The 115,343-nt window shown below is 32.7% G+C and carries 92 protein-coding genes and 1 tRNA gene (2 of these 93 cut by a window edge); 19 read left to right on the top strand and 74 right to left on the bottom strand.

The window, feature by feature from the left end:
* Positions 1-2,049: the 3' portion of a leucine-rich repeat domain-containing protein gene (locus QSV08_RS10165; protein WP_324028270.1), read on the top strand. The gene continues 507 nt to the left of window position 1, outside the view; 2,049 of the gene's 2,556 nt are visible here — the last part of the coding sequence; its start codon lies off the left edge, out of view; it ends in the stop codon at positions 2,047-2,049.
* A gap of 65 nt (positions 2,050-2,114) precedes the next feature.
* Here the strand turns inward: QSV08_RS10165 and QSV08_RS10160 are convergent.
* Positions 2,115-2,198, bottom strand: a tRNA-Leu gene (locus QSV08_RS10160).
* An 84-nt stretch (positions 2,199-2,282) separates the two neighbouring features.
* A complete protein-coding gene (locus QSV08_RS10155) occupies positions 2,283-3,128 on the bottom strand; it encodes an AraC family transcriptional regulator (RefSeq protein ID WP_324028269.1) in 846 nt (281 codons plus the stop codon).
* A 133-nt stretch (positions 3,129-3,261) separates the two neighbouring features.
* Between QSV08_RS10155 and QSV08_RS10150 the strand changes: the two genes are divergently transcribed.
* From QSV08_RS10150 to QSV08_RS10100, 11 genes are all read left to right on the top strand, one after another.
* On the top strand, positions 3,262-4,179 hold the full coding sequence (locus tag QSV08_RS10150) for a dihydrodipicolinate synthase family protein (RefSeq protein ID WP_324028268.1): 918 nt from the start codon (positions 3,262-3,264) through the stop codon (positions 4,177-4,179).
* Between the two features lie 117 nt (positions 4,180-4,296).
* Positions 4,297-5,871, top strand: coding sequence for an aldehyde dehydrogenase (NADP(+)) (locus QSV08_RS10145; RefSeq protein WP_324028267.1), 1,575 nt, complete (start codon positions 4,297-4,299; stop codon positions 5,869-5,871).
* A gap of 45 nt (positions 5,872-5,916) precedes the next feature.
* The gene (locus tag QSV08_RS10140; protein ID WP_324028266.1) at positions 5,917-6,924 is read left to right on the top strand and encodes a 4-hydroxyproline epimerase; all 1,008 of its coding nucleotides are present in this window, start codon (positions 5,917-5,919) and stop codon (positions 6,922-6,924) included.
* A 16-nt stretch (positions 6,925-6,940) separates the two neighbouring features.
* The gene (locus QSV08_RS10135) at positions 6,941-8,188 is read left to right on the top strand and encodes an NAD(P)/FAD-dependent oxidoreductase (protein ID WP_324028265.1); all 1,248 of its coding nucleotides are present in this window, start codon (positions 6,941-6,943) and stop codon (positions 8,186-8,188) included.
* A gap of 125 nt (positions 8,189-8,313) precedes the next feature.
* On the top strand, positions 8,314-8,715 hold the full coding sequence (locus QSV08_RS10130) for a response regulator (protein ID WP_324028264.1): 402 nt from the start codon (positions 8,314-8,316) through the stop codon (positions 8,713-8,715).
* Positions 8,716-8,793: 78 nt separating this feature from the next.
* Complete coding sequence (locus QSV08_RS10125; protein ID WP_303598208.1) at positions 8,794-9,336, top strand: heme NO-binding domain-containing protein; 543 nt, start codon at positions 8,794-8,796, stop codon at positions 9,334-9,336.
* Positions 9,329-11,692, top strand: coding sequence for a PAS domain S-box protein (locus tag QSV08_RS10120; protein WP_324028263.1), 2,364 nt, complete (start codon positions 9,329-9,331; stop codon positions 11,690-11,692). The genes QSV08_RS10125 and QSV08_RS10120 overlap by 8 nt, the downstream gene beginning before the upstream one ends.
* An 11-nt stretch (positions 11,693-11,703) precedes the next feature.
* Positions 11,704-12,834, top strand: coding sequence for an FIST signal transduction protein (locus QSV08_RS10115; RefSeq protein ID WP_324028262.1), 1,131 nt, complete (start codon positions 11,704-11,706; stop codon positions 12,832-12,834).
* On the top strand, positions 12,834-13,892 hold the full coding sequence (locus tag QSV08_RS10110) for a sensor histidine kinase (RefSeq protein ID WP_324028261.1): 1,059 nt from the start codon (positions 12,834-12,836) through the stop codon (positions 13,890-13,892). Before QSV08_RS10115 ends, QSV08_RS10110 begins: the two co-directional genes overlap by 1 nt.
* Positions 13,889-14,209 carry an Hpt domain-containing protein gene (locus QSV08_RS10105; protein ID WP_324028260.1) on the top strand — a complete coding sequence of 107 codons (321 nt, stop codon included), beginning with the start codon at positions 13,889-13,891 and terminating at the stop codon, positions 14,207-14,209. Before QSV08_RS10110 ends, QSV08_RS10105 begins: the two co-directional genes overlap by 4 nt.
* A complete protein-coding gene (locus tag QSV08_RS10100) occupies positions 14,210-14,920 on the top strand; it encodes a LytR/AlgR family response regulator transcription factor (RefSeq protein WP_324028259.1) in 711 nt (236 codons plus the stop codon).
* Positions 14,921-14,939: 19 nt separating this feature from the next.
* Here QSV08_RS10100 and QSV08_RS10095 read toward each other — a convergent pair whose 3' ends face one another.
* The 3 genes from QSV08_RS10095 to QSV08_RS10085 form a co-directional block, all read right to left on the bottom strand.
* A complete protein-coding gene (locus QSV08_RS10095) occupies positions 14,940-15,353 on the bottom strand; it encodes a response regulator (protein WP_324028258.1) in 414 nt (137 codons plus the stop codon).
* Positions 15,350-17,143, bottom strand: coding sequence for a sensor histidine kinase (locus tag QSV08_RS10090; protein ID WP_324028257.1), 1,794 nt, complete (start codon positions 17,141-17,143; stop codon positions 15,350-15,352). The genes QSV08_RS10095 and QSV08_RS10090 overlap by 4 nt, the downstream gene beginning before the upstream one ends.
* Before the next feature lie 254 nt (positions 17,144-17,397).
* Positions 17,398-19,458, bottom strand: a complete 2,061-nt coding sequence (locus QSV08_RS10085) for a tetratricopeptide repeat protein (protein WP_324028256.1) — start codon at positions 19,456-19,458, stop codon at positions 17,398-17,400.
* Positions 19,459-19,684: 226 nt separating this feature from the next.
* Here QSV08_RS10085 and QSV08_RS10080 point away from each other — a divergent pair, with 226 nt between their 5' ends.
* The 5 genes from QSV08_RS10080 to QSV08_RS10060 all read left to right on the top strand — a co-directional run bounded on the left by QSV08_RS10080 (position 19,685) and on the right by QSV08_RS10060 (position 26,431).
* The gene (locus QSV08_RS10080; protein ID WP_324028255.1) at positions 19,685-20,932 is read left to right on the top strand and encodes an oligosaccharide flippase family protein; all 1,248 of its coding nucleotides are present in this window, start codon (positions 19,685-19,687) and stop codon (positions 20,930-20,932) included.
* A gap of 256 nt (positions 20,933-21,188) precedes the next feature.
* Positions 21,189-22,418 carry a glycosyltransferase gene (locus QSV08_RS10075; protein ID WP_324028254.1) on the top strand — a complete coding sequence of 410 codons (1,230 nt, stop codon included), beginning with the start codon at positions 21,189-21,191 and terminating at the stop codon, positions 22,416-22,418.
* Positions 22,419-22,701: 283 nt separating this feature from the next.
* Positions 22,702-23,841, top strand: coding sequence for a response regulator (locus QSV08_RS10070; protein ID WP_324028253.1), 1,140 nt, complete (start codon positions 22,702-22,704; stop codon positions 23,839-23,841).
* Between the two features lie 39 nt (positions 23,842-23,880).
* Positions 23,881-25,152: a sugar isomerase gene (locus QSV08_RS10065; RefSeq protein WP_324028252.1), complete on the top strand. Its 1,272-nt coding sequence runs from the start codon at positions 23,881-23,883 to the stop codon at positions 25,150-25,152.
* Positions 25,153-25,201: 49 nt separating this feature from the next.
* On the top strand, positions 25,202-26,431 hold the full coding sequence (locus QSV08_RS10060) for a glycosyltransferase (RefSeq protein ID WP_324028251.1): 1,230 nt from the start codon (positions 25,202-25,204) through the stop codon (positions 26,429-26,431).
* 106 nt (positions 26,432-26,537) lie between these two features.
* Here QSV08_RS10060 and QSV08_RS10055 read toward each other — a convergent pair whose 3' ends face one another.
* From QSV08_RS10055 to QSV08_RS10045, 3 genes are read right to left on the bottom strand one after another with little or no spacing between them, the layout of a single operon-like run.
* Complete coding sequence (locus QSV08_RS10055) at positions 26,538-28,076, bottom strand: glycoside hydrolase family 2 TIM barrel-domain containing protein (RefSeq protein WP_324028250.1); 1,539 nt, start codon at positions 28,074-28,076, stop codon at positions 26,538-26,540.
* Complete coding sequence (locus QSV08_RS10050) at positions 28,057-29,304, bottom strand: hypothetical protein (RefSeq protein ID WP_324028249.1); 1,248 nt, start codon at positions 29,302-29,304, stop codon at positions 28,057-28,059. The genes QSV08_RS10055 and QSV08_RS10050 overlap by 20 nt, the downstream gene beginning before the upstream one ends.
* A 1-nt stretch (position 29,305) precedes the next feature.
* A complete protein-coding gene (locus QSV08_RS10045) occupies positions 29,306-32,395 on the bottom strand; it encodes a hypothetical protein (RefSeq protein ID WP_324028248.1) in 3,090 nt (1,029 codons plus the stop codon).
* 287 nt (positions 32,396-32,682) lie between these two features.
* Between QSV08_RS10045 and QSV08_RS10040 the strand changes: the two genes are divergently transcribed.
* The gene (locus tag QSV08_RS10040; protein ID WP_324028247.1) at positions 32,683-33,849 is read left to right on the top strand and encodes a response regulator; all 1,167 of its coding nucleotides are present in this window, start codon (positions 32,683-32,685) and stop codon (positions 33,847-33,849) included.
* Between the two features lie 134 nt (positions 33,850-33,983).
* Positions 33,984-36,212: an FUSC family protein gene (locus QSV08_RS10035; RefSeq protein ID WP_416382054.1), complete on the top strand. Its 2,229-nt coding sequence runs from the start codon at positions 33,984-33,986 to the stop codon at positions 36,210-36,212.
* Positions 36,213-36,253: 41 nt separating this feature from the next.
* Here QSV08_RS10035 and QSV08_RS10030 read toward each other — a convergent pair whose 3' ends face one another.
* From QSV08_RS10030 to QSV08_RS09705, 66 genes are all read right to left on the bottom strand, one after another.
* On the bottom strand, positions 36,254-37,285 hold the full coding sequence (locus tag QSV08_RS10030; protein WP_324028245.1) for a hypothetical protein: 1,032 nt from the start codon (positions 37,283-37,285) through the stop codon (positions 36,254-36,256).
* A gap of 147 nt (positions 37,286-37,432) precedes the next feature.
* Positions 37,433-38,284: a hypothetical protein gene (locus QSV08_RS10025; RefSeq protein ID WP_324028244.1), complete on the bottom strand. Its 852-nt coding sequence runs from the start codon at positions 38,282-38,284 to the stop codon at positions 37,433-37,435.
* Between the two features lie 128 nt (positions 38,285-38,412).
* Complete coding sequence (locus QSV08_RS10020; protein ID WP_324028243.1) at positions 38,413-38,919, bottom strand: hypothetical protein; 507 nt, start codon at positions 38,917-38,919, stop codon at positions 38,413-38,415.
* A 40-nt stretch (positions 38,920-38,959) separates the two neighbouring features.
* Complete coding sequence (locus QSV08_RS10015) at positions 38,960-39,589, bottom strand: hypothetical protein (protein ID WP_324028242.1); 630 nt, start codon at positions 39,587-39,589, stop codon at positions 38,960-38,962.
* A 6-nt stretch (positions 39,590-39,595) separates the two neighbouring features.
* On the bottom strand, positions 39,596-40,039 hold the full coding sequence (locus QSV08_RS10010) for a DUF1569 domain-containing protein (protein WP_324028241.1): 444 nt from the start codon (positions 40,037-40,039) through the stop codon (positions 39,596-39,598).
* A 100-nt stretch (positions 40,040-40,139) separates the two neighbouring features.
* A complete protein-coding gene (locus QSV08_RS10005) occupies positions 40,140-40,718 on the bottom strand; it encodes a Crp/Fnr family transcriptional regulator (RefSeq protein ID WP_324028240.1) in 579 nt (192 codons plus the stop codon).
* Between the two features lie 118 nt (positions 40,719-40,836).
* Positions 40,837-41,760, bottom strand: a complete 924-nt coding sequence (locus tag QSV08_RS10000) for an NAD-dependent epimerase/dehydratase family protein (RefSeq protein WP_324028239.1) — start codon at positions 41,758-41,760, stop codon at positions 40,837-40,839.
* A gap of 8 nt (positions 41,761-41,768) precedes the next feature.
* Positions 41,769-42,188, bottom strand: a complete 420-nt coding sequence (locus QSV08_RS09995) for a DUF2147 domain-containing protein (protein WP_324028238.1) — start codon at positions 42,186-42,188, stop codon at positions 41,769-41,771.
* A gap of 279 nt (positions 42,189-42,467) precedes the next feature.
* The gene (locus QSV08_RS09990; protein WP_324028237.1) at positions 42,468-43,001 is read right to left on the bottom strand and encodes a PaaI family thioesterase; all 534 of its coding nucleotides are present in this window, start codon (positions 42,999-43,001) and stop codon (positions 42,468-42,470) included.
* A 56-nt stretch (positions 43,002-43,057) separates the two neighbouring features.
* Positions 43,058-44,020 carry a bile acid:sodium symporter family protein gene (locus QSV08_RS09985; protein WP_324028236.1) on the bottom strand — a complete coding sequence of 321 codons (963 nt, stop codon included), beginning with the start codon at positions 44,018-44,020 and terminating at the stop codon, positions 43,058-43,060.
* Between the two features lie 168 nt (positions 44,021-44,188).
* Positions 44,189-45,049, bottom strand: coding sequence for a hypothetical protein (locus tag QSV08_RS09980; RefSeq protein WP_324028235.1), 861 nt, complete (start codon positions 45,047-45,049; stop codon positions 44,189-44,191).
* Positions 45,050-45,769 (bottom strand): hypothetical protein, encoded by a 720-nt coding sequence (locus tag QSV08_RS09975; protein ID WP_324028234.1) that lies wholly within the window; start codon positions 45,767-45,769, stop codon positions 45,050-45,052.
* Between the two features lie 113 nt (positions 45,770-45,882).
* On the bottom strand, positions 45,883-46,269 hold the full coding sequence (locus QSV08_RS09970; protein WP_324028233.1) for an SMI1/KNR4 family protein: 387 nt from the start codon (positions 46,267-46,269) through the stop codon (positions 45,883-45,885).
* 20 nt (positions 46,270-46,289) lie between these two features.
* Positions 46,290-47,018, bottom strand: coding sequence for a hypothetical protein (locus tag QSV08_RS09965; RefSeq protein WP_324028232.1), 729 nt, complete (start codon positions 47,016-47,018; stop codon positions 46,290-46,292).
* Between the two features lie 157 nt (positions 47,019-47,175).
* Positions 47,176-47,643, bottom strand: coding sequence for an SMI1/KNR4 family protein (locus QSV08_RS09960; RefSeq protein ID WP_324028231.1), 468 nt, complete (start codon positions 47,641-47,643; stop codon positions 47,176-47,178).
* Between the two features lie 78 nt (positions 47,644-47,721).
* On the bottom strand, positions 47,722-48,537 hold the full coding sequence (locus QSV08_RS09955; RefSeq protein ID WP_324028230.1) for a DUF4272 domain-containing protein: 816 nt from the start codon (positions 48,535-48,537) through the stop codon (positions 47,722-47,724).
* Positions 48,538-48,702: 165 nt separating this feature from the next.
* Complete coding sequence (locus tag QSV08_RS09950; RefSeq protein WP_324028229.1) at positions 48,703-49,698, bottom strand: type IX secretion system membrane protein PorP/SprF; 996 nt, start codon at positions 49,696-49,698, stop codon at positions 48,703-48,705.
* 5 nt (positions 49,699-49,703) lie between these two features.
* Positions 49,704-54,899 carry a BspA family leucine-rich repeat surface protein gene (locus QSV08_RS09945; RefSeq protein WP_324028228.1) on the bottom strand — a complete coding sequence of 1,732 codons (5,196 nt, stop codon included), beginning with the start codon at positions 54,897-54,899 and terminating at the stop codon, positions 49,704-49,706.
* On the bottom strand, positions 54,883-56,973 hold the full coding sequence (locus tag QSV08_RS09940) for a BspA family leucine-rich repeat surface protein (protein WP_324028227.1): 2,091 nt from the start codon (positions 56,971-56,973) through the stop codon (positions 54,883-54,885). The genes QSV08_RS09945 and QSV08_RS09940 overlap by 17 nt, the downstream gene beginning before the upstream one ends.
* An 11-nt stretch (positions 56,974-56,984) precedes the next feature.
* Positions 56,985-57,380 carry a hypothetical protein gene (locus QSV08_RS09935; RefSeq protein ID WP_324028226.1) on the bottom strand — a complete coding sequence of 132 codons (396 nt, stop codon included), beginning with the start codon at positions 57,378-57,380 and terminating at the stop codon, positions 56,985-56,987.
* Between the two features lie 135 nt (positions 57,381-57,515).
* On the bottom strand, positions 57,516-58,247 hold the full coding sequence (locus QSV08_RS09930) for a LytR/AlgR family response regulator transcription factor (protein ID WP_324028225.1): 732 nt from the start codon (positions 58,245-58,247) through the stop codon (positions 57,516-57,518).
* The gene (locus tag QSV08_RS09925; protein WP_324028224.1) at positions 58,244-59,935 is read right to left on the bottom strand and encodes a tetratricopeptide repeat protein; all 1,692 of its coding nucleotides are present in this window, start codon (positions 59,933-59,935) and stop codon (positions 58,244-58,246) included. The genes QSV08_RS09930 and QSV08_RS09925 overlap by 4 nt, the downstream gene beginning before the upstream one ends.
* Positions 59,936-59,996: 61 nt before the next feature.
* Positions 59,997-60,986: an SPFH domain-containing protein gene (locus QSV08_RS09920; RefSeq protein WP_324028223.1), complete on the bottom strand. Its 990-nt coding sequence runs from the start codon at positions 60,984-60,986 to the stop codon at positions 59,997-59,999.
* 202 nt (positions 60,987-61,188) lie between these two features.
* Positions 61,189-61,488, bottom strand: a complete 300-nt coding sequence (locus QSV08_RS09915) for a hypothetical protein (RefSeq protein ID WP_324028222.1) — start codon at positions 61,486-61,488, stop codon at positions 61,189-61,191.
* Between the two features lie 316 nt (positions 61,489-61,804).
* Positions 61,805-62,947 (bottom strand): hypothetical protein, encoded by a 1,143-nt coding sequence (locus tag QSV08_RS09910; protein WP_324028221.1) that lies wholly within the window; start codon positions 62,945-62,947, stop codon positions 61,805-61,807.
* A gap of 292 nt (positions 62,948-63,239) precedes the next feature.
* Positions 63,240-63,935, bottom strand: a complete 696-nt coding sequence (locus QSV08_RS09905; protein ID WP_324028220.1) for a hypothetical protein — start codon at positions 63,933-63,935, stop codon at positions 63,240-63,242.
* 312 nt (positions 63,936-64,247) lie between these two features.
* Complete coding sequence (locus QSV08_RS09900) at positions 64,248-65,978, bottom strand: hypothetical protein (protein ID WP_324028219.1); 1,731 nt, start codon at positions 65,976-65,978, stop codon at positions 64,248-64,250.
* A 17-nt stretch (positions 65,979-65,995) separates the two neighbouring features.
* Positions 65,996-68,275, bottom strand: a complete 2,280-nt coding sequence (locus QSV08_RS09895; protein ID WP_324028218.1) for a hypothetical protein — start codon at positions 68,273-68,275, stop codon at positions 65,996-65,998.
* A complete protein-coding gene (locus QSV08_RS09890; RefSeq protein WP_324028217.1) occupies positions 68,272-69,291 on the bottom strand; it encodes a hypothetical protein in 1,020 nt (339 codons plus the stop codon). Before QSV08_RS09890 ends, QSV08_RS09895 begins: the two co-directional genes overlap by 4 nt.
* Positions 69,292-69,373: 82 nt before the next feature.
* Positions 69,374-70,624, bottom strand: a complete 1,251-nt coding sequence (locus QSV08_RS09885; protein ID WP_324028216.1) for a DKNYY domain-containing protein — start codon at positions 70,622-70,624, stop codon at positions 69,374-69,376.
* A 28-nt stretch (positions 70,625-70,652) separates the two neighbouring features.
* Entirely contained in the window at positions 70,653-72,311 is a 1,659-nt protein-coding gene (locus tag QSV08_RS09880; protein ID WP_324028215.1) for a DUF6892 domain-containing protein, read from the bottom strand.
* Positions 72,312-72,456: 145 nt separating this feature from the next.
* Positions 72,457-73,728 carry a hypothetical protein gene (locus tag QSV08_RS09875; RefSeq protein WP_324028214.1) on the bottom strand — a complete coding sequence of 424 codons (1,272 nt, stop codon included), beginning with the start codon at positions 73,726-73,728 and terminating at the stop codon, positions 72,457-72,459.
* A gap of 5 nt (positions 73,729-73,733) precedes the next feature.
* Positions 73,734-77,984, bottom strand: a complete 4,251-nt coding sequence (locus tag QSV08_RS09870; protein ID WP_324028213.1) for a WGR domain-containing protein — start codon at positions 77,982-77,984, stop codon at positions 73,734-73,736.
* A gap of 112 nt (positions 77,985-78,096) precedes the next feature.
* On the bottom strand, positions 78,097-79,050 hold the full coding sequence (locus tag QSV08_RS09865) for a toxin-antitoxin system YwqK family antitoxin (protein ID WP_324028212.1): 954 nt from the start codon (positions 79,048-79,050) through the stop codon (positions 78,097-78,099).
* Positions 79,051-79,450: 400 nt separating this feature from the next.
* Positions 79,451-79,861 (bottom strand): hypothetical protein, encoded by a 411-nt coding sequence (locus QSV08_RS09860; protein ID WP_324028211.1) that lies wholly within the window; start codon positions 79,859-79,861, stop codon positions 79,451-79,453.
* Between the two features lie 51 nt (positions 79,862-79,912).
* Positions 79,913-80,998, bottom strand: coding sequence for a hypothetical protein (locus tag QSV08_RS09855; protein ID WP_324028210.1), 1,086 nt, complete (start codon positions 80,996-80,998; stop codon positions 79,913-79,915).
* A 69-nt stretch (positions 80,999-81,067) separates the two neighbouring features.
* Positions 81,068-81,727, bottom strand: coding sequence for a sterol desaturase family protein (locus QSV08_RS09850; protein WP_324028209.1), 660 nt, complete (start codon positions 81,725-81,727; stop codon positions 81,068-81,070).
* 75 nt (positions 81,728-81,802) lie between these two features.
* Complete coding sequence (locus tag QSV08_RS09845) at positions 81,803-82,063, bottom strand: hypothetical protein (RefSeq protein ID WP_324028208.1); 261 nt, start codon at positions 82,061-82,063, stop codon at positions 81,803-81,805.
* Positions 82,064-82,089: 26 nt separating this feature from the next.
* Positions 82,090-83,448 carry a hypothetical protein gene (locus QSV08_RS09840; RefSeq protein WP_324028207.1) on the bottom strand — a complete coding sequence of 453 codons (1,359 nt, stop codon included), beginning with the start codon at positions 83,446-83,448 and terminating at the stop codon, positions 82,090-82,092.
* A 377-nt stretch (positions 83,449-83,825) separates the two neighbouring features.
* Positions 83,826-84,644 (bottom strand): hypothetical protein, encoded by an 819-nt coding sequence (locus tag QSV08_RS09835; RefSeq protein ID WP_324028206.1) that lies wholly within the window; start codon positions 84,642-84,644, stop codon positions 83,826-83,828.
* 65 nt (positions 84,645-84,709) lie between these two features.
* Positions 84,710-85,237 (bottom strand): hypothetical protein, encoded by a 528-nt coding sequence (locus tag QSV08_RS09830; protein ID WP_324028205.1) that lies wholly within the window; start codon positions 85,235-85,237, stop codon positions 84,710-84,712.
* A 532-nt stretch (positions 85,238-85,769) separates the two neighbouring features.
* Complete coding sequence (locus QSV08_RS09825; protein ID WP_324028204.1) at positions 85,770-85,964, bottom strand: hypothetical protein; 195 nt, start codon at positions 85,962-85,964, stop codon at positions 85,770-85,772.
* Between the two features lie 253 nt (positions 85,965-86,217).
* On the bottom strand, positions 86,218-86,991 hold the full coding sequence (locus QSV08_RS09820) for a hypothetical protein (RefSeq protein WP_324028203.1): 774 nt from the start codon (positions 86,989-86,991) through the stop codon (positions 86,218-86,220).
* Between the two features lie 249 nt (positions 86,992-87,240).
* Positions 87,241-87,639: a hypothetical protein gene (locus QSV08_RS09815; RefSeq protein WP_324028202.1), complete on the bottom strand. Its 399-nt coding sequence runs from the start codon at positions 87,637-87,639 to the stop codon at positions 87,241-87,243.
* A 40-nt stretch (positions 87,640-87,679) separates the two neighbouring features.
* Positions 87,680-87,880 carry a hypothetical protein gene (locus QSV08_RS09810; RefSeq protein ID WP_324028201.1) on the bottom strand — a complete coding sequence of 67 codons (201 nt, stop codon included), beginning with the start codon at positions 87,878-87,880 and terminating at the stop codon, positions 87,680-87,682.
* An 848-nt stretch (positions 87,881-88,728) separates the two neighbouring features.
* On the bottom strand, positions 88,729-91,467 hold the full coding sequence (locus tag QSV08_RS09805; RefSeq protein ID WP_324028200.1) for a toxin-antitoxin system YwqK family antitoxin: 2,739 nt from the start codon (positions 91,465-91,467) through the stop codon (positions 88,729-88,731).
* Between the two features lie 5 nt (positions 91,468-91,472).
* On the bottom strand, positions 91,473-94,322 hold the full coding sequence (locus QSV08_RS09800) for a toxin-antitoxin system YwqK family antitoxin (RefSeq protein WP_324028199.1): 2,850 nt from the start codon (positions 94,320-94,322) through the stop codon (positions 91,473-91,475).
* A gap of 9 nt (positions 94,323-94,331) precedes the next feature.
* Positions 94,332-94,928: a DKNYY domain-containing protein gene (locus QSV08_RS09795; RefSeq protein ID WP_324028198.1), complete on the bottom strand. Its 597-nt coding sequence runs from the start codon at positions 94,926-94,928 to the stop codon at positions 94,332-94,334.
* A 4-nt stretch (positions 94,929-94,932) separates the two neighbouring features.
* Positions 94,933-95,307: a hypothetical protein gene (locus QSV08_RS09790; RefSeq protein ID WP_324028197.1), complete on the bottom strand. Its 375-nt coding sequence runs from the start codon at positions 95,305-95,307 to the stop codon at positions 94,933-94,935.
* 13 nt (positions 95,308-95,320) lie between these two features.
* Complete coding sequence (locus QSV08_RS09785; RefSeq protein WP_324028196.1) at positions 95,321-95,989, bottom strand: tetratricopeptide repeat protein; 669 nt, start codon at positions 95,987-95,989, stop codon at positions 95,321-95,323.
* A gap of 94 nt (positions 95,990-96,083) precedes the next feature.
* Entirely contained in the window at positions 96,084-97,775 is a 1,692-nt protein-coding gene (locus QSV08_RS09780) for a hypothetical protein (protein WP_324028195.1), read from the bottom strand.
* A gap of 1 nt (position 97,776) precedes the next feature.
* Positions 97,777-98,943, bottom strand: coding sequence for a WD40/YVTN/BNR-like repeat-containing protein (locus QSV08_RS09775; protein WP_324028194.1), 1,167 nt, complete (start codon positions 98,941-98,943; stop codon positions 97,777-97,779).
* 7 nt (positions 98,944-98,950) lie between these two features.
* Complete coding sequence (locus QSV08_RS09770) at positions 98,951-100,132, bottom strand: WD40/YVTN/BNR-like repeat-containing protein (protein WP_324028193.1); 1,182 nt, start codon at positions 100,130-100,132, stop codon at positions 98,951-98,953.
* A 53-nt stretch (positions 100,133-100,185) separates the two neighbouring features.
* Complete coding sequence (locus tag QSV08_RS09765) at positions 100,186-101,286, bottom strand: hypothetical protein (protein WP_324028192.1); 1,101 nt, start codon at positions 101,284-101,286, stop codon at positions 100,186-100,188.
* Positions 101,287-101,303: 17 nt separating this feature from the next.
* Positions 101,304-103,277, bottom strand: a complete 1,974-nt coding sequence (locus QSV08_RS09760) for a hypothetical protein (RefSeq protein ID WP_324028191.1) — start codon at positions 103,275-103,277, stop codon at positions 101,304-101,306.
* Between the two features lie 16 nt (positions 103,278-103,293).
* Positions 103,294-104,148 (bottom strand): NADase-type glycan-binding domain-containing protein, encoded by an 855-nt coding sequence (locus tag QSV08_RS09755; protein WP_324028190.1) that lies wholly within the window; start codon positions 104,146-104,148, stop codon positions 103,294-103,296.
* A gap of 21 nt (positions 104,149-104,169) precedes the next feature.
* Positions 104,170-108,786 (bottom strand): BspA family leucine-rich repeat surface protein, encoded by a 4,617-nt coding sequence (locus tag QSV08_RS09750; RefSeq protein WP_324028189.1) that lies wholly within the window; start codon positions 108,784-108,786, stop codon positions 104,170-104,172.
* A 347-nt stretch (positions 108,787-109,133) separates the two neighbouring features.
* Entirely contained in the window at positions 109,134-109,961 is an 828-nt protein-coding gene (locus QSV08_RS09745; protein ID WP_324028188.1) for a hypothetical protein, read from the bottom strand.
* Positions 109,962-109,971: 10 nt separating this feature from the next.
* Positions 109,972-111,099, bottom strand: coding sequence for a DUF6688 domain-containing protein (locus tag QSV08_RS09740; RefSeq protein WP_324028187.1), 1,128 nt, complete (start codon positions 111,097-111,099; stop codon positions 109,972-109,974).
* Positions 111,100-111,122: 23 nt separating this feature from the next.
* Positions 111,123-111,500 (bottom strand): hypothetical protein, encoded by a 378-nt coding sequence (locus tag QSV08_RS09735; protein WP_324028186.1) that lies wholly within the window; start codon positions 111,498-111,500, stop codon positions 111,123-111,125.
* A gap of 102 nt (positions 111,501-111,602) precedes the next feature.
* On the bottom strand, positions 111,603-112,157 hold the full coding sequence (locus tag QSV08_RS09730; RefSeq protein WP_324028185.1) for a DUF6620 family protein: 555 nt from the start codon (positions 112,155-112,157) through the stop codon (positions 111,603-111,605).
* Between the two features lie 12 nt (positions 112,158-112,169).
* Positions 112,170-113,027, bottom strand: coding sequence for a hypothetical protein (locus tag QSV08_RS09725; protein WP_324028184.1), 858 nt, complete (start codon positions 113,025-113,027; stop codon positions 112,170-112,172).
* The gene (locus QSV08_RS09720) at positions 113,027-113,227 is read right to left on the bottom strand and encodes a hypothetical protein (RefSeq protein WP_324028183.1); all 201 of its coding nucleotides are present in this window, start codon (positions 113,225-113,227) and stop codon (positions 113,027-113,029) included. The genes QSV08_RS09725 and QSV08_RS09720 overlap by 1 nt, the downstream gene beginning before the upstream one ends.
* 174 nt (positions 113,228-113,401) lie before the next feature.
* On the bottom strand, positions 113,402-114,133 hold the full coding sequence (locus QSV08_RS09715) for a M949_RS01915 family surface polysaccharide biosynthesis protein (protein ID WP_324028182.1): 732 nt from the start codon (positions 114,131-114,133) through the stop codon (positions 113,402-113,404).
* 103 nt (positions 114,134-114,236) lie between these two features.
* Positions 114,237-115,103: a hypothetical protein gene (locus QSV08_RS09710; protein WP_324028181.1), complete on the bottom strand. Its 867-nt coding sequence runs from the start codon at positions 115,101-115,103 to the stop codon at positions 114,237-114,239.
* 41 nt (positions 115,104-115,144) lie between these two features.
* Positions 115,145-115,343, bottom strand: partial view of an SMI1/KNR4 family protein gene (locus QSV08_RS09705; protein ID WP_324028180.1) — the 3' end only. 296 nt of this gene lie beyond the right edge of the window; 199 of the gene's 495 nt are visible here — the last part of the coding sequence; its start codon lies off the right edge, out of view; the stop codon is at positions 115,145-115,147.

Below are 115,343 nucleotides of genomic sequence, written 5' to 3'. Positions count from 1 at the left end.
AAAAAGGATATGGATGGGTTGATCAGCGTAGTAAAGGAAATGCCTTGGCTAGAAAGTTTGAATATCGACTTTAATCTAAACACTGAAGATATTCAGCCTAATTTTATTGAGCTTGATTTTTTAAATATTTTAAATTTTAGAAGTTATTTTTCTGAGGATAAAACTCCATCATGCCTTTGCTTGACTAAGCATGTTGAATTTAAAGAAAATAACAAGCTAAACGACTTAGTGACTTCCTTTAGAAATAAGTATATCAATTCAGAGCTTTCTGATCAAACTAAAGAAGTGCTATTTTGTTTTTACAAAAAGAATTTTCTTGAGCTTAAAGATAAACTGTCAGATAAGTTAGCTGATGCATTAAATAGTAATGATAAAACAGGCATTGTATTACTTACAAAAGTAAAAGGTTTCACCAAAAAGAAATGGGGTGAGTTACTTGATGATACTTGTTTTTATTTGGCAGAAGAAGGTGATAATGGAAATTTAATATTTGTTGTCGGTAGTGAAACTGAATATGATGATTTTGAAAAACTTATTGTTAATAACAAGAATGTTGTTTTTAAAGATCACTTGCAAGATTTAATTGTAAAACTTGAAGATCCGTGGTTGTTACAAGATACTAATTCAGGTCTTAATGATCAGTTATTGAAACTCTTGTCGAGTAATTTAGATGAGAATTATAAAGTCGCATTTGAAATTATTGAAGGCGGTGGAGCCAATGAAACCATACAGTCATTGCTTGCTGCAATAATGACAACACACCCTGATAAGAAGATTGCTAAAAAGGCAACACAATTGTATGAAAAATATGGGTCACAACTTTTTGTTCAACATGCTAAAGTAGGTGTATCTGGAAGCTTACGAAAATCAGGAAGTACACAACAAAAATTAACTCGCTTATTAAATCACCCAGAAATAAATGAGTTTGTTTTTAGGTTTATGCATCATGTTATAGCCACTTCAAATCGAAATATAAAAGATGTTTTACCTAATGTGTTCGAGGTCAAGAACAATACTATTAAAGTAATACCAGAAGAGATTAAATATTTTAATCACATTCAAACACTTCGTTTTTATTCATGTCCTAATTTAAATCTTAATACTGCTATTCCACATTTAAAGGAGATGGGAGCATTAAAACATTTGGTGTTGAACGGTTCGCATTTGAGCATACCGAAGTCGGTGGGTGAGTTAATTCATTTAGAATCATTTGAGGCTGAGCAAAATGAGTTTGAAGATGTTTCTGAATTAAAGAAACTCGATAATCTAAAAAAATTGAACGTTGCAGGTTGTAAGCTTGTTGATTTTAGCTGGTTGTCATCTTTAAAAAATCTGAAATATTTGAATTTGAGCAGTAATAAAATAGCTCAACTGCCAAAAGAATTAGAAGAATTGAACCAACTTTCTGAACTTCATATCAAACAAAATAAATTAAATAAGATGGATGCCGGGTTACTTGGTTTACCGTACTTGAAACTAATAGATTATTCAAACAACTTAATTAAAGAGATTGATTATAATTTCTTTAAGCATAAACTTGAAGTACTCTTATTGAGGTCTAATAAAATAGCATCATTTGATATAAAAGAGTTTGAAAAAATGAGTATAACTAGTGTGTCATTACAAAAGTTAAATCTAGCTTCTAATCAAATTACAGAATTTAGTCTTGGTACTATTAGTTTTTCACAACTGGGATCTATTGATATTTCTAAAAACAAGATTAAAGAACTTCACTCTTCTGTATTTTCTAATACGAGAGTTAATGAATTTTTTGCAAGTAATAATCAAATTGGCGATATACCAGATAGTGTTGTTAAACGATCATATTTCACCAAATTTTGGATACAAGGTAACGTGATAAAAGAATTAAGAGAATCATTTGCTAAAATTCGTATTGATAATGCAGATTTAAGTAACAATGAGATAGAAAAAATGCATCCTGATTTTTTTATTAAAAGAGAAAAAGATTATTCAAGATTATATTGGAAGATTAGAAATAATCCTATTTCTAATGAATTAAAAGGTGCATCTGGTCTTTATGGTAGATAGAGAAAAGATTTTGAATAAGTAAGTTCAGCCAAAAATAAAAGGTTAGACCTAAATCTAACCTTTTGTGCCCACGACTGGATTCGAACCAGCACGTCCTTACGAACACTACCCCCTCAAGGTAGCATGTCTACCAATTTCACCACGTGGGCATACTTGAAGTATATTCGAGCGCAAATATAGAAACCTCTCATTCAATTTAAAATATATTGATGATAATAAATAAGGTAACTTTTTTATAATGCCAGCGATTTTTGATACTGGGTTGGCGTTAAGCCTTTTATCTTTTTAAATTTCTTATTAAAATTAGAAATGGAGTTGAAACCAGATAGGTCAGATATCATATTAATATTAAGTTCTTTTTTAGAATTTAATAACTGACAAGCATGTTCTACACGAAGCTCTATTAAAAATTGGAAAAATGTTTTATTGGTACGTTGTTTGAAAAAGCGGCAAAAGGCATTTGGCGTCATATAAGCCATTTTAGAAATGTCATCTAACAAAATAGGTTGCTGAAAATTTTTAAAGACAAAATCAAATATTTCCTGCAAGCGCTCACCCTCATTAGAACTTAGGGTTTTAGCATAAATAAATTTACTTAAAGGCTCTGTTGCTGCTTTGCTCAATTGTTCTAATAACTCTAGAAACGATGTGAAGCGTTGTAGTTTTTGTAGAGATTGTAATGCTAAGATTTGCTGTGTTAGTTGCTTTTTGTTTGACATTACTTTAAAGCCAGAATCGGCATTTGTAAAGAAAGATTGTAAATCTTTAAAATAAGGTAGTTGAAAGAAGTGAGGGCCAAAGGTGCAATCGGTAAAGAAAACGGTTAGCATATGGGCATCTTCATTATTTGCAATACTTTTAAAAACGTGAGGTAGATTACTACCAATTACAAATATATCTCCGGCTGAAAAAGGGTGTATACTATCACCCACCAACAATTTACCGTTACCGTTTATAATATAACTTATTTGAATTTCTTCATGTTGATGTAAGCGGTTGTAAAAAACAGGTTCTTTATCTATTTGAACAATTAAATGCTCATCGATTGGTTTTGGTATTTTAAACGGAAAGACCTTCATGTGCATCTAATTTAGCGCTATATATTGTATTTGTATGTTTAAGATGGTAAAATAGTACCATGTGTGGATAAAATGAAAACAATATAATTCTAATACTACCTGTAGATTTGGGTATCATCAAAAACAATATAGAATGAGTATTTCATGGACAGGCGTTATGCCAGCAGTTACTACAAAATTTACCGATAAAGATGAACTTGATTTAGATATGTTCTCTGTCAATATTAAAGCTCAATTAGATGCGGGAGTAAGCGGAATTATACTTGGCGGAACCTTAGGTGAGGCGAGTACACTAACCTACGATGAGAAAAAGATTTTAATGAGAGAGACTGTAAAGCTGGTGGAAGGTAAAGTGCCTGTCATCATTAATATTGCAGAACAAACCACGAAAGGAGCCATTCATGCTGCTGAAGTTGCCGAAGAATGTGGTGCAACAGGCTTAATGATGCTACCGCCAATGCGCTATAAGGCTAATGATCATGAAACAGTTACTTACTTTAAAGAAACAGCAAATAGCACCGATTTGCCTATCATGATTTATAATAACCCTATCGATTACGGTATTTTGGTAACTTTAGATATGTTAGAGGAACTTATGGTTTGTGATAATATACAGGCAGTAAAAGAATCGACGAGAGATATATCTAATATTACACGTATTAAAACAAGATTCGGAGATCGATTAAATGTGTTGACTGGTGTTGACACCTTAGGCTTAGAAAGTACGTTAATGGGTGCCGATGGATGGGTTGCTGGTTTGGTATGTGCTTTCCCTGCTGAAACCTGTGCGGTTTTTGAGTTGGCAAGGGCGGGTAGAATTAAAGAAGCATTAGAAATCTACCGATGGTTCTTACCATTGTTGGAGCTTGATATTAGTCCGCAATTGGTACAGAATATTAAAATGGCAGAGGTTGCTACAGGTATTGGTACCGAAAATGTTCGTGCACCAAGGTTACCGTTAATTGGCGCTGAGCGCGAGAGAGTAGCAGCGGTTATAAAACAAGGAATGGCTACTAGACCAACATTGCCAAATTATAAAGGAATTAACTAATTGAAGGAATTTTTATGACTCAATAATCTAATTGGGCATATTTAGAAATGTAAAGAAAGAATCAAAATTTGTTTCGGCTTCTTTCTTTACTTTTGAGTAACATCAGAAAAATAGAAAATGATAAGCGGTACAAATGCAATCGGAAGTACATCTTCTAAGCAAGGAAATAAAACTTTTAAGACTTTTAACCCTAAAGAAAATCAAGAAACAGAATGGACTTTTTACGAAGCATCGTCAAATGAAATTGATGAAGCTGTAGCCTTAGCTACTGATGCTTTTAAAGTTTATAAAGATTTTTCAGGAGTTAAAAAGGCGGAATTTCTAGAAGCGATTGCTGATGAAATAGAAGCTCTTGGCGATGAACTTATAGATACCTATTGTAAAGAATCGGGTTTGCCAGATGGTAGAGCAAGAGGTGAACGTGGTCGTACTATGGGTCAATTACGTGCTTTTGCTAATTTATTGAAAGAGGGTTCTTGGGTAGAAGCGGTAATTGAAAAAGCTCAGCCTAATAGAGAACCAATGCCTAAGTCAGATATTCGTAAAATGTTATTTCCGTTAGGTCCGGTAGTGGTATTTGGCGCAAGTAATTTTCCATTGGCATTTTCAACGGCAGGTGGTGATACTGCAAGTGCTCTAGCAGCAGGTTGCCCTGTAATCGTTAAAAGTCACCCAATGCATGCAGCGACAGGTGAACTAGTTTCATCGGCAATTATAAAAGCGGCAGAAAAAACAGGAATGCCTAATGGGGTATTTTCAAATTTGAATAGTAGCGGTATAGAAGTAGGTCAGCTGTTGGTAAAACACCCAAAAGTAAAAGCTGTCGGATTTACGGGTAGTATAAATGGTGGTACTGCACTTTATAAATTAGCGAACGAAAGAGATGAGCCGATACCTGTATTTGCAGAGATGGGCAGTATTAACCCAGTAGTATTACTTCCTTCTGCCTTAGAGAACGACGGTGATGCATGGGCGACTAAATATGCTTCTTCAATTACTATGGGTGCAGGTCAGTTTTGTACCAATCCTGGGTTGGTATTAGGGTTGAAGGGAGTTAAATTAGATAGTTTCATCAATACCTTATCCGAAGAAATTCTAAAATTAGAACCAACATGTATGCTTCATCCGAATATATATGCAAAATACCAAGAGGGTAAAAATGAATTATCAACCCAGACGGGTGTGACAGTTACCGCAAATTATGATAAGCCAACGAATGCTAATAATGCACAACAATCAGTTTTAAAAGTTAGTGGTGCAGATTTTTTAGCCAATACAAAATTGCATAAAGAGGTATTTGGTCCGTTTTCGGTTGTAGTTGAATGTGAAAGTACATCAGAATTAGAAGCTATTTTAAATCATTTAGAAGGTCAGTTAACGGGTACGGTTTTAGGTTCTGAAGAAGATTTAGAGCATAATTCTGGGGTTGTAGACGCACTGCAGAGTAGAGTAGGGCGTATATTATTTAATGGCGTGCCAACTGGTGTAGAAGTAAATTCTTCTATGGTTCATGGTGGTCCGTTTCCTGCTTCTACAGATGCTCGTTTCACGTCTGTTGGTACATCTGCCATAAAGAGATGGGTACGCCCAGTTTCTTTTCAAGATTGGCCTAATAAATTATTACCAACAGCTTTGCAAAATGAGAATCCGTTAGGCATTACTCGTTTGGTAGAGGGTATTTACACTAAATAGAATTTTTAAATAAACCCGGTTATCAATAACAACTAAATTTCGAATATGACCAGCAGTACCTTTGTTTGTATCGATGCGCATACTTGTGGTAATCCTGTTCGGGTTGTAAAACAAGGTGGTCCAGATTTAGTTGGTGCTACAATGAGCGAGAAACGTCAGCATTTTTTAAAGGAATATGACTGGATTCGTAAAGGGCTTATGTTCGAGCCTCGCGGTCATGATATGATGAGCGGAAGTATTTTTTATGCACCTAGCGACCCTAATAATGATTTCGGAATATTATTTATTGAAACCAGCGGATGCTTACCTATGTGTGGTCATGGTACCATAGGTGCTATAACTATTGGTATTGAAGAAGGATTGATTATACCTAAAATGCCGGGAAAAATTCGAATGGAAACTCCCGCAGGCTTAGTACATATATCGTATCAACAAACGGGTACTAAAGTAGATTGGGTAAAATTGACCAATGTAAAGTCGTATTTGGCTGCGACAGATTTAACTATAGCATCATCTTATTTGGGAGAGGTTGTTTTTGATGTATCCTACGGAGGTAATTTTTATGCAATTGTAGATCTACAAAAGAATTTTAACGGAATTCAAGATTACTCTGCTAGTCAATTAATTCAATTTAGTCAAGAACTACGTGATAGAATCAATTTGAAATATCCTGATATATTCATCCACCCAGAAGATTCAACCATTAGAAATGTGAGTCATATATTATGGACGGGAAATACTATCTCTGAGACTGCTAGCGCAAGAAATGCCGTGTTCTATGGTGATAAGGCAATTGACCGTTCGCCTTGTGGTACGGGTACGTCTGCACGAATGGCGCAATGGTATGCAAAAGGTAAGTTAGGTGTTGGTGAAGATTTTATTCATGAGAGCTATATTGGGTCTCAGTTTGTTGGTAGGGTAGAAGAGGAAACGACCTTAGCTGATATACCTGCCATAATACCGAGTGTTAAAGGTTGGGCAAAAATATATGGTCAGAACACCATAACTATAGACGACGATGATCCGTATGCATACGGATTTCAAGTAATTTAAATTCTAGTAATTACAAATGAAGAATGTACTTATAATTGGCGGTGGCATTGTAGGTTTAAGCACTGCTTACTTTTTAAATAAAATGGGTTTTGAGGTTACCGTAATTGATAAAGGTGATATTACTTCTGGTGCATCTTTCGTAAATGCAGGGTATATTACTCCGAGTCATATTATTCCGTTAGCATCGCCAGGTATGATTGCGAAGGGGATAAAGATGATGTTCAATTCTGCTAGTCCGTTTTACATGAAACCAAGACTAGATGCCGATTTTTTGAAATGGTCATGGTATTTTCATAAGTCATCTACGTCAGCTAAGGTAGAAAAGGCGATTCCTTTAATTAAAGACATCAACCTTATCAGTAGAGAGTTATTTACCGATATAAAAAACTCTGGCGATTTAGGTGATTTTCAACTAGAGCGAAAAGGTTTATTAATGCTGTATAAAACCGAAGCGAGCTACTTACATGAAAAAAAGGTTGCCGAAAGAGTTGCTTTTGAAGGGCTAGAGGTATCTGATTTAAACAAGGCAGCTTTACATCAACTAGAACCTAATGTGAATATAGATGCAGAAGGTGCTATACATTATGAATGTGATGGGCACACGACTCCGACAGAGATAATGCCCAAGTTAGTAGCATATTTAAAGCAACAAGGTGTTACTATTAGCACAAATGAAGAAGTTCTGGATATTAAGAGTTCTGGTAATACTATTAAAGAGGTAGTTACAGATAAGGGTTCTTATAAACCAGAAGAAGTTATTTTAGCTGCGGGCTCATGGAGTGGAGAGCTGGCGAAGAAATTACAGTTGAAGTTACCACTACAAGGTGGTAAGGGGTATAGAATAAATATAGAACGTGATACAGGTATTACGATTCCTGCTATATTAATGGAATCTAAAATAGCGGCTACACCTATGAACGGTTTTACAAGATTCGCGGGTACCATGGAGTTTTCTGGTAATAACGACATCATAAGAAAAGAAAGAGTGGCAGCTATAGCCAATGGTGCTCAAGCATTTTACCCTGATATAAAAATTAGCGACACTGAAATAAAAAATGTAAAAACCGGATTGCGACCAGTTTCACCAGACGGTTTACCATACATCGGTAAATCGACAAGAATTGAAAACCTAACTATTGCCACTGGTCATGCCATGATGGGTTGGAGTTTAGGGCCTGCTACAGGTAAGCTGGTTTCAGAGTTATTGTCTGGTACTAAGACGTCTATGAACATTGCGGCATTTAGCCCAGATCGCACATTTTAAAGATTGTTGAAAAATACTCGTCGGCATAGAATTACCGTTCACCGATAGTAAACTGCCATTCACCTATAGCAGCCATTTTAAGAGTGAGAAATCTTTGATCTTTGTCGTATCAATATAAACGACCTATGGACATATTACTAATAGAAGACGATTTAATAGAAGTTATGAAGTTGAAACGTACAGTTTCTAAACTTAACTTAAAGCATACAATTATAGAAGCAAAAAACGGTGAAGAAGCTTTAACCTATTTAAGGTCTGGCGAAAAATTACCAGATATTATTCTTTTAGATTTGAATATGCCAAGAATGAACGGTATTGAATTTCTAGCTATTTTAAAGGCAGATGAATTACTTCAATATTTACCTACAGTTATTTTAACAACCTCAGAAAATAGAGCAGATTTGTTAAAATGTTACCAAGCTGGTATTGCAGGTTATGTAATTAAGCCATTAAAATATGAAGATTACGAGTATAAATTAAATGCTGTTTTAGAGTACTGGAATGTTAATCAACTAGTGAAAGGCTAACAAAAAAGCTCATTTCACAACATTTTTTCCTATTTACGTATTAATTTTCCTACGTTTGAGTGTATTTAAATAATTCAAATGAAAGGAATCGTATTTACCGAGTTTTTAGAAATGGTCGAATCTGAATTCGGTTTAGAGACTGTTGACAATATAATTGAGAAATCAAATTTGCCATCAGAGGGTATTTATACCTCTGTAGCTACCTACGAATTCAATGAAATGGTAGCGCTGATTACCCAGCTAAGTAAAGAAGTAGATTTACCGGCCGGAGATTTAATTTATGCATTTGGACTCTACTTATTCTCAAGTCTAAAAAATGCACATCCAGAAGTTATTCAAAGTTACAGAAACCCCATAGGGTTGTTATATTCTATTGAGGATCATATACATGTTCATGTAAAAAAGCTGTATCCTGAAGCAGAACTTCCTACATTTAAGATATTAGACAAGACCGATAATTCTATTTCCATGATATATTCTTCATCTAGAGGTTTATATAGATTAGCTCATGGTCTAATTGAAAAAGCTTTTGAACATTTTAACGGTAAAGCCGATATTACCTATGAACTTCTAAAGGAAGACGGTACTGAAGTAAAATTTGATGTAGTACAACATGGATAACAAAGAAGTTCTTCTCTTAAAAAAAGCGCTCGAACGGCAGAAAAAGGCTCGTAAACAAGCAGAGAATATCTTAGAAGAAAAATCTAAGGAGCTCTACGACGTTACCAGTCACTTAAGAGAATCTAACAGTAAGCTCGAAAATTTACTAAGCGAAAAAACATCTGAATTAGATGGTATTTTTATAAATATTATCGATCCTTACGTGGTAATGGATCTACAATTCAATGTTATTAATATGAATAGATCTGCCAAAGAATTTTTGCAGTTTGATCATAATGATAAGCTCGTAAACCTTTCACATTTTATACATCCAGATTTTTTAGCGTATACCCAAGAATCGATGCGATCGATGATCGAGGTAGGAAGCTTAAAAAATTATCGTGCGAAAATTATTCTTGAAGGTGATGTAGAAAAATGGATTCAAATAAACGCAAGTCTTGTATATGACAAAAATCAAAGACCAATTGCAGCACAAGGTATAATTAGAGATATTACCCAAGAAACCGAAGTAAAAAGACTTGTTGCAGAACAAAAGGCGCAATTAGATATTATAGTTGAGAATTCTCCCTTAGGTATTGTTTTAGCCGTGGACGGAGTAATTCTGAAGACCAATAATACTTTTGTAGAAATGCTAGGTTATCAAGAAGGCGGGCTCAAAAATGTTTCTTTTAAATCAATCTCAGAACCAGAAAATACAATAGATGCACTTAATCAACTTGATGAAATGTGTGCTGGTAAAATTGAAAAGTTCACCGAAATATGGAAGTTTACGAGAAAAGATGGTTCTACCATAATGGGAAAAACCAGAATTTCAGCGATACATGATGATCATAGAAAAAAAGATTATCAGGTGGCTATTATAGAAGATATTTCGCATCAATTAGAGGCAGACAGAAAACTAGAAGCATCTCAAAATAGATTGACTGCTCTTATTTCTAATTTACAGACTGGTGTTCTTTTAGAAGATGAGGAAGGTAAAATTGCCTTGACCAATCAAAAGTTCTGCGATTTATTTCATATTAAACAGTCTCCAAAGAAAATTATAGGCGTTGACTGTGCAGAATCTGAAGAAGAATTTAAAAAGTATTTCAAGAGTCCAAAAAGCTTTGTTAGTAGAATAGAAGAAATTTTAGCTAAAAAAGAAACCGTTTTGGCAGATGAACTTGAAATGATCGATGGGAGAATTTTGGCAAGAGATTTTATTCCTATAGATAATGATGGTGATTACAAGGGGCACTTATGGGCTTATCAAGATATTACCATTTCTAAAAATTATAGAAAGAATTTAGAAAACCAACGAGAAAAGTATAGTAGCATCATTGCAAACATGAACTTAGGTCTTGTTGAGGTCGATAATAATGATGTAATACAAATGGTTAACCAAAGCTTTTGTAATATTTGTGGCTTTACAAAAGAAGAACTTATAGGTCAAACTGCTTCTCAAATAATAAAATTCAAGAACGGTAGTCTCATTGAAAAGAAAAATGAAAATAGATTAGGTGGGGTATCTGACTCTTATGAAGTTGAGGTTTATAATAAAAACAATTCAATTAGACATTGGCTAATAAGTGGTGCGCCTAGGTATGATGATACTGGTGCCGTAATTGGTTCTATAGGTATACATTTAGATATTACCGATCAAAAACTATTAGAACTTCAAAAAGAGAAATTATTAAAAGATTTAGAAAACAGTAACCAAGGTTTACAAGAGTATGCCCATATTGTTTCTCATGATCTTAAGTCTCCACTAAGAAGTATTAGCGCTTTGGCAACTTGGCTAAGTGATGATTATAAAGATGTTTTAGATGAAGGTGGTAAGCAGAATCTTGAACTTATGCAAGAGAAAGTAGCCTCTATGGATAAGTTGATTCATGGTATTCTAGAATATTCTACCGCAAATAGTTCTGATTTAGATGATTCTAAAGTTGACCTAAATGAGGTAATAAATGATATAGGCGAGACCATATACATTCCTGAACATGTAAAATTGGTCATTCCTGAGACTTTGCCAATTATCATGGCAGATAGAATTAAAGTGCATCAAGTTTTTCAAAATATAATTGGTAATGCGGTTGTACATATTGAAAGAGAAGTAGGGCTTGTTGAAGTTCTTTATAAAGATGATGGCGAATTCTGGCAATTTACCATTAGTGATAATGGGGTAGGTATACCAGAAGAGTATCATAAAAAGATTTTTGACATATTTCAATCTATAGGTAATAATGAAAGGTCAACCGGTATCGGGCTTTCAATAGTTAAGAAAATAGTTGATCGTTACCAAGGTAAAGTTTGGATCGATAGTGTGGTTGGGGAAGGAACCCAATTTCATTTTACCATAAAAAAATACCATAATTAATAAGATTTAAGATGAAAATAGTTCAAGCAATAAAGAAACCAAATGAGTCTTTTATACTTAATGATTCAAAACAATTAAAAGAACCCTTAGTTCTAGTTTTTGGTAATCGATATATGTTAGAAAGTGAAGATATATATGATGAGGTTAAAGAATTGTATCCTGACGGTCATATCGTTTTTGGTACGACTTCGGGTGAAATTATAGATGATAATGTTTTAGACGGATGCGTTGTTTTAACTGCTATAGAATTTGAGAAGAGTTCAATTTTGATAAAAAGAAGGAACGTGGCAGATTTTCAAAATGATGATGAAAAATTGGGCGAGAGTTTAATAGCTGAGTTCCCGAAAGAAAATTTAAAACATCTATTTGTAATATCAGAAGGTAGTACCGTTAATGGTAGTGCACTTATAGAAGGTTTAGAACATTTAGGCAATACACATTTTGGACTCTCTGGCGGATTATGTGGTGATGATGATCGTTTTGAACGAACATTGGCATCTTACAATGAAAACCCTAAAGAAGGGGAAATAATAGCTATAGGTTTTTATGGTGATACCTTAGAAATTACAAGTTCTAATTATGGTGGTTGGACCACCTTTGGCCCTGAACGTATCATTACAAAATCTGAAGGTAATCTACTTTTTGAATTAGATGGTAAACCTGCATTAGATCTTTATAAAACTTACCTAGGTGAAAAAGCTGATGAATTGCCGAAGTCGGCATTGCTTTATCCGTTAAGTGTAAAGGTAACAGATGATGCAGAGCCTTTGGTTCGAACTATTCTTAATATTGATGAAGCAGAGAATACAATGACACTAGCTGGTGACGTTCCAGAAGGTGCTAGGGTGCAATTAATGATGTCGTCGGTAGATGATATTGCCAATGGGGCATTTCATGCAGCAGAGCTCGCTATGGGTGGCAGAAAGAAATCTCCAGAGTTAGCATTATTAATTAGTTGTATTGGTAGAAAGTTGGTCATGGATCAACGTACCGAAGAAGAAATCGAAGAAGTTAAAGCGGTAATTGGTGATAATACGGTTATAAGCGGATTTTACTCCTATGGCGAAATGGCACCTTTTAGTGGTCAAGATAGTTGTAAATTGCATAACCAGACCATGACTTTAACCTTATTTAGCGAATAATGCATTCCCTCTTAAAAAGACAAATTCGAAAATATTTACCTGAAGATCTAAAGGCGCATCCAGAAATGGAAAACTTTTTAGAAGCTGTAGAAAAGTCATATGAAAATTTTGATGATAAATTTTCCATGCTTCATAGAGCTTCGACCATAAGTTCAGACGAACTTTTTGAAGCTAATAAACAATTACAGAAAGAAGCATTACAACAAAAGAGTATTCTTGTTTCTCTAGAAAATGCTATTCTTAGTTTAAGAGAGAATTTGAATGATGAAAAGACCACAAAGATTCAAGAAGAATTTAATACAGAACAGCTTGCATCTTACATAAGTAATTTGGCATCCCAGGTTTCTGAGATGACTGCAGAAAAAGATAAACTACTCATTAGTTTAGAAAACCAGAATGAATCTTTAAACAATTATGCGCAAATGGTATCGCATGATTTAAAATCGCCTATTCGAAACATCAATGCGTTGATGAGTTGGATTATGGAAGATGAAAAAGAGAAATTTTCTGATACAAGTAAAGAAAATTGCACGTTGGTATCTCAAAACCTTACCAAGATGGATAAGCTTATTAGTGGTATACTAAAACACGCCACAATGGGTGAAACTGAAGAGCATAAAGTAACGTTTAGTTTAGAAGATAGTCTTAAAGATATTCAGCAGACTATTTATGTACCTGAAAATATAACTTTTGAATATGATGAAGAATTGCCAGAAATGTTCTTTGAAAGAGCACGGTTAGAGCAATTGTTTATGAATTTATTCACTAATGCTGTAACGGCAACTGAACATGTAGAAAAAGGTGTAATCAAAATTGGTTACGAGCCAGATGACATTTATTGGAAATTTAGTGTTTCAGATAATGGAAAAGGAATACCAGAGAAGCATCAAAAAGGAATTTTTGAAATGTTTAAAAAGCTGGAGACTGCCAATAATGCTACCGGCATCGGACTTGCAATTGTGAAGAAAATTGCGGTACTTTATGAAGGCGATGTTCGGTTAGAATCAGAAGAAAACGTTGGTACTACGTTTTATATCACATTAAAAAAGAATTCATGATAGAACAACCTAACCTTAATTATGTAGACGAGCTTGCCGGTGACGATATCGCTTTTAGAAATCAGTTTCTTGATATTATTAAAAACGAGTTTCCGTTAGAGAAGGAAGAATATTTTGGTCATGTAAAAAATACAAGGGTAAAAGAAACTGCTGAAATCGTTCATAAGCTAAAACATAAGTTCAATATTTTAGGAATGGAAAATTCTTATAAGCTAGCAGTAGCCTATGAAATGGAATTATTGGACGGTAAGCACGATAGTCAATCTAAATTCGTTGAAGTATTAGATACTATTGAGGAATACATTAAAACAATTTAAATGAACTGTATTATAATCGATGATGAAGCTACGGCAAGACTAGTTGTAAGGCAACTATGTTCAAAAATACCTGAGCTTGATGTTATTGAAGAATTTGATAATGCCATTTCGGCAATCAAGTTTTTAAATCATCAAAATATTGATGTTATCTTTTTAGACATACATATGCCCGGTTTTAGTGGTGTCGATTTTATACAAACACTTAAAGATCCACCTAAGGTAGTTATGACTACTTCTGATACAGATTTCGCAATAGCCGCTTACGAATATGAATGTATTGTTGACTACTTGGTGAAACCGATTACGTTAGAGCGTTTTGAAAAAAGTATTGAAAAAATCAAAAACAGTTCTTCTAAAAAGCCACAGGTACAGGCAGCAGCACAACAAAATTCATCTGAAGGTGAAGATTTGTACATTAATATTGACCGAAGGTTAATTAAGTTGAAACTCAATGAAATTTTGGTTATCGAAGCCAAAGGCGATTATATTGATGTTAAAACAGAGAAAGAAGACCATAGGGTACATACTACTTTGAAAAAAATAAAAGAAAAATTACCTGAAAAATTGTTTCTGCAAATACACAGGTCTTACATTATCAACTTTACCAAAATTATTGATATAGAAGATAATAGTGTGCTTATAGCTAAAAATGTGGTGCCTATTAGCCGCTCTAACCGCCCAGAATTAATGAGACGTTTAAACCTACTTTAAGTTTTTTCTAAAGTGATAATTACCAATTTTCGTGGTAAATCTTTTTGAAAATTTCTGCTAGCTGAACTTTATTTACTGGCTTTACTACGTACCCGGTAAGCTCTTCAAAATTAGAAGCTCTTTTTACATCGCTCTCGCGCATAGATGAGCTGACCATATAAATATTAATGTTGTTAATGATTTTAGGTTTTAGCTTTTTAAATTCATTTAAAAAGCCCCAGCCATCTAAAAATGGCATATTAATATCTAAAAATATAACCTCGGGTAGCTCAACTTTCTCCTCAGTACATTTTGCAATATATTCAACGGCTTGTTCTCCATCGGTAAATGTCGAAACCACCAATTCTTTTGATATTTGATGAATTGTTTTTTCCATTAAATACAAATAAAGTTCGTCGTCATCGACCAGTAATATGTTCGGTTTTGTCATCATTTTTTGAATATTATTTTAAATGTTGTTCCATGCCCTACTTTACTATCTATTGTTATAATTGCATTAAGAGCTTCTAATTGAGATTTTATCAAAAACAGCCCCATACCTTTACCAGATATGTTTCTATGAAATCTTTTATAAAGTTTAAATACATTTTCTCCGTGTCTTTCTAGATTTAACCCTATTCCATTATCTCGCACATACAACACCTTTTGCTTATTTTCAATAGCAGATTCAAATTGTATGTAAGAAGAGACATTTTCTCTCTTGTATTTAATAGCATTAGAAATGAAATTGTGAACGATGCTTTGTAAATAGAATTTAGAATATGAAATTTGGTTCCAAGCCACTAAATTTAATTGAACTTCAAAACCAGAATTATCTAAAAGTGTTTCTGTGAATTCATTTTTAACTTCGAGTATCAATTCATTTAAATCGATATCAACTATTTTTATTTCCTTGGCATCAAGTATAGATAAGTAGTCATTTATGTCTTCAGTTAAGTTGGTTATACTTTTGGCTACTATATCTAGTTTAGGCAGTAATTGATGTAATACTTCAGGATTTTTTTCTTTTTGTATCATCTCAACAATTACAGACATACTCGTAACTGGTGAGCGTAGGTTATGAGAAATTAAATAGTTGAAATCACTTAATTGCTTGTTTCTAATTTCTAAGCTATTGTTCATCTCATTGACCATTACATTATTCTCTTCTAATTGGTCTTTACTTCTGGTCAATAATATATTCTTACTTTCTAATTCTTTATAGAATAGTTCTTTTTCAAATTTCTTTTTTTGAAAAATATAGCATAACGTTAATAGACTAATAATTGAAATAAAATTAAAGGTCAACAGGCTTTCAAAAACAGGCTGTAATTCGGCTTTTACTATTCTTGGAGGTATTTCCAAGGCCATAAGCCAATTAGATGGGGTTACTATTTCTGTTGGTAAGTTAGATTTAGAACCAAACGTAAATGTTGCTCCATTTAAATTAATAGATTGCTGCGACCATATATGACCATTTTCAACAAAAGTGCTGTCTCGAATATGGGTTATTGCCTTGGTATTTAAAATACTGTCTATAGTACTATTTTTATTTTCAGATTCATAGGGTAAATCTTCTTTTATAGTACTTGCACTTATAACTCTAAAATCCTCATCTAGCAAATAAACATTTTTATCTTCAACTTTGGATTTTATTTGGTCCAGAATTTTTTTCATTTTAAAATTGATGACCACTAAACCTATTTGATTTTGCTCATTATCAAAAATAGGAGCCACAGTTCTAATTACTGGTTTATGCGGTTTTTCAATTTCCCCATTTTCTTTATTTAAGCTTATTTGAGAAAGATATATTTGATTTCTTTTTAATTGTAATCCTGCTTTTACATAAGGTTGGTGATTTTTATTTTGTAAAGCGCTAATTACAATAGAATCGTTTCCAACCCGTTCGGCTCTAAAAAATTCTTTTCCTTCTAAATCTAAAAAGCGAAATTGATCATAAATAGTAATATACTCAATAAGTTCTAGGTAAGAGCTTAAGAATGAGGAATGCTCTTCTAAAGGATCAAAATTCTTTGGATATTTTAAACTAGCCCAAAAATTGGTATTTCGTATAAAAGAATGGCATTTTTCTTCAAAGGAAACTTTCTTCATCGTGTTTGCACGAATCTGACGCTCCGTAATATTTTCAATTTGTTTTGCCTTTTGGGAGTAATATAAAAAAAGGGTAAGCACAAAAAGTGGTACATAAAGACCAATAAACATTCTTAAAACTCTTTTCCACATATAAGTTCGATTAGACTCTCATTTTCAATAGTATCTCTCGAATTCTCAATGCGCAATAGACTTACGCTAAAATAAGTAAAATTCTTACATTTACTGTTATTATATGAGATAATTCACTGTTTATAACTGATTTTTTAGAAGAATTCTCAAGTATTATGTAGGAAAAATTTATTGTTTGCTTTTATGCATTGAAATGGTCATTTCAATATCTAAATAATCCTATTTAGAATGTAAATTATAAAGGGATATTTAAACTAATCTAGGTTTAACTTTTTGTGGAATAATGGTTTACTTAGAAACAACCATTTTGCTTTTAACCCGATTTCAGTAAACTCGAATCCGGCTGCAGTTGCAGAGGCAATATTACTATACTTGCCATATACATTTAAGCTAAATCGTTTTGAGAATTGACGTCGTACAGAAGCTTCAGCTCTAAAAATAGCCGTTTTAGCATCATCCTCTACTTGTTGAATACCTGTGGCCGCACTAGCCATATAAGTCGTTTTTTCTGAGATGTTACCACGTATATCTGCAAATAATTCGACTGCTTTGTATACTTCTGGACTAAAATAAATGGTAGGTACTTGGTCTTTAAAAGTAATATACTGAAAGTTTACACCCATTTTTAATGCAGGTTTACGCAGTACATTATAATATAAAGAAGTAAATAATAAATTTCTAACGTTATCATCGCTCTGTTGGGTGTGCATTAGTTGTGTATACCAACCAAAATTTACATTAGTACCAAGGTTATAATTAAGTCCGTAATGGTTTTGTACAATTTCACGTTCTATTAATTCAGCATTAAAACTCTGTACTTCTCTTTGGTACCCAAGTGTTAAGTTTTGCAATTTAAAAGGTTGCATATCTAATTTAATATCTAAAACCGGTTGTGTATATGCATCATCTAAAAACCTAGAGTTGTTTAAACCTAGTACTGTCTTTAGCACCGTTTTCGGAAATAATTTGTATTGTAAGCCAGCCAATAATACATGAGAGGTTGCTTTATTATCGGTAACACTATTTTCTGTCGTTCTAAAAAAGTAAGAAACCGTAGTTCTAAATTTTGTGCTAAAAGGGACATCAACCGTAGTATTGGTAAAAAATGCAACATTATTACCATTGTCAAATGTATAGGCCGCATGCTCTTCAATTGTTGGGGTATGCATTAAGTTCAGCTTCTCAATAAAGCCTTTCGCATCTTTTTGATTCTTGTAGAATTTTAATGTTTGGTTGGCCATACTGTATGCAGGTATAATCTTGTCAGATGCAAATAAAGCATTTGCTTTACCTAAATTACCATCAAAAGAGGCACTATCATTAACCAAAATTCTATCATAACTTTCAACACTAGATTTAGCATCACCGGTATATAGACCTAAGGTAGCTTTTAATGCCAATATCCAATTTTTATTAGGGTAGTGCACTTCTAAACTATCAATCTTGTCTCTAGCAGAAATAAATTTTCTGTTCCATATTAAGGCTTGAACATAGCGATCATAAGTGCTTTCGGTAAGTTTTTCATCATCAATTTTATCGACCTTTACCGTTGCTCCTTTAGAGATAATTAGTGCTTCTTTATCATTTTCATCGATATGCTCTGCCAATGCAATACCGTTTAATGCGGTAATAGAATCTTTTGGGGTAGTGGCATATCTAACATAAATATCTTTCGCCTTGTCTGCTTGTTTGATAATGAGATATAAGTTCGCCAAGTTGATTAGAACATCTTTGTCTTCAGGGAAATCTTCAAAAATCTTTTTTAAAGTTTGCTCTCCTTTCGCGTATTGCTGATTGTTCACAAACTCGTTTGCATAACCTAAACGCATAAATTTTCGAGAGACTTTTGCACTTGCATTTTCTGGATCTAAAGCAATTGCCTTTTCAACCCAACTTAATGCTAATTCATATTCTTTTAAATTACTTAAGGTATTGGCATACCCTAATACAGCACCGAATTTGGTTGGGAATTTTTCTACCAAATCTGCATACAAGGGTTTTGCTTGTTCATATTCTTTCGCCCACAAATAAGATTCGTTGTAATTAATTAAAATTTCAAAATCACCAGGGTAATCTTCTAAAAGGTCAGCGAACAAACTAGTTGATTTTTGTGGTTCGCCACTTAACCCAACAGCCCGCCCATAACAGAGCAATGCCGTTTTATTTTCGGGGTCAGTTTTAAGGTATTCACCAAAAAAAAGTTCTGCCTCTTGAAAATCACCTTTCTCTAAAAGACCAAAGCCTTTGGTCATATCAGATTGTGCTTTTAAGAAAGATGAGGTTAAAAGAATAAGGAATACTAAATTACGAATCATTCAAAGTGAGATTAATACTACAAATACCTAACGGTAATTATTGAGATTTATTTGTCTTTTTTAATATTGTAAAGATAAAATTGACTTCACCGTTACGGAAGTACGATAATTGCCACTCGTCTACAGTAATTGGTCATCGACCTAAAGCCCTTAAAATATAAGGGTAGCCTTCATGATATTTGAGGTAGAACCAAGTCATTGTTGAGACTTAAAAAAAAACATGATCATGATAGCAATTAGAGTAGCACTACACAAAATTTCTCCAGAAAAATTATTTATGGGGAGCGTACTCGTAGTAAATGGGGGTAATTATGTCTATAACCTTATACTGGGTAGATTGCTTGGTCCCGAAGCATATAGTGAGGCTGCTTTACTAATTACCTTACTACTTGTACTATCTTTTTTAGGCATGACTTTTCAATTGGCTACAGCAAAATTTGCCATATTGTTTAGCAATGATGACTGGGTAGCTTTAAAACAATTGTTATATAAGTATGCTTTAGGTTTTGGTACGATTATAGGTGTTTTATTATTTGCATTTGCTGGTAACTTACAAGAACTATTTCACACCGAATCTTCTCTGTTATTTAAAACCTTTGCCGTATCGGTGCCTTTGTATTTTTTTATGTCGGTCAATAGAGGAAGATACCAAGGCAAGCAAGATTATCAGAAATTATCGCTTACCTACCAAACAGAAATGTGGAGCAGGTTATTGATAACACTCGGGTTACTATGGTTGGTACCTTTTGAACCTGCATTTTTAGTAGCAATGGGTATTGGATTGTCGTTTGTATTCGGATTGATTCCTACCGATTTTAATATAAAAAGCATCACCCAAACAGTTACCTTATCCAAAGAGAATAAAAGAAAAGTAATCAGTTTTATAGTATTGACAGCCTGTTATGAACTTACCCAGATTATCATAAATAATAGTGATATTCTTTTGGTAAAACATTATTTCGATACTCTAAATGCCGGACTCTATGCTTCTTTGGCCATGATAGGGCGAGTAGTTTATTTTGTTGCTTGGATGTTCGTAATGCTGCTACTTCCTACCGTTGTTCAAAAACAAAAAGATGGCGAGCCAACTGCACCTGTATTAATAAAGTATGTAAGTTATGTGGGGGTATTGGCAATTGCTATAATTTTCTGCTGTGCTGTTTTTCCTGAATTAATAATTCAATTAATGTTTGGCGAAGCTTATATCTCAATGGCGCCTTTATTATGGCAATATGCTTTGGCAACTTCTTTATTCGCTATCTCAAATATATTTGCCTACTACTTTTTGTCACTAGATAAATACGTACCTGTAATACTTTCTGGTGTATTGGGTGTTTCTCAAATTGCTATGATCATGTTCTTTCATAGTACCTTATATATGGTGGTACAGGTTCAAATTATAGCTATGGTTGCTTTGCTGGTAGCACAGTTACTTTATTTCGCTCATAATAACATATTGAACAAGACCTCTTGATACTATAATATTAAGTGAGTCTAGCCCGAGGAAATCCCCCATCTTCGGGCTTTTTTTACCATACTCTAAAATGGATATTTTTTTCTATTGGTAAATGATAGATTTAAAGATTTATAATAATTGAATAAGGCTTAACTAGTAATTTCTTCCATTCGTCTATAGTAACGCTTCATCCACCTAAAATCACGTAAAAAACCTTTGTTATAGTTAGATATTTGTAGCAGAAATAACCCAATAGTATAGTAAACCTTAACCTATGAAACTTGCAATTGTAACCGCTTATCCCCCAAGTAAAGTAACATTGACCGAATACGGTTATCACTTGGTAAAACATTTTAGACTTCAAAAAGAAGTAACAGAAATAATATTGATTACCGATAAGACTGAAGGTGAAAAAGACCTTAGTTTTAATGAAGACGGATGCAAGATTACCGTTAAGGAGTGTTGGAATTTTAATGATTACAAAAATATCTTTAAAATCAATAGTGCTATTTCAGAGACAAAGCCCGATGCTGTACTTTTTAATTTACAGTTTTTAAAATTCGGAGATAAAAAGGTTCCTGCTGCACTTGGCTTACTATTGCCGCTAATGTGCAAGTTAAAAGGTATACCAACTATTTCTTTACTACATAATATTTTAGAGCAAGTAGATTTAGATAATGCTGGTATTACCTCAAATAAATTGCTGCAGAAAATTTATAATGGTATCGGTAATGTTTTAACAAGATGTGTTTTGGCATCAGATGTAGTTGCTGTAACTATTAGTAAATATCAATCTATTTTAGAAAACAAATATCAATCTAGAAATGTGGCTTTGATTCCGCATGGTTCTTTTGAAACTCCAGCAACCCCAGATTATAGCTTACCTGCCGGACCAAAAAAAGTAATGGCTTTTGGTAAGTTCGGTACCTACAAAAAGGTTGAGATAATGATAGAGGCAATCGAATTAATTAGACAACGTACCAATGAAGATATCGAAATAGTTGTTGCTGGTACAGATAGTCCAAATACACCTGGATACTTAGAAAGTATGAAAAAGAAATATGCTCATGTAAAGCAATTAGTTTTTACAGGTTATGTTGCAGAAGAAGATGTACCGGTATTATTTGGTGAAAGTGCGGTAATTGTTTTTCCATATACATCTACAACAGGCAGTTCTGGTGTATTGAACCAAGCAGGTAGTTATGGTAAAGCGGTTACATTACCAGATTTAGGTGACCTTAGTATTCTAGTAAAGGAAGAAGGCTATAAAGGAGAGTTCTTTGATCCAGAAAGTGTAGCTTCATTGGCAGACGCCATTGAAAGTATTTTGTTACATGATTCTTATAGAACATATTTAGCAAAAGCAAATTATAGAGCAGCCTGTTCTTTTCCGATGGAAGATATTACGAAAATGTATGTAGAATATTTTAAAGTACTACAAGTGGCAAAACTTAAAGGTTTCACTTTAGATGTACCCATGGTAGAAAAAGAATTAATGGCATAAAATTTTTGGTTAGGTTTTGTGAAAAGGAGGGTAGTATGGTTAGCTACTCTCTTTTTATTTCTGCTTTTCCATTTTATCATTTTCATCATGAAGAACACTTTTTATGTAAAAATTTTTAAAATTCTTACAAAGGTGTATTTCATCGATTGCACTGTTTATTAGGTAGAGGCCAAAGGTTTTGCTGCGTTCATTTTAATATTGAAATTGTAATTTTCAACTTGAAAACTACAATTTTTACGAAATTGAGCGTTATATGTAGGTTAAATCTTACTTACATAAAACCATGAAAATACTAACCATAGATGATCAACAGCTTATTTTATTGTCTGTTGAGAAAAGACTTACCGAATTAGGTTATGATGTAAAAACAGCTGATTCTGGTAAAAAAGGAATTGAAGTATATAATTCATTTGAACCAGATTTGGTTCTTGTAGATATAAATATGCCAGATATGTCTGGTTTAGATGTTGTTAAACATATTAAAGAAGGCAAACGTAACACTACGCCGGTATTAGTAATGTCGGGTAATACCGATGAAACCATAATTACCGATGGCTTTACATTAGGCATCGACGATTACATGAAAAAGCCTGTGAGTTTGTCTGAAATGGCGGCTCGTATTAAAAGGTTAATTGGCGCCCCAGTTATAGAACTGAACCCTCAAGAGTCTAGTAGCGCAAGAATGCTTCAAAAAAATTGCGTTGGTGTTGTTATACCTTGTTATAATGAAGAAGAACGTCTTTTAGGTAAAGAATTTAGAGACTTTGCACACAGTAATCTTGGGTACCATCTTTGTTTTGTAAACGATGGTAGTACAGATAAAACACTCGAAGTTTTAGAAGAATTAAAGAAAGGTCACGAAAGTAATATCAGTATTTACGATTGCGAGAAAAATGGTGGTAAGGCCGAAGCGGTTCGCTTGGGTATGTTACACATGGCAAAAGATCCTCAATTAGATTATATCGGATTTTTAGATGCCGATCTCTCTACCGATTTTAGAGATTTTGACGATTTGGTTGAAACCTTAGACAACTCTGAATTTAAAATTGTTAGTGGTTCTAGAATGAGTAGAATGGGTGCAGATATTACTAAAGAATCTGCTCGTAAGATAATTAGTATGACCATTAATCTTATCATTAGAACCATTTTAAGAATGCCATTTAATGATACGCAATGTGGAGCAAAAGTGATGGATCGCTCAGTAGTTCCTTTACTTTTTAGTAAACCTTTTATTACCAAGTGGTTGTTCGATGTTGAAATGTTTATACGAATGAGAAAATACTTTGGTAAAACCGAAGCCAAAAAACTTATTTGTGAGCAGCCATTAAAAAGATGGATACATGCTGATGGTTCTAAACTATCTATGAAAGATTCTGTAAAGATCGTTGGGCAGTTGGCAAAAATCGCTTTCGTCTACAGATAATATAAGTACTACCGAACCCCCGAAAACCCTATCAAAATCATGACAGCAATTAAATTGGCTTTAAAGCGAATCTCCCCTAAACATTTGTTTATGGGTAGTGCTTTGCTGGTAAATGGTGGTAACTATTTATACAATTTACTTTTAGGTAGATTGCTTGGTCCTGAGGCTTTTGCCGATGCGGCACTTTTGGTTACATTACTTTTAGTGTTGTCTTTTGTTGGTATGACTTTTCAATTGGCAACCACAAAATTTGCTGTGTTATTTACAGATTATACGTGGATTACTTTTAAGAATACCATGTATAGATATGCATTGGTATTCGGTGTGTTTACCGGAATTCTTGTGCTCATTTTTTCTAAAAATTTACAAGCACTTTTTAATACGCAAAACCATTACATGTTTATGATTTTTGCTGTCGCCATACCCTTATACTTTGTTATGAGTGTAAATAGGGGTAGGTTTCAAGGTAAGCATGACTTCGGCAAATTAGCAGGTACCTACCAAACAGAAATGTGGAGTAGGTTGTTGATCACTTTTGCTTTGCTGTTATTACTACCCTTTGAACCGGGAATCTTAATTGCAGCTGGTATTGCACTTTCTTTTGTATTCGGACTTTTTCCGTCAGATTTTAAAGGTGTTCAAGTTTTTTCTAAAGACAAATTAGCTGCGGTAGATTTAAAACAAGTGTGGCTTTTTATAGGTCTTACAGCTGGTTATGAACTCACGCAGATTATTATAAACAATAGTGATATTCTATTGGTCAAACATTATTTTGATGATAAACAGGCTGGCTTGTATTCATCATTGGCATTGATCGGTAGGGTAGTGTACTTTGTTGCTTGGATGTTTGTAATGCTTTTAATGCCAACAGTTATTCAAAAACAAAAAGACGGCGAGCCAACGGCTCCGGTACTTTTTAAGTATGTATTCTTTATTGGTGGCTTATCGACTTTTATAGTTTTTGTATGCTTTCTATTTCCGAATTTGATAATTACGTTAATGTTCGGTGATGCGTATTTATCTATTGCACATTTACTTTGGAAATATGCATTGGCGACATCACTATTCGCAGTCTCTAATATTTTTGCATATTACTTTCTGTCATTAAATCAATATTCACCTGTCATATTATCAGGATTGTTAGGCTTTTCTCAAGTGGCACTCATCATGCTTTATCATGATAATCTTGAAACCGTAGTTCACATGCAGATTATTGCCATGGTTATACTATTGGTGGCACAGCTACTATTTTTCATCATCAAGAATAAAAAGGATTCAATAGCCTTAAAAAAACAAAATAATTTGGTTTAGCACGACTATGCCAACACAAAATAACCCTGTATACTAAAATTTAGCTCAAATGAAATTAGCAATCGTAACCGCCTATCCGCCCAGTAAAGTAACTTTAACAGAGTACGGTTATTACTTGGTAAAACACTTTAGACTTCAAGAAGAAGTGACCGAATTAATTTTGATCACCGATCGAACAGACGAACCTAAAGATTTAAATTTTGAAGAGAACGGTTGTAAGATTACGGTGAAAGAATGTTGGAGTTTTAATAGCTACAGCAATATCTTTAGTATAAGCAAGACTATTTCGCAAACAAAGCCAGATGCTGTATTGTTCAATCTTCAGTTTTTAAAATTCGGAGATAAGAAAATACCGGCTGCACTAGGGTTAATGCTTCCATTTATTTGCAAGTCTAAGGGTATACCAACTATTTCATTATTACATAATATTCTAGAACAGGTCGATTTAGAAAATGCAGGTTTTACTAAAAACAAGCTGTTACAAAGTATCTATAATTTTATAGGTACCACATTGACCAAGTTTGTGTTGGCGTCAGATATACTTGCCGTTACTATTAGTAAATATGTGACTACGCTAGAAGATAAGTATAAGGTTAAGAATGTAGCTTTAATTCCGCATGGCGCTTTTGAAACTCCGCCAGAGCCAGATTTTAAGCTTCCGGCTGGTCCAAAACAGGTCATGGCTTTCGGTAAATTCGGTACGTACAAAAAAGTAGAAATACTTATAGAGGCCGTAGAAGAAATTAGAGCTCGAACCAATGAAGATATAGAAATCGTTATAGCAGGTACAGATAGCCCAAATACTCCTGGTTATTTAGAGGAAATGAAGCAGAAATATAGCCATGTACCTCAAATTAGGTATACAGGTTATGTAGCAGAAGAAGATGTGGCGAAAATATTTGGCGATAGCGCAGTAACTGTTTTTCCGTATACTTCTACAACAGGTAGTTCTGGGGTATTACACCAAGCGGGTAGTTATGGTAACGCTGTTGCCTTACCAGATTTAGGTGACTTAAGTGTATTGGTTAAGGAAGAAGGATATGTTGGCGAATTTTTCGATGCTCATGATACTTCATCTTTGGCAAATGCTATAGAGAAAATAATTACCGATGATGCTTATAGAATTCAATTGGCGAAACAAAATTATAAAGCGGCATGTTCATTACCGATGTCTGCAATTACTCAAATGTATATAGATTACTTTAAGGCAATCCAGAAATCGAAAGAAAGCGGTTTCAATATTGATATATCAACTATGGAGAAGAAATTGGTTCATTAAGAATCGATATGGTTAGTATGTATAGGCTGGTGTGGTAACCAGCCTTTTTTTATGCCTCATTTTTCGAAACCTATAATTGGATGAGATAGTGCAGAAAAATAGCTAGTTACTTTTTTATCGCCAGTTCAAAATACGATGGCTTTTTATTCCCTAAAGAATCTATACAACCAAAGAAATGTTGTTTTTTGGTTTTCCAGGGTAGGCTACCTGCAACAGAACTAGGTACTCTTTCAAAATCATAAAGTGTCCAAAATAAAAAGGGAATATTCTCCTTTTCTAAATAGCCTTGCATTTCTTTATAATAAGCCGCTTGTTTTTCGTCAGAGCCTGAAAATAAGCTCCACATACCATCATAAGAAGAATCACCATATTCCTGTAAAACAATAGGTTTATTGGGTGTTAAGTACCGTAGAATCTTATAGGATTCTATAAAATATTGCGGTTTTTTATAATAGTGAAAAGAAATAAAATCTACTTCTTTTGATAAGTTTAATGCCGCTTCTGGGGTAGACCAACCAATAGTTATAGGGTTATTTTTATCCCATCTTCTAATTTCTAAAATCATTTGATTCAACCATTGTATTACAGTGTTTTCTCCGCGAGAATCAAAATCTAAGTCGGGTTCATTTTTTATATCCCAACCCAAAAGGGCAGGGTGGTCTTTAACAGAATTAACTATGGCTTCTGCATGTCTGTGGGTTAGTGTCCAGTTAGAAATATCGTAATCCCCATAGAAATCAAATAAAGTGATTAAAACATCTAATTTGTGATCTTGTGCCTTATCTAAGAGTGTATTTAAAAGCGCAAGTTTTTTGGCATCGACCCTGTTTTTTCCAAAATCTTCATATTGTAGAAATACACGAATCGTATTTAAACCCATATCTTGAATAATCTGAAAATCTTGATCGATAATAGTATCATTGAATCTTTTACCAAAAGTATCCCAAGGGGAATCTTTAGGGTAGTAGTTAATCCCTTTCTGATTCTTTATTTTTTCAAGTTTGGATGCTATGTTTCTTTCAATTACTTCAGCAGTATCTAAAGGCGTAGGTATTTCTTTTAAGTGTCTAATACGCCAAAATCCGTCTTCTAAGAGCATCATTACTTGGTAGCTGGTCGTATCTTTTTCTTTTAGAATAAGTGTTTCACCTTCGTAAGTTTCTTGATATTCTTCAACATTATAATCTTTAAAGACGACCATGGTGCCATCTGCTGTATAAAAATCTAAAGCAGATTTATGGTTTAAAGTAGTACGCTTGTACCAGTGATTATTCTTTTTATTGAGGTCAATGTTATCGTAAAGTCTAGCTCTTGCGCTATCGGTGTAAAAATCTTCAATACCGTAACGGTCATTTTTCTTAAATGCGATATTACGAACGTGCCATGCATTCATATAATCGTTAGTAATTTCGCCCAATGCTTGCTCTTCCATTGGTCGCCCTGGGTTATCTAAATCAGACCATTCTAGATTTGGTTTATACACATCATCCATCGGTACTTCTAAATGTAACATAGAAGTTTTATCTGCACCGGTATTCATAAATGCCAATGCAGCTCCTATTCCGTATAGAATAAGTCCGTTTATAGCCAAAAAGGTGACTATCAATACGGTTCTGTATAATGTTTTATTTAACTGTATCGCCATGTATACTTTTTGTAAATTCTTTTGTGATACCTGCTGCCGTTATTTTAAATACATAATCACCATCTGGTAAAAAATACTCGCCTAAGAAAATATTACAAACTCCGCTTTTAGTCGTTGTTATCTTAGATTCTATAAAATTATCTTCGGTATCATAAATTTCTAGTTGTAATAGGAGTCCGTCGGGAATAAGCTGATTCATAAAGCTCTCAAACGGACCAATATCTATATTTCTGTTTCCTTTTGAGAAATGAACAGGATAGTCTTTTATCGCAGCTTTAAACTCAAATGCTGTAGTATTACTTTCTGCTGCACCAGTTACAAAAGCCTGTATTTCCCATGAAGCAGCTTTATCTGGGTGTAATGTTTTCGCCTCTGCAATACCGTTTATAGTAGTGCCAATAGTGTATAGGTAAGAGTCATTTTGATTTTTAATAACAAAGGTTACCAATGTACCGTTGGTGACCATATTACCGAATTCATCTTTAATAATATCTGATGTAAACGTTACAATTTGGTTGCCATCTGCAAAGTTATGCGCACTAGAACTACTGATGTTGAAGTTGACTGCATTCGAAGGATAAACAATTGTTGCCAGTTCTTTTGAAGTGGTACCGTTACATTCTGATGTTACCAATATTCTCCCCGATTTTAAAGTAGATGCCACATTGTACCAAGCAATAAAGCTTTCCGTTGTTATTTTTAGCTCGTCGATATTCTCTAAAAATTGATATTTAACCGTTACCTCGGTGCCATCATCTAAGGGGTTGTCATAAGCATCGGTAGGAGATATGGTGAGCATAGAGAAATCATTTCTACCAGCAGTTATACTACGTGGTCCAAAATACGATTCTACATAGGTGGCTTTAGGTGCATTCGTTGCAATTTCATGGGTGCCATTGTGTAAGGTTTCTCCATTTAATAATAACTTCCATCGAAACGGACCGGCAATTCTGGTAAAGTTTTTAGGGATGTTAAAAGTGATGTTTTCAGCAGTTGATTGATCAGGATTCAATAACACATTACCGTATGCATTTTTTACCTGTAGCTTATAATTTGCAGTTGGTATATCTGTTTTAAAAGTTAGGGTAATAGCCTCGCCTGCTACACTCGTGTTTGTTGCTGTAATAAAGGTTGTATTTGGGGTGTTCGTTTCTTTTGGTTGTTCTTTTTCTTTGCTAGAACAACCAAGTAGTACAAAACTTAAAATCATTAAAATTTTAATGCGCATACTATTTAGGATTACCGATATAACTGTTAATCTCAAACTTTATGTACTCATATCCTTTTCCTTTAAATGGCTGTGCTTGCTGCATACCATGTTCCAATTTTCTATTGGGGAATAATTTATCTGCTATGGCTTTATTAGGCGAACCGTTTACAAAGCAATTTTCTAAACTACTGCTTACAACAGCTAAACTATCAAGGTCTAAGGGTTTATAATTAAAGAACTGCTTACGCTGTATTCGTACGCCTTCGGTTACAAACTTATGATCTACCCAAAGTAACTTGCCCTCTGCATCATAATACGAGATTATAAGCTGCGGTATAGTCACTTCTTGCACGCCAGAATTGAACAATACACCATTGAAACCTTGATCTGTGTAGACCAAATCTTGTAAAGCAACATGCTTGTACAAATCGGTGTTGGCAGTGTTACCTGCAGATTGCAAGTTGAATTTTGTGGGTTGTTCTTCGAAACTAACAGGCGTAAACTCGTCGGGATTAAAAGTTGGTGGTAGGGTGTCTTTAGTAGAAGACCATGCAATACCTTCAAAGTTAATTTTAAACGTTGTCGTTTCTTTCGGCATCAACTTATGCTTAATTTGATGCTTGGCGTTGTAATTCGCTAACTCTTTATTATAGTCATTATACAAGGTTGCTTTAATGACTATATCTGCTGGGGTATTGTCTACATTTTGTAATTCACCGATGATACTGAATTGCCCTTTGTATTTTACCAGTTTAGCCGATAATATTTCTAGAACTGGCTGTTTTAAAACATCTTCATGGTAGGTTTCTTGAGTCGTAATTTTTCGTCTACCGTGGTTGTAATAGGTGGTGCCGTTTGCAGTAAACAGTTGATCTGGCGGAATGTCATTATCAACTTTTGATGATTTTACGTACCACTTATTTTTTCGCTTTACCAGTTCGTGGTGGTCATTATTGAATACATTTTCTAATGGAGTAATCCACCTTGTTGAGACCTTCGCTTTTGCGCTATTTTCGGTTTCATCGTAAATTTCTATACCCAAAGAATCTAGTTTAGCATATGAACTTAAGATTCCGTCGGTCACTGATACTTCTAGCATATACTGAGCTATGTCAATATGCTGCTCTGGATCTATATAGGAATGTGCTCTAGAGAATTCTTTAAAATCTAAGGCGTCATAATAAGATTCTACCACATTGTTGGGTGATAATTGGGTAACATTTTTAACGTAAAAGATGTACATACCATAGCCCATACAAATCAATATTAACAATGCCCACCAGTGCGAGAATGTCAAAAGTTTTGATGGGAATTTTTTATACGGCAGTTCTAATTTCATAAATGAATGAACTGGTACTTTTTTGGACTTTAAAAGCCGTACCCATATCATTTGAATGTTCACGAAAATAGCAATCAGGACTGTCGATAACGGAATAATACCCCACATAATTTTCATTATGGTAGGTACATCTTGCTTGGGCATTATTTGCGGTATGGGTGCCACATTCAGCTTCTCCCAAACCATAATTCCGTTTTCTAATTGCTGCAGCCGTTGCCAACCACAATAGTATAGAATAGGGTCATAGAATTTATCGTTTGAGAAAATGTACTTTAAATTATATTTTTCTGGTACGGTCAAAAATTGCTGTAGTGACCCTATACCCTCAACACCTCTAAATTTGGAGTTTTCTATTCGTTCTATCGCTCTGGTGGTCAATTCGGGTAATCGCCGTGCAGAGTGGTAATTACCATCAACGGTCATTGCGCCCGTTTGTGCAGAAAGCCATGCCATTTGATCCCCAAAACCTAGCGGTAAATAACGCCAAGAATCATGCGAATCTGCCCCTAGAAAGTTGACAATGGGCAGCATCTTTATTTTATCGGGCTGCGAGGGTCTAAAATACCCCAATGTCATGGTAAATAGTACCATAAATAACATTCCGCCAGCAATCAATCCGCCTAAGACCCTATGATAAACTCCGCCGAATCTTTCTTGAATGAGCACTTTTAAATCACCTTCTACCATTCGGTAGGCAAACTCTGCGAATATGGGGAGTGCCATAATGGTTGCCCATAACGTAAACCTATCCAAGGTAAGAATATTAAAAGCCATTTCACCCAACATCATACGCGGAATAGGGGTAGTGCCACCAGTTCCTAAGATTGTTAATAGCGCAAATGATAATCCGAAGAACACATATCTTTTGCTAAAATATCTGTAAAAGAAATAGGGCAGAATAAAAAGAAATACTCCCCACGGAATTATGAAGAAAACGAGTCCCGATGAAGTTATTTCTAAGAAATTATCTCGTGACCCATGCGGTATTGCTACTTGGGTAATAGGGTTTCTTTTAGAGTTGTACCAATACGGAAATATACAGAATATGAGTAAAAATATTGCCGTACCACCAAACTTGGCTATGCGCCAAAAGTGCTGTAAAGTAGTTGCCCAAAATACTTTAAAAGTTAGCGCTTTGTATGATTCAACTTTTTCTCTAGCGGCATCCATAACCGCCATACCCATTAAAGGAGCTATGAAAAAGACCATGCCAAAAAGCGGAGTTACATGATGAGAGGTTACCGTTACGGCAAGCATAGTTGCCGATGTAATAAAATACCGCGTTTTACCTGTTTTGATATACAGATATATTTCGGTCATAGAATGCAGCAGTATCGATAATGCCGAGATGCTAGGTAACTGCCCAAAAATATGAAGCGTCTCTATAAAAGTGGATGAGAAAACTGCCATAACAGCACCATATCCGGCTATGCGCCGGCTGCCTGTCATTAAAAGAGTGAACCTATATGCACCGGTAATAAATAAGACGATTGCAATTAATGCAACGGTATACATACCAAATTTTAAACCACCAATGTAAGAGAGAATACCAATAAGTTGATGTACTAATGGTGGGTAAGACTGTACTGTAAAGCCCGTATACCATCTATATTCCCAAGGATCAAACCAGCTATTGGCATAATGATCGGCGAAAAATAAATGAATTAATGCATCGTAGGTAGATTCTAACGTAAAGAAAATAGCAGAACCGTGAAAAGCTAGCCCCACGATCAAAGCTAATATTAAGAGGGTATTGGTTTTTTTTTCCAAAGGTTAGATTAGAATCAAATTCTATATAAAGGTATTAAATATATGAGATGATCAATACATTTAAAAGGGATTAGTTAAAATTTTAATAATAGAATACCTACAATATGCTGTTCTGTAATTAGTAAATCGAAAAAAATGAAATGTTATGCGTTTTAGAAATCGTTCGTTATCTAATGTTAAAAACCACTCGTCTACAGTAAACAGTTAACCATCTTGTTTGACCTCAATATTCGTTACATGGCAAGTAAATTTGTAACCGTAAACTATACATAACCAAAACCAAACGCATGAAAATTCTAGCCATAGACGACCAGAAACTTATTCTACTTTCTGTTGAAAAACGATTGTCAGAATTAGGATATGAAGTACAAACTGCCAATTCTATTGAGTCGGGTATACAGTTATTCAACTCATTTAAACCCGATTTGGTTTTACTTGATATGAATATGCCAGAAATGTCTGGTACAGAATTGGTTTCGTGTACCGGTACCGAAGTGGTGAAATATATACGTGTATTCATGAAAAATGATACGCCTATTCTCGTAATGTCGGGTAATACAGATGAAAATCTAATTATGCAGAATTTTGATTTAGGGGTTAATGATTATCTGAAAAAACCGGTAAGCTTAGATGAAATGGCTGCTAGAATAAAAAGAATAATCGGTGCACCTGAAAATAAGGGAGTAGTAACTGCGAAAAAATCTGATACACGTATACTTCAGAAGAATTGCGTAGGTGTCGTTATACCTTGTTATAATGAAGAAGAACGCCTTTCTAGTGAAGAGTTTAAAGAATTTGCAGATAAAAATGTTGGATACCATTTATGTTTTGTGAATGATGGCAGTACTGATAATACATTAGCTGTTCTTCAGAAATTAAAAGAAGATAATCCCGATAACATAAGTATTTTTAATTGTAAGCAAAATGGAGGTAAAGCAGAAGCTGTTCGCCAAGGAATTCTACACTTAGTAAAAGATCAACAGTTAGATTATATAGGATTTTTAGATGCTGATCTATCGACAGATTTTAGAGATTTTGATGATTTGGTAAAAACTATCGAAAGCTCAGATTTTAAAATAGTAAGTGGTTCTCGTATCGCAAGAATGGGTGCTAACATTACAAAAGAATCTGCTCGTAAAATAATTAGTCTGTCAATCAACTTAATCATACAAACTATTTTAGGCATGCCTTTTAAAGATACCCAATGTGGTGCAAAAGTGATGGATCGAGAGATTGCCTCTAAAATGTTCAACAAGAAATTCATTACTAAATGGCTGTTCGATGTAGAGCTATTCATGAGAATGAAAAAGTATTATGGTAAAACTGCTGTGAAAAGCATGATTTGCGAGCAACCTTTAAAAAGATGGATACATGCCGATGGATCTAAACTGTCTATAAAAGACTCGGTTAAAATTGTAGGTCAACTAGCGCAAATCGCTGTTCATTACAGATAATTATATTTTAAATATAGCCTCACATTTTTTAAGATGTATAAAAGGTGTTGAGATTTCATTATCTCAGCGCCTTTTGTTTTTATGTAGTCAATGCGTCTTACCGCCAAAGTGTATCTTTGTACCTGATTCTATAGGTGTTGAACAAAATTCAAAATTTTATTTCTGTTTCTTTAAAAGAACTACTGCAATATTTGGGTAGTACTAATTTTTCTAAGTCGGTACTGACTGTAGTTGCGGTTATTACACCCTTGTCAATTGGTATTTCTACGGGGTATACCGAAATAGGCGTTGCCATATGTTTTGGTGCTTTTTGGTGTAACCCAAGTGATGTTAACGGCAGTCAAAAACATAAAGTTTACGGTATACTTTTTTCGGCGGCTTTGGTAATGGTCGTTAGTTTTATTGGTGGGTATTTACACTATGCTACTTGGCTTGCCTTAATTATTTTGGGTGTAGCCAGTTTTGCTATTTCGCTAATATCATCTTATGGTTTTAGGGCTTCACTTATAAGTTTTTCAGGACTTTTAGCTTTGGTTTTAAGCTTTGCCCATACTCCCGATAAATTGAAGATTTACGAATATGCATTGCTAGTAGGGCTTGGCGGACTCTGGTATTTAGCCCTGTCTTTATTATGGTATAAAATAAACCCGAAGGGGCAGACCGAAGAAATTTTATATGATACCATAGGGCGTACCGGTAAACTTCTAAAGAAACGTGCGCAGCTAATAGATGAACAATCTAATAGAAAAAAATTACAACAGCGATTGTTTCTGCTGCAAAGCGAACTTACAGAACAACATGATACACTTCGTGAAATTCTTATTCTATCGCGTAAAAACTCAGGCAGGTCTACCTACAATGGTAAGCGGGTTTTGGTATTGGTGCAATTAATTGAAATGCTGGAAACTGCAGGTGCGAATCCGGTAAACTACACAAAGATGGATGAGCAGTTTAAATTGTATCCAGAATTTACCAAGTTGTTTCAAAACCTGACTTTTGAAATGGCCAATCAACTGAAATTGATTTCAGAAATTGGTAACAAGCCGAATCGAATGCCAAAGCACGATGCGCTAACAAATCATTTTGAAGAATTAAGAATTAAGATTTCTGAGCTTGGTACTGTAAAAGATGCAAAGGCGTACGAGGCTTTTATAATGTTTCAGAATTTGTTAGAATATCAAGAAAAGCAATTCGACAAACTTAAAAGAATGAAGTGGTTGCTTAGTGATCATGATGTAGCCTCAGAAGAATTTATAGATAAAGAAATTTTAAAACGTTTCTTGATATCTCAAGATTATAGTCCGCGAATATTGTTACGAAACCTCAGTTTCAGGTCTACCATATTTCGACACTCTTTACGTTTAGCGGTTACTTTAATGATCGGATTTGTGGTAGGCAATGTGTTTGAATTTCAGAATCCGTATTGGATACTTTTAACCATCATATTAATTATGAGACCTAATTATGGTCTTACAAAAACACGATCTAAAGACCGAACTATGGGTACCATAATCGGTGGTGTTATTGCTACGGTCATTGTATACTTAGTACAAGACGTGTATGTATATGCAGTATTGGCATTGATTTCATTTATAGTTGCGCTATCAATGCTACAGAAAAACTACAAATTGTCTGCGATATATGTAACCTTAAGTATTGTATTCATTTACGGAATTTTACAGCCCGATGTAATGACCGTAATTCAATACAGAATTTTAGATACGCTTGTTGGTGCAGGATTATCATATTTGGGATTTCTTTTTCTATGGCCCAGCTGGAGCTTTCAAGAAATACAAAAAGATGTTACCAAAAGTGTTGAGGCAAACAGAATGTATTTAGCTGAAATAGCAGATTTTTATATACACAAGGGTAATGTGCCTACCAGCTATAAATTGGCACGTAAAAGCGCTTTTCTAGAAACTTCGAATTTAAGCTCGGCATTTCAGCGTATGACCCAAGATCCCCATTCCAAACAAAAAAATCTGAATAAAATATATGAGCTGGTAGAGTTGAACCATAATTTTTTATCATCTCTGGCATCATTAAGTATCTATATTCAGCACCATACCACCACAGAGGCTTCAGAACGTTTTAATAGCATTGTTTTCAAGATAGATGAAAACCTTAGTTTGGTAATGCAAGCGCTTACTAATAGCATTGCTACTGGCAATGAGCCAAATTTTGAAGAAGTTGGTTCTTTTGAGAAACAATTGCCCAAGTTTGAATCGGAAAATGTGAATTTAAATGCTGAGGATAATAGTGCGTTAAAACGAAATCATCAAGAAGAACAACTAATTTGGGAACAATTGCGCTGGTTATATTCCTTAAGTTCTACGATGATGAAGTTGACTTCAAGTTTGTAAGAAGTTTTGAAAGAAATAATTCCCTATAGATTTTTTACATCTTACTGAACTGTATAACGCACCAAAACTTCATTGTCCAAAACTACATTTGTAGACCAAATGAATTCTGCATCATGGTTTGTATCATCAAAAATAGAAGTAAAATTGGTGTAAGCTGACTTATTATCTACTCCAATACCTTCGTTTGTAAAGGTGGAAGCTTTTGGCCAATTAGAGTCGTCAAAGTTAGTATTCATCCAATTGGTAGGTAGTTGCCAATGTAAGGCGTAAAAGTTACTACCATCTTGTGCGCCAGTATCATCGCAATTTGTTGAATAGCGGTAAACACCTTCTTCAGAGGTACAGCTTAAATCAGTTATAGGGGCAGTGTAAAATGTCTGAGCTTTCCAGTCTTCATTGGTAATAGCTACAATCTCTTCTTTATCATTTTTGACAACTGCTACCATCCCGCCATCACCTGCATGATAAGATTTACCTCTATTTTCTTCGCAACCCACACCAAGGTGTTCTTCCCAGTCTACCAATTTCATGGCCATAGTAAATGGTTTTTGAGCTTTGAATTTTACAAAGTTAGAATTGAACTGTGTAAAAGGTACTTTGTCTTTACCGACAGGTATACCATTAACATACATTTCAAAGTAGTTATCTGCAAAAATATATGCGGTGTAAATTTCTCCATCAGCATCTATTTCAATAATATTCTCATCATTAAAATGAGATAGTGCTTCTTGTGCTGTTTCATAATTTTTTCCATCACATGTATTATGTAAATCTGCAGCAAACGGAAAGCTATTGTTTTTATAATTGGTTTCAGATGGAACTGTCCATGTTTTTCCGTCAATAGAAGTAATTTCACCCACAGCGGTTTTTCTACCTTTATCACATGAATATAATTCTTCTATAGTAGTGGTAGCGACACCTTGGGTTACGCTTGCAGTACCTTTGTACGTTTCCGATTTTGAAGAATTAGTCGATTCATTTGCTTTTGCCTTAGATTTGTTTTCAGCGCAGCTATTTAGTAATATAAGCGATACTAGCAATGTTAACTTATTTGTGATTGTCTTAATCTTCATGAGTATTTTTTTCAGAAATTAAATGTATAAATCTTTACAGTTCTAACAAACTATAAGGATATCAATTACCTATTATTTCTTAAATAGAAAATTGCAAAGCAAGCCATATGTGTTCATGCTATTTGATGAGAGTATTATCAAAATATTTTATTCTTCGGAAAAATCATTCTTCTTGAATTCCGCACTTTTTGTTTCTAGGTAAGCCCAGATTTCTGCCATATTTCCTGAGTTGGATAATGCATTAAAATCAGGTTGAGAAAGGCAATAGGTGAGAAAGCCGTTGACGTTTGATTCTGGTATGCCAAAATTTTCTGCTATTGTACGCTTTGAGAATTTATAAATGATTTCTTTTTCTAAATTCAGTTTTTCATCGCGCTCCACCATTTCTTCTAATGATTTGGTTCTGCCAGAAACTTTGTTCATGATTTTATGGGTGTTTATTGATACACTTAATGCTGCATATCCAAGCATTTCAAATACCTTCCCATATTCATCAGTTGTAACTAGTCTTACATATTTTCCTCTATCAGCCTCTTGCAACAACCTTTCACTTTGGGTCATTTTGGTAACATCTGCATTTTGTAGCCCTAAGGAATATGATGTTACGGTGGGTTCTATTTGTAATCTATCTATATCTCTGTCAATATCTCCGGTTAAATTATAAGGGGTAACCGTTACTTCATTTAAATCAATAATATTGTCAACGAGTTGAATCGTTATTAAACTACTATTTATGTGAGATTCGCTTATTACTATTTCTTTTGGCAGGTATTGCACGGCAGTAATACGTACCGAGTCTTTTAACTTCACCTCGATAGAAAACAAACCTAGGGAGTCTGTTATGGTAGATCTTTTAGAATTGAGATTAACGATTAATACATTAGAGACATCATTTTTAGTGCTTGAAACCTTACCTTTTAATAGGGTAGAATTATCTTGACCAATCCCTGAAAACGAGGCTAGTATAACTATAAGTAAGAATAGTAAATGTTTCGGCAATGGTAGTGTTTGTGCTAAAAATACTACGCCTTTATTTAAAAATTGACAAGATTAAGTTAAAACAAGAATACTGATTATTAATGTTTTAGAATTGTTTAAGGTGATGTTATCGCTATTTATCTGAAAGATTATTGTTTATAGCGTTTGTCTTTTTCGAGCGTCCAAATGTTTAGGATAGTACCTTTAAGAAGGTTAATGGAATCTGGTTTTACCAATTCTATTTCTTCTATACTTGTTGTAGCTATATTGATTTTTTTACTTTCGAATAAGTAGCCATCAACATAAACATCAGTTTGTTCATCTAAACCAAAGAAGTTGTTTAATTCTTTTTGCGTTTTAACAGCAGGACTATTAAATAGTTCAAATGATACAATACCAAATTCAGTTAAATTGTAAAATTCGGTACCTGCTCTGGTTGGTTTTTCTTTAAAAACAGAAACTTCTTTTATCTTACTTTTTATACCTTCTTTAGTAGCACCTAATGAGTTTAGAAGATTTTCATTTCCAATCACATTTGGGACTATTAAATAGGTGATGTTTGTAGTTTTTGCTTGTGGTAGTTTATTAAAGTCACCTTGAGCAAACATACCTGATGTTAGCAAAAAACTTAATAATGTGATAGTAATTTTGCCCATATCTAAAAGTGTTAACTACCATGAATATATGAAATATAGATTATAATTTTTTTAATAACAATACATGTGAGATGTAAACGATGGGCACTATACAGGTGGGCAAGAAACTAAAAGGAAATTCTAAAAGAGCCAAATTTGGCTGGTCAAAAGCGAATTGCTGAATGGGTAGCGGAGAAGATAATATGGCAATTATAACTATGACTGAAAGTAATAATAGTCCGATAACATTCCATAGAAAAAAAATCTTCCGTGCTAAGTTCTTCTTTTTTACGAGTTGATAATTTAGAATAACAACGGCAGATATCCCAATTAAAATATCAAAATTCCATCCTGTAAAAGTCATTATTTCGGGAATTTGACCTTCAATAAAAAGTTGATACAAACATAATTCTACTGGGATTCTAACAATATGTATTCCTATTAAATAGCGCGTGTTTAGCTCTTTAATTGAAATCATCTTGAACCCTAAAATGGATAGTAGGGTAGTAGCGACAATTACTAATGGGAATAATAGGGGCTTTTCTTTAAAGACTTCATAAAATGCTAAAAATCCTGTTACGATTTGCCAAATAAAAAATATAATAACGACTCGTATGTTTTTACCTGTTCCCTTATAAAATAAGAACAAGGTCAAAAGGGTAATGAGTAAGAATATTGCTTCTAGCATCATACGCTATTATCTACCAAATTGTCTTAAATGATGATCGGTATGTTTGTATACAAATATGCCAATTTCTTCATTGGTCATTTTTCCGAAGAACGGATGAATGAAATTGGAGTTTGAAAAACCGTTATAAACATTTAGTAAACCAATCCATTTTTCCTTTTCAATGTTGAAATCTCCCGTTCCAGATATTTTAAATTCCGGATGCGTAGGTTGATTCTTTTTCATCGGAAGTTCATTTTTCATGATTCCCTTCAACGCCATTCTGCCAAACAACCTGCCAATGAATAGCCTTTTATACTCCTTTTTGCCTTGAAACAGTTCTTCGCCCAACGTGCAATGTTTTAGCATTTGATATGAATCCATTTTTCCCCATTGCGCATTGTCAGATGCTTTTAATGTTTGAATTCGCTCAATTAATTCGCTGTTAGTGTTCTTATTGAATATGGTTTTCATAAAGTGGTTTTATATTATTTGCCTATTGAACAGCCGTGGCTATAAGACAAATATATGTGGCACTTTCCACTAAAAAGTTGCCCTATGGCAAAAACGGACTTTACGATGTAATTTCTTTACGAATGCGGCTTAACGAATACTTCGTAATACCTAAATACGTGGCAATATGTTGTAACGAAACATTCTTAAAAATGTGAGGTTTCTCTTGAACTAGCTGTAGATAGCGTTCTTTTGCTTCATCTGCAATGAACGATACCCGCTGATTTTTAAGTGCAAAATAACTGCTGACCAATTTTTTACGACCTTGTTCTCTAAAAGGTTCAATACTATGAAATAGCTCTTGAAACGTATCAAAGTCTAATTGCCAGCAAACAATATCAGTTAATGCCTGAATGTTCTCTCTTGTAGGGTTGCGAAGAAAAAAGGAAGACCAATCTATAGCGATTTCCCCTTGCCCATAAAAGTCTGTAGTAATATCGTTGCCCTTGGTGTCATTAACAAACGACCGGGCGAAACCGCTTTCTATAAACCAATAGTGGTTTTCAGTTTTGCCTTCTTTCAAAAGATATTCGGTTTTAGAAAAGCTTACTTTTTTGAATTTAGGAATAATGATTTCCAATTCGCTTTCTGAAAAAGTAGTAGGGGAGAATATATTTTTAAGGAAGTGTTCGTCTTGCATTTTAAATGGTGGTTTTTAAAATAGAATACTGCTGATTGATTTATTTCTAAACTACTTATAATTTGCTTTTGACCAATTACTTACCTAGTATTATTTTGTCGTTTTTTAGTTCAGTAGGTTAGTGCTCATTTTTAATTTGCTCAATACCTTCTAGATACGTGGTTACCAAAAAATCTGGAAATCTATTTTTAAACTTGGTTGAAACGAATATGTTATTACTCTTATATCTTGGTAGCAATTCTTGTAATTCTTTCATTTGTGTTTTGAAAATACCACCTATTTTAAAAGCGATTTTGGGTACTACAGCATAGGTAAATGATTTGCCATATACATCAGAAGTTAAAGCGATAAACTGTTTATAGGTAAGCCGTGAATCATCGCAGGGTAAGTGCCAGGTTTGATTATAGGTGTCTGGTGTGTTACCAATTAAAGCCATTGCCTTACTGGCATCTGGTGTCCATATTAATGTTCTTAAGGTAGCGTCGCTAATAAATACTTTTAATTTTTTGCCTTGCTTTATATTATCAAAAATGATGGCGTTGGTAATACTCTGCGTTTTATCAGGACCATAAAATTCTGGTGCTCTACAAATAACTGCTTCTAAATTATTTGCAGCCATTTCATCTAAAAGCATGGTAGTAATTTCTGCTCTTACTTTTCCTTTTTGTCCCACAGGTGCAAATCCGCTTTCTTCAGTTAACGGATTATCGTTTTGCGCATACATATAAGTATTGTCAAAGAACACCAATTTTGTATGGTGCTTTTTGCATGCATCGATGACATTATGCATCATTATGGGAAATTGGTCAACCCACATTTTAGTGTTCATCGGTAGACCAACAGTTAGGTAAGCAATTTCACTCCCTTTTACAGCTTCTTCGGTTTTTTGCTTATCTAATAAATTAGCAGAAAAAAGCGTGTCGGTATCGTTTACTTTTTTCGGATTTCGACTAACGAGTCTGATGTCAGAAGTGTACTTTTTTTTCAACTCTTTCGCTAATTCTATAGCGATTTGACCGTTAGCCCCAAGTATCGTTTGCATCTAATTATTTATTGCTTTCTGATCCAATATTGAGTTCTTCCTAATAACGAAAAACCTAAATAACCTCTCACTTTCAATTTGTTAGGTTCTTCTAGTTCTAAATAGCACTTATACTCTTTACCGTTTTCTGGATCTAAAATAGTACCGTCGTTATATTCATCACCATCTTTCTTAATATCTTCTATGATTACTAGACCTCTTATTTTTTGTCCTTTTTTTGAACCTTTACAGTTATCGCAAACTTTGTCTGCATCACTTTTATAGCTATTCACTATTTTGGCGAAATAGGTATCGTTCGTTTTATAGATTTCAATGAGTGCTTTTTTCTCGTTTGTTTCCTCATCGAAGGTTTCCCATTGACCTGTAATTGTTTGTCCGTAGCTAATAAAGCTTATTGTCATTGCTAATAGGAAGAATAAATTTTTCATGTTTGTATACTATTTTATATTATTAGTAGATTTATAACCCTCTTTCGTTATTTAATAGTTGAGTAAAAGGGTGTAAAAAATAAAGATACTATTTCTTCGAATACTCATAGCCATTGAACATTTATTGCATTAAAAATTCAACTGAAATTTTAAGAATTTATAAGATTTATACAACTCGATTTCAGTTGTTTATAATTACTAAAGCGTAAGTTCATTTTTTTTTAATTTCTTAACCAACAGCCAACAGCCAACAGCCAACAGCCAACAGCCAACAACCAACTAAGTACTAGCCACTTGTTTTTTCTTCCGCTTTTGTTTAAAATAGTCTTTGTCAGCTATATAAATTGTTTTTCTGACCTCGCAAAAAACTTGGGTTTTCTCTTTATTGGTAAGCTGAGTGGTTTTAATAATATCAATTTCTTTCTTTTCGGCTACTTGCGCTCTAATTTCTACAAGCTCTTTCTCAGAAAAATCGAAGTCTGCGTATAAGTTTTCTTTTGCTGGTTTTTTAAAGAATATTTCGGCAGATTTATCCCAAACTACATAGTCGTTTCCCATAATGGTTAATAGCTGAATCATAGGTATGGGGTCCACCGCTGAGAACATACTACCGCCAAAAATGGAGTTGACGTAATTCTTGTTCTTGTAGCTTATTGGTACTATTATTTTTACATGCAATAGATCTTCAGACACCTCAATTAATTTTGCAGTGCTTCTTTTGTACATAGGCGATAGATTGAAGCCATATCTAAATATGGTATTTTTCTTAAATACTTTTGATGCTAACGCCTCAACTTTCTGATAAACTGACATATTGTTTTTATAATTAAAAAAGGGAAGTAAAATTAATTGAACTTCTAAAGTTCCTCTTATTTCCGAACCGATAATTTTGCAGCAACTACACTGATTATTAATATTTGTATGGCATGAAACAACATGAGCGGTAATAAGATAATACCAATAGATGCCATATTGCCAAATAGTATTTTAGAAAAAACGGTACCGTGTACCAACGATTTTTTAGTGCCGCAAAATTGGGCGGTAATTTGGTCCTCTTTATTAAGATGTAGTCTTTTTGATATTAATTTGGTGAGATAGAATACAATTGAAAACAAGAATATGACACCTATTAAAATGAGAAGTAAATCTAATATAGAGACAGCACTAAAAATATTCTTTTCAAAAGACTCACTAAAGCTTTTATAGATAATCAATAGAATTATCGATTTATCGAACAGTGTTATTTTGCTATTATGTTTCTGTACAAAAGAACCAAAAAAGCGATGTAAAAGAAGCCCTATTATTACTGGTATTATTATTTGTACAATTAGTTTAATGTAAATTTCTGTAAAATCGAAATCTGTTTGTAAATCACTTACAAATAGTCCCATCCATAATGGGGTAAGGGCAATACCTATAATACCAGAAATACTGGCGTTGAAAATTGCTGCTGGTATATTCCCCTTTGCCAGCGAGACCATAAGAACTGAAGATGAAACTGTAGATGGTAATGCAGCTAAAAAAAAGAAACCCAACCAAATGTTTTCTTGTTCTTCATTTTGAATTAATGGATGCAACAGTAAAACCAATAAAGGGAAAAGTAGAAAAGTAGCTCCCTGCACCAATAGATGTAATTTCCAGTTTTTGAGTCCTTGTTTTAATTTCTCGGGACTTAACTTGAGTCCGTAAAAAAAGAAAATTAGTGAAATACCTATACTACTAATTGCGTTTATCGGAAGTTTATTTTCTTGTGTTCCCCACTGTGGAAATAAGTATGCTAATACTATGGCAATAATTATAAAAAAGACAAACTTATCAATCTTCAATTTCATGAATATTCTTTACCGCAAATAACTGAATTTTATTTGATACCCTCGGTGAAGAGGTTTTTCTAAATTGAACGAATTAACATAAGCTTAGTATTAACCTTCTGCCGAAAAAAAAATACGATTTTTGATGAATGAAATTGTAGCCATTTGAAATAGCAGTAGTAATGTATTTTATATGAATTTTTTAATGTTATAGGTAAATTGTAACACTCTTAGATTCCACAAAGTCAAAGTTTGTATTGCTGTTATTTTTTCATTTTCAGAACTTACTACAAGCTTATCTCTAAATGATTTAATAAACTTTGTCCATAAATTTCCTTTAGAATCATGTAGTAAAAAGTAAAATCCGCTATCTCCAATTTTTTTGCCTGATGAGTTTAAAATAAGTTCACCATTTGCACCTACTGTCGGGTTTAATATAACCGTTGCACTTCCATTAGGCAAAGGGAAAATCGCTTTTATACAACTAGTACCATTCGGTAGGATACAAGGTTCATAGACACCAGAATACACTACTTGACCAGATTTCTTGAAAGTCCTGAGCCATATCGTTCGCTTAACTAGTTTTGTTTTTTCATCTATTAAATGAATAATTTCACTCTGTAAAGCTTCGGAGTCTTTATCGGCGCCCATGGGTATATTTAATTGCTGAATACGATTACTAAATAAGATTTTTAATAACCCTCCAAACATCTTAAATACAGGATTCCATTTTACCCCTAGATCAAAATCATAATTGCTTGTGTTCTCGTAAAAGTCAATGACGTCTTTAGATAACTTATTAAGTTCTTGTGCTGGTAAATCTAATTGGCTAATAGACTGTAATAAGCCTTTGTCGACTTGTACATTATCTAGTAGTAAGTTTTCATTTTTTGCTAGTTGCTGAATAAATTTTACACCAATACCGGTTGTTTCTCCAAATGGACCAAGTAGCCATTCGTTTTCGGCAGCATTGATTTTTTTACCGAATAGAATTACCCATTGCTGCGTTATCCAATCTTGAAGGTTTTGTTTTAAAGGCGCAAATTCCATTTAACTAGGTTTATTTAATTGCTCAGTTGGAATAAAGTTTTGTTGTCCTTTCCACATGCCAAATTCAGAAATAGGCTTAAAACGTAAGGTCGTAAACTCGAAATGGAAGTCTTTTCTATCTCTTTCTTTCATAGCATCTGAATGTCTTTTTGGTTTAGGCATATCGCTATGACCATGAACCATACTAGTCATTTCTTTTTCTGTTTTCCAAATAGAAAAAGTAGATACTGTATTTGGTAATTTAATTGAAGCCAATGAAAATATAGTGCCTTGGTGGTCTCTCACCAGTTTTTCCACAGGTCTTCCCCATTTTAAGAACCTTGGTATTGCCAAGGGTTTCATTCTAGCAATGGTAACAGCAACTACAGCAGATGATTCGTTTTCTAATGTCGCTTTTTCTTGTGGAATTTTGAATCCGGTGATTTTTCCCCACTCTCGCATGAATAATAAACGAACGTGCCATCCTTTGTTTAAAATGTTACCGAATTTTTCATATTTAAGATAGTTCTCAAGCGCCTCTTCATTTTCCCACTGTACAAAAATAGCAACCTGGTTTATTAGAAATCGAGAAGTGGATATAATAGGAGAGCCTAAGGTCATTGCCGACATATATTCAGCATGAACAAGACCTTTTGTTTCCTTATCAATGGGGTTAATGAATAAACCCTTTATTGCCAAAGCAAATGGTATTTTGACAAGATGATAAGAAAATATAGTCATGGTTATTTATTGTAAAATGGTCCTAACTTTCTCTATCTATAGTTCGAGAGCGTATTTTTAATAATTGAAAAAGGTAATTTATTTAAGTTGTTGTATTTAAATTAATGAGTAGCCTATTCATCTAGTTCTTCAATAGATTCTGCTATTTTTTCAATTTCTCCGTGATCCCATAAATAAATTTCATCAGATAGAATTCCGTTTCCGTTATGCTGTAAAAATAGTAGATCTCCAGAGCCACCATCTCCAATTACAATTGCGTTCTCAGGAAAATCTTTCCATTCCTGTGCATTTTTGGTTTCAAGTGCAATATGGTTACATGTTCGGCTTATTCGCTTTTTATCAGATTTGTCAAAAAAGGGATGGAGCTGAAAGAAATAATCATCTGAGTCTATTTCTCCACCATTAGATGTTATCATTCGATTTTTAAAGTCGGATGGAAATTTTACATTCAATTCAGATTCTGTTTCGACAATATATTTTTCTTCTACAGGAAATGGCATAACGTTTTATGTTTGTTTATTTAGCTCCAGTCAGCATATACTAAAACTTCATTTTTTTTATCATCTATAAATAAGTGAATTCTATCTTCTCCAAAACCTATATAATTGTATCCCGTTACAGAACCGATAAATTTTTTATCTTCTTTGACTTCGTTAATATTCTCTAATAGTTCTAAAAAATATTCAAATTCGTCGTAGTCAATTTCACCTCCAATTTGTTCAAATATTTCTCTCTCATGACCGCTATTTGCATCAGAATAAAATCCGCCTTGAATAAATTTTTCAGTTTCTAAAAACTTATCTCTAGTTATCCAGTAGTTAAAAAGCCCTTTCGAATAGTGATAATAGTCAAAATTAATCGCGTTTCTTTTTTGAAGGCTTTTATATAAAGCACTTTCTTCAACTTCTTTACTTTCTCGGGTTTTTAAATAATCCTCTTTATTTTCCTGAAATTCCTTAAGCGCTTCATTATACCATTCTTCAACCTTATCGAATGTTTCAATACCGTCTAATTTTCCATTGAAAACATATTTATTTCCGTCACGTTTAAATTTGATGAAGTTGTATTCAAAATTTCCTGGGTCTAATTCATCATCAGGATCACCATTTCCCCAAACTGAAACAAAATGGACTAAACCTTCGCCTAGGTTGTGTTCTTTTAAATCAATAGATAATAATGGGAAAAAGATATATTTATAATGTTCTTTCGGATCTTTAAATACCTCTTCAATTGTTGGAAATAATTTCATTTTTTTAATTTGATGATAGTCGAGAGCTTATAAGCTATTAACCACTATATATTATTGTATTTGACTTAAAGTATGATTTTGGTGCTATTCTAAAGTTGCGCTATTAACCCGGTTTACAACGTTTATTTAAATGTTTATTTTAGATTATTACGATTCTTTATTCATCATCATCATCATATTCTTCATACTCACTGTATACTTCTGCCCAAAATTTATTCTTTATATCGATTTTGGATTTTAATTTCTCTTGTATTTGTTCTTCGTTAGCTTCTAAATCACTTAAAAAATTAAGCTGATCAGTAAATTCTAATATGTTTTCAGAGACTTTTATGGGCACCCAGCTACCTGCACCATGCCATGCAAAATAAACAGGAAAATTTTCCTCTTCTTCATTAATATCAATAAAAAAGGGGTCGTTTGAATATCCAGAACAAATTACAAACCAGTTCTCTTGAAAATCGCCTTCTGCTTCACCAGTAATTTTTTTACCGCTATTACCATTGACCTTATAGCCTATTTGAAACTCTTCAAATAAATCTATTTTAGGATAGAAATGTGGCAGGCAAAAATTTTCTAGTGAAATACTCTTGTTTATGAAACTTACTATTAGTTCAGGAATTTTCATTTAATGATTTATTTATAAGATAATAGTGAAGGTTTTCGGTTTGTCGACTGATAAGATTATGAACTACAGCTAATTAATCTAGGTGCTTAAATCAGTGTCATCCCAACTAGTATCTTTAGAAACCATGTAGGTTAAAGAATGTCTTCGTTCATGAATAACACCACCATTGCCCATAGGGTCAAAACCTGTAGGTACTGTAGCATGACCTAATTGACCACTTCTAACTGCGTTATGTAAACAGTAGAACAAATCTTCTTTTTGCATTAAATCTTTTTCTGTGACTGTCTCTTGGTCTTTTGCCCAATCTTCTACACTACCATCTAATTTGCAGGTGTAATTGCTTAAAATGTCTTGCATTTGATCGCCTGACATCATCTCGCCTGTTATATCAGGTTGTTTGTATCCGAAATACCAAGCCAAAGGCCAGGCGTTTTCAAATTTCCAACCAATAGCGTTTCTTGCTTGTTCATCATCGCGTGATACTGTTAAGATAGATTTTTCTTCTGCAGTCATGAAATCTTCAAGATTATTGTTTTCTATAAAACTTAAGATCTGTTCTTTTGGTAAATTTTCTTCTGGTACCATCACCCAAAGTACTAATGCTTTTATGGCATGTAACCGTTTTGCAATTTCTATAGAAGGTCTTAATTTCCTACCTAATTCTGTGGGTAGGCTAGTAGTTGGTTTGAAACCTGCATTGAAACAGATGTCTAAATTTTCTCGTCTAAGGTCTGTCATCCAAGCGATGTCATCATAAGACTTCGAAGTAGGTGTGTTTTGAGTTTCCTTTTTTGGTTCTTCATTATCTTTTGAACCGAATAAATTTTTGAATATCCCCATATTGTTGTTATTGAAGTTTAATTTTCTAACGTATTCGAATATACTTTGTTGCATGTTTAGATGCAAGTACCTAAGTTTTTGGATAGGAAATGTGGTTTTTTGAATGGAGATTTAGAAGTTATTAAATGAAAGTGACTGATACTAGTCACATATTTATTACCTATCGATAGAAACTAATAGAACTATCTAAAAAAGCTTTAGTAGAATAAATGAAATGGGTTAATTGTTAGTCTTGTATAAAAAGGTGTTATATCTAGAGTTGTAACCACGATTTGATCTGTTTTTAGAAAATAAATTTGCCCCTAGTGTAATTTGGTGAAAACCTCCATTGCCTGTAACCAAGCCTCCCACTTCACTAGAGTAGGTATATGAAATTAAGAATCGATCAAATTCTACACCTACTATTGGCGTAATAAGATTAAAATTCTGTACCTCGTTTTTTTCTAAGCTTCTTCGGTACGAAAGTGCTACCCAAGCTCTTGCAACACTACCAAATGTTTGATATACTTTGGCATTAATATCTAATAATTTTTCACCAGTATTTTCTACATATTGAAACATCGCTGATGGTTCAAATTGAATATTTTGTCCACGACCAATAAAATACCCTACATTCAAAAGGTACCTTCTTAAGTTCAATGATTTAAACTCTGAGTTTTGAACATCACGAGTATTCAACAAAATATTTTTAGCAGTTAGATACACAAATCCGTCTAACTTGTGATATGCAAAACTCAAATCGGCATTGAAATAAGCTTCTGACCGTACAATCTGAGCAACAATAGGATCAAAATCAGCAAAAGTTCGCTGATCTAAACTATTTAGAACATACGAAGCTGCCAGACCAAATGATAATTGATTTAAAGCTTCGTAGGTGCCAAAATTTAAATGATATGCATAAGCCCCTTGAAAACCGACTTGAGAATGAAATCCGTTTTTATCATTGAAAATTAAACCACCTAAGGCAGCGTTATTTCCTATACTGCTGTGCATGCTTATGGTTTGTAATGCGGGTGAGTCGCTAACTCCGTTCCATTGTTGGCGATGCGTTATTCTTAATTTTGCGCTATTACCAATACCTGCGGCACTTGGGTGTACCATAAATATGTTATCAGATAAATAATCTGAATAGACGGGTAATGTGCCTTGAGCTCCTAAAAACTGAGTAAAGAACATACTTATGGCTGTTAATAAAAGATAAATTGATTTTTGCATGGTTATTATCTTTTTATTAAACTAAAATGTCCTCTTTCTTGTGCTCCAGAATCATGTACTATTACATACCAGTAGTCATCTTCTGCCATAGGTTTGCCCATATAGGTGCCATCCCAACCTTCTGACTCAGGTCTAATCTGTTTAAGAATTTTTCCGAATCGATCCAGTACATATATGTAGTCAATAGTATTGTCTACATCCTCAACATTCCAAGAGTCGTGATAACCATCGTTGTTTGGTGTAAAGAATGGTGAGATACCTTCTGTAGTTATTACCATTGATTTTTGGGTTGTAAAAGATGATGTTGTTTCACAACCTGAAATTTCACCTTCACTATTCATAGTATAGAGCGTAACATAATAGGTGGTGTCTTCATCTAAGGTATTCTCAATCATATATTCATCAACATTTTCTAATGTAGCATCCTCAATTTTTAAACCATCTGATGTTGTTATCGTTATGTTATAACCAGTCGTCTCATCAAAAGCATTCCATGAAATGGTAGGATTAATAGAAACATTTTCAGATTCATTAATTGGTGAACTTATTTCAGGACACTTTGTAGATGTTGGTGTTGCAGCTACCGTTTTAAAATCTGTAGCAGTACAGCTCGTATTTGCATTTGTACCATCAGTAGGATATATTACTACAGAATAATCCGTGTCATTTTCTAAACTTGTAGTCAATGTATACTCATCTACATCACCCAAACTCTCATTTGCAATTTCTGAATTGTCTGATGTTTTTATGATGACAATACGATATGCACTTGCGTCAGTAACTTTGTTCCATTCAATAGTAGGAAACAAAGAAACATTAGTTGTTGTTGAGCTTATTACGGGACAGTCAAGCGGCGTTATTGTAGCTTCTACGGTTTTAAAGTTTGTTGCAGTACAACTGCTATTTTCAGTAGTACCATCGGTAGGATAAACAGTTACGGAATAATCCGTGTCATTTTCTAAACTTGTAGTCAATGTATACTCATCTACATCACCCAAACTCTCATTTGCAATTTCTGAATTGTCTGATGTTTTTATGATGACAATACGATATGCACTTGCGTCAGTAACTTTGTTCCATTCAATAGTAGGAAACAAAGAAACATTAGTTGTTGTTGAGCTTATTACGGGACAGTCAAGCGGCGTTATTGTAGCTTCTACGGTTTTAAAGTTTGTTGCAGTACAACTGCTATTTTCAGTAGTACCATCGGTAGGATAAACAGTTACGGAATAATCCGTGTCATTTTCTAAACTTGTAGTCAATGTATACTCATCTACATCACCCAAACTCTCATTTGCAATTTCTGAATTGTCTGATGTTTTTATGATGACAATACGATATGCACTTGCGTCAGTAACTTTGTTCCATTCAATAGTAGGAAACAAAGAAACATTAGTTGTTGTTGAGCTTATTACGGGACAGTCAAGCGGCGTTATTGTAGCTTCTACGGTTTTAAAGTTTGTTGCAGTACAACTGCTATTTTCAGTAGTACCATCGGTAGGATAAACAGTTACAGAATAATCCGTGTCATTTTCTAAACTTGTAGTCAATGTATACTCATCTACATCACCCAAACTCTCATTTGCAATTTCTGAATTGTCTGATGTTTTTATGATGACAATACGATATGCACTTGCATCAGTAACTTTGTTCCATTCAATAGTAGGAAGCAAAGAAACATTAGTTGTTGCAGAGCTTATTACGGGACAGTCAAGCGGCGTTATTGTAACGACTTCAGTTTTAAAGTTTGTTGCAGTACAACTGCTATTTTCAGTAGTACCATCGGTAGGATAAACAGTTACAGAATAATCCGTGTCATTTTCTAAACTTGTAGTCAATGTATACTCATCTACATCACCCAAACTCTCATTTACAATTTCTGAATTGTCTGATGTTTTTATGATGACAATACGATATGCACTTGCATCAGTAACTTTGTTCCATTCAATAGTAGGAAGCAAAGAAACATTAGTTGTTGCAGAGCTTATTACGGGACAGTCAAGCGGCGTTATTGTAACGACTTCAGTTTTAAAGTTTGTTGCAGTACAACTGCTATTTTCAGTAGTACCATCGGTAGGATAAACAGTTACAGAATAATCCGTGTCATTTTCTAAACTTGTAGTCAATGTATACTCATCTACATCACCCAAACTCTCATTTACAATTTCTGAATTGTCTGATGTTTTTGTGATAACGATTCGATACGCATTTGCATCAGTAACTTTGTTCCAAGTAAATGTCGGATTGATAGAAACATCAGTATCTGTATTAGAAGGTGAAGTTACTACCGGGCATGAAGGAGCTGTTGGTAAAATTTCCGTTTCATATTCAATAACAGCACAAGCGGTTGATTCACCAACAGTATTTATCGCATAAACCGAAGTAAAATAGGTCGTGTTTTCAATTAGACTTGTTGTTGTGGTGTAAGTCAATACATTTGCCAATGTGGTATTTTCAAATTCAGTTCCACCCGATGTTGTACCGATGGTTATTCTATAACCAGTAGCCCCATCAGCGGCATTCCAAGTAAATGTCGGATTGATAGAAACATCAGTATCTGTATTAGAAGGCGCAGTTACTACAGGGCATGAAGGAGCCGTTGGTAAAGTTTCCGTTTCAAATTCAATAACAGCACAAGCGGTTGATTCACCAACAGTATTTATCGCATAAACCGAAGTAAAATAGGTCGTGTTTTCAATTAGACTTGTTGTTGGAGTGTAAGTCAATACATTTGCCAATGTGGTATTTTCAAATTCAGTTCCACCCGATGTTGTACCGATGGTTATTCTATAACCAGTAGCCCCATCAGCGGCATTCCAAGTAAATGTCGGATTGATAGCAACATCAGTATCTGTATTAGAAGGTGAAGTTACTACCGGGCATGAAGGAGCTGTTGGTAAAGTTTCCGTTTCAAATTCAATAACAGCACAAGCGGTAGATTCACCAACAGTATTTATCGCATAAACCGAAGTAAAATAGGTCGTGTTTTCAATTAGACTTGTTGTTGGAGTGTAAGTCAATACATTTGCCAATGTGGTATTTTCAAATTCAGTTCCACCCGATGTTGTACCGATGGTTATTCTATAACCAGTAGCCCCATCAGCGGCATTCCAAGTAAATGTCGGATTGATAGAAACATCCGTATCTGTATTAGAAGGCGCAGTTACTACAGGGCATGAAGGAGCCGTTGGTAAAGTTTCCGTTTCAAATTCAATAACAGCACAAGCGGTTGATTCACCAACAGTATTTATCGCATAAACCGAAGTAAAATAGGTCGTGTTTTCAATTAGACTTGTTGTTGTGGTGTAAGTCAATACATTTGCCAATGTGGTATTTTCAAATTCAGTTCCACCCGATGTTGTACCGATGGTTATTCTATAACCAGTAGCCCCATCAGCGGCATTCCAAGTAAATGTCGGATTGATTGAAACATCCGTATCTGTATTAGAAGGTGAAGTTACTACCGGGCATGAAGGAGCTGTTGGTAAAGTTTCCGTTTCAAATTCAATAACAGCACAAGCGGTTGATTCACCAACAGTATTTATCGCATAAACCGAAGTAAAATAGGTCGTGTTTTCAATTAGACTTGTTGTTGGAGTGTAAGTCAATACATTTGCCAATGTGGTATTTTCAAATTCAGTTCCACCCGATGTTGTACCGATGGTTATTCTATAACCAGTAGCCCCATTAGCGGCATTCCAAGTAAATGTCGGATTGATTGAAACATCCGTATCTGTATTAGAAGGTGAAGTTACTACCGGGCATGAAGGAGCTGTTGGTAAAGTTTCCGTTTCAAATTCAATAACAGCACAAGCGGTTGATTCACCAACAGTATTTATCGTATAAACCGAAGTAAAATAGGTCGTGTTTTCAATTAGACTTGTTGTTGGAGTGTAAGTCAATACATTTGCCAATGTGGTATTTTCAAATTCAGTTCCACCCGATGTTGTACCGATGGTTATTCTATAACCAGTAGCCCCATCAGCGGCATTCCAAGTAAATGTCGGATTGATAGCAACATCCATATCTGTATTAGAAGGTGAAGTTACTACCGGGCATGAAGGAGCTGTTGGTAAAGTTTCCGTTTCATATTCAATAACAGCACAAGCGGTAGATTCACCAACAGTATTTATCGCATAAACCGAAGTAAAATAGGTCGTGTTTTCAATTAGACTTGTTGTTGGAGTGTAAGTCAATACATTTGCCAATGTGGTATTTTCAAATTCAGTTCCACCCGATGTTGTACCGATGGTTATTCTATAACCAGTAGCCCCATTAGCGGCATTCCAAGTAAATGTCGGATTGATAGAAACATCCGTATCTGTATTAGAAGGCGCAGTTACTACCGGACATGAAGGAGTGATGGCTACACATTCTTTTCCACCATCAGTAATTGTCCAACTATCATTAGTAATTATATTTTGTCTTTGTGTTTCCGATAAGCAATATTTACTATTACCACCGCTAAATACAACGCCCGCATTTAATGTTTGTGAACTCCAGCTTATTAGTAATTTATCATAATTTTCTGTTGAAAGTTTCGCGTCTTTAAACATTAGATTCGCATTTGTTAAGCTAGTAATAGTCCAATTTTCTAAATTTTGATCAAACTTTATTGAACTATCAAACATATTTGCCATTCCTTCAACCTTAGAAACGTTCCAAGTGCTAATATCTTGGTTAAAAGCTTCTGCATTACGAAACATAGAGTTCATTCTGGTAACATTCATTGTACCAGTGCCATTCGTCCAAGTTAATGGTTGCCCGTCATTATTATAATCAGTAGTACCATAAAACATTGAATTCATGTTTGTAACTTTAGATACATTCCAACTACTTATATCTTGATTAAAAGATGTGGCATCTGTAAACATATTATTCATTACAACAACCTCAGACACATTCCAACTACTTATATTTTGATTAAATACAGTTGCATCACTAAACATAGCATTCATTTGCCTAACCTTTGATGTACCAGTTCCATTAGTCCAAGTTAAGGCTGTACCTCCGTTATTAAATGCTGTAGCACGATTGAACATGTAGTTCATATTATCAACATCAGACACATTCCAACTACTTATATCTTGATTAAATGCCACTGCTTTTTCAAACATTGTAGACATATTGGTAACTTTTGAAGTACCCGTGCCACTAGTCCAAGTTAATGCAACGCCATCATTATTAAAAAACCGTTGCACTATCAAACATCTTACTCATGTTCTCTACAGAAGAAACATTCCAACTACTTATGTTTTGGTTAAATGCAGCAGCATCTCTAAACATCAATTCCATAGTAGTTACTTTTGATGTACTACTACCATTAGTCCAAGTTAGTGCTGTGCTACCATTATTAAAGTCAGTAGCGCGACTAAACATAGAATACATTGTAGTAACCTCAGATACATTCCAATTACTTATATCTTTATTAAAAGCAGTTGCATCTTGAAACATAGAAGCCATGTTTTTAACTGCACCTACATTCCATCCACCAATATCTTGATTAAAAGCAGAAGTAAAAGCGAACATAGAATTCATGTTTTGTAGAGCACCAACATCCCAATTACCAATATTTTGATTGAAAGAAGTACAACCGTAAAACATCCTAGTTGCATCAGTAACACCAGAAAGTATAGGTTTGTCAGAAGGAATCGTTAGCCCTACCAAATTAGTACAACCGCTAAATGCTTGCGCCATAGAAGTCCATACTTGACTGCCCCATTGGTCTATTGAGATTATTTTGTCTTTATCGCCAGTATTATTAAAATATATACGAGGAAAAGTACCGCTAATACTTACGGTTTTATTTCCTGCTGTTGTGTAAACATGAGTAGCATCTCCTGTTTCTGTAGTTGTAAAACCATCTCCCCAATCTACAGTGTAATTATAAATTTCTGAAGGAAAGGTTGGTATGGTAATGCTTTCGTTTGGAGCTGTGGTTTGCCAAGTTGTAATGAATGATTCTGTTAAGGCATCACACTCGGTTTGGGTTTCTATAAAGGTTAAAGTCGCATCAACACGGGTCCATTCATTAGTGCTATAGGTCTTGTTATCTACAATTGCACAACTAAATTTAGGACAATTGTCTGCATAAAAATCTACGCGGTCCATCGCAGTGTTATTACCATTTCTAAGATTTACACTTTCAATTAGCGGGCTGTTTTGAATTCGTAATCGACCTAAGCTTGTATTTTGAGAAAAGTCTAAGCTTGTATAATTATTTTGATAACATAAGACGGTTTCCAATGAATTACCAGATGCAACCTTTAAGGTATTCATGTTATTCTGATGACAACTTAAATATTTGAGTTCGGTGTTTAAGCTTACATCTAAATCTGCAATATTATTTACATGGCAATTTAAAGTTTTTAAAGCAAGATTGGTTTGCAAGTCTAAACTGGTTAGGTTGTTTACCTGACAATCTAATATTTCTAAAGCAGTATTGTCAGAAAGATCCACTGCTATAAAATCGCAATTTCTAATATATAACTTTTTAAGTACGGTATTCTGAGAAAAATCCATCGCTTCAATTCTATTAGATTGCACATCAATTGTTTCTAAAATGGGATTATTCGTTACATCTAAATTTGTGATACCTGTATATGAACAACTAAGATAAACTAGTACTGGGTTGTACTCTAAATTGAGACTTGTTAATAAGGGATTACCTCCACAAACTAATTCATCAAGGAGCGGACATTGAGTTACATCAATAGCGGTGATATTGCAATTTTGTACTTCTAATTCTATTAATTGTCCATTCCCTGTTACATCTATTGTTTCTAAGTCTGCGTTTCCATAGGCTAATATGCTTTTTAATGCTGGGTTATTAGTAACATTTATAGATGAAAGTTGGTTATTGTAACAACCTAATACTTCAAGCATAGCATTACTGCTAAAATCGAGAGTTGTTAAGTTATTGCCATAGCAGTTTACTATTTTAAGTTGTGTATTATTTGATAAATCAAGCGTTGTTAGGTTATTGTATTGGCAGTACAAAGCTTGTAAAGCTGTAAAATCTTCAATACCCGTTAAATCACCTATGGTAGCCGAAGGAACATTTAGAGATGTAATACTATTAATGTTAACTGTAGGTACAAAACCATCTATAGGAGCTGTATCATAACCGAGGTCAATTAATGCTTGTTCAAAATTAGCATCGGGTATGGCTGTATTTTGTCCATAGCAAATCGATGTAAAAACGATTATTATTAGAGTGAAAAATATTTTTATAATTGGTTTCTTAGCGGTTAAACTAGCGGCTATTTTAAACATATTGGGGGCTGTTATATTCTTTGGTTTACGAAATCGGCGATTTCTCGCTGGTCTTTCATAGAGATAGCGACAGCGTCTAGAATTACTTTTTTATTAGGAGTCTTTAAATTGATGTATCCATTTAACGTACAGCTATCTAGAAATATTTTATTGATATTGACAAAAGGGTAGAAAGGTTGATCATTTAAGCCAAGTAGCGTAATGCCTTCGTCATTCAACTCTAGTACAGGTGTAATAGGCTTTTTAGAAATGCTAATGATTTTATAAATGGCAATACTTAAGATTAAAATTGCTTGCCAAGCGAAATACTCTATTAAAAGCCAACCAAAAATTAGTACAGCTATGCCCATGGCAAAAAGAATATACCATAGTATTAAATTCTCTTTCTTAAAATAGATTCTGGTCATTGTTAGGTTGGTCAAAGCCAAAGTGGCTTTTGTTGGTTTGGTACCTAGATAACGAGAATTAACTTAAAAAAGTGCTATAGTGCCAGCCTGATTGATAAGTGTAGTATTTTAATTGATATTTGATGCTTTTAGCTCCTATTCGTTTAAGAGTATAGCCTTTATTTCTGCTTTTCGTCTCGCAGAGATAGCAACAATTTCATCGTTTTTTAAAAGAATATTATCGTTTTCAAGACCACGAATATGCTTTTTGTTTACAAGATAAGATTGATGTGTTCTTATAAAAATATCTTCAGGTAAGAGTTCTTGATAATGTTTTAGGTTTTTTGAAACTAGTATGGACTCATGCTCGGTTACTATTTTTGTATACGAACCATCAGATTGACAATAAAGAATACTCTCTACTTCTAAAAGGTGCATTTTTTTTGCTGTTTTAATAGCAATTTTCTGAACTTTCGATTCTCTGTTTTCTTTAAGATTTTTTAATAGTGCTTTTGTCTCTTTCTCTACATATACCATTGATTCGACCCTTTCTAAAGTATTTTTTAACTCCTCTGGTGCAATAGGTTTAAGTATGTAGTCTAAAGCATTGTACTTAAATGCTTTTAAGGCGAACTCGTTAAAGGCAGTTATAAAAACAAGTTTAAAGTCTATTTGAGGTATTTGCTCTAACAAATTAAAACCGCTACCATCTTCAAGTTCAATATCTAGAAAGACCATATCAGGTTTGCTTTCTAGTAACATGGTTTTTGCACCAGTTATAGAAGCAGCTTCACCAACAACTACATAAGCGCTAGATATTAACTTTAGCATTTTTTTAATCAACTCTCGTACATTGATTTCGTCATCTATGATTGCAATTTTAATCATTGGCGTAGGTCTAAAAAGATGGATACTTTGGTTCCTTTATTATTTTCAAGAGCTTGAATAGAAAACTTTTTTTCCTCTCCTAAGTCTCTTAGTTTAAGTCGTTTTAAGAATATGTCTATGGCATGTTCACGATTATCTTTAACCTTTTCTTTACTGTAGCCAATGCCATTATCTATAATTTCAATATGGGTATACTTCCCTTTTTCTGTTATATTTATTTGTAGTAGGCCCTTTTTATTTTTTGGCTTTAAACCATGTTCAATTGAATTTTCAATAAATGGCTGCAATAACATCGGAGGTATTTTTATCATTGAAACCTCTATATCATTAGTCAAATTTATCTCGTAGTCAAATTTGTTTTCAAAACGTAATTGTTGTGTTTCTATATAGTTTTTTAAAATGTCAAGATCTTCTTCTAATGTAATTTGCTTTTTATTTACTACATCGAAATTTTGCCTAACCAATTTGGCAAAGCGGGTGAGATAGGTACTTGATTTTATAGGGTCTTCATCAAAGAACGTTTTTTGAATGGCGGTAAGTGCATTAAAGACAAAATGCGGATTCATTTGTGTTCTTAATATTTTTTGTTCTAACTCTAGTTTTTGCTGTTTTAGTTCTAATCGCGAATTTCTATTTTTTTGAAATACATATAATCCGAACGCAAGTAAAAAGCTTAAAATTGACCCTAGAATGATCTTATTCTTTTTGTTTAATTCTAATTCTTTTTTTAAAATTTCTTGTTCAATAAATTGTTCATTTTTTCTATTGATCATCTTCATTTTTTCCTCACTTTCGTAAGAAGTCAATAATTGAGTAATAGAGTCTTTCTTTCTAATAAAAGTGGGAATACTTTTAAAATCTTCAGTTATTACAGCAGCTTCAATAAGCACTTCATAAATCTCTTGTTGTATTACATAATGCTCGGTTTTTTCTTCAATGTTTAGCGCTTTTTTATAAGTAGAAATACATTTTTCAGCATCGTTTTGTATTAAATAAACGTATCCCAAATTTCTTAGGGCACTTGTATTGAGCCTATCTACCTCATTGTTGAGAGCAATTGCTTTTTCATAATACGCTTTAGCTTGATCAAAATCTTCGGTTTGTTCTAAAATGAAACCTAAGTTATTATAAGAAGCAGACAAGGTCTCTTTATTGCCGAGCTCTGTTTGTAAGTCGATTGCCTTTTTTACATGAATTATAGAGGAATCAAAATCTCCTACTAAAAAAGAAAGGTGCCCTAATGAATTTAATGTATGTGCCTCTCCTTTCTTATCTCCAATCTCTTTAAAATACTTGTAAGCGGTATTGGTGTATAGGGTAGCGGTATCTTGCTTAGAAAGCATAGCATAAGAATCGCCCAAGAGCATATTTGTTTTAGCTAAATATTGTTTATTAGATTCTTTTTCGAATAAATAAAGCGCTTCATTTAAACTGCCTATAGCTTCAACGTCTTTTTCTAAAGCCCCTAGTAACCTTCCTTTTTCATGAAATAGTATCGCCCTTCTTTTATCTGAGTATTCCTCATATTTAATAAGGCTATCAATTTTTTGAAGCGATGGTCTTAATTTCTCATTAGATATATAATCTAAAAATTCACTGTCGGTTAAGGCATTGCCTTCTGTACTTTTTTTGCAACTGGCAAACGAAACAATTACTATCAGTAGAATAAATAATTTTAACTGTTTCATTTTTATGAACTCAATGACCATTAATGTAAAGAATGTTAGATTTTTTGAAGATATGCTATTATTACATACTATCTAAAATTGCTTTTTTCTTATCGCTGTATTCACTTTCTGAAATCAATTCCATTTCAAACAGTTCTTTTAATTTTTTGAGCTTAGTCATTGGGCTATCTGTTGCTGGTTGTTGTTCTTGTGGTGCTTGGTTCATGGTTGAATTTACTAGAGTGCCAGCATTTAAACCCATTAAAATACCTGCACTGCCACTTTCATTATTCGCTGCATCTCGCATGGCTGCTATTCGTTGCATTTCGGTGTATTCCACCCCGGCAATTTTTGCAGCTAATACATCGGCTTGAACGTCAGATATTTTTGCTATACGTGCTAAAGTATCTTTATCAAACTGCGAACCTTCTATTCTGAAATCTAATACCTCAAATCCTAAATCAGTAAAAACTGATGCTGTTTTTTCTTTTGCCTCAACAGCAATAGTATTTAGATTACTATCAACATCAACATAAGAGAATTTAGCATTCGCTAAATAATCTGTAATGGGTTGTGTTACCCTCGAAATGAAAACTTCTTTTAAATGTGAGTGACAATATACCTCTTGACCAGCTATTACATTCTCAAAAAACCATTGTGGTTTTGTTATTCTAATACTGTAATTACCGAATGCAGAAAGCAAAATAGGGAAGGTGTAAATAGGATCTGTATATGAAATTGGGACTCTGGTGCCCCAGCGCATATTTAAAATATCTGCCTTTCGGTAAAACCAAATACCCATTACATGTTCACTACCTTCACGTAAAGACAAGAACTTTTTTATGGATGTTAAAAAAGGCGTGTTGTCAGATTTAAGGTCATACATACCTTCATCACTTAAAACACTTTCAACTTTACCTTCATAGGTTAAAATACAGCCTTGACCGGGTTGTAAAATTAGCTTTGAAGCATTTTTAATTTCATCACCTTTGTCGGTGAACTTAATAAAAAGCTCATTTGAGTTTGGATCTTCCCATTGTATTACTGAACGGTATTGGTTTACTATACTCATGTTATATTTTTTAAGCTACCTCTTTCGATGATGTATCTCATTTAAACAATAATAGCTATAGTTCTTAGTTTCTACAATTCTGATTGATAAGCGTTAACATCTAATTTGTATATACTTCGAGGTTGAATGTTTTATTATTTAAAAACGTTGTTCGGGTTCAGAGCTTATTCATTTCTCAAATAAATATTATTGCTTTTAAAATTTATATTTTTAAGGCTTCGGTTTTTAATTCTTTAGAGGGCTCTTGAGGTTTTTGTTCTAATTGATAGACGGTGTAGAAAGCACTTATGACAGCTAAAACTAAAGCGGGTAACACTACTATGAAAATATCATTTTCTATATTGGCATCTGTAAAAACAAAAATCGAAACTATAGTCGCTATCTCTACACCAAACCAGGTAAGAACTAATCTCCAAATCCATTTTGAGGGATTAATATTTTTTTCTTCTGCGATACTTCTTACTTTTTTTGAGAAATAACCGAGGGCTAAAATTTCTAACATATGTATGGTTTTAAAATACATATATAAAACCGAAAAACTTAATACATATTGCCTTTTCTTAGTCGCGTTTTATATTCGTAGTAAACTACTTTATAAGTGAAAAAATGTGGAAGATTAATTGTTTGTAAAACGCTTTAAACGGTTAAAGCATATTCCCTGTAAAAAGAAGTGTATTGGGTTTGCTTAAACCATTTGGTAAGTATATATGTCCACCAAAGAACTTTTCTTGATTCAATTGTCGAATACAGCTAATATTTATAATGATTTTGGGTTAAGTCTTATTATTTTTAGGATACTTTGGCTGTTCTTATTTTGCCTACAATTCAAAATTACCCACACCAATATTTTTCGGATCAAAAGATTTAATTGAAAACCTTCTTATTTCTGTGAGATTCTCATTTTTGAAATCTATTGTAATACTGTAATTTTTATTGTTTTTATTTTTGAGTCTCCAAATTCTAGTTTTCTTAGAATATTTCCAGCCATAATTTGCAGGCTTACCTATTTTATTGACAACATCTGTGTAGGCGTCTTGCCGTGTTATTTTAAACGGATAGTCACATTTACATACTTTCCATGTTGCTATTTGATTGAATACTAACTCCCCTTTATCATCTTTTGAAAATGTTATTTTTAGGTCTAATTCATCTTCGTACTCTGTGATAATATATTCATTATCAGATGTATTTGCTTGCATTGTAATCCCTAATGCTTCGATAATCGTGATGACTTTTGCATCTGTAATTGATAAATCAATTATTTCTATAAACGCTGAAAGGTCTATTAGTGAATTTGTTGGTGTTTTTAATTCAGGTTTAACGTAATAATTACCTCCAATTTCTCCAGTTGTTTCTTTATTGTTTGCTTCTAGATATTCACACCAATTTCTAAAATTTTTGTGTTGGTTCATTTCCAACATATATGCTTCAAATGTCTTTAACTCAAAAGAGCCCGTAAATATTTTTTTATATTGATCTATCTTTTTTTGCAACTCATCATTGGCTTCTTCTGCGCTATTAAGCGTATAATTTGCTTTTAGCTCTTCTAAATCTGGATGCCATTTTCGCCATTCTTGCCAAACTGATGTTTTATTATTATCTATTTCGGGGAACAAGAATTTATTTAACGCAAATAAACCAGCAAAAGCTTCCATTGATGGCGCTATCATGGCATAATGACCATCACTACCGACAAATACCACTGGTGGCTCACCTTCTAGTTCTGGGTACTCCCATAATGCATAGGTGCCGCCTTCGCCTGTGGTTGCTATTTCAAAAAATTGAGTATTAATTATTTTTTTAGTAGCATCTTTTACATTCATTAAATAACAACAATCTGCTACTGTTGGTTTTTGAAAACCTTGTATAGTTTGTAGTTTATCGAAGTTGTATATATTGTATTTACCTTCCCAATCTTGTAAAATTTGTAATGCTTTTTCGGCTTTTGTACTCAGTTTCATTGATTATGGATTATAGGTTGTTGCTTACTAAATGATAATGGTTCTCTATAACCTTAATATGTTATTAATATTTCTTTTTAGCAGTAAGCAATTTATATGCGTAGTGTATTAATTTACAAGTGTAAAAATGAGGTGGAACATTAGCTTTTTAAATATCAAAAACAGTGCAAAAAGTATATATTGAATAATGAGAGCTAGTAAGAATTGTTCGCAAACCCATTCTTTCTAAATACTGATAATAGATTTTAGATAACTTGACAAATGTGTATTTGTTATTTTTTGACACCTTTAGTTAGTCTTTTCTTTTCACCATATACGTTCCTGCGCCATCGGCATAATTGCTAACAGGTTTAAACATTATAAAAGACACTTCTGTTTTATTTCTAAAGCGTTCTGGAATAACTAAATGATATACTGTAGCATATTCTTTTTGTGATAAAGCACTTTTCAACATTGTGTTTTTAAATTTTAAAACTTGATTTCCTTTTTCTAATTGAAAATAACCTGTGCCCTTAAATGACCTCGGAAAAGGGGTGCTAAACAACCCGGTATTGATAGTTTCATGTACCCATTCTTTTCTAAAAAACATGGTGTTAATCGTAGCTCCTGGTTTATCATCGCTTTTATATATTTTTTCATGTTCTTTCAACTCACTCCAACCTCCGTAATAAGAATAACGTTTGTTTTCATAGTCTCTTAAGTAAACTAGGTTTGTTCTGTCTGATCCTGCGAATTCTAAAATTGCTTCAGCATCTTTGTTCGTATTGTTTTGTGAGTTAACTACTTTTCCTTTTGCATCGATTATTTGGAATGAAGATCCGTCTTCAAGTATAAAAAAATTGTGCAACGTATCGTACATTACATTACAATATTGGTAATCGCTCATTTGCTTAATTTCATAACTATCAGTAGTTACGCCGTCTTGTAAAAATGGATATTCTTTAAACTCTTTATCTTCAAATATTGAAGCTGTAGAAATTTTTGCCATTGTGCATCTATCTATAATTAACACTATAAATACTGTAAGTACGAGATAGATCATTTTTTTATTTTTCATTTTACCACTTCAATGATTTCTACTTATTTTCTCTGAATTAAAAGGCAATTTTAACAACTTATATTATTGCTTCTAAGCTATGTATAATAGGCTAAGAACCTTTTTGTATATTATATATTGCCATAAAATGTGATTTTATTGGTATTCGTAACCATCTAATTTATAAGCGTAAAACTTATTTATAAGAAAATAGATTTTTCTATATAAAGGTGAAGGGATAAGTTGAAAAAAAGACCAAGATTTTTAAAAAGTGGCACTGTGTTTTTTTGATTTCAATAGTCTAAATATTAAATACTGAATTATAAAAAATACGGGTAGAACAACTACAGCCCCAAAAATAGCAAACAAAGCCATTATTTCTAATGCCGATTCTTTACTATCTTGTAGTACGGTAAACACGGTAGAAAGAATATAGAAAATAGCGAGCGTATCTAAAAAGCTAACTATAATTCTAACTATAATATGGTTTATTTTTTTTCTGTAAAAAATAGAAAGTGCTAGTATTGCACTACTTAGTAAAAGCAAAATATAAGGAATGCTACCAAGTAGCCGGGCTTCTGCTTTTCGTTCGTTTAAGACGGACTTTAAAATTTCACCTGCTGTTTTATTATTGTTACTTTTTATGGATGCATCTACACCTAGATTTTTGAAAAAAGTAAATTGTTCTTGGTTGCCAGTCTGAGCTGCATGGTGTAATATGGTTAAACCATCTTCATCTTTAAAATTTAAATCTACAGGATACAATGAAACAAAATATTTAAAAGTTTTTTGACCATCATCACCAAATGTATATTTTGCAAGCTCTAGTAAGGTCTCTTTATTTTTTGTTGAATGAATATCTAAACCCTTATCGACTAATAACTGTACTGCAGATTCATTTTTTTTAGGGAATGTGTTTAAAGCATGAATAGCGCTCGCATAAAAATGATTTAATTTATCCTCTTGTTGTAATGATTCATCTAGTGTGAAGATATATTTCATTAAATCTAAAGCATTACTGCCTATAGCTACTCGTAAGCAATGCTCTAACTCAAAATCACCTTGTCTTGAACTATTTGTATTAGGTACATAGCCATGTTTAAGAACAGTTTGAAACTTTTTTAAAACTGTTTCTTTTGATGCATTGTTAACGACCAGATATAGGTACTCTTCATTATTAATGTCAACAACTTGCGCTAAAAGAGAATCTAGCTTTGTAACCTCTTCTAGTCGCATTGATTTTATTATTTTTCTTGTTAAAAAAATATCATCTGCTGTTTTATTATTAGTATTTTTTATGGATGCATCTACCTCTAATTCTTTAAAAATATGATAAATACTATCTGAAGCATTTCGAGCAGCTTGATGCAAAATCGTTTCTCCATTAGGGTGCGTATTATTTAAATTAATACCCATAGATGCCAATTTCTTAAATGCAGTTATGGCTTCTTTTTCCTTATACCCTTTGTAACAATCTTTGGCAAATTTAAATACATACTGTTCTGTGCGATAGCTTTTTAGGTCTATATCTAAATCTATAAGCGTTTTTAATGCCGAAGGTTCTGTAAGTGGGTTTTCTTTAAGTTCGGTATAGGCTCTCTGAAAAATTTCAGCTTGGTTATCCTTATAATCATTCTTAATATTCCATTCTGGTTGGGTTGCTAAAAAGGTGATAACCGCAGTATTATTGCTAACTATAGCAGAATAAAAAGCGGTTAAATACTCATATTCATCTTGCTTATAGCCGCTTTTTAATAGAAGATTATAATTCTGTTTTACATCTTCTATGTTCGAATTTAGGGATGCCTTGTAAAGGTAGTTTTCGGTGTTATCTAATAAAGCACCTTTTTTTATTAAAGTGACAACTTGACTATGCGTACCATTTTCTAAGGCTTGTGATAAATCATTAGATTTATTTTGCCCTACCATAATTTGGCTCGCAAAGAATAATACTACCAGAATATTTTTAAGTTGTGCTACTTTTTTAAAACTCATTTTGTCTGTTTAATGAACTACTGCGCTGTATACAACTTAAAATAACTACACTCATCAATAATCATATCATAGAAATCGGTTGATGAATATTCTTCTTCTAAAGTTTTGAAGCTTTTATATTGAGGCAATTTAAATGTATAATATTCATTCTCTTTTACCTCAAAAGTTTCTGAAGCGCCTACATTATAAAAACGATTTAATTCGCACTTTGCCATTAAATATAAACACCGTGCATTAAGCTCTCTATCCGTAGAAAGGTTAATGGTATTTTGATAATACTGCATGGCAACAGAACTCATGTCAAAATAGTTTTTGTCATGTAGAAATATTGTAGATAAATTATAGTTTTCTTTATTTTTAATTATGGCATCTGCTTCCTTAATTTGATTGTTATAGGTGTAACTATAACTGCAGCAGTTCGAATTACTAGTTAAGAGTCCTCTATAATACCCAGTGTTGGAAATGTTGAAGTAATAATTACCTAAAAGATAATTGGCGAGTTTAACCTTCCATTGTTTTTCGTCTTGCCTTAATCGCTCTAAAGCAATTAAATTTTCGGCTAGTTGTTTTCTGCTAAATGTAGTGGTGATAAATGGGAAGGCTTTATACACTTCATCTGCCATAACCTCACTTTCTACACAATCAAAACATTCTTTTATGTTGTTACTGAAAATTAATGCAGGTATTGATTTCTCGCCTACATACGTTTTGTTTTTATTAAAAAACACTAATGCTTGCGTAGGGTTTTGTTCATATAAATAATACACCCCTTTTTGGTAATTTATGTAGTCTAAATAATCAACACCTTTAGTTGTGTTAGCATTAAGTAGCTGCTTTTCATAATTGCTTTTATCAGGCTTTAGATAAAACTTCTCTAAATCATTTAAAAGTTCTAATGACTGAATTTTGTTTGTATTTTCTATAGTATTATGGACTAGAAATGCTTTAGCAATTTCACCATTGTTTAAATAGGTATGTGCTATTTTGTCTAAAATGATTAAACGCCAATCTTCTGCACTTTCATCTTTCTTAATGGGGTTTTCTAGTAAAACTTTATGAATGTAATTTTCATTTTCTGGGCTAATAGTTTCCCAAGTGAATACCTCATAAACAATGTTTAATATTTTCTTTTGATCAGAGAATGTCTTTACTTCTTTTAATTTGTGCTTGGCTGCAGTAAGGTCTTTGTTTACAAAGGACAAATAAGAGCTAGCCATTCTCCAGAAATCTTTTTTCTTTACCCCCGAAGCTATTTGCTTTTCTGCTATCTGTAATAAGTTAGCATGTTTATTATTAGCTTTTAGATAAGGTAATTCCTTTTTATGCTCGTAACTATCGGTTTTCCAAACATCGCGTTCTACATTACTTAAGGCACGCATAAAAAGTAGTTCTACGCGGGCATCATTTGCGTCTAATGCAATAAATTTTTTGATGTTATTAATTTCATCTGAAAAATCTCGTAGGCTACGAATTAACAGTAGGTCTTTTTCATCTTCAATTCCCTTAGAATAATGCGCACCATCTACATTTTTAAATGTGCAAAAATTAAAGCTGTTAAAGGCAGATTTTTTTCTGTCTACACTCTTGTTAAGTACTTTGGTAAAGTAGTATGCGGCAATATCATAATTACCTGAAGAGTAATGACAACCTGCAACTTGGTCTAATATGTAATAATATATTTCATTTTTAGTTACTTTATTTTCAATCGTATTTTCAAAAAATACAATAGCATCACTATAATTTTTTGTGTAATGCAATGCCCTAATTATTTGGTAATAATACCTTGCTTTTAATTGTTCGTCGCTTATGGTACCTATTAGCGTATTCGCTTCGTCTACCAATTCTTGCGCATCTAAGGTCTCATATTCTGACCTTAACAAAGCCGCATCATAGTCCCAAGTACTTACTGCGCTTCTATGAGAGAATACCTCACTACATTTTTGAGCAAATTCTAAATAATTTTTAACATCATTTTCTAAAGCCGATTTTTTGTTTTCCCAATCAAAATCAGGATAATTATAAACCGCCATCTCTATCTCTTTAGCAGTCCAGTTGGTAAGAATGCTTCCCCAAAGTTTTACATTTCCTTTTGGGTAGACTTTTTTAGCGTTTGCATCATAGTAATAATGCTCTTCATAAAAATGGTTGTATTCATCACGCAAAAAAGGATAGAATTCTTCTGCAGAAATATTAGTTTGTTTAAATAGGTTATAAAAGCCACCATACCATTCTCCGCCACCACAAGCTAGGGTAATTGATGTGAAAAACAGCGTTATTAATGTGAGTATATTTTTCATAATTCGGTTATTATTTTTTCTAAATCTAAGCTGTTCAAAGCATTGTCATCTAAATGATAAAAGATGACATCATCAATATTCAACTTGCTATTTTTTACTGTTTTATACGATGTAATAATCTCTTTTTCAGAAAGTTCTTCTAATTTTAGGTTATAGCCTTTACTTAAGTAAAATCCTTTATACAAAGTATCTTTTAGAATAGAAAAATTAGTCTCGTCTACTTTTTTAAAATGACTATCATGCTCTAAAATAGAACGTTCTGTATCTTTTATTATTTTTATTTTGTTTGATGTGTTTGTTACAATTGTCTGTGAAAAAAGAGGCAACCCAAGGCTTAGTTTTAAAGGGTAACTGGTATCTGTATTTATATATTTTTGAACGATGCTGTTTTCTAAAATTGAATTCTCTTTTTTACTTTTTAAGTCTCCAATATTATATAACATTAATGTTCCTGATTTTACTGGTGGAATACCCGTTTGCTTCTGAAATTTTATTTGATGTAGCCTAATGGTTGTTGATACTTCAAATTCTTCATTCATTAATTTTAAAAACTCAAAATAGGCATTCTTTGTAGTCTGTGTCCAATCACAATCAATCTGAATTGTGCTTATTTCTTTTTGAAACTGCTTTTCACTAATTTGATTAATTAGTTTGGTTGTACGCTCAGCTAAACCTTGAATATCAATTTTATCTTTGAACACTTGATTTGTAATATATACCACAGGTACAATATCAAAATCATGATACGCCTTATCTACTTGTCTCAATAGGTAATTAGGATAAATACCATCGTTTTGCAAATCATTTTCGTCTACCAAATTAAGATCAAAATAATGTAAGTAGACCTTCTTGCTTTCTGCTATTGTTAATGCTTCTTTATACGTTTCGTTATAGGTAGCTTTTGCTTTCCAATGGTAAAATGATATACTTTTGGTTTCATTCGTATTAGAACAACTATAGAATAGCGTAGCTACTATAAATAAGAGAAATAATACTTTAAAATTTCCTGTTTTCATTACTCTAATTTATTTTGCTAGTCGGTATATTATTTCTCAATTTCTAAATTCACCCCATGATTATCTAGAGCACTAATTTTCTCTATTCTTTTTTTCGAATAATTAATTCTAAATTATTGCTAAAATTGCCATATTCATAGTTTTTATCTGCCATAACAAATGTTACGCGTTCTATATCTATAGGTTCTTCTAGTATTTGAAAGGAATTATAATCTGCATTTTTGATTATTTTATTTCTATAAAATATATGTTTATCATCTTTAGAATATTCATATTCAATTACTTGAAAAGAATTTACATTGGCTTCTTTAATTAAATCACCTTCGTAATAGACATGCTTTTTATCTACTATATAACGATCCTTACACGTATTACATTCTAATACTTTCGCTGTTTTTGAGTCTAGCCCCTTTAATATAGTGCTATAGTTGCCAGCTACATGATACATCTGATTTTTATCTTCAGCCAATTGAAAATTTATAAATTTAAAACTTGGACCATGACTTTCTGGTATTAACTTATTCTTTTGGTACACGCCATTTTTATCTGCTGTAAATAATCTTTGTGCTTGGTTAAGTACCCTAAAAGTAGGAGCATCTCTTCGACTTAATTTATGCCCTTGATGAAAAACATGTAAACTGTCTTTTGCATATTTTTTAGTCATTTCTTTAAAAGTATTGGGGTCCGCTCCTTTTACCTTAAAAAGTACAGCCTCTTTTTTTAAATAATAAGTGGTGCCAGAACGATAGGTGTCATGATACATTACCGAATCTTCTAGTACTTCATAATTTATAAAGCCTTTTTTTTGATTTTTTAGATATTTCAAATCATCATCATTTGGGATACTATATTCTGTGCCATTTAGCATTTTTTTATTGTATTCTTCTAAGGTTACCGATTGCCAATAAAATTCACCAAACCACTTAAAGAAATACCTGTTATCAATAAATTGGTCATATTTTGTTACAATAGAATCTTTGTATCTAGGTATAGTATCATTAGCCGCTTGTTGGTAAGGAACACTTTTCTTTTCAACATAATTTATGTAGACAGTATCTTCGCTAAAAAGAAGATTTTTTGGTACCGCACTGCCTTTGTCTTGCCAGATTACTTCATTATCATTTATAGTACATTGGTAGTTGTAACTATATGTGCTACTGTACTCGTGATTAGAAAAAATACCTTTACGTGAGTCAGTTTTTTCTGTTTTTTGTACTTTCAAAAGTTTGTTTTTGGCAAGTTGCTTACTGGTTACGTTGGTATTTAGTTCTGTATCAGTAGTACAAGAAATCAGTAAAAAAAGCGAAACTATTAAGCTAAAAAAATATTTCATTTTGTTTATATAGGTAATATTGAATAGATTAATCTTCTTCTTTTTCTAAAAGAACCTTCTTATGTTCTAAAGCCTCCATCATTTTTTTACTAGGATTACTATTTTCAAGCCCTATTATTTTTTTAAGGTTGGGTAACAAAGCAAAATCTTCTATGGCTTTGTTTGTAAGCTTAAAGACTTCATCTCCACAACCAGGATCCCAAAAAGGCTGTAGGTTATACATAAACTCAGAACCACCACCTAAACCACTATCTTGATATAGTGTGTGTACTTCTGCTAATAATTCTATTGGAATATCTAAATTCTTAAAATACTTTTTCACTTCTGGTATTACTTCATACCCTTCATCTTCAATATCTATTTCTCTTTTAGCATACTCTTGAGCAAAGTGTTGTATATCGAATTTTGGTTTTAGTAATTCTTGGTTATACATTAACTCTTCAATCACCAAATACTTAAGGTGTAAGTCTTTAAATGCTATGCTTGGTTTTTGGCTAAGGTCATACACTTTTGGTCTATTTGCGTAAGTAGTAACTTCTTGTAATAGCTGCGCTAAAATTTTTGTTTTAGGGTGCTTAGGAAATGCTGCTATCAAAATTTCTATGCTTTTAGAAATAGACTGTGATATCGCTACTCTACGTACTGCTGTAGTCCAACTTTTGGCGTATTTGGTATCGAAATTGGTTTCAAGTTCCGATAATTCTTTCTCGTATTTGGTAATTACCTTAGTGTCAAATTGGTGCTTTTTTAGGTTTGCTAAATGTTCTATTGTTTGCTTTTCTTGGTGTTCTTTAGATGTGATATCTAAATTCATGAGCAATACTTCTTCTATTAAATATGCAACTTGACCATCTGAAAAATCACTATTTTCTAATGCAAGATTTAAAATTTTTGGAGTGTTTTTGTAAATGGAATCACTAGGTTTCTCATATCTTCCAAACAACTTGGATGAAAAGTCATAATTATGCTTAACCTTATTGGTGACAAAAAACTGTAATAAATCAGCACAAGTTTCTACTAGATTCTCCGTGTTATCTTTAAGAATTGACATAATTAAACCAAAGTTATTTTCAGGAAAAGCCTTCATGAATTCTGGAATAACTGTCGCAATTTCTCTTCTATCTATATCAAATTGTTCAAGATGCCCTTTGTTATAACTATTGCGGGTATGGTAAAAATATAAGTTGATTAAGTTTTCAATCAAACTACCTAAATTGTCACTATGAAGCTTATCGACTATTGTAAAGTTTTCTTTTGTTATTAAAGTTTTAATTACTGCCAATAGGCGCTTGTGATAATTTAATAAGACCAATGAATTTAAGCCATAATCGCTATTTGAAACTAACTCTGTATATTTAAACAGCGTTTTTACTTCCTTTAAATTAGACCAATCTACACGCTCTAACCAATTTAGTAATAAAGCATATACCTCATTTTCAAATGTAAAATCATTATCTCTTTTGGTACGACATTCCGTCCAATCTTCAATTAAACCACGTTCATACAATCGCTCAATATCGTCTTGATTCTGTTTAATGATAACCTTCCAGTTTTGACGAATAGCTTGGTAACTGGTTCCCTTTATTTTTTTACCTAATGTTGCCTTATCCTTATTCTCAAAATCAACTTCTTTAAGTTGGGCTATATTCTTCAGTAAGGTTTCATTTTCTGTTAGGGGTAATGCCATTTTATATCCCTTTTTAAAGGTTTTTATATTTGTTTTTAGACCCTTCATAAAAAACCTAATAATTAAAACAACTACAAGTAAGACCAAGAAGATGGTCGTTAAAAATATAGGTGTTGATATGGGTTTAAAAAGTACAATCATAGTGCTAAGTCCATTGCATTGAGTATCCACTTATTTTATCCTCATCGCACCAAAAAGCATAACAAATTCCGCCACTACCAAAATACAATTCATCACCATTAGTATCTGGCACTGCTGTATCTAGTTGTAGTAGAAAGTTCATTTTTTCTTTACACTTAGGGCAGGTTAAAACTTCTGCACTTTGAATCCAGGTAGGTTCTCCTCCAATTCTAAATAAATTTTCTCTACTATTAGCACTTCCCCAAAATTGGTATTTCCATCTTTCGGGAGTAACTGCTAGCTTTATTGTGGTTGGTTTTATTGGTAGATCTATGCAGTCTTCAATATTATGCAGATCTCCTATTAATTGAGGTTTTCCTAAGTTATTATGTTTATAATAAACATTTCCGTACCCTTCATTTATCTCATTAATATGTAACCCTAGTGTTAACTCAGTTAAATCTGATATACCCAATTCTTTTAGTATTGTACTTAATGTAATGATATGGGTAAGCGGATTGTTTTCATCATTAGTAATTGCACCTCCAAAATTGTAACTATTATTTTCTGAATTCAAATACCATGTAGGATGCTTCTTAAAATGAATGGGCTTTTTATTTAAAAAATAATTTGTTTGAAAATTAATATGGCGTACTTTTTTAGAACAATAACGTGTTATTTTATTCTCTTTAATCGTATAACCTACATTTTCTAAACAAGCGATTAAATACCCATTTAAATCCTCATCATTAATATATTGAAAGAAATTATTCTCCTTAGTATACGAATAAACTTCTTCTATAATTTTTAAATTTCGAGTTTCTAATAAACAACTAAACAACTTTTCTTTTTCATGCTTTTTAGTTTTTGCAGCTATAAACTTATCCTTAAGAATAAGTGCTTTCTCAAATGGTAAATCGCGCCATGGATACTCAGAATAATAAGAACTTTCATTTGGCTTTAACTTAAACAAAACATCTAAATGTTGGTGAAGTAAATCTGGAAATTGCAGACTTGCATAAGCAATCACTTCAGCTGCATTATCGTTATCATTTTTTGATTGCTTAAGCGTATTTATTGCCAAAAGAATAAGATCTTTAAAATTTTCTTTTGTTACGTAACTAAGAGCATCATTAAAGAGTGTCGTGCTGTCTTCAAATTCAATCAAAAATTGTTTGCAAAATGAGAAGATTTCATTAGGTTCATCAAACAATTCAAAAAGGCGTTGGTACAAATTAGGTACTTGCCAACTGTGTTGTTTAAAATCTTCAATTAGTTTTTCTGATGGACTTTTCATATTACTTATATATTGTCGGTTTTTTTATACCCCTTCTTCAACTTCTGTGCAACCAACTTATCACCAGCTTTATAGCATTCTTGTTCAGTTTCAAAGCTTTTTTCTGATTCTCTGCCTTTCGTACCTACTTTACCATAGGTTACGTTAAAGGTGTCTCTGAAGAACGAAATCTCCCAAAACTTATGCGATTTCTCATCTTTAAATTCTAAATAAGTGTCGTGCTTGCCCTGTTCTATATATTCTAAAGCACTCTTGAATGCATCTTGTAATTCTTGATCTAGAGGGTCATAAAAGGTAGAAATATGTGCAAACTGCTTCATCCATTTTTTATCATTCAAATGTATTTTAAGCCATTCTTCTGCAAGCGGATTAGAACAACCATAAATAGAACGACACCCCTCTGCATGATACCCATATTTTAAAAACCATTCGCAAATGGTCTCTAACATAGTTTCTACCTGTTCCTTAGAAAATTTTAATACCGGATTTATTTTACTATCATATTCTTCTGAAAATAGGGTAGTGTAAACCGCATCGAGAATATGCTGGTTTTCTTTTGTTGGAGCCTGTTTTATCGTTTCTATTAAATAACTAAATATTTTAGGCTCATGTGCTGCTGTTAGAAAGAATTTTGCAGCTGCTTGTTTAGAATTTTGCCACATACTATCATTTCTGAAATCAGCTTCTGGTATCGTAAGCAGTGCTTGAGCAATCTCCATATTTGGGTCGTCATCACCTTTTACAAGTCTAGCAAAATCAGCTCCGAATATCTCTTTTCCAATGTCATGCCCAGACATTTCTATATAAATGAATAAGCGTAATAAAGCTTCTTTTTTATTGGTAATTTGAGAATTCCATAAATAAACAAAGTAGCGTTTTGCTAGTTCTGTGTTTTGAATATTAAGAGCTGTTTCTACTAAAGTTTCTGGTGTTAAGGTATCTAGTATTGCAACTATATTTTTATGATACTTTGGTTTTTCATCTGTTGGTGTGTTAAATCTATCATACCCCTCAAAAGCGGTATTTAGACTTTCTAACACCGTTCTTACTTCTTCTATATTTTCATTTTTTTCTCCTAATACCGCCTGTATATCTTGATATTCCTTACAGGTTTCATTGCCTTGAAAATAGAACTTGGCAACTTCTTTTAGTTTTGCTTTATCACTCACAAAATCGCGTACATCCCAAAGAAGAATCTCCCCAAATTGTTTTTTATGGGGTGTTTTAAAATGATTTCTATGCTCATAAAGTTCACTAATTAAAATATCAGCATACTTGGTTTTATCTTTATTAGATGTGTTTGGGTTAAAAGCAAAAATGTAAGACAGCAACGGAATGTCTTTATCTTCCTCTTTAATAAGTTTATCAAAAGCATCCCAGTTGCCACATTTATTTAGGTTGTTTTTCAACCAACGCATACGAACTACTAAATTCTCTTCAACCTTTGGATAAATGGTTATAGATTTCCACCATAATTCTAAATTCTTAGGGTCATAGTTTTTATACACTTGTTCACGATATATCAAAAATGACCTCCGTTTTAAAAACAGATCTTTAAACTCATCTTTATTACCAGAACTACTATTACTAATTTCTAAATTATAAAAGGCATCTGTTTTTTTGAAAAAAGCCAATGGCTCTTTTAATATTTCTAATTTTTCAACTAAATTATTTTCTTCAATAAGCTGTACCACTTCATGATAACGCGCGTCTAAAGTAGCTCCAAAATGGTTTAACCAATACAAGGCTAAATGTGGGTCTTCATTAAATACTGCTTTTTCTTTTTGGTAGGTAGCATCGGTGTTTTCAATTTCAAAACTAACAGTTTTTCTATGTGCCCAATTCATATATAACATAGAGATACGAATATATCTATTCATTAATTCTTCGGCTGTAACCAATAATTTCAATGGCTTCTGCTTGTAATCAATTTTAAACTCGGTCGGGTTTTTTACTTTTAATTTATAAATAGAATAATCTTCATGACTAACGCCATAAGTACCACTTTTACCACGTAAATCATTTACAACCCAATCGCCACCTCCTGGATAAATATCGTTTCCTTTTATTTCATTATCCTCTGATATACTTAACATTTCGCAGCCTGCATACTCAGGATAAAAATATCCCCAATCTTGCATTCTGTTTTCAAACTTATGCTTGTAATACTCGTCTAAATCGGTTTTAGTATTTTCTATTTTATCTTTTAAAAATGGGGCATTAGTGCTTAGTAACTTATAAATTTCCTCTTCATCCCATTCTAAAGAGTTGTAACTGCCTTTTTTAATAATGGCTTTGTTGGTAATGGCAGTACTATAAAATGAAACATCATATTCGTATTTGAAATTAGATTTTATATCTGGTGCGTCTTTTTGTTGGTGTAATAAAATGCCTGTTTTAGCATTTTCACCAATCAACTTATAATGTGATTTTGTTATATTTTCTACGGCAATATTTCCTTCAATATAAATGAAACCACAATTCCAATTTACAATAAGATTTTTGGCTTTTAAATCTCCTTTTATAATGATGTAATTGTCACTATTATCTTTAAAAAACAAAGTGCCATCTACAATTAAATCTCCCTTAACTACAATAATTTTCTTGTCTGAGTAGTTTTCGTTTTTACTGCTAAATATATAATCGCTTTTTACATGTTTACCTTCTTGATAGCTCAATTCACTTTCTATAAATTTATCAATATCATAACTTTTAGAAAGTCTGTCTTTCAATAAAGGGTCATTAATATATTTCTTTTTTAAATTTTTAATATCGCTATTATTTCCTTCTAAATAATGATTGGTATGTTTTAGAATGAAATTTATTTCATCTTTATAAAGTGTAGTGTTTTTGGTTTCATTTTCTTTAAGCCATAGTTGTCTTTCTGTGACATCTTTAAAAAATTGCCAATACAAATGGTTTATTGTGTTACCTCTAATACAAGCATAATTCTCAAACGCTTCAAATACATAAGCGTTGTAGTAATCATTATCTACAAAAGTTTCTATTTGTTTTTGCGTAGCTAATTCCGCTATTGTTTTACCACTAAATTGTTCAATAATAGTTGCAGTTTTAATAGCTTTCAAATTATTCTTATTAAAAGCTTTTACCTGTTTATTGCCAAAATCTTTTTTATCTGAAGAATACTTTAATTCAATTTCTTTAGGCTTTTGTAACTTTTTATTTAGGTCTTTAAGTAAGAACGGTTTGGCGTACACATACCAACCTTCTTTTTTGTCAGTACAACACATAAATGCTACGAGCCACTCTTCTGGGTTTTCAGAAGTAGTATCTGCAAAAAAGTAGTATTTATTTTCTTCAATAATAGTATTAAAAAAAGCATCAATTTCTATTACTTCTTCTGGTACTTCAAAAGGGAATTTAGGAAAGCTCGCTTCTTCTTTTTCTGGTTTGTAAAAAAAGACAGGTTCTTTTACCTCTGCTTTAAACTGAGAATGAAAATCGTCTTCATTTATTGGTTCAAATTTTTCATCTTCTTTATAACTCTTTAAAAGATCATCAATCTCAGCAGTTTCTAATATGGAGTATGAGACTTTGGCATTAGTAATTGTATCTCCTGTAATTTTATAAATAATAAATTTAACACACTTTAAATCGTAATTAGTTGCTACATGAATATAACCGTTCTCATGCCTAAATAAACTCCCATCAAACACAGTATCTTTTGTGATGGGTTTTGCCAAACACAAACTGGTTAGTTGTTCTTCTGTTTGTGGCTCAAAACCTAGTGTAAAAAGCAAATTAAAATAAAAACGAAGTTCTCCGGTTATGTTTTGAAGTGATAGTTTGTCTCTCTCTGTTGCTACATAACCTAACATATAACTTTCTAATGTAGGTAATGTGGTGTTGTCGTTATCATCTTCAAGTTCACTAGAAATTCTATGTAGTTGAAACTCGCTATTATTATTTGTTAGGTGTAGTTTTATTAAACTACTATTAAGAATGCTTTTTTCATTTTTTTCAATAAAATAATGATCTTTATTTAATTCAAAATCATTTAGTAATTGGTCTGTTTTTTCTTGAATATCAGCAGTTACCTCAAAGAGTTCAAATCCTTTTGTAAGTAAATTATCTTGATATTTCTTATACTCTTTTTTATCAGATGCATCTTCACTATCAAAGTATTCCGTTTTTAATTTACGTTTAAATTTATCAATTTTAAAAGTCTCTAAATATTCACTTGCATCATTGATGAAAATGTAGCTCTTTTTGGTTTTATGCTTATATATTTTCATGATAGAATGTATTGCTAGTTTTTATTAATTGTACTTAAGATTAAATTCCAAATAAGAATGTATACTTCATAATCGTTATGTTATGGTCTTATTACTTGGTTGTCTCTAAAGCCTATTTATTTAATTTAGTTTTGATTTTTTTTATCAAATCGGTTGTATAGCTTGTGTCAAGATCGCTGGCTTCATTAGTTTTACCTAAGGCTAAAGATTCATTTGCTAAATCTAATGCTTGCTTGTAATTACCTGTTTTGTATAATAAAGCAGCATAGGTATCTGTGTTATAATAGTTTTTATCAAGTTCTATAGATCTCTTAATTAAAGTAATAGCTTCTAAAAGAAGTTCGCTATCGCTTTCATTTTCATAAATATTCCAAGCAATTTTGTTCAGTTCATCGGCAGAATCCCAGTTTACTTTTTTACCATTAAAATGGTTAATAGTTTTTCTTATTGTTCCGTCTTTAGAATAGAATTCTTTACTAATAAGTAAGCCTTTATAATATTTTTTTGTTGAATATAGTTTTCCGTTTGCATCAAAATATTGCCATTCTCCTGTCTTTAATTTATCGGCGAAGTATTCAATTCGATCTAACTTTCCATTGTCTTTATAATACGTTAGTTTGCCATTTTTATAGCCTTTACCATTTTTATAAATACTAGTTCTCATGAACATTCCATTATAATGGTAAAACTCCCACTTGCCGGTTTTTATTCCATATTTATCATAATCGCCAATTAATTTCAGTTGACCATTTTCATAATAATTAGATGCACGCCCTGTTATAATTCCTTTAGAATAATTTAAAATTTTCTTAAGTTTACCATTGTCATAATACTCTTTCCATTCGCCTTGTTCATTACCATTTTCATAACTACCTATATATTGTAATTCTCCGGTATTATAGTACCATTTCCATTCTCCTATTTTTTTTGAATCTTTTAATTCTCCTATATTTTTTAATTTACCATTTTCATGATAACTCTTAGATTCATGACCCATAGAATCGTAAACGACAACAGAAATTATAGATAAAGCAATTAAACCAATTATGTAGATTGTTTTTTTCATTAATATATTTCTACTTAGTTTAACTATTTAACGATAGATTATATTGTTTTATAACTAATACCAATTTGTATTTGATTATTCTATAATTGTTTGTTTCGATTTTTTTATTTTTTATCGATGCATCTACACCAAATTTTTTAAAAATATGATAAATACTATCTGAAGCATTACGAGCAGCTTGATGCAATATAGTTTCTCCATTCGGGTGTGTAGTATTTAAATTAATACCCAAAGAGGCTAATTTCTTAAATGCAGTTATGGCTTCTTTTTCCTTATACCCTTTGTAACAATCTTTGGCAAATTTAAATACATACTGTTCTGTGCGGTAACTTTTTAGATCTATACCTAAATCTATAAGCGTTTGTAATGCCGAGGGTTCTACAAAAGGATTTTCTTTAAGCTACGTATAGGCTCTCTGAAAAATTTCAGCTTGGTTATTCTTAAAATCATTCTTAAAATTCCATTCTGGTTGGGTTGCTAAAAAGGACATAACCTCTGTATTATTCTGGTCTATAGCGAAATAAAAAGCACTTAAGTACTCATGTTTAGCTGGTTTATAGCCGTTTTTTAATAAAAGACTATAATTCTGTTTTACATATTTTATATTAGAATTTAGGGTTGCGTAATGCAGGTATTCTTCAGAATTGTCTAATTCAGCACCTTCTTTTATTAAAGAAGCAACTTGGTTGTGTGTACCATTTTCTAGGGCTTCTGCTAAACTATTAGTTTTGTTTTGCCCAACAGCCATTTGGCTTACAAATAGTAAGGCAACAAGAAAAATTGTACGGTTTGTTATGGTTTTTGTATTCAAATTATTTTTTAAAGAATAATCATAGTATCATTAAACAGAAATTGTTTTTAGCTATAAAACATTCTTGGTTTCTTTTGGTCGAACTATGTATGTTCCTGCATCATCATGGCTATCCATATTACCCATGGGTTCGTATACAATAAAATTCACATCTGTATTTTTTCTAAACCGTTCTGGAACTGAAAAACAACTCAATTTAGACCATTGACGTTTTGATAAACCATGTTGAACCATACCTGTTTTAAAGTATAAAAACTCATCTCCCTTTTTTAGTTTAGAATATTCTGTTCCTACAAATGAAGCCGAACCTAATTGTGCTACCATTATGTTTACACGCTCATAGGTGTTATCTTTTGTGAAAAGCTCTGTAGTGATACTTATATATGGTTTTTCAATTGTGCTACTTACGACATCTTCTATATCATAATGTATTGAAGTTTTTTCACTAATAGGCTCTGATAGGGCATAAGAATACCTTTGGTTTTTATAATCTTTAAGAAATATAAGTTTTCTATATTTTTCAGGATACCGTTTCTTGTCAGGGTAGTAACCTTTATGTAAAATTAGCCACCATTCATTACCTCTTTTGATGTAAATGGGATATATATCGTCATTATTAGTAAACTTTTTACGGTACAATACCACATCTGCTTGTTGGTACAATTGAGAACTCAGTACAGGGTATTCTTCTGTGCTATAAATTATTTTAGTTAACTTTTGTTCAATCTTGTTTTTTGAGAAGTCGTAAACGAGACTGTCGGTTGCATTTCCTAAAATGTACTGAGATTGTTTTGGAGCAAACAACAAGCGCATACTTTCGTATATAGATAATGTATCTGATTTTGGGTATGCCAAGGATACAGAATTGATTAATTTACCTAAGGCATTAAATTTTTCTCCTTTATGTAAAAAATAATTATGAATCGTATCATACGTAATATTACCGCCATAATCATTTAGCCTTTTAATTTCATGCGTACTTGTTGACGCTACACCATTTAAATACGGATAAGCTTTGAACTCCTTACTTTTAAAAATAGCGGTTGGTGACAAATCGATTACTGTGCATCTGTCAATTATTAACAATGTTACTATAGCTAATATGATATAGCTTACTTTTTTTTTATTAGATATCATTGATTCTCTATTAAATTATAATAGCTTATTTGATAGTAAGCCACTCGATAATTATTTTGTGCGTTGTAATTAATTCTTAAAATACGTGCCAAAGATTTTATCCCAGATTACTGTATAAAACCCAAAATTACTATTACCATGTTGGTGGTGGGTTTTATGAAAAACATGATTACCAAATAACATGGGTTGCTTTGTAGCATTGGTATTTAAATGCCCAATTACTCCCAACGCCCAGTTTAGAAAGATAAATACCAAAAAGCTGTACAAATTAAGTTGTATGAATAGTGCACAAGCGGTTAAAAGCAAGCCGAAAAGTATAGATTCTGTTGGTGCCATTACATATAAACTGATTGCGTTAAAATATTCATGCGAATGATGCGTATCATGAAATTTTTTAAAAGGCCATACAAAGTGAGATACTAAATGAAGTAGATACATCACCAAATCGAAAGCGAAAAACAATAATGCAAAATCTAGTAAAAAATTGTCAGCCGTGGTAAATTGAATATTTCCATTTTTAAATAAGAAATAACCTGGTATAGCTACTAAAATATTAATTGCTACAACAATAATGCTATTGTATAAATCATGCTTTGTAAGCGCTAATGTTTTATGGTTGTAGACTTTAGACCAGGTATAGCTTATTGCAATTGTACATAAATACATGAGAATATTTGCTACAATTAAAATGCCCCAGAACAGAATAGGGTTATTTAATTTTTCTATCATTCTTCTTTTTGTGTTATAACAATTAAGCTATTGGTTCTATAATTAATTTAATAAAAACAGTATTCTTAATAATTCTTAATAGCGTTTTATTACCTGTATAATAAGCAACACTAATATGTCTATAACTACTGCTATTATTAAAGCCTTGAAAAATATTTTACCTTTCTTTTTCTTTTTTAAATAGACAAAAGATATTATTGAAATAACTCCTGCTATTAAAGCTGGATACATTACAAAAAATAATCCTCCATCACTAATCATTACTAAACAAATAATAAAAAATGCCAAAACCGCAATTAATAATATTTCTAAAAATATTTTTTTTATTTTATTCATAAAGGCAATTTTATTTTAATTAGTTTTTACCAAATCAATGGTTCAATATCTTGCCAAATAACCCAACGATTGGTTTCTTTTACATTCATATCTGTAACTAAGGTTTTATCTCTTTCTGTTGCTGTTAAATCAAACTTTATAATGTAACCTGAGAATGTGCCAATTACTAAGTGTGTTTTATCAGCAGAATAGTCCATACTCATAATAGTACCGCCAACATGCAAGTATGCTTTGTCTTCTGGGTTTTTTGGATTCGAATACCAGATATACCCATTATTCGAACCTAACAAATAACCGTCTTTAAAAGGAAGTATAGAGAAGACCCAAACATTATCATTCATAACGTCAAAACGTTCATCAAAGTCTTGGTGCCAAGAACTATTTGCTTCTATTGGTAAATGTTTTAAATCCATACCAATAACACTACTTTGCTGGTAATGACATGAACCTAAGGCTATATGATCTAAAGTATCATGAAAAGCTACGGTATGTGGGTATTCTGAACGTGCCTGAACTTTACCTGTTGTTTGAAAATGACCGTCTTTTTCTTCTAAAATAAAATGTTCACTAGATTGAAAACCAGTAGCTATTTTGGTATTGTCTGGTGATAATGCAGCGTGGAAATAATCTAAGTTGACTTCAAAAGTTTCGTCTTCATCATATTCTTCGTAGAAACTCTCTACAAAATGAGGAAGCATTTCTTGTGTTGGAAATACACATTCACTACCCTGACCACCAACTATGAAAATACCGTTTGTAGTAGCTAATAATACTCGTTTACCATCATTAAAAACAGTAGCGCTAAGAACAATAAGACCTTCTTTTTTAAATTTAGCTACGTTAATATTTTCAGTTGCTTTACCGTACCCTTTTGGATATTTGAAAATATGTATTGGTTCGGTATCCCAATCATTATAAACTTGTACTTCTTTTTTAGTAACCTTAACTATAAATTCTTTGTTTGCAGATATGCCTATAGCACGTATTCCTTTTTGCTTGGCTACTTTATTGTCTTCTAATAAATATACATTACCGTCTTCTAAATAAATATTGCCATCTGCACGAACTACAATTCTATCGTCTTTTAAAACAATAACTTGGTTTATACTTCTAGAGATTCCACCATAAAATTGCTCGAATGGTTCATATGCTGGCGGAAATAATTCACGTAGTTTTTTATGCTCACCATTCTTATTCAGTTCAATGGCTTTATGGTAAACTGCCTCTGCCATGTCTGCTCTAGTTTCATTTGGCTCTTCAGGACCTTCACCACCTTTGTAAATGGCATCTAAAAATGCATTTAGCTGATTTTTAAATTGTTCACCTTCTTTAATCCATCTTTCTGATAAAACTGTTGTAGCATCTTTTTTACTGAATAATCCCATAATTACTTCTTTATTGTAGTTATTGAACTTCTAAGAAAAAGGATTATTGCCAAGTATAACGGACTAATTTGTATTCGTATCTATTTAATTTATATATGTAGGTTTTACCTTAATTAAACAGCTTAAATTATTCGGTATATGAATAAAAGAATAACTTTTCCATTCTTTTGTATTCTAAATTTTTATTGAAAAAATAGTGTTTAGATAGAGTAGATTATCACCAGAAAATATTTTTGAATAACATTATTAGAGTCTATATTTTATCAAACATCTAAGTCTATACTAGTAGCATTTCGTTTTAGGGTGTAATAAAATCAATCATAAAAAGGAATGTATTTTCAGTAAATAATTTGCCTTAGAACATCTTCTAGCGATTATTATCTAAATTTTATAGCCTTATTATTCAATACATTCTCTTCCTTAAAAAAGTCTACAGACGAATTTTCTGTGAAATAATAATAATATTCAAAATTTTCATATTTAAGCCCCGTGTAATTATCTATTTCTATCGACCTAAGACTCATTTCTCTTAAACTTTCTCTAATACTATCATATTTCGTAATTCTTGCGTTTCCATATAGATTTAATTCTCCAAGTTTTATATGAATCTTAGCGTGTGCATAAGAATAACTACCCCCCTTAGAAGTACCTGTCTGATTTTCAGACTTCTCTATTTTAATTTTTGAATTCTTAAACGGTTTATAATACATAAATAAGCTATCCTCTTTCGTTAAAATACCAATAGGCTGTGCAACTCTCAACTTATTAATATCATGTTGCGTATTAGATCTTAATGAATTATAATAACTACGTATATAAAATAAAGTATCTTTTTTTGTGATAAAACAATAATCCTTAACTACATATTCTGGATCTATCTTCTTTTGCTTTAATTCTTCTCTTAAGCTTATTCCATTTACCTGTATACTTTGGTCATCTCTAATGGTCCTATCCGAAATTTCATGATATTCCATATTTTGTGTAGCACATTCTATTCTCTTATAAAAATAATTTATTGGGGGTATGGTTGTATCATACACTTTTTTCATTAATCGTAAACCCGTGATTTTATTATCAATTAATGGGTGATAAACAGTTTCTAACCCCTCGTATTTTGAACCATTATTCAATAGAATTTTAGTTAGGATACTACCCGCGATAACAATAAGAACAATTAGGAATATTTTTTTTAACATATTTTATATTTCTTTATAAAGAACAGCTCTAAAGCCTCTTTTAATTAAAAAGCAACTTAGTACTATTAATGGCTTTGAGCTTCTTTAAGATAGTCCTCAAAAATTTCATTGCAATCTTCAATTTTTTCAATGTTTTTAACATTAAAAGACCAATCATTCATATTCTTTACACTGACCCCTAAACCATCATCATTGCATTCATGCCACAGTTGAGTGAATTCAGTTTCTTTACTTTTGTTTGCTTGGTTAAGTATTCCATTAACGGAAAAACCGCGCATTGCTGAATTATAATATTTATATATTGAATATACAGGAATATCACCAGCCCAATATATTGGATTATGATTTGGAAATTCCATTTCAATGAGGTTTTCCTCATTCATCATTTCATCTTGTTGCTTTTCCTTAAAAAAATGTCCTTCATAAACAAGTTTCGTACCTGTTGGTACTTCTAACTTTTTTACAATTATTGGTTTGGTAGTCACATAATACGGATTGCTACGACCCACCTGTGTAAACAAAATAAAACCAATCAAAAAGAATAATAAAATTAAAAGAATTGTTGTTGGTATCGCCTTTAAAAGAGATTTCATAGCTTATTTTTTAGTATGCCGCGTTATGTGTAGTTCCTTATTTTCCTTCTGTTCTAGTCTAAAAAAAACGACCAAAAAGAACCTTTATTTCACTTTGGCTTTTAAAACCCTTAAAAATGTTTCTGCTTGATTTAATGGTGCTATTTCTATCATCATTATATCTCCACTTTTACTTGTTACTTCAATAATATCACCTTTCAAAAGATTCTTTTGAATACCTAAAATATTATCAATATTAATTGCCGTTGTTTGTATTTCTTTATTATGATGAATTAATCTAGAATTAGTAAGTAATACAGCCGCTGTAACATTTAAAGAAATAGAATAATCGTAATAAGTTGAAATGTTTTCTCCTTCTTCTAGTAACCCATATTACAGAATGCGTTCTCTACACTAAAAGAACATATATTTTTAATATAAATTTTCTCTAATTTGTATTCGTATCTATCTAATTTATATTTGCAATATTTTTATAGAAAAACTACATTTAAACGGGATGAAGCGGAGAATTTATATGCGTAATTTTTATAGGTTACTCTATAGCAAATAGCTTTAAAAGCTGTTCTTTAGTTACTTCATCTTGCCAAGTGAAACGCTCTCCTTTGTTGTATTTATAATAGCTATAAGTTCTGCTTTCTTTATCATATCGTATATGAACACCATCAAACATAGCCCTGTCTTTACTGATGCCTGTGGCAATACGTTTATTATCTATATAAGTATCCATAATCACTTCTCCATCAACAAATAACTCCTCTGGGTTTAGAAAATTCTTATAGGCAATTTTCTCTATATGGGTTAGTTTAGGAGCACACGTTGTAGCCTATGCCTAAATTAGAAGATAGTGCCAAGGGTGAAAAGAGCTTTGGTTTGATGATTTACGAACCGCCGTATACGAGACCCTTAAGTAAGGTGGTGTGAGGGGTGCACTCCGTCATTTGATGGCGAAGCCATCCACTCGCTTGGCAGTTGTTGTTTCTTTAGTAGCGAATATTTCCTAAACAATCTGGCAATGCTTCTGCAATTATTTTTCTATGTTTTTTTGTACCTTTTCCCATAATATTCAAAAACTTAAGAGTTTTTATGTTCTGCAATATTTCTACAGTATTTGGGTTTTTAAACACTTCTGAACCAGTAATAGATATACAAACTATTTTCTGATAGTTTTTCATAAATGAAATGTCTGATAAGTGTCTATTAGTATCAAAAATTACCCAAAGTACATCTTTAGCTTTTTCAAAGACTGAAAAATCCACCAAATTTGGACAACGACCAACTCTAAGATATTTAATGTTTTTCATATCGCCAAGTGAGAATGAATTGATATTTCTTAAGTTCATTAATGTTAAAGATTGTAAATTAGGTAGATTGGTAATATCTAAATGTTTTATTCGACTCATTACTATATTTAAAGATTTAAGTTTTTCGGTTTTTACAAAATCAAGAGTAGAATTAGAATAATCTGTTATGTCAAACCAAGTTTTTTGTTTCAAATCAAGTTTAGAAGGAACATTTTTTTTATTCAAATATGAATTCATCGGCATAGGACTATTAAATTTATCCTGTAGAAGTATTTGTAAACATCTAAATTTATTTAAATCTTCTTCATTTTTAAATAAGGTTTCTATTTCATTAAAATCACTAATTAATTCTATATTTTTAAGCCATTTTTTGCATTCACTTACACCAAATCCTGAATTAACAATATGTTCAGTATTAGTTAATGCCTCTCTATAATATTCAATTTTACTCATAGCTTATTGGATTCCTTAATAATAGCTAGCGTTTAGTATATGAAACATAGCGTTGAAAAAGACGCTATCATTTCGGATTATGCACGAGCCGAATTTTTAAATTTTTCTTTATTTTACTAAAAGCCAAATTTTTAAATTTGGCGGACTAAGTAAATAAACACTTGACTTACGGTTATCAACAACTAGCTATGTTTTATATATGTTGTTGTAACCAGTTATTTTTACAATCAAATTACATTAGTTATAATTTTACTCTATTTTCCAAACTAGAATTTTAGAGTCACTAAACGGAAGTTCTCTAACAGTATAAACCACTTTCAGCTTTTCACCTACCGAATGCTCAGGCTTAGATTTAGCGTTATGAGCATTTTCTTGATAGCGAGCATTTTTTCCATCTTCTAATTTTATCGTATATATAAAACGATTTGGCAACGTGTATTGTGCTGTTTTAACACCACTATTGTTTCTTGAGCTACGAAGCTCACTTTTTTCTTTACGCTCTTTTGAGAAAAATTCTATTTTTTCAATAGTCCCTAATTGTGTTTGTTTGGGCACCTGGCGTACAAGATAGTACCAAATACCAATAGATACGCTTAGCGCTATTATGGCTATTGGAATGGCAATAATTGGTTTTAATGTTCTTTGCATTGTTACCTAATGTTTAACTAGCTAGGCTTGCTTTACTCTTTTAGATTAAACCTTGTGCCTTTGCAACGAATTCTACAGCATTTAGTATTTCAATAAATGTTACATCTATGCCTAAGGCTTCCGTTTTATTTTTAAATTTTTCTGTACAAAACATATCTCCAATAAAAGTATGATTGTCAATACAGAAGAACTCATTGTCTTTTATCTTTGAATGATTTAGAATAAGTTTTTTGGTGTCCATTAGAAAATCAAATTCTTTATCGGTCTCAATGATTGATATCTAGGTGTCTACGGCATCTAACTCATTAGCTATTCTAAGAATAAAGTACTTTATGTCTGTTATATTCTCCCCTTTTGTAGAAATAAATCTAACCTTTTTAAATTGATAGTTTTCTTTGTTTTTATAGCCTTAATAAATTTTTCAGAGACAAAATATTCTCTCGAAGCTATAGAGCTAAAATCAAAGTTAATCACTCGGTGTTTACAGATAATCAAAAGCTCATCTTTGCTACATTGATTGTAGTAGGATAAACTATCTTTATCTAGGTTCTCTCCGCATGATTCTTTTACAAACTCATAATTAAAAAATATTGGGTTGCCTTTATTTTCTTTTTATGATTTTGCAATTAAATAAAATTTTTCCGTAGACATACTAGAATGTTTGTTTTGTTTAAGGCTCGTTTAATTTTTTTCTAATTGGTTACAATATCATTATATCTCCACTTTTACTTGTTACTTCAATAATATCACCTTTCAAAAGATTCTTCTGAATACCTAAAATATTATCAATATTAATTGCCGTTGGTTGTGTTTCTTTATTATGATGAATTAATCTAGAATTATAAAGTAAAACAGCCGCTGTGCCACTTAAAGAAATAGAATAATCGTAATAAGCTGAAATGTTTTCTCCTTCTTCTAGTAACCCATATTACAGGATGCGTTCTCTACACTAAAAGAACATATATTTTTAGTATAAATTTTTTCTAATTTGTATTCGTATCTATCTAATTTATATTTGTGAATATTTATATAGAAAAACTACATTTAAACGGGATAAAGTGGAGAATTTATATGCGTACCTTTTATAGGTTACTCTTTAGTAAATAACTTTAAAAGCTGTTCTTTAGTTACTTCATCTTGCCAAGTGAAACGCTCTCCTTTATTGTATTTATAATAGCTATATGTAGTACTTTCTTTATCATAACGTATATGAACACCATCAAACATATCTCTGTCTTTAATGATGCCTGTTGCAATATGCTTGTTATCTATATAAGTATCCATAATCACTTCTCCATCAACAAATAACTCCTCTGGGTTTAAAAAATTCTTATACGTGATTTTCTCTATATGGGTTAGTTTAGGATATGCTTTTAATAAAATACCTTCTTTCTTTAAGGTTATCACCAATTTACCATCTACTAAGGCATAATTAATATCGTAACGTGCTTCATGAAAATTAATATCGATTGCAGTTATTTTATTATTGTAAAATTCTAAGGTACCGGCAGATACATCAACATCAGAATACATTTCTACTTTCGCTTTCGTGTGTTCTTCATTCAGATAGGTACCTCTGAACATCACTAAGTCTGAATCTCTTTCAGCAACAGTAAAACCGGTATCTGAATAGATTACTGTATTTCTTATTTTTTGATTTAGATCATCTTTTGTTACTATGGTTCTAGCAAGTTTCCCGTTTTGGTATTCGTGAAAATGCAACCTGTCTTCTGTATGCTCCATAAACCTGCCCTGGTACGGTCTGCCAGATTTATATTGCATAGAATCTACAACCGTAAGGGACTGATAGTCATTAAAACCTACATATTGCGCTCCAGATATTTCACCGTTTTCATAATGAGTAAATGAGGCTAGTATAGGTTCGAATTTAAAAAAATCACCATTATATGGTTTACCGTTTTTGTACACACCTTTGGCAATTTCTCCTTTTGGATTTTTTAAGTGAGGATATGACTCTGTTAAAATAATTCCCTTATCGTATTCTGCTTGCCTTCCTATTACTTCTTCGATTTCGGTTTGAGTGATTTCTTTTTCAATACCCTGTTTTAGACCGTTTTTGTAGGTTGTAAACGTATGGTCATGTATAACCGTACCCTTTATAGGTTTCCCTTTTTTATAGATGCAAGTGGTTTTCTTTTCTAAGTCTTTTTCATAAAATTCTATTGATCCGTGGCGTTCATTATTCTTATGAAAACCACCTACACTCAAATCTCTATTATCTTCATCTTGCTCAATAAAAACACCTTCTTTTATTCCGTTTTTATAGGTAGTCATTTCTTTAGTATACGATATGTAGTGAACCCCATTGTACGGTAGACCATCTTTAAAAATTATGGCGTAGGTTTTATCTTCATCAACTACAGTCTGCGCACTAATAATTCCGTTTTCGTATGAAGTTTCATCGGTAAAAACGATGCTGTCATTTTCATAATTCCGCTCGTAATTTTCTATTTTAATAGTGCTCCCTTTCTCATATTGAGTTACGGAATATGCCTCGCAAACCTCACCTGAATAGGGTTCTCCTTTTTTATAAATACATTCGCAAATCTGCTCTCTATATCCTTTGCTTTTTACTATACCTGTAAGCAGGTCATTTTCGTATTCTTGTTGTTCTAAGATTTCGCCATTACTATTGTATTGGGCAAATATGCCATGTTTCTTTCCATCTTTAAATGAAGAAAAAAGTAAATTGTATTGATCATAGAACGTTCCGTTCCAAGGTTTGTGGTCTTTGTATATTCCTTTTGCCAATTCTTTGCCATCCTTTAAATAATAAGCACTCTCATCGTTTTTATCGTTATTTAGAATATGGTCGTATGCCTTTACTTGTTCCAAATTATCAGAATAAAATGAAGTTTGTTTGCCTTCTAAGCTACCTTCTTTGTAGCTTGATATGCTGTTTTCATAATAATCTACGAACTGACCGTTCCAATGTTCTCCATCTTTATTTATACCCCTAGTGACTTCTACTTTTTTTCTTGAGTAGCCTATTTCCTCGCCTTCTAATTTTCCGTTGGTATAGTTTTGTAAACTGGTATAATTGAAAACGGTACCAGCAAATGGTTTATCATCTTTATATTCAACTTTTGAAAACAATGTTCCGTCACTTAAAAAAGTAGCATACTCACCTTTCATTTTACCATTTTCAAAATGCATGTAACCTTCTAAACCTATGGCATCATCTTCATTATTTATAAAGAATGTGGCTAACATGCCCTCTTTAATATTGCCATTTACATAACGGTTTTTGCCTATTTCCTTTCCTTTTTTATCGAAATACCTGGTTATGCTTATACTGTCATTCTGCTGTGTCTTTTTTTGAGCAAGTTGATCGGAGTCTTCATAGTACATTTGCTGACCAACACGCTTCCCTTCTTTATAAATAGGTATGTAACCATTAAAGCAACAAGGGTGAATGAAAGTACCTTCCCAACCTTCATTATTTTTATACGTTCCCTTGGCTCTTAAGAATCCGTTTTGGGAGTAGACTAATGATTCTCCGTTGAGCTTGCCATTAGCGTACTGCCTGCTTTCTGTAAGCTGACCATTTTTATGATACCATTGAATTTTTCCCTCTAGAGTTTCATCTTCTAAATTTGACCAATACCCATCCATTTGTGGCTTGCCATTTATGTAATAATCTTTTACATGATACAATTCACCCTCTTTTTCTAGTGGTAAAGGTCTAAAAAATGCTGCATTTGCTTTTTCTGTTCTATGCCAATCTGCGTCAAAATAGAGGGTGTCTTTTTGTGCAGTTATTTGGGTAGTAAAAACAAGAAAGAGTAGGGGGAGTATGTTTTTCATTATAGTTAATTCTTGGTTTGAATTAGTTGTACTAATTGCTCTTTGGTTATATTTTTTTGTTGTTTGACCAATTCGCCTTTCTTATACAAGTTATAGTTATAGCTGCCATTTTCGTTTATGTTAGCGGTAATACCGTTATACTCTCGACCCTCTTTATAAATACATGTAGCAGTGGCTGTTTCTTCACCATCTAAATAAAAACTTGCCGGACCATCACCAAAATAAAATAACCGTAACCAATCTTGAACATCACTAGGTTTTATATTACTCATAGGTTTAAGTGTGCTTTCAAACTTAATGCGCATATTTTCTAAGTCAAAAACGAGATTTATTTTATTCAAAGAAATACTTTCTATGGTAACGTTTGTGCCATATTCCTTAAACGAAAATGAAGCATCAGAAATTCCTTTTTTTGAGAATGAAAATCTACCTATTTCATTCCCATTACCAGTAATAATTGCAGTTCCTTCACTAGGGTCGGTATTTGTGTAAATTACTTCGCTAGAATAGCTTGTCATGTCTCTAGAAGGTCTTTCATTTGTTGTCGTATAGCCTTTGGCTGTATACTTAACTATAGCATCTGGTTTTTTGCTAAGCCCCCTTGTATAAATATTAGTCTGCACTAAATTTCCTTCTTCATAATGGTGTTGTAGGGTATCGCTGTTGTATATTTCAAGTAGGTTGCCTTGAAATGGTTTTCCGTCTTTATAGCTTACACTATCTAAAACAACCTGCATATTAGATCCCATGGTAGTAAAGTATTCCATGCCAGATTTTCGACCATTTTCATAATGACTTACAGATTGGTAGCTACTTTTGGTATCTGTATCTGGTAGGTTAATAGCTAGGGTCGTTAAAAAATCTCCCGAAAAAGGCATGTTATTTTTATAGGTGCCTTCGAGACTAGCTTTGTCTTTAAAAGGAAGGAAAATAGCGCTACTTAAGATTTTTCCATTTTTATATTGGGTTATTTCTTCTATTGAATTTTCGTTAAAATTAACTACAGTTTCACCCCCATTTTTCTCACCTTTTTTATAGCTCGTAAGAGTGTATTTCTCAGGGAAATAATTTTTGTCTATTTTTTCTAGTGTGGCAAAACTACCTTCAAAAGGAATCTCATTTTTGTATAAACCCTCAGCAATTAACTCCTCATTATAATAGAATTTTCCTTGTTGAAGTTTATTGTCTTTGTACTCGTAGATAGCCTTAAATTTCTGAGCAATATATTCCTCTTTTAATTGTGCGCCTTCGTTATAGGTGTTGCGTGTATAACTGGTTCCGCCTGGGTATTCATAAAATACGCCCGTAAAAGGTTTGTTGTTTTGGTACAATCCTTCAGCTATTAATTCACTTTCTTCAAAATATTGTATTTGTCCATGTAGCTTACCTTCTTTATAGTTTCTGCTAATACTATCAAAAGGTGAATTATAAGCTCCATAAGCACTCATAGGGGTTTCTAACCCATGTTTAAGTCCGTTTTTATAAGATACAATGGTGTCTTTGTAAATTGCGGTGCCATCAATTGGTTTTCCATTTTGGTACGTACAGAATGTACTTGTCTTACTTTCTAAATTCTCGAATTCTATTTTTCCGTCGTAAACCTCTTGTTTAAAATTACCAGATGCGATATACCCCTTATATTTTTTATTAATTTTAAAAGGACCTTCTTTTGCACCATTTTTAAAAGTGGTTAGGCTACCCGATATACGATCGTAATCTTGCCCAGAATACGCCTTGCCTTGTTTATAAAGTAACTCGTATGTTTCTCCGTTTAAGTTGACGATTTTTTTAGTTTTCTCTTTGTCTTGAAAAAACTGAATTTCTATTTTTTCATCTTCATTTTCAGAATTGTAAGAGGTTAACTTTACTAATTGACCATCTACATACTCATAAACGTCATAACCTTTGCATTCTTTGCCATTAAATGGTTTTTCATTTTGATATACACACTCACATATTTTATTCTCAAAAAGCCCTGTACTCATTACCCTACCTGAAACCTTGCCATTAACATATTCACGTATCGAAATTATTTTTCCCTTTTCATTGAATGTAGTTAGCGGACCATGAAAACCACCATCTTTATAAGAGGCGATTGTACGCATATATTCATTGTAAAATGAACCATTATATAACATTCCCGCTTTATTGATGCCTCTAGATTTTTCTTTGCCATCTTCGTGAAAGGAAACTTCTTCGCCTTCTTTTATGCCGTTACTAATAGCATAAGATTGCTTTTTTTGAATAAAATTTAAATCATAGTAAGATGTTGTAAATCCGTCATTTTTACCATCTTTATATGTGGTTTTTTCCGTTTGGGTATTGGTGAATTCTCCGTTAAATCGTTTGCCGTTTTTATTGACCCCTCTAGTGGCTATTTTACCATTTTCAGCATAGCTAATTTCTTCGCCATTCAACATGCCATTGGCGTAGGTTTGTAATAGACGATACACAATAAAACTACCCGAGTAAGCCTCATTGTTCTTGTAAATACCTTTAGAACTTACCTGACCTCCTTTTTTATAAATAGTATTCGCACCTTCTAAAATGCCATTTTTGTATTCTGATTCTATAGACTTTGTTCCGTCTTCAAAGTACCAAGTAACATTGCCGTGTAGGGTCTCTTTCTCTAAATTAGACCAATAACCCTGCATTTGCAGATTACCATTTATATAATAGTCTTTCACCTTAAATAAATTACCTTCCTTTTCTAAGGGCACAAGACGAAAAAAGGCAGCATTGTTTTTGTCTGTTTTATTCCATCGAGAATTAAAATAGAGGGTGTCTTTTTGGGCAGTAAGGTTTGTAACTACTAAGAATACGTGTAGTAAGAGTACTATTTTATAATTTCTCATTGGTAAATTTTATTTTTTGAAAATTCCTAAACTACCATCATCATGCGCACCGCCACCAGATCTATAATAATTGTTTTTGTCTTCGCCATCATAGCTTGAATTGCCTTCAATCATTTTAAAGGATTCATAATCAACTTCTTTAATTGGTAGACCTCGATAGAAAATAGATTTGTTGTCTTTTGCTAAGTCATATTTTAAAAGTTGAAAAGAATTTACATCTGTATCTTTCATTTCTCCATAAAAATGAAAAATATGTTTGTTATCTCTTGAATATCCATTTAAACTATCAAGTATTTTAAATGAAGAGGGGTCGGCTCTTTCAATACTATGCTCATTACAATACACCTGATTTTTATCTTTTGCATAAGAAACAAAACCAGAATTTATGATTTCAAATGTTTCTTTATCAGCCCCTTTTAAAACGGTATAAAAATTAGTGGGAATATAATATACTTGATTATTATCTACAGCATACCCACCATCAAGTAATTTAAAACTTAAACCATCACTATTAGGTATTAGTTTATTTTGAAGATAAACCCCGAATTTATCTATCGTTATAAATTCACTAATAACCTTAAAAGTATGTGGGTCCCTCAGATTCATTTAATTAATCAATTACGTTTATAAGCTTTAGATAAAATGATTCTGCATGAAATATTTCTAGAATTTCATCTTTAGATAAACTTCTACCAATAGATTTTATTCTTTGTTTAAGGAACTCAATATTGGACTTATCTAACTCAACAAGATTTGGATTTTTTCTACGCTGGTATTCAATATAATTAGCTTGATAATTAAGAATAAATTCTACTTGAGTAAGTGATAACTTTTCTTTGAGGACATCAGAAAAGTTAATGTAAATAGTTTTTGCAGCTTGTACGTCATTATAAACAGCAGCTACATATATTTCGCCTTCTGGTATATTAACAGCATATGTCTCACCACTAACTTCAATATTTTCTGTTCTAAAATTCAATTTCATGTCTTTGTAATTCTCAATTATCTTTACTTCTATTTTTTAATTTTTGTTTAACAATTGCTAAATTTATTTTTACTGCTTTCATATCAGTACTATCCAATAGATTTTCATACAGTTCAATCGCTTTGTCATAATTGCCTTTTCTTTCATTAAGCCAACCTAAAAAAAAACTAGCTGGATAATAGTTGGGGTTAATATCAAGGCATTCTAAGTAGTCTTTTTCTGCTCTTTCTAATTCACCATTTACGAATAAATAGTTCCCTCTTTCCCATAATAATTCTAGTGTTCTTTTTTTTAGAATTAATTCATTTATGGAATCTATTTTTTCTAAAGTAATAGAAGATTTAAAATTAACAAATGCCTTTTCTTTAACGTCAACCATGTAATTAAAATATACTTCACAGTTGAAAATTAAATATTCAAAAGATTCAGACTTTATTTTATAGCCAAGAGATTCTGCCTGCTCTTGTATAGAAATTTCAGAACCTTCATCAATCAATTCCCTGATTTCTGTCTCGTATTGTGATACGCTTTTGTCATAACAAGATTCAGAAGTAAGTCGATCTAAATTTTCAGTAGTATTAAAACATTCACAAGTGGTTTCATAAATTTTTTCATTCAGGGTTTGACTATGAATGTAATTAGAGGTCAATAGAAAACTTAATAGTATAAAAATCTTTTTCATTGGGTTGACTGTTTTTATTGTTTTAGATATTCACTTACTTTTTCTAATAAACCTCTGCTTTGATTTAGCATTTCATTCTCTTTTATTAATTTTTCTAGTTTTGTTTAAATTCAAATGGAACATTAGTTTTTCGATCAGGACTCACCCATAAACCTTTATATATTCCATTGTAATATTTGCCTTCAAAATAACCGCTTACAACATCGTCTTTTTCATATTCGGTAAGATTTAACTTCCCATTAATTACGGTGCCAATAAGCTTTATTCTTTGTTGGGTTTTACTATTGATGAAGGTGGCTTTTACTTTGGTGTCATTCCATATAAAATAGATTTTACCATTTACTTTTTTGTTGATGTTACCTTTAAGTTGTAAAATATTTTCAGCTTTTTTTACGTCTAGTGGTAACGCTATAGTTTGATTCTTTGAACGAACTTCTTCAAACAATGGATGTTTTATAATAAGTTGAAATTGATACGCTCCATTTTTTAAATTTGCTGGAAAGAATGGTATTGGACCATCCCAATTTGCTAGCATATATTCTTTACCATCAAAAAGAATTTCATTGTCATTCAGCATATCTTTTGCTTCGCCTAATAGCTGAACTTCATGTAAGTAATGTTCATCCTTTTTGCCATTACTATCGGTTATCTCAACAAACAATTTAGCCTTTTCCTTAAATTCTAAATCAATACCCGTATTGTTATGAAAGTTTGGATCAAAGTAAATATGATTATGATAACTCTTTAAATCTATTAACAAATCATAATTTACTGCTGAAAAAATATCAACATCGTCATTTTCCTCCATCTTTTCTACCCATTCCTCGACTATCTCCCAGTTACCATTAATGTACTTTCGATTGATAGTGACAATATCTCCATCGTCATTATGAAAATAAGAATTTGATGTTTTAGGAATAATATTTAATGCAGAGCTAGCATACTGTGTCATTGTTCTAGGTTCACGAACAGTAAAGCTCTTATCATATATATTATAATTATAAAGTTCATCTAGTTCTGGAAACTCATCTCTATCAGACGCCTTGCTTTTTTCATACATACCGGTCTTAGGATTATATAAAAAAAGCATATCACCAAAAACTAAATCTAAATAACCGTCATAGTTAAAATCGACATAAACAGTATTGTACATATCCTCGGTATAAGGATCAAGATATATTGTTTGCTTTAACCTATCATCCTGCTTTATTTCTACGACTAATCCGTCTTTACCTTTTGTGATTTCGGTAGGTTCTAGGTCTGAGTAGTAGTCAAACCTAACATAGCCACTTGGCACGTTATGGTACATTGGTGTTAACTTAACCGTTAAGGGTTTTCCATTCTTATCATACCATAAACCATTTAATGTTGTATTAATTATAAAAGGCACCTCCCAACTTCCTGTTATATTTCCTTCAAATTTTTCTTTAGCATAAATTCCATCATTTTTTACTTCACTGCCAAAAAAGTTAGATTTAAACTCGTCTTGTTCCTCTAAAAATATCCACTTTTTTTGACTATCATATGCGTAAGCTATATCAGTGATTCTGCTATCTGAAGCATCTCTATTATGAGTCCTTTTTAGCATTAGTTTTATTGGGTAATCCCCTATAAATCCAGAATACCAAAGTAATTGGGTTCTTGGCGTTATGGTTTCGAACATAGCAGGACTAATGCTTTCAGTATGCTTGGGATGTTTGTCTATCTTATTACTGAAGACTGATAATACACCTATAAAAAAAGCTATCCAAAATTGGCAAGTAATGTTTTTTAAAGTAAAATCCATTTTAATTGTTCGGTGTTTTTGTTTTATACAAATTATCTTTATCTAATACGTATACATTACCATTCAAAACCGCTATACTTCTAGATGAACCTTTAAAGACCGTGTTTTTATCACCTGAAGTTAGAAAAGGTCTAAGGTTTGTACCTGCTTTATCTATTTGATAAACTAAAGTTTCTCTAGTGTTTTTTTCAGAATAGGTTTTTGTTGTAATAAGCGCTGAGTTTTCTAGAAAAACAATGTCTGAAAATTCTGTTTTGTCTCCATTACTATTTAATGGTCTTTCAATTTTTCTCCAATTTTCTCCTCCGGTATCTGTATAATATAGGTCTCCACCAACCCCAGTTATTAATCCTATTTTAGAATCTAAAAAAGCAATATTGTCTAAGCCAATATATTCCTCACTTTGGTTGTCATAAAGCTCTTTCCATAGCAAACCACCGTCTATGCTTTTATAGCACTTACCATAATTGGTCACAATTAGTATTTCTTTTTCTGATAAAGTAACAAAGTCGGCGATGCCTGTAAGGTTCTTTTCTAACCCTTTTGGTTTTACGTCAACCCAACTTTTACCGCCGTCTACTGTTTTAAGTAAAATTGAATGTCCATTAACTCCATTGCCTATCTTGCCTTCTCCTGTAATAAAACCAATTTTATCTGTTAAGAAAATAATTTTAGAATACGTGGGATTAAATTGATTTTTAAAAAGTTCTTTAGTATCAAAAACACTCCAGGTTTTTCCATAATCTGGTGTTTTAAAAATGTATTCACTTTCGCCGACTACAAATATGGCGTTATCAGAAAATGCTGCGGAATAAAAAGCATCCATAAAGCCAAAGCTATTCTCTAACCACGTTTCGCCACCATTGGTAGTAATTCTAGTATTTAACTCAGGTCCGCCAACAATAATACCAATAGAATCGTTTTTAAATGTCGTTTGTAACCAAAACCCGATATCAGTATTTATGATGGATGTTTCTTGCTGCGTTGTTAGATTAGAAAACGTAGTAATATTATGTGGAATAGTATGCTGGGTAAGTAAATCTGCGTCAATTACATCGTTTACATTAACGTAACTAATTACCGATTTTGCTGGCTTTTCTTCTTTGTTTTTACAAGCGTTTATAAGAAGAATCGCCAAACCACAATAAAGGATATTTTTTAGTTTCATACCTATTTTAATTGTTCGATGTTTTTGTCTTATACAAATTGTCTCTATCTAAAATAAGCACTTCATCATCTATAGCTTGAATACCGAATGACTCACCACTAAATAATACCTCTTCATTATCGGAAGTCAAAAAGGGTCTACAATTGGTGCCATCAATATTGAGTTCGTATACAAATGTGTCTCTGTAATAATCTGAAGATATACTTGTGGTAATGAGTGCGGATTCTTTGGTAAAAATAATATCAGAAATATTTGCTTTATACCCATCTCCATCTTTTGGCATATCAATTTTACGCCAATCTAAACCACTATTATCATTATAGAATAAATCGCCTCCTAACCCTCCAATTAAACCAGTGTTTTGGTTTAAAAATGCAATAGAATTAAGGTTGACAAAATCTTCACCATCCGTCTCAAATAGTAATTTCCAAGTAATGCCGCCATCGGTACTTTTATAGCTTCTACCAGAAAAAGTAACTACAATGATTTCCTTTTCTGAAAAGGCAACAAAATCTGATATTCCTTCGGTCTCCTTTTCCAAACCTTTGTGTTCAATATTAGTCCAGGTTTTACCAGCGTCAACAGATTTTAGTATGACAGAAAAACCACCATCTTCACCACTTATATAACCTGAGCCAACTACAAAACCTATTTTGCCATTTACAAATCGTGTTTTATAATACTTTGGAGTAAAATACCCTCTTTTTTCAAAAAGCTCTTCGGTATTAAAGGCGCTCCAATTTTCACCTAAATCAGGAGTCGTAAAAATGTATTCACTATCACCGACCACAAAAATGGAATTATCAGAAAAAGCTACAGAATAAAACGGATTACCGAATCTAGAAAACCGGTTTTCAAGCCATGTTTTACCGCCATCTTTGGTAATTCTGGTTATTAAACCAGCACCGCCAACGATTACCCCAACATCCTTGTTTTTAAAAGACATGCCGTTATACATATGAAACCCCGTTTCTTCTATATGATGTAAAACAGAAACTTCTTGTTTGGTTGTAGAATTTAAAAAGCTAATGCTTTTTTGTGTAATGGTATCTTTAGTTATAAACTCATTGTCTAGAACTAGTTCTACCTTATTAAAGCCAGTAAGTGGCTTTTCTTCTTGGTTGTTTTGTCCTTTGCAGGAAATTAAAATAAGGATTAAAACTAGTATTAAACGCTTTATTTTATTCATGGTTTTTAAAATGTAAGACTTTATAATTTTACTTGATAACAACTTTGAATAACTTAATAGTTAAATACCTTTAAAAGTATGGAGTGATTTTTTCCATCCATGGTAAATAACGCCATTTGACTATTTTCAAATTCAAACTTATATTGTTTCGAGTTTTTAGGGTTTTCCGCAGTTAATGTTAACTGTTTAGTATCAAAATCAGCATTCCAGGTTCCTGATTCTGAAACCCTTGGGTTGCCAAACCAAAAATAGCCGTATTGGTACGTTTTGTCTGCAGATAGTCGCATAAAATACTTAGTGTGTATAACAAACCAATCTCCAACAAAATCATCTACCGTACTATATAGTATAGGGTCATCATAATAAACAATGTTACGTATTACTACATTTTTTATCTTACCTTTTTCATCAAATTCGTTTCTTTTAATCCAATTATTTCTTTTATCATATACGTAGGTGTATGTGCTTTTATAAGTGTTTCTTCCTATACGATTAATAAATGAGGTATAGTCATTTAAGTGATTTCGAACATACGCTCTAGAAAAAGTTATTTGCCCCAAACTATCTATATAAATATCTTTAATTGAGTGTCCATTTTTTAACTTTACCTTCCTAGTAATTTTCTGGGCACCCCTTATAAATGATGTTATGCTGTCAGGTATAGAATGGTCGAAAGTATGAACTCCTATGCTTTTTCCTAAAGTATCGTATTGAACTAACCTCACTTCATTTCCCTTGTCATATTCATATACCACTAAAATTTTACCATCATTATAAATAGTTTTTTTGGTTTTTTGGTTCGTATTATTATACTCTAAACTTATTGTGTGATTTGTCACTTTTTTTTTCCAATTAGAAGTAGTTTCTGCAAAGTCTACTATGTCACCATAGGTATTGTATTCCGTATAAGATTGTTTTTCATATTCTCTAAAAAATAGCGGTTCTTTTAACTTTTCTTCGTGCAATTTTTTCCCGGTATCATCTGCAAAAAGCTCTTCATTTCTTTGAGAAATAACAGTTTCTCTAATTTTCCAAACTTTTCCTTTGATGTTGTTTGTAATAAGGTCATTCTTGATAGTATTTTCTTGACTACAAGAAAACTGACTTGAAAATGATAGAAGTAATAGTAGGAGGGTGTTGACAGTTAGTTTCATTTTGTAATGATTATATATTAATCGTCTTCTTTTTTTAGCATTTGTACTATAGCACCACCTAATAAAGCCAATACCATAAACGGAAAAAGAAATGCATCTATGGTTCGTCTAAATCCAGATTTTTTACTCTTTTTCTTCTTCTTGATGACCTTTACACCTAATGCATCTAGTTCTTCTTCTGCCTGTTCACACTTTGTTTCGTAAAACTCCCAATCATCAACATCTTGTAAATAGTCTACCGTTTTTTGAAAAGCAGCAGCAGCTTTATCTTTCTGGTTAGTTGCATTATAGCAGAGCCCTAAGTAATAGGCAACCAAACCTACCTCTTTAGGTTCTTGGTTTTGAATTTCTTCTTGTTCTAGAAACCATTCCATTTCTGGTATATATTTATCATATGCCTTTTCTTCAGTAACGGCATATTCATAAAATATTTTTCCAGAAAAAATGACATAGTAAGCAGCATCTTTTGCTCCTTGCCCAATCTTATTATAAAGCTTTTTTGCTTGGGAATAATACTTTTCTGCATTAGCTATATCCTTTAAACCAACGTAACATTTTACCATACGCAAAAAGTATCTTTGCCTATCGTTTGTGCTTAACTCTTGACTATAGTTTTCAAAAACAGTTAAGGTACTCTCAATTGATTTTTTGTAATTCTTAGCTTTAAAATAATCACTCGACGCATTTTTAATATTTTCAATAAACGGACTCATTTGATACCCTTCTATATGAATATCGCCTGCCAAATCATACAACTTTTCCTTCTCTTTCTCTTTCTCATCTGAAAGAGTATCTGCATAGTTACCTAGTGCATTTGCGTAATTATTACAAAGCATTGCAAATAAATGTGGTTGGTTGTTATGAGTATCTCCTTTACCATTAATTAAATAATCTTTGTATTGTTGGTAACCTACTTCACCATACTGTATTGCTATTTTCGCTGCTTTTTTCTTTTTCTTTTCTTTTTTAGTTTTATCATAAATAGTAGAGAAAGAGCTCATTGCATTATACATAACTGAAGAGCTCCCCTTAAACTTAAAAGGAAGATTTAGAAAATCGTTGTCCGATTTTTTTGCTGATTTTTTTATCCGATCTACATCTGTAAAAGCTATATGTTTTTCGCAATTAAATAGCTGTGAATAAGCTTCATAGGCTTTTACAAAATTCTTTGTATCAAAATGATGGGTGTGCGCAATAGCAGTACACAAAAAGGCATTATTAGGATAGGTTTCTAACCATTTTTCTACTTCGGGATAGTATTTTTCGAAAAAATCTAATTTTCCTTCAATGTTAAAATGTGTTTTTTCATTTCTGATAATATTAAAAAGCAATCCTAATAATGTAGGATGTTTATCTAACTTTTTTGCATCATACAATTCTTTTAGTTTAATACCATATTGTAAGCGATACCCATCTTCGTTTTCATATGACCAAGCGTAATGTGTTAGCAATATTTCTTCAGCAATCTTAAAACTTCCTTTTTCTAAATGTAGCAAACCTGCTAATCCATTATTATAGAAATATGGATACTTTTTATAAGCTTTATACCATAGGTCTATGGCAACATCCGTTTGATTATTGTTATGCTTTAAAATGGCAAACTTATCTAGTAGCTCACTTTCTTTTTCATCCTTTTCATAAAGTTTACTATAAAGAGTTTGCATTTCTACCAATTGCTCCTCAATAACTTCCGTTGCTTTATCTGGCATTGAAAGCGAATCATTATAGACCCAGAATAGCCAATCATAACCAACCATTTTATCTTCCTTAAATTGGTCGTTTTCTATTATAAAGGTTGCGTCTTCTATTATTTGAGTGGTGTTCTCAAAAATATCAGTATTTAAACGCATACGTAGCGTTAGCATATCAATATCAAAAGGATTTTCTTTTAATATTTCTTTTATGATTGCCAATGCCTCAAAACCTAATTCTTGCTGATTAGCATCTTGATTATCTAATTTGCTTAAGATTTGATCTAATTGTTTTTTCATTCCTGCATTTTAAATTTTAATACACATCTAAGCCATCAAAATAAATTTCTGTTATAGCGGTGTCATCGTATTTGTCACCTTTATATACACTCATAATCTCAAACCTAATCGTATCCCCTGATTCAATTTCTTTATTATAAGATTTGAGACTGTTACCATTTGCGTCTTTATATCTATACCAACTTGTACCATCGTCATTGTAACCACGGTAAGTTATTTCATAGCCTATTGTTGGTATCTTAAAAAGCTGTTCTGCATACACATCTTTTAGATTTAAAATAGCAAACTCTTCATTGTTTACGCATACTTTTAATTGTTTTACACGGGAGTTATTTTTCCAAGTAGTTTTGTCTTTGATATAACCATTTGCAATCTTTATAGCTGTAATGCGAGGATGTTGCGCTGGAAAATTAAATTCAACATATTCACCAATACCATCTCCTTTTACACCTTCTACCCAGGCAGTAGCATAACTTAAGTCGCTTATACTGGTATGATTGTAGTTGTTGTTTTTCTGTGGACTTAAAGCAGAGGAAACGCTACAAAATGGTATTTGTTTATCTAGCTTTTGAATGTTATAACCTTCATCCGTCCAATCATCACCACAAACAATACTCCACATGTCTTCACATGCTTCACTGTAACCTAACGCTCCACATTTGCTTGTCAATTTATTTCTTTCGTCTTCATCATAATTATTCCAAACCGTCATATCTGTAAATAATTTTTCACATGTAGACCATAATTCTTTCTTTTCTACAAAATTATATTCAGCTCCTATATTAGGTTCAAGAGAAGGAGGTTCTTGAGCAAACACGGAGAAGTGTGTTATACTTAACACGGTAAAGAGAACTGTTTTGATTGAATTCATGTTTTATATTAGAAGTCTGGTCTACCGTTTTAAAGTAAAATGACCTTTGATTTGTTGTTCAGATTTCAAGGTTATATTATACCAGTAATCGCTGCTTATTAGTATTTGCCCATTAGAAACACCATCCCAACCTTGAGAGTTTGGACTAAGTTGTTTTATTAGTTTTCCATACCTATCAAAAACGTAAATGTGTTTTATCGTATTGTCTAAATCTAAAACTTCCCAATAGTCATTAATACCATCATTGTTTGGTGTGAAGAATTTTGGAATATTAAAACGATCGCTATTGATTTTTGATTCAACAGTAAAATCAGATTCCGTACAAGTTGCCGTTGCTGTGCCTGCCGAATTGTAAGGAGTTACCGTTACAAAATATTGTTCGTTCTCGTCCCAATTAGTACTAGGTGTATAGCTTATTTGGGTCAACATATCTGTGTTGTTCTCAATATCGGTACCACCCATGGTAGTACCAATAGAAATGCGATATCCTGTTGCGTTGGCTATTGCTGTCCAAGTTAAATCTGAAGTAATCAATACGTCGGTTGCATTATCTGCGGGAGTTGTTAATTGCGTACAGTTGGGGCTTGTGATAATAGTTTGTGTTGTAAAATCAGTTTCCGTACAAGTTGCCGCTGCTGCGCCTGCCGAATTGTAAGGAGTTACCTTTACAAAGTATTGTTCGTTCTCGTCCCAATTAGTACTAGGTGTATAGCTTATTTGGGTCAACATATCTGTGTTGTTCTCAATATCGGTACCACCCATGGTCGTACCAATAGAAATGCGATATCCTGTTGCGTTGGCTACCGCTGTCCAAGTTAAATCTGAAGTAATCAATACGTCGGTCGCATTATCTGCGGGATTTGTTAATTGCGTACAGTTGGGTCTTGTGATAATAGTTTCTGTTGTAAAATCAGATTCCGTACAAGTTGCCGTTGCTGCGCCTGCTGAATTGTAAGGAGTTACCGTTACAAAATATTGTTCGTTCTCGTCCCAATTAGTACTAGGTGTATAGCTTATTTGGGTCAACATATCTGTGTTGTTCTCAATATCGGTACCACCCATGGTCGTACCAATAGAAATGCGATATCCTGTTGCGTTGGCTATTGCTGTCCAAGTTAAATCTGAAGTAATCAATACGTCGGTCGCATTATCTGCGGGATTTGTTAATTGCGTACAGTTGGGTCTTGTGATAATAGTTTCTGTTGTAAAATCAGATTCCGTACAAGTTGCCGTTGCTGCGCCTGCTGAATTGTAAGGAGTTACCGTTACAAAATATTGTTCGTTCTCGTCCCAATTAGTACTAGGTGTATAGCTTATTTGGGTCAACATATCTGTGTTGTTCTCAATATCGGTACCACCCATGGTCGTACCAATAGAAATGCGATATCCTGTTGCGTTGGCTATTGCTGTCCAAGTTAAATCTGAAGTAATTGCTACATCGGTTGCATTATCTGCGGGATTTGTTAATTGCGTACAGTTGGGTCTTGTGATAATAGTTTGTGTTGTAAAATCAGATTCCGTACAAGTAGCCGCTGCTGCGCCTGCCGAATTGTAAGGAGTTACCGTTACAAAATATTGTTCGTTCTCGTCCCAATTAGTGCTAGGTGTATAGCTTATTTGGGTCAACATATCTGTATCGTTCTCAATATCGGTACCACCCATAGTCGTACCAATAGAAATGCGATATCCTGTTGCGTTGGCTATTGCTGTCCAAGTTAAATCTGAAGTAATTGCTACATCGGTTGCATTATCTGCGGGATTTGTTAATTGCGTACAGTTGGGTCTTGTGACAATAGTTTCTGTTGTAAAATCAGTTTCCGTACAAGTTGTAGTTGCTGCACCTGCTGAATTGTACGGAGTTACCGTTACAAAATATTGTTCGTTCTCGTCCCAATTAGTACTAGGTGTATAGCTTATTTGGGTCAACATATCTGTGTTGTTCTCAATATCGGTACCACCCATGGTAGTACCAATAGAAATGCGATATCCTGTTGCGTTGGCTACCGCTGTCCAAGTTAAATCTGAAGTAATCAATACATCGGTTGCATTATCTGCGGGAGTTGTTAATTGTGTACAGTTCGGTCTTGTGACAATAGTTTCTGTTGTAAAATCAGATTCCGTACAAGTTGCCGTTGCTGAGCCTGCTGAATTGTAAGGAGTTACCGTTACAAAATATTGTTCGTTCTCGTCCCAATTAGTACTAGGTGTATAGCTTATTTGGGTCAACATATCTGTGTTGTTCTCAATATCGGTACCACCCATGGTCGTACCAATAGAAATGCGATATCCTGTTGCGTTGGCTACTGCTGTCCAAGTTAAATCTGAAGTAATTGCTACATCGGTCGCATTATCTGCAGGAGTTGTTAATTGTGTACAGTTCGGTCTTGTGACAATAGTTTCTGTTGTAAAATCAGATTCCGTACAAGTTGCCGCTGCTGAGCCTGCCGAATTGTAAGGAGTTACCGTTACAAAATATTGTTCGTTCTCGTCCCAATCAGTACTAGGGGTATAGCTTATTTGGGTCAACATATCTGTGTTGTTCTCAATATCGGTACCACCCATAGTAGTACCAATAGAAATACGATATCCTGTTGCGTTGGCTACTGCTGTCCATGTTAAATCTGAAATAATTGCTACATCGGTTGCATTATTTGCGGGATTTGTTAATTGCGTACAGTTGGGTCTTGTGATAATAGTTTCTGTTGTAAAATCAGATTCCGTACAAGTTGCCGCTGCTGCGCCTGCCGAATTGTAAGGAGTTACCGTTACAAAATATTGTTCGTTCTCGTCCCAATTAGTACTAGGTGTATAGCTTATTTGGGTCAACATATCTGTATCGTTCTCAATATCGGTACCACCCATGGTAGTACCAATAGAAATGCGATATCCTGTTGCGTTGGCTACCGCTGTCCAAGTTAAATCTGCATTAATCAATATATCGGTAGCATTATCTGCAGGAGTTGTTAATTGTGTACAGTTCGGTCTTGTGACAATAGTTTCTGTTGTAAAATTGGTTTCTGTGCATATCTCAGCAGCTCCACCACCTAAGTTATATGGAGTTACCGTTACAAAATATTGTTCGTTCTCATCCCAATTAGTGCTAGGTGTATAACTTATTTGGGTCAACATATCTGTATCGTTCTCAATATCGGTGCCACCCATGGTCGTACCAATAGAAATGCGATATCCCGTTGCGTTGGCTACCGCTGTCCAAGTTAAATCTGAAGTAATTGCTACATCGGTTGCATTATCTGCAGGAGTTGTTAATTGTGTACAATTAGGTCTATTACAGTCTTTATCTCCATCGTCAAATATCCATCCATCTGATTGTAATGCTGTTCTAGCTGCGTCACCTTGACACCAATCGGTGTTATAGCTTGCGCCAAAAGGCACATTGTTATTATGTGGTTGTGCATTCCAACCTATTAACAATTGATCGTAGTTTGCTAAGCTCAATGAGCCGAAGTCAAACATATCATTTGCGTTCGTTAAGCTTGATATATTCCAGTTCCCAAGGTTTTGATTAAAATCATCAGAAAAAGAAAACATAGATTCCATCGTACTTACTAGCGAAGTATCCCATCCACCAATATTCTTATTGAACCGAAAGGAGAAGAGAAACATACGTTGCATATTAGCTACTTTAGAGGTATTCCAATTTCCTATATCTTGGTTGAAAACATGGCAATTAAAAAACATGTATGACATATTTTCTACTTTCGATGTATTCCATGCTCCAGTTGCAGGTTTAAATGAAATATCTTGATTAAAATCATTAGCTCTGCCAAACATATATGACATATCTTTTACTTCTGACGTATTCCAATTACCTATGTAGTAATCAAATTCAGCATTTTCATAAAACAGATACGACATGTTTTCAACAGCTGATGTGTTCCAATTTCCTATATCTTGATTGAAATTTGTAACTGATGCAAAAGTGGCGTTCATGTTTGTTACATTAGAAGTATTCCAATTTTCTATATTGGGAATTGTTGTGATATTGTCGGATTTATTAAACATGAATGACATGTTTTTTACTTGACTAAGATTAGGAATATCTGTTGCAAGAATCTCTAAATTAGGACATTCATTAAATGACTGAGCCATGCTTCTCCATACTTGAGTACCCCATTGATTTACCTGTAGTAACTTCTCATTATCGGTTAAGAAGGGAGCTGTTGATGTTGCAGGTGAGTTAAAAGACATCCAAGGGAACTCACCGCTAATTCGAATAGGGTAGGTGCCAGCAGTTGAGTAGGTATGTGTTATTGATGCAGTTACATTATTGTCAATTTGACCGTCTCCCCAGTCTACATTAAAATTATAGGCATAAGGGGCATCACCATCAGTAGGAATTGGTACGAATAATTTAATTTGATTATCGTTAGAAGGTCCTGGGTTGTCGGTTTTCCAAGTAGTTACAAAATCATCTGAAGGTGGGAGCATAGCTCTGTTCAACAAAATTTTTGCAGATTTCAGATTATTCTTTGTAAATGAAATAGGCTGAAACACTTGTGCTACCGGTTGTTTAATATCTGGTGTTTTATCACTACTTAAAACAGGATGTCGAGAATAACTAAATACCGTAGTTAGTAAACAAAGTAGAAAAAGGTAATTTAGTTTTATAATTTTCATAAATAAAATTTCAATAGAATGAAGTAATAGTTTGCTTTAAAAACCTATCACCTAACGGTAAATTTTGACCCTATTCAGATAAATTGATTGCTGATTTTGTATCAATTTTAGAATTATAATGAAGCTGTTTTTCTTCTTTTTTGACTTGAATACAAGAAGCAAAAGTGAATACTAATAAAATATATAAAAGCTTCATTTTTTTGATAGTCACTAATAATAAGCCTGTTTAGTCAGCTTATTACTTAATTGTAACTAAGAACCAAACTTGTTATTGTATACCAGCTTTACCCAATTTATATTCGACTAGTTCTAGTTTATAAACGTAAACTTTTTGGTATTCTGTTCTTTTATTCTTCTGTAATTTTCCCATTTTTCAATAAGTGTAAAAGAGGTTTAGCATCTTCTTTTTTAAGAACAATTTTGTAAAACTCATTATCACGACTTATCGTTGTGTCAGAGAACATACCACCTTTTGAAATGTAGTTTATTATTGCTTCTTTATCAGACTCATGCAAGGGTTCTTGTATTCTTTTTTCACCTCCACTAATAATAGAATTTCCATCTATTAATAATGGGGTTTTAGCCATACGTTTTCTCATATTGTAATAACGATTATAGTGCATTATAAAATCATTATAGCCTTCAGAAACTTCTCCTGAATACATTTCTACGGTATTAAAAACAGGGGTTTCGCGTATTTGACTAGCAGTTAGGTTTACGGTTATGTTTTGAACTGTGCCAATGTTATACTTAAGTAGTACTTCTTCTAAACTTCCTTTGTTTTCTGGGTTTGTAACCCATTTTTCATCTAGCTTAAAAAATATTTTTTCTCTGTAATGTTCAGGACTAAAATAATTAATGGAAATAGAGTCTTTTAACTGGTTATTGTGTCTTGCAAATAAAATATAAGGCTGTAATAACTCTTTGGTTGGTTGAAGATGAAGTTCATTATTTTCTATAGCATATGAACCATAGATTTCTAAATCTACGCTACCAAAAATAGCATAGTAATGAAACAAGTTATTATCTAGTAGGTAAAGCTTAGTCGGCATTTCCATTTCAGATAAGTCGTAGAAACCTTCTAAAGTTTTGGAGTTATTCTCTGAATTTGTTTGTGGTTGCTGTGCCACCATTATACTTAGACTTAAGAAGTATATCGCTAGTATGTATTTCATTCGTTTATTCTTAATTAATATTATTATAGTTCAGTTTTCTATCCATTTCAATAGCTTTTCTATCTGCTAATGATAAATATTGTTGTGCAATTCTGTTCTCAGGATTTTGGTCAAAAATGTAAAGTGTAAATAAAAAGAACCATTCTAGAGGTTTCATTAAAACATAGACGATGTCTGCTATGAATTTATTATTGAAAAAACTATAATATTTGTGAACTACATTACCTACCTGGTTATAATTTTTTCTAATAAAACTGTGCGTTTTAGGATAGTTAACCTCCATAAGCTCTTCAAATGCATTTGAAATTAAAAGCTGTCGGTTACACATAATTCTGTTGCCTCTTCTCTCTCCAAATCTTTTAGGACTTACTAACTCTTTATGACCATTGGCTGCCACAGAACACAAAAAATGCCCGCCGCATTGCACATTATCGCACATATAATCTAATTGAGAAAAACCATGTTTATATGTGTCTGTAAAAGCCCTGATAATAGAATCTGGTTTTTGACCAAAAAGCAGTAAAAAACTACATACTACTATTAGTATAGGTAAACATAAAACACAGAGAATTGGGATTTTTATAAATAGATTTGAGTTAAGTATGTTCCATGCCAATTTCTCTATTTTACTTAAGCCTTCATAGTCGTAATCAGCACTGTATTCTTTTACTTTTTTTTGATTTTCAATTAATTGAAATATAAATAACACCATAATAGGAGCGTTACCTATTAGCCCCAATAGGTTGCCATCGATACCAGAACTTTCACCTACTTGAACAAAAATAAATGCGTTAAATACGATGCCGCCAAGTAAGACTGCGTTAATTAATGTTTCAATAATAGGACTTGTAATGGTTTTATTGAATCGAGATACATAATATGTGCTTATGCACAATACAATTATTAGGTATATGGTTACCCTATGATCTGGTGAGAAAACTGCGCTATCTGTACAGCAGTCATTAGGCATCATATCAAATGTTGATATAAAAATAAACGGAAGTACTACAATTGAAATAAAGGCTATAATACCATTTATAGTAGTATTGAAAATCCTCTTTCCTGTTATAAGAAATCTAATAAAATCTATTGACAGTAAAATAGATGGTATTGCGAAAAGTATAATTATAGCAAACATTTTTTATTATCGTTGTTTTAGAATTATTCTATGGTAACTCCTAGTACTACATTCCCTCTAAAAATACCAGCATCAACAAATACAACATTTACGGTATCTTTAATTTTATACTTATTATAGGCTTCTTCAGTAACGGAAAAAGAAGCTTCTTTACTATCTATAGAAACATGAATTAAGAAATCTCTTCCCTTATGAACGTTTGTTGTATGCATAGTTTTACCTACCCAAGAATGCTGTGGGTAAAGTCCTGGTGGTTTTAATTCCTTTCTCGTTATGGTAGAAACTGTGGTCTTCTTTTCTGCATTATCTAATTTGTAGCTACTCATAACAAATTGGAATACAAATAGTAGGGTAAGCACAACGCCTATTAAGATTAATACTATTTTGATATTCTTTGTCATGTAATATTCAATTGCTTATTGCTGTTTTACAAAAACGAATAAGGCTGAATAAAATTATTCAGCCTTATTCTTACTTATAGTAAATAGTTAGTGTGTAATCTCTTAAAAATCAATATCATCGCTTAAATTGGCGCTCTGGCCTTGGTACATCTCATTAAAGTGTGCCTCCCATTTTTCAGTTAATTTTCCTTGTTTCTTTAAAAGTTTTTGAATTTTACCAGAATTAGGATCTTCTTGCATGGCTTTTTGAATTCGCCCGCCCCAATGCATACCTAGTTGAGAAAATTGGGTGATCGAAACACCATATTCTTTTTGAAAATCAATATCAATACCTACATCTTGCGCAATAGCAAAATGTCTTTCCATTTTAATGTGGTCGCTCCACTTAGGATATTTTTCCAGAGCTACTTCCGGACCTTCTGCACCGCCTTCAGCATTGGCAAACTTACCTTGTTTCGGATTCATAAAAACTTCACCAAAAAACTTCATATCGTCATGGCTTAATTCTGCCATTTTACCGTTCCATTGGTTTTTAGTGTCTTCCCATACTGGCAACTCTATACCTAGAATTTCACAAATTTTTTCTGTAGGCATACCTGCTGCCATATTTGCCGATGCACAGGCATAGTCTCTAAAAGTAACTCCGTTAATTTCCATATTTTTTTGGCTTTAATTTTTATTTAAATCGCTCCTCTTTTTATTATCATAGAAATAGAGGTTCATTTTCACGCTTACATCGTGTTTAATCGTCTCTTGATATTCTGGTAAAAAGGCTGCTCTTTCTGTAAAATAATTTGTCCAGAACGCATTTTCTTTAATTTCCCAGTTATCATAGGCTTTTGCTAAAGGTGTTTTATCATCTCCTTTATTTAAACTGCGAAAACTTTGACAATGTTTATGAGCTGCATTTTTTTCATCCCACTCTTTCAATACTTTGTGTTTCGCTATATTATCGACTACCCAACGTATTTCTGTGATTTTATCGCTGGGTACAAACGTGTTTACCGTATTGCAATACCCACAACCTACATAATGAGATCTGAAAATGTCTTTCTTCACTTCTAGCTTACCACTGCATTGCGAGCAATGAAAATCTTCATTTAATAATTGAATAGCATGGTTGTAGAATTCTTGCGCAATTTTGCCTTCTAGTTCAATTTCAAACCGTTCTATTCTTCTGCTAAAAGAATACGATAATTCAGAACCTTTTTGGTATTGATCAATAATATCCCATCGTTCAACATAATCTAACATTTGGGGTTGCACTTTATCATCAAACGTTTGCTCTATTTTTTCCCCTAAACCCTCTAGCTGAGATTTAATTCCGCTCCATGCAGTCATGTTTGCAGACATGTCATAGTTATTTGCTTCTAAATTGTCTAATATGGCTTCTTCGGCATGTACCAACGACTCTGTAAAACGCGTCTCCATTTTTGCTAAAAATGTATCCCATTTAGCAACTAATGCAAGATATTCAGGCTGACTTTTTCTTTCTTCTTTATTGTCTTTTTTAGAGAATCCAAACATTATATATCAGTTTTAATCTCGTTGTCAATATCCATAAACTTAAAATCACAATAGTCGCAAGTAGTTAGATTGGTGTCTTTGGGTCTAGCTGCGCCACAGTTTTCGCATTTACGAGAACTGGTTTCTGAAGTCGCATTCGTTCCCCAATCTTTTTGGGTTTCGTTAGCGTTTTTTACAATCTTTTTAAAAGGATTTGACATATCTGTATAAATATATCGTAATGTATTGCCCAAGATTGTACCGAGTTGACAAACGTGGTAGTTTAGTTTGTATTCGATACTTTTGACCGCTATAAGTGGAGCAATAGAAGTGTGTTGCCGGTATTTACGCCGGTATTGTAGTCGGTTATTATATGTGATTTTAATACTTACGCTCTAGTAGTATTTACCTTCTTCACATTTATTTCTATCCCAATCTTCTTTTAGAAAATTATTAAAACTTGGCTTTTGTTCTAAATTGGAGCTGGCTTCATATTCGCCGCCATAGGCATTTTCATTACCGCACATAATCATTGTAGAACCTCTCAAGGCATATTTCGTATTTTCTTCGAACATGATTATTTTCATAATGCCTGGGTCCATTCCGCCACGGCACATAGATACGTATGGCATAGCTATTTCAGAAATGCCGTCATTGTCCAAATCGGTAATGGTGGTTGCTTTTGGTACAAAGCCAATAAACATATCTACTCCATAACATTCTATATAATCATATACTCTCCATTTCTTCTTGTACTCTTGTTCAGTATTGCTTTTTACATATAAATAGGCATACAATTCAGCTTTATCTTGAAGCATATAATCTTTGGAATTTTCTTCATAGTCTTTCCATGTAAAGTAGCCTGTTACTGTTTGTATTAAAATATTCTCACCATTAGCATCTGTCCATTTTAGCGCTTCAACAACGGTACCTTTAAAATCCATTGATTTCGGAATGTCATCATAGCTCAATGTGTCAATTTTTATTGATTCGCTTGAGTTTTCTTTATCCCAAATGCCTAACCAAAGATTGGGTTCTAATGCTCTAAATTTTTCTATGTTTTCTTCACTTTGTGCAAAAGAGAAATTAGAAGCTATGAGTATTAATAAGGTTATAAAGGTTTTCATTTATTCTATTTATAGGTAATTATGTTTTGTTGGTAGTGCCAGGGTAAGATGTTATTTTTTGGTTACTGACAGCTAATTGAAATGTTTCTTCTTTTGAATATGTTTAATATTTGTTGCGAGTTTCTTTTAATTTTAGATCAATTAGAATATCTGCTACACTTAAAACTTTGATTTTTCTTTTAACAGGTTTTCTTGTTAGTTCATTTTCAATATTCGTTATTAGAAAATTCCAAGGGGAGTAGCCACAAAAATTAGTACTGAAATATTCTTGTATTTCTTCTTTTACTTCTATGCTATCTACAACTTCAATTTCGGTATTAAATTCATTGAAAAAATCTGCTGAATACTCGCTAATTTGAACCCAATTTTTTAAATCTCCGAAATTCGTAATAAGAACATCTGCCTTTTCAAATTCTTCTTTATTGGGTTTGCTTAATTGATTGATGTTAGTGGACATAACTACATTGCTTCCCATTTCTTTTTTGTCAATTTTATGCTCTCCGATAGCTATTGCGCCTGTAAAGTTTCCATTTGACAGTTTGTATATTAAACAATCTCCGGTTTTGAAAATTGGTGGTTGGTAAATGATTACTTTTTTTACCTTTTTTAAAGGTTTGCTTCTTTGTGTTTCTATCTTCTTCAGATATTTTTTTAATACCAGCTTTCTTTGCTTGATATCTTTTTCGCTTCCTTCAAGTTTTCTCCAGTTATCAAGATCAACTTCTAAATCAATAAACTCTTTTATTTGATTTAGCATTTTTTCATCAAGCGCACAATTTTCCCATAAGGCAAGACCAAGTGCGAAAATGAAATCAGTTTTAGAATCTCCTTTAGAATAATCTAAGAACTCAATATTTATTTTCTTAATAATATCCGGAATTGAGATTCCATTCTCCAAGTGCTCAATAAACTTATTATAAACCTCTGCAGAAGTATCATTGTCTAAAATTCCTGTTCTAAAAGTTCCCATTTAAATTCGCTTATTTGTTTCTAATTTTTTCACTGCGATGCTTACAACTCTTTTGGTTGTAGGTTACTTATAAAACTTTGGAAACTGTCGGCTAAAACGGTAATAACAGGGCTGTCGCCATATTCAAGTTCAATATGTACAATTTTTGGTTCTCCATTTTGGTTCAGTTGTGTTTTGTCAAAACATACCCACCAATGACCATCGTTATCTAATGCAACGTATTTAGTTTTATCTAGACCC

Origin of the sequence: Maribacter sp. BPC-D8, assembly GCF_035207705.1 — a bacterium.
In the GTDB taxonomy this organism is placed as follows: Bacteria; Bacteroidota; Bacteroidia; order Flavobacteriales; family Flavobacteriaceae; genus Maribacter.
The sequence above is the reverse complement of the archived record's forward strand: the minus strand, read 5'-3'. Positions and strand labels throughout refer to the sequence as shown.

Coding starts and splice junctions, on each gene's coding strand:
- QSV08_RS10005 (WP_324028240.1), bottom strand. CDS start 40,718: ATGCAAGACGAACACTTCCTTAAAAATATATTCTCCCCTACTACTTTT.
- QSV08_RS10095 (WP_324028258.1), bottom strand. CDS start 15,353: ATGATGACAAAACCGAACATATTACTGGTCGATGACGACGAACTTTAT.
- QSV08_RS10050 (WP_324028249.1), bottom strand. CDS start 29,304: ATGCGCATTAAAATTTTAATGATTTTAAGTTTTGTACTACTTGGTTGT.
- QSV08_RS09865 (WP_324028212.1), bottom strand. CDS start 79,050: ATGAAAAAAACAATCTACATAATTGGTTTAATTGCTTTATCTATAATT.
- QSV08_RS09765 (WP_324028192.1), bottom strand. CDS start 101,286: ATGAAACTAACTGTCAACACCCTCCTACTATTACTTCTATCATTTTCA.
- QSV08_RS09740 (WP_324028187.1), bottom strand. CDS start 111,099: ATGTTTGCTATAATTATACTTTTCGCAATACCATCTATTTTACTGTCA.
- QSV08_RS10085 (WP_324028256.1), bottom strand. CDS start 19,458: ATGATTCGTAATTTAGTATTCCTTATTCTTTTAACCTCATCTTTCTTA.
- QSV08_RS09950 (WP_324028229.1), bottom strand. CDS start 49,698: ATGCAAAAATCAATTTATCTTTTATTAACAGCCATAAGTATGTTCTTT.
- QSV08_RS10020 (WP_324028243.1), bottom strand. CDS start 38,919: ATGGGCAAAATTACTATCACATTATTAAGTTTTTTGCTAACATCAGGT.
- QSV08_RS10065 (WP_324028252.1), top strand. CDS start 23,881: ATGACAGCAATTAAATTGGCTTTAAAGCGAATCTCCCCTAAACATTTG.
- QSV08_RS10150 (WP_324028268.1), top strand. CDS start 3,262: ATGAGTATTTCATGGACAGGCGTTATGCCAGCAGTTACTACAAAATTT.
- QSV08_RS10115 (WP_324028262.1), top strand. CDS start 11,704: ATGAAAATAGTTCAAGCAATAAAGAAACCAAATGAGTCTTTTATACTT.
- QSV08_RS09710 (WP_324028181.1), bottom strand. CDS start 115,103: ATGGGAACTTTTAGAACAGGAATTTTAGACAATGATACTTCTGCAGAG.
- QSV08_RS09900 (WP_324028219.1), bottom strand. CDS start 65,978: ATGAGTTTTAAAAAAGTAGCACAACTTAAAAATATTCTGGTAGTATTA.
- QSV08_RS10040 (WP_324028247.1), top strand. CDS start 32,683: ATGAAAATTCTAGCCATAGACGACCAGAAACTTATTCTACTTTCTGTT.
- QSV08_RS10130 (WP_324028264.1), top strand. CDS start 8,314: ATGGACATATTACTAATAGAAGACGATTTAATAGAAGTTATGAAGTTG.
- QSV08_RS09735 (WP_324028186.1), bottom strand. CDS start 111,500: ATGACAAAGAATATCAAAATAGTATTAATCTTAATAGGCGTTGTGCTT.
- QSV08_RS09840 (WP_324028207.1), bottom strand. CDS start 83,448: ATGGGATTATTCAGTAAAAAAGATGCTACAACAGTTTTATCAGAAAGA.
- QSV08_RS10100 (WP_324028259.1), top strand. CDS start 14,210: ATGAACTGTATTATAATCGATGATGAAGCTACGGCAAGACTAGTTGTA.
- QSV08_RS09955 (WP_324028230.1), bottom strand. CDS start 48,537: ATGCAACAAAGTATATTCGAATACGTTAGAAAATTAAACTTCAATAAC.
- QSV08_RS10060 (WP_324028251.1), top strand. CDS start 25,202: ATGAAATTAGCAATCGTAACCGCCTATCCGCCCAGTAAAGTAACTTTA.
- QSV08_RS09845 (WP_324028208.1), bottom strand. CDS start 82,063: ATGAATAAAATAAAAAAAATATTTTTAGAAATATTATTAATTGCGGTT.
- QSV08_RS09780 (WP_324028195.1), bottom strand. CDS start 97,775: ATGGATTTTACTTTAAAAAACATTACTTGCCAATTTTGGATAGCTTTT.
- QSV08_RS10140 (WP_324028266.1), top strand. CDS start 5,917: ATGACCAGCAGTACCTTTGTTTGTATCGATGCGCATACTTGTGGTAAT.
- QSV08_RS09980 (WP_324028235.1), bottom strand. CDS start 45,049: ATGGAATTTGCGCCTTTAAAACAAAACCTTCAAGATTGGATAACGCAG.
- QSV08_RS09935 (WP_324028226.1), bottom strand. CDS start 57,380: ATGACCAGAATCTATTTTAAGAAAGAGAATTTAATACTATGGTATATT.
- QSV08_RS10090 (WP_324028257.1), bottom strand. CDS start 17,143: ATGTGGAAAAGAGTTTTAAGAATGTTTATTGGTCTTTATGTACCACTT.
- QSV08_RS09785 (WP_324028196.1), bottom strand. CDS start 95,989: ATGAAAAAGATTTTTATACTATTAAGTTTTCTATTGACCTCTAATTAC.
- QSV08_RS09770 (WP_324028193.1), bottom strand. CDS start 100,132: ATGAATAAAATAAAGCGTTTAATACTAGTTTTAATCCTTATTTTAATT.
- QSV08_RS10155 (WP_324028269.1), bottom strand. CDS start 3,128: ATGAAGGTCTTTCCGTTTAAAATACCAAAACCAATCGATGAGCATTTA.
- QSV08_RS09720 (WP_324028183.1), bottom strand. CDS start 113,227: ATGTCAAATCCTTTTAAAAAGATTGTAAAAAACGCTAACGAAACCCAA.
- QSV08_RS10110 (WP_324028261.1), top strand. CDS start 12,834: ATGCATTCCCTCTTAAAAAGACAAATTCGAAAATATTTACCTGAAGAT.
- QSV08_RS10015 (WP_324028242.1), bottom strand. CDS start 39,589: ATGATGCTAGAAGCAATATTCTTACTCATTACCCTTTTGACCTTGTTC.
- QSV08_RS09990 (WP_324028237.1), bottom strand. CDS start 43,001: ATGTCAGTTTATCAGAAAGTTGAGGCGTTAGCATCAAAAGTATTTAAG.
- QSV08_RS09815 (WP_324028202.1), bottom strand. CDS start 87,639: ATGCAAAGAACATTAAAACCAATTATTGCCATTCCAATAGCCATAATA.
- QSV08_RS09855 (WP_324028210.1), bottom strand. CDS start 80,998: ATGATATCTAATAAAAAAAAAGTAAGCTATATCATATTAGCTATAGTA.
- QSV08_RS09925 (WP_324028224.1), bottom strand. CDS start 59,935: ATGAAACAGTTAAAATTATTTATTCTACTGATAGTAATTGTTTCGTTT.
- QSV08_RS09750 (WP_324028189.1), bottom strand. CDS start 108,786: ATGAAAATTATAAAACTAAATTACCTTTTTCTACTTTGTTTACTAACT.
- QSV08_RS09975 (WP_324028234.1), bottom strand. CDS start 45,769: ATGACTATATTTTCTTATCATCTTGTCAAAATACCATTTGCTTTGGCA.
- QSV08_RS09985 (WP_324028236.1), bottom strand. CDS start 44,020: ATGAAATTGAAGATTGATAAGTTTGTCTTTTTTATAATTATTGCCATA.
- QSV08_RS09885 (WP_324028216.1), bottom strand. CDS start 70,624: ATGAAATATTTTTTTAGCTTAATAGTTTCGCTTTTTTTACTGATTTCT.
- QSV08_RS10145 (WP_324028267.1), top strand. CDS start 4,297: ATGATAAGCGGTACAAATGCAATCGGAAGTACATCTTCTAAGCAAGGA.
- QSV08_RS09805 (WP_324028200.1), bottom strand. CDS start 91,467: ATGAAAAACATACTCCCCCTACTCTTTCTTGTTTTTACTACCCAAATA.
- QSV08_RS09920 (WP_324028223.1), bottom strand. CDS start 60,986: ATGAGTATAGTAAACCAATACCGTTCAGTAATACAATGGGAAGATCCA.
- QSV08_RS09760 (WP_324028191.1), bottom strand. CDS start 103,277: ATGAAAAAACAATTAGATCAAATCTTAAGCAAATTAGATAATCAAGAT.
- QSV08_RS10010 (WP_324028241.1), bottom strand. CDS start 40,039: ATGAAAACCATATTCAATAAGAACACTAACAGCGAATTAATTGAGCGA.
- QSV08_RS09870 (WP_324028213.1), bottom strand. CDS start 77,984: ATGAAAATATATAAGCATAAAACCAAAAAGAGCTACATTTTCATCAAT.
- QSV08_RS09995 (WP_324028238.1), bottom strand. CDS start 42,188: ATGAAAAATTTATTCTTCCTATTAGCAATGACAATAAGCTTTATTAGC.
- QSV08_RS09725 (WP_324028184.1), bottom strand. CDS start 113,027: ATGTTTGGATTCTCTAAAAAAGACAATAAAGAAGAAAGAAAAAGTCAG.
- QSV08_RS09830 (WP_324028205.1), bottom strand. CDS start 85,237: ATGAAATCTCTTTTAAAGGCGATACCAACAACAATTCTTTTAATTTTA.
- QSV08_RS09790 (WP_324028197.1), bottom strand. CDS start 95,307: ATGAAATTGAATTTTAGAACAGAAAATATTGAAGTTAGTGGTGAGACA.
- QSV08_RS09880 (WP_324028215.1), bottom strand. CDS start 72,311: ATGGCATTACCCCTAACAGAAAATGAAACCTTACTGAAGAATATAGCC.
- QSV08_RS10055 (WP_324028250.1), bottom strand. CDS start 28,076: ATGGCGATACAGTTAAATAAAACATTATACAGAACCGTATTGATAGTC.
- QSV08_RS09820 (WP_324028203.1), bottom strand. CDS start 86,991: ATGAGTAAAATTGAATATTATAGAGAGGCATTAACTAATACTGAACAT.
- QSV08_RS10125 (WP_303598208.1), top strand. CDS start 8,794: ATGAAAGGAATCGTATTTACCGAGTTTTTAGAAATGGTCGAATCTGAA.
- QSV08_RS09800 (WP_324028199.1), bottom strand. CDS start 94,322: ATGAGAAATTATAAAATAGTACTCTTACTACACGTATTCTTAGTAGTT.
- QSV08_RS09825 (WP_324028204.1), bottom strand. CDS start 85,964: ATGGATACTTATATAGATAATAAACGTATTGCCACAGGCATCAGTAAA.
- QSV08_RS10135 (WP_324028265.1), top strand. CDS start 6,941: ATGAAGAATGTACTTATAATTGGCGGTGGCATTGTAGGTTTAAGCACT.
- QSV08_RS09905 (WP_324028220.1), bottom strand. CDS start 63,935: ATGGCAAAAATTTCTACAGCTTCAATATTTGAAGATAAAGAGTTTAAA.
- QSV08_RS10080 (WP_324028255.1), top strand. CDS start 19,685: ATGATAGCAATTAGAGTAGCACTACACAAAATTTCTCCAGAAAAATTA.
- QSV08_RS10120 (WP_324028263.1), top strand. CDS start 9,329: ATGGATAACAAAGAAGTTCTTCTCTTAAAAAAAGCGCTCGAACGGCAG.
- QSV08_RS09715 (WP_324028182.1), bottom strand. CDS start 114,133: ATGAAAACCTTTATAACCTTATTAATACTCATAGCTTCTAATTTCTCT.
- QSV08_RS09875 (WP_324028214.1), bottom strand. CDS start 73,728: ATGAAAAGTCCATCAGAAAAACTAATTGAAGATTTTAAACAACACAGT.
- QSV08_RS10105 (WP_324028260.1), top strand. CDS start 13,889: ATGATAGAACAACCTAACCTTAATTATGTAGACGAGCTTGCCGGTGAC.
- QSV08_RS09960 (WP_324028231.1), bottom strand. CDS start 47,643: ATGAAAATTCCTGAACTAATAGTAAGTTTCATAAACAAGAGTATTTCA.
- QSV08_RS09775 (WP_324028194.1), bottom strand. CDS start 98,943: ATGAAACTAAAAAATATCCTTTATTGTGGTTTGGCGATTCTTCTTATA.
- QSV08_RS09965 (WP_324028232.1), bottom strand. CDS start 47,018: ATGAAATTATTTCCAACAATTGAAGAGGTATTTAAAGATCCGAAAGAA.
- QSV08_RS09810 (WP_324028201.1), bottom strand. CDS start 87,880: ATGGACACCAAAAAACTTATTCTAAATCATTCAAAGATAAAAGACAAT.
- QSV08_RS09850 (WP_324028209.1), bottom strand. CDS start 81,727: ATGATAGAAAAATTAAATAACCCTATTCTGTTCTGGGGCATTTTAATT.
- QSV08_RS10075 (WP_324028254.1), top strand. CDS start 21,189: ATGAAACTTGCAATTGTAACCGCTTATCCCCCAAGTAAAGTAACATTG.
- QSV08_RS09730 (WP_324028185.1), bottom strand. CDS start 112,157: ATGGAAATTAACGGAGTTACTTTTAGAGACTATGCCTGTGCATCGGCA.
- QSV08_RS09835 (WP_324028206.1), bottom strand. CDS start 84,644: ATGTTAAAAAAAATATTCCTAATTGTTCTTATTGTTATCGCGGGTAGT.
- QSV08_RS10030 (WP_324028245.1), bottom strand. CDS start 37,285: ATGAAGATTAAGACAATCACAAATAAGTTAACATTGCTAGTATCGCTT.
- QSV08_RS09745 (WP_324028188.1), bottom strand. CDS start 109,961: ATGAAATACATACTAGCGATATACTTCTTAAGTCTAAGTATAATGGTG.
- QSV08_RS10070 (WP_324028253.1), top strand. CDS start 22,702: ATGAAAATACTAACCATAGATGATCAACAGCTTATTTTATTGTCTGTT.
- QSV08_RS09940 (WP_324028227.1), bottom strand. CDS start 56,973: ATGTTTAAAATAGCCGCTAGTTTAACCGCTAAGAAACCAATTATAAAA.
- QSV08_RS09890 (WP_324028217.1), bottom strand. CDS start 69,291: ATGAAAACAGGAAATTTTAAAGTATTATTTCTCTTATTTATAGTAGCT.
- QSV08_RS09755 (WP_324028190.1), bottom strand. CDS start 104,148: ATGAATTCAATCAAAACAGTTCTCTTTACCGTGTTAAGTATAACACAC.
- QSV08_RS09895 (WP_324028218.1), bottom strand. CDS start 68,275: ATGAAAAATATACTCACATTAATAACGCTGTTTTTCACATCAATTACC.
- QSV08_RS09970 (WP_324028233.1), bottom strand. CDS start 46,269: ATGCCATTTCCTGTAGAAGAAAAATATATTGTCGAAACAGAATCTGAA.
- QSV08_RS09910 (WP_324028221.1), bottom strand. CDS start 62,947: ATGAAACTGAGTACAAAAGCCGAAAAAGCATTACAAATTTTACAAGAT.
- QSV08_RS09930 (WP_324028225.1), bottom strand. CDS start 58,247: ATGATTAAAATTGCAATCATAGATGACGAAATCAATGTACGAGAGTTG.
- QSV08_RS09795 (WP_324028198.1), bottom strand. CDS start 94,928: ATGAATCTGAGGGACCCACATACTTTTAAGGTTATTAGTGAATTTATA.
- QSV08_RS10000 (WP_324028239.1), bottom strand. CDS start 41,760: ATGCAAACGATACTTGGGGCTAACGGTCAAATCGCTATAGAATTAGCG.
- QSV08_RS09915 (WP_324028222.1), bottom strand. CDS start 61,488: ATGTTAGAAATTTTAGCCCTCGGTTATTTCTCAAAAAAAGTAAGAAGT.